This window comes from Nonomuraea sp. NPDC048826, assembly GCF_043198225.1.
Taxonomy (GTDB): Bacteria; Actinomycetota; Actinomycetes; order Streptosporangiales; family Streptosporangiaceae; genus Nonomuraea.
The window spans coordinates 797,576-912,384 of record NZ_JBICUQ010000003.1 but is presented as its reverse complement, the minus strand read 5'-3'; the positions used below and the strand labels follow the sequence as shown (position 1 = coordinate 912,384).

The window sequence follows — 114,809 nt, the reverse complement described above, 5'->3', positions numbered from 1 at the left end:
CCGGTCGAAGGACGCGCGGCCGGTCACCAGGGAGAGGCCGAGGTCGGCCAGCCGCTCGTCCGGGTGCGCGGCCAGATGCCCGGCCAGCCGCCCGGCGTACTCGCGCAGGGCGTCGTCGGTCTTCGCGGACAGCACGAGCGGCGTGATCACCGCGGACGTCCCGTCCGCCGTGTCCGCCGTTTCTTCTGTGTCCGGCGGCTCTTCGAGGATCACGTGCGCGTTGGTGCCGCTGGCTCCGAACGACGAGACCACCGCCCGGCGCGGGCGGCCGGGTCGCGGCCACGGCTTCGGCTCGGTGAGCAGCTCGACCGCGCCCGCCGACCAGTCCACGTGCCGGGACGGCTCACGCACGTGCAGGGTCCTGGGCAGCTCGCCGTGGCGCATCGCCATGACCATCTTGATGATCCCGGCGATGCCGGCCGCCGCCTGGGCGTGCCCGAGGTTGGACTTGATCGACCCGAGCATGAGCGGCCGGTCCGCCGGCCTGCCCGTGCCGTACGTCGCGAGCAGGGACTGCGCCTCGATGGGGTCGCCGAGTGCGGTGCCCGTGCCGTGGGCCTCCACCGCGTCCACGTCCGGCGGCGTGAGCCCGGCCGCCGCCAGCGCGCTCTTGATCACCTTCACCTGCGAGGGCCCGTTCGGCGCGGTGATGCCGTTGCTCGCGCCGTCCTGGTTCACCGCCGAGCCGCGGAGCACGGCGAGAACCCGGTGCCCACGGCTCAGCGCCTCGGAGAGCCGTTCCAGGACGAGCATCCCGGCGCCCTCGGACCAGGCGGTGCCGTCGGCGTCGTCGGAGAACGACTTGCACCGGCCGTCGGGGGCCAGCCCGCGCCGCCTGCTGAAGTCCAGGAAGATCTGCGGCGTCGCCATGATCGCCACGCCGCCCGCGAGCGCGAGCGAGCACTCGCCGCGCCGCAGCGAATCCGCGGCCAGGTGCAGGGCGACCAGCGACGACGAGCAGGCCGTGTCCAGGCTCACGGCGGGCCCTTCCAGGCCGAAGCTGTAGGCGATGTGGCCGGAGACCATGCTGCCGGCCGGGTCGCCGGGGCCGTAGTCGTGGTACATCACCCCGGTGAACACGCCCGTGCGGCTGCCGCCCAGCGAGTCGGGGGCGATGCCCGCCCGCTCCAGCGCCTCCCAGGTGACCTCCAGCAGCATGCGTTCCTGCGGGTCGGTGTTGCGGGCTTCCAGGGGGCTGATGCCGAAGAACGCCGCGTCGAACTCCGCCGCGTCGTACAGGAAGCCGCCGTGCCGCACGTAGGTCCTGCCCGGCTGATCGGGTTCGGGATCGTAGATGGCGTCCAGGTCCCAGCCTCGGTCGGCGGGGAACTCACCGATGGCGTCGCGGCCGTCGGCGACCAGGCGCCACAGATCCTCGGGCGAGGCGACGTCGCCTGGATACCTGCAGCCCATGCCGATGATCGCGATCGGCTCGGTGCTGCTCGCCTCGACCTCCCGGAGCCGCCGTCGCGTCCGCTGCAGGTCGGCCGTCGCCCGCCGGAGATAGGAGCGCAGCTCCTCCTCGTCGGCCACGCCGCTCACCCCACTGTCGCGCGAATGGTGTCGCGCTGAACGCTACAGAGACGGCAAATCGCCACACACCCCTATTCGTCCGGGCGCACCCCCAAAGCCGGGGCCAGGCCGGCCAGCGTGGGAACCACGTCACGCGGACTCGGCGACTCCGCGATCCGCTGCCGCGCCCGCTCCGCGCCTTCCCGCAGCGTGGCGTCGCCCAGCAGCCGGTCGAGGTGCGCGGCCGGTGTCCCCGCGTCGGCCGGGTCGGCCACCAGGCCGGCGCCGAGACGCGCGACCTCCGCGGGAAGGCCGTCCTTCCTGGCCGGGCCGTCACGGGACACGAGCGCGAGCTGGGGCAGCCCGCAGGCGAGCGCGGTCACCGCCGCCACGGGATCGCCGTCGTGCACGACCGCCGCGCACGAGAGGAGCACCGCGACCTCCGGGACGCCGTCCACGAGCCGGACGTTGGGGGGCAGCCGCAGCCCTTCCGGCACCTGGGCAGCCGCGCACACGATCTCGACATGTCTGGCGCCGGCCGCGTCGAGGAGCCCGCCCAGCGGCGCGGCGTCCACCCGGGACACGTAGACGCGCGGCCTGCGCGGTTTCCTGCCCAGCCAGGACGGGAGCTCGGCGGGACCCGTGTAGGGCACGAACCGCACCGGGTGATGACCGGCGTGGGCGGCGGGCCGCAGCGCCTCCGGCAGGGTGGTCAGGGTGACGGCGCCCGGGTCCTGAGGCACGGTGCCGTGGTCGAGCGGCCCCATCAGGCACGCGCCGGCGGCGCCGACCTGCCGCGCGGCCTCGGCCACGCCGCGGGCCGCCGCGTCCCAGACGACCAGGTCCGGACGCCACCGGGCGGCGTAGTCGAGCACACCGCCCAGCTCGTACGGGTCGTCACCGGCCGGCTCCTCGACGCTCACCGCGACGAACCCCGTCGCCGTGATCTCCCGGGTGAACGGGGCCCGTCCGGCGATCTGCACCGCGTGCCCCGCCGTGCGCAGCGCCCACCCCAACGGGACCATTCCGTACAGGCGCGCTCGTGAGGACGGCACCGCCAGCAACACACGCATGAGACCCTCCGCGAGGCCGCTCTCTCCGGTGCCGAATGTAACGCCCGGCGGGCCGGCCGGGACCCCCTTACCCTGGGGCGGCGGCGCGGCAGTAGGGGTGTGCCTGTCGCTTCAGAGCCTGCGCCGGTAGCGGTTGGTCAGCTCTTCGAGGGTCGGCACGACGCTGTGCGGGGTGGGCGCGGCGAGCAGGTCCCGCTGGGCCTCCTTCGCGCCGGCGCGGAACGACGGATCGTCCAGGACGGAGACCAGCTTGGCCTTGAGCGTCGCCGGGGTGAACTCCTCCAGCGGCAGGTACAGCCCGATGCCGCGGGCCTCGAACATGCGCCCGCACTCCGGCCCGTCCCAGAACGGGTGCGGGATGACGACGCTCGGCACGCCGTGGGTGATCGCCAGGTTCCTGGTGCCGGCCCCGGCGTGGTGCACCATCGCCGAGCAGGTGGGCAGCAACTCGTTGAGCGGGATGAAGTCCACGATGGTGACGTTGTCCGGGATCGTGGACATGTCGAGCAGGCTGGTGTCGAGGGTGGCGACGAGCTCGATGTCCAGGTCGGCGAGTTCGCGCAGCAGGTCGCCGGTGGAGACGCCGGTGTCGCCGAACACCTCACGCATCGTCAGCCCGAAGGTGAGGCAGACCCGCGGCTTGGTGGGGGGCGTGTGCACCCAGTCCGGGATGACCACGGGCCCGGGTGACGACAGCGCACGGACCGACACGGTGGGCAGGGTGGTGGGCAGCCGCATCCAGGCGGGCGCGGGGTCGATGCTCCATTGCCCGGTGAGCAACTCGGTCGCCATGTCCGGCTCGTACCGGCGGCCGATCCTGGCGAGCCGGCCGGTGAACCAGTCCGTCAGCGGGTCGTCGCGTCGTTCCGGCGGCTGCTGGTCACGCAGCCGGACGTAGTCCTGGTAGAGGCGGTAGGTGTAGTCGAGGCCGAACAGCAGGCGGGCGTGCGCGGCGCCGCTGGCGTAGGCCGCGATGGGGCCGGGGAACGTCAGCGCGTCCCAGATGATGAGGTCGGGCTCCCAGGCGCAGGCGGTCTTCACCAGGTCGTCGGCGAAGGACTGGTCGGCCAGCGACTCGTACCTGACGCCGCAGCCCATCGTGACCTCGCCGAGCACGTGGTCCCAGCCGCGCAGGAGCTGCTCCTCGTGCGGCGCGGAGAGACCGCGGCTGAGAGCCACCTGGTTCCACGCGCCGCCGTCGCGCCAGGAGCCGCCGGTCTCCTGGTCGCCCACGGCGACCGCCGGCAGCCCCGACATGGTGGCCACGTCCACGACGCCCGGCTGGCCGGCGACGAAGACCTCGTGCCCGGCCGCGCGGAGCGCCCAGGCCAGCGGCACGAGGTTGTACACGTGGGTCGGGGACGCGAACACCGTGAACAGGACGCGCATCTGTCACCTACCTCAGCGGGATCGTGGAAACCGGGCACCGTGCGATCAACCCGATCACGGGCGAGCGGACATGCCTCACGACCTCTCCGGCCGGTTCCAGAACGGGAAGAAGCGGTACGAGCGCCCGGATCGCCTCGGTGGCCAGCATCCGCACGACGGGGGCGACGAGCCGGGCGGGGAAATCGTCGAAGGTCAGGTGCGCCGCCGAGCCGGCCCTGGTCAGGTCGAAGGTCTCCGGCTCGAGGAACGCCGCGGGATCGCGGTTGGCGGCGTCGATGAGGACCACGACCTGGTCTCCGGCGTTGACCGTGACGCCGCACAGGTCCGTGTCGCTGCCGGAGATCCTGCTGACGATCTTGAGTGGCGCGTCGTACCGCAGGGTCTCCTCCACCACGGCGCCGGCGAGCGAGGGGTCCTCGCGCAGCAGGGCGCACTGATCGGGGTGGGCCAGCAGCGCCAGGACGGCGTTGCAGATCAGGTTCGACGTCAGGTGCGTGCCCAGGACGAGGGTGAGCAGGATCGCCGCGAGCGTGTCCGCCTCCCGCTCCTCCCCGCCGGTGAGGAGCGCCAGCTCGTGGAGCACGGTGCCCTGCTCCGCCCGGTCCGGGCCCCGGCCCTCGCCGACGAGGCCGGCGACCGTCTTCTTGATCCGGTCGAAGCACTCCACCAGCCTGCGGGCGCAGGGCAGGGTGGGCGGGCACAGCAGAGCGTCCAGCACGTGCCCGGCGCCCATGACGTCGGCGGCGAACTGCGGACGCTCCGCGAGGGGCAGGCCGACCACGTTGGCGAGCGCCACGATGACGCCCCTGGTCGCGTAGTCGGTCATCAGGTCGAACCCGCCGGTCAGGTCCCCGGCGACCTCGTCGAAGACGGCCGCCACCGGCGTGCGGCGGGCGTTCATGGCGGCGGCCCCGAGCACGGGTTCGGTCAGCCGCCGCAACCTGTCGTGATCGTCGCGCTCCAGGGCCAGGGTGGCGTCGTCGATCGCCAGCACGTGCTTGGGCGTCGTGTCGGCGTCGAGGCCGTAGACCCGTCTGCGCCTCCGGACGAACCTCGGATCCCGCACCTTCAGCCCAGGGTCGGCCATGACCTGGGCCGCGACCGCGTGCTCGGCGATGACCCACACGTCGAGGTCGCTCTGCCGCAGCGCCGGATGGCCGCGCAACTCCGCGTACCACACGCGGGGGTCGGCGTCCTGGGCACGCAGGATGCGCGCCAGCGGCACGCCGCGCTCCCCCTGCAACCACTGGACGCCGCGCACGGTCAGCAGGTGACGCGCGAGGTCGCTGTCGTTGTGGAGCCGCGGGTCGATCTGATGTCTGGTCATGGCCGGCGTGAGCCCCCCGGGGATAGCGGATCGGCCGCGAGCTTCGCAAGCCAGGGGACGATGTCGTGCGGGGTGGGCCTGCACGACATCTCCTCTCGTGCCGAAACCGCGCCGTCCCGGATCGACGGCTCCTCCAGGAGCCGGGTGATCTGCTCCGGCAGCGCGCCGGCGTCGCCGGACAGTCCCGCGCCGGAACGTTCGACCTCGGCCATGACGTCGCTGTCGCCCCAGGCAGAGGTGGCCAGGCCCAGCTGGGGCACTCCGTGGATCATCGCCGCCAGGATCGCGACCGGCTCCCCGTCGTGCACGAGAGCGGCGCAGTGCGGCAACAGGACGGTCAGCGACAGGTGGTCCAGGAGCCGGACGTTGGCGGGGACGCGGGTGCCGGCCGGGAGCGCGGCGGAGTCGAGGACCGCCACCACGTCGACGTCCAGTCCCGCCACCGCCTCGAGGACGGCCGCCGCCGAGGCGGACCGCGGCCGTGTCAGCGTGACGCCGACTCTCGGAAGTCTCGACTTCCTCTGGAGCCATGGCGGGGCGACGGCCACCCCGTCGTACGGCGCCTGCCGGACCACCTGGACCTCGCCCTCCAGCGGTAACCGGAGGCAGGAGGGCAGCAGGTCGATCGTCGCCTGGCCCAGCACCAGGTCCTCGGAGAACGCGGCGCCGAATCTGGCGGCCCCGGCGCTCAACCGGCGGGCCAGGTCGCGGCGGCCGGACGGGGAGGTCCACGCCCGGCCCCAGCGGTCCGGTTCGGTCAGGACGCGGACGTGCGCGGTGCCGACCGCGTGCGCGGCGAGCGGGCCGGCGAAGCCGTCGCCGTCCCAGACGACGAGGCGGGGTTTCCAGGAGGCGGCGAAACGGGCCAGGTCCGCCGGGTCGACCTCCGCCTCGGTGTCCCCGGCGCCTGCCACGCTTCCCGGCATCACCACCGCCACGGGCAGGCCGGTGCCGCGCGCCTCGGGCAGGAGCGCGGGCGGCACGGCGAGGCACACCTCGTGTCCCGCGGTCCGCAGCGTCCACGCCAGCGGGACGAGGCCGGTGAGGTGGGACCATCTCGCGGTGGTGACGAGCACGCGCACGTGGCCCTCCTTCAGGTCAGGGAGTCGAGCCAGCGGTCGACGGCCGCGGCGGTGCTCTCCGCGTCGTCCTCGACGAGACTGAAGTGGTCGCCCGGCACGGTGTCGATCGTGTCGGCCCGGGCCCAGGTGGTCCGCCAGCCGTCCCCGTCCTCCTCACCGGCGAACGGCCGTGCGGCGCGCAGCAACAGCGTCGGCGCCGCCGGAGGGCCCGGCTCGATCTTCGGCAGCAGGTCGACGTACCTGGCCATCGCGGTGAGCGTGGTCCTGTCGATGCGTCCGTACTGCTCGCCTCTCTCTATCGCCAGGGCCGCCAGACCGGCCGCGACGTCCTGTCCTATGACCGCGCCGGGGTCCCCGTGCGGCGCGGTCACCAGGTAGGTGTCCAGCAGCACGACGGCCGCGGGCGGGTGGCCGATCTGTTCGAGCCGTCCCGCCGTCGCGTGCGCGAGCAGGCCGCCGGACGAGTGGCCGAGCAGGGCGAACGGCCGGCCTTCCGCCGCGTCGCGGACGCAGGCGGCGAGCACGTCCAGGAGCGCGTCGACCGACGTGGGCAGGTGCTCGCCGGCGCCGAACCCGGGGATCGCCAGCGCGCTGACGCGGCGTCCGTCGCCGAAGCAGCCGGCCAGCTTGGAGAACTGGTAGGGCCCGCCCATGGGCGCGGGCGTGCACAGGCAGATCACCTGCGGCCGTTTCGGCCCGTCCGCCAGCCGGACCGGCGCGGGCAGCGGCCCGGCGTCTGCGATCGAGGAGAAGGCGGGCCGCAGGTTCGCCACCGAGCTCATCAGGTAGAGACCGTCCATGAGCCGGCCGGCGTCCGCCGCCTCGCGGAACAGGTCCACGACCGTGTCGCGGGGCGCGGCGTCGGCGGGTGCGGGCCCGGCCATGAGTTCCGTGACGAGGTGCGCCGCCAGCTCGGCGGGAGTGTGCCGGTCGAAGACGATCGTGGGGGGCAGCCGCAGCCCGGTGGCGGCGGCCAGCCGGTTGCGCAGTTCGACGGCGGTCAGCGAGTCGAAGCCCGACTCCAGGAAGTCGCGGCGCGGGTCGATGCCCTCGTCGTCCCCGTAGCCGAGCAGCGCCCCCGCGTGCTCCAGGACGAGGGCCAGCAGGTCCTTGTCCCGCTGCTCACCGCTGAGCCCGGCCAGCCGCTCGCGAAGGCCCGTCGAGAACGCCGGGGCCGCGGAGACCCGGGCGGCGGCCCGCCGCTTCGCCGGGACCAGCGCGCGGAACACGTGCGGGACCTCGCCGTCCGGGTCGCCGCCGGCCGAGAGGCTGATCGGGACGAGCAGGTGCTCCGGTCGCGCCACGGCCGCGTCGAACAGTGCCAGGCCCTCCTGGTCGGTGAGCGCCGCCAGCCCGTCGCGCTCCATGCGCCCCCGGTCGGCCGCGGCTCCGGAGGACTCCCACAGCCCCCACGCGAGCGCCTGGGCCGGCAGCCCGAGCGCGCGGCGGCGGGCGGCCAGCGCGTCGACGAACGCGTTGGCGGCCGCGTAGTTGCCCTGTCCGGCGTTGCCCAGGAGCCCGGCCACCGAGGAGAACATCACGAAGGCGGTGAGCGGCGTGTCCCGGGTCAGGTCGTGCAGCGTCAGAGCGCCGTCCACCTTGGGACGCAGCACGGCGTCCACCTGGTCCGCGGTCAGGGTGCCGATCGTCGCGTCGTCCACCGCCCCGGCGGCGTGCACCACGGCGGTCAGCGGGTGCTCGGCCGGGACGGCCGCGAGCGCGGCGGCCACCGCGTCGCGGTCGGCCACGTCGCACGCGGCGAAGGTCGCTTCGGCGCCCAGCTCGTCCAGCTCGGCGGCGAGGTCGGGGGCGTCGCCGCTCCTGGAGAGCAGCAGCAGCCGCCGCACGCCGTGCGCGACGACCAGATGCCGGACCAGCAGCCTGCCCAGCGCGCCGGTCGCGCCGGTGACGAGCGTGGTGCCCTCGCCTCCGAAGGCCGCCGCCCGCCCGCCGTCCTCGGCGGAGGGTCGTACGAGCCGGGCCACGTGGGCGACTCCGTGCCGCACCGCCACCTGGGGTTCGCCTGCCGCCAGCGCGGCGGGGAGCGCCCGCAGGGAGGCGGGGTCGTCGTCGATGTCGGCCAGCACGATGCGGCCGGGGTTCTCCGCCTGGGCCGAGCGCACCAGCCCCCAGGCCGCCGCGCCGGCGAGGTCCGTGACGGCCGCGTCGCCGACCGGGACCGCGCCCCTGGTGACGACCACGACGGTCGCCGCGCCGAGCCGTTCGTCGGACAACGACGCCCTGAGCCGGTCGAGCGTCTCCAGGACCGCGGCGCGGGCCGTCGGGGCGGGCGCGGTGCGGTCCAGCAGCACGACGTCGGGGGTGCCCGCGAGGTCCGCGAGCGCCGTCACGCTCATCCCGGTGGCGCGCCAGTCATGAGGCGTCCCGCCGGTGATCGCCCACCGTCCCGGGTCCGGCGCGGCGGCGGACGGCAAGCGCCGCCAGCTCCAGCCGAGCAGCCGGCCGGAACCGGTGGCGGGCGTCTCCGCGCCGCCCTGCCCGGTGGAGGGGCGCAGCACCAGGGACTCCACCTCGGCCACGGGCGCGCCCGACGCGTCGGCCAGCAGGAGCGCCACGGCGTTGCCGCTGGTCGGGGTCACGCGCACCCGCAGTACGGTCGCGCCGGTGGCGTACACCCGCATCCCCGACCAGGAGAAGGGCACGCCGGCCTGGACGTCGATCTCCTCGGCCAGCGCCACCGCGTGCAGCGCGGCGTCCAGCGCGGCGGGGTGCAGCCCGAACCCCGAGGCGATCTGGCCGGCTTCGTGGCCGAGGCTCACCTCGGCGAAGACCTCGCCGCCCAGCTTCCAGGCGGCGCGCAGCGCGCGGAAGGCGGGGCCGTACCGGAATCCGCTGCCCGCCATGACCTCGTAGAACCCGTCGAGGTCGACCGGTTCGGCCTCCGGCGGGGGCCACGTGGTCAGCCCGGCCGGCTCCTGGCCGTCGCCGGCCGTGAGCAGGCCGCTCGCGTGCCTGGTCCACGGCGCGTCACCGCCGTACGGCCGCGAGTGCACCGTCACCTTCCTGGCGCCGGAGTCGTCCGCCCCGCCGGCCTGGACCTGAACGCTGATCTTGCCGCGTTCGGGCAGCACGAGGGGGCGTTCGAGAGTGAGTTCCTCCAGCCGGTGGCAGCCCACCTCGTCGCCCGCCCTGTTCACCAGTTCGGCGAAGCCGGCGCCGGGGAACGTGACGGCCGCGCCGATGGCGTGATCGGCCAGCCACGGCTGCGTCTCGATCGACAACCGCCCGCAGAGCACGACGTCACCGGAGTCGGCCAGGGTGACGGCCGCCCCGAGCAGGGCGTGCTCGGTGGAGTCGACGCCGCTGGTCAGCATGGCGCCGGAGCTGCGCACGGCTCCCATGTCGGAGTCCGGCCAGTACCGCTTGCGGTGGAAGGCGTACGGCGGCAGCTCCACCGTCGTGGCGCCGCGGCCGTCGAACAGCCTCGCGGGGTCCAGCCCCGTGCCCTCGACGTACATCCGGCCGGCCGTGAGACCGACCGCCTCGACCTCCGGCAGGTCCACGCCGACGGCGTGGTGGACGGCGGCGGCCCCGGGCGAGCCGGTCAGGCCTGCGGTCACCAGCGCCGCCAGCGCACCGTCGCCGCTCAGGTCCACGTACCGTTTGACGCCCTCGGACTCCAGGGCGCGCACGCCGTCGAGGAAGCGCACGGTCCTGCTCGGCGCGCTCGACCAGTACTCCGGGTCCGCCAGGTCGGCCTCGGCGGCGGGCGCGCCCGTGACAGAGGAGATCACGCCGACATGGGGTGACTCGTACGTCAGCTGGTCGGCCACGTCGTAGAGCTCGTCGGCGAGCTCGTCCATCAGCGGCGAGTGATCCGCCGCCGGGAACGGCAGCGGCCGCACGGCCCGGCCACGCGCGCGCCAGTGCTCGGCGACGGCCTCGACGTCGGCGGCGGGACCTGACAGGACGACCGATCCGGGTCCGTCGACCGCCGCGAGGCCGACCTGCCCGGTGAGCGTGTCACGGATCTCGTCCTCGCCGGCCTCGATCCGGACCATGACGCCGCTGCGCGTCTCCTGGGTCAGTTCGGCCCGGGTCGCCGTCAGCTTGACCGCGTCGGCGAGCGACAGCAGACCGGCGATGTGCGCCGCGGCGATCTCGCCGCCGGAGTGACCGAGGACGAAGTCGGGACGCACCTTCCAGTGCTCGAACAGCCGGGCCAGCGACACGCTCAGCGCCAGGTCCGCGGCCTGGCGGAAGGTGACCTGGTCGAGCAGCTGGGCGTTCACCGTGCCGGGGGGCGCGAACATGACGTCGCGGAGCGGCCGGTCGAGATAGCGGTCGAAGCGGGCGCAGATCTCGTCGAACGCCTGGGCGAACACCGGGAAGGCCGCGTGCAGGTCACGGCCCGTCCCCGGCCGGACCGTGCCCTGGCCGGGGAAGAGGAAGGCGGTCCTGCCGCCCGGGACCGCTGATCCCGTCACCACCCGGGGGTTCCGCTCGCCGCGTGCCAGGGCGGTCAGCGCGGCGAGCAGCTCGCCGGTTCCCGACCCGACGACGGCGGCGCGGTGCGCGAACCGGGGACGGCGGGTGGCCAGCGAGTAGCCGATGTCGCACGGGTCGGCGTCGGGGTGGTCGGCGAGGTGCCGGAGCAGCCGGTCCGCCTGCGTGGGCAGCGCCTCCGCCGTCCTGGCGGTCAGCAGCCAGGGCAGGGCCGGTCCCGCGGGCGCGGACTCGGAAGACGCGGGGACGGGCCCGGAAGACGCGGGGACGGACTCGGAAGACGTGGGGACGGACTCGGAAGACGCGGGCGCGGGCCCGGAAGACGCGGGGACAGGCTCGGAAGACGCGGGCGCGGACTCGGAAGGCGCGGGCGCGGCGGGCGGCCGGGCCGCGGCCGGCGCCTCTTCGAGGATGACGTGCGCGTTGGTGCCGCTGTAGCCGAAGGACGAGACCCCCGCGCGGCGGGTGCGCTCGCCCGGCGGCCACGGGACGTTCTCCTCCAGCAGCCTGACATGGCCCGACGACCAGTCCACGTGGGGGGTCGGCGCGTCGGCGTACCGGCTCTTCGGCAATCGGCCGTGCCGGAGCGCGAGCACCATCTTGATCACGCCCGCCACGCCCGCCGCCGCCTGGGTGTGGCCGATGTTCGACTTGATCGACCCCAGCCACAGCGGCCGGTCCGCAGGGCGGTCCTGGCCGTACGCCGACAGCAGCGCGTTGACCTCGATGGGGTCGCCGAGGGTGGTGCCCGTGCCGTGTCCTTCGACGGCGTCGATGTCGGACGGCTGGAGCCCGGTGACGGCGAGCGCCCGGCGGATCACCCGTTCCTGGGCCGGGCCGCTGGGGGCGGTCAGCCCGTTGGACGCGCCGTCGGCGTTGACCGCGCTCCCCCGCACCACGGCCAGCACCTCGTGCCCGTTGCGTTCGGCGTCGGAGAGCCGCTCCAGCACGACCACGCCGACCCCCTCCGCCCAGCCGACCCCGTCGGCGGTCGTGGAGAAGGACTTGCACCGGCCGTCGGACGACAGTCCCTCGCCGAAGCGGGCGAAGGCCTCGGGCGAGGCGAGCGCGGTGACGCCGCCGACGAGCGCCAGGGAGCACTCGCCCGCGCGCAGCGCCTGGGTGGCGAGGTGCAGGGCGACCAGGGAGGAGGAGCAGGCGGTGTCGACGGAGATCGACGGGCCCTCCAGCCCGAAGGCGTAGGCGACGCGGCCCGAGACCATGCTGTTGAGCGTGCCGGTGCCCGCGTAGCTGCCGTTCTGCTCGTAGCCGGTCAGCGGGCCGGGGTCGTAGCTTCCCACCATGGTCCCGGCGAACACACCCGTGGTGCTCCCGCGGAGGGTGAGCGGGTCGATGCCGGTCCGTTCCAGGGCCTCCCAGCAGGCTTCCATGAGCAGGCGCTGCTGGGGGTCCATCATGATCGCCTCGTTGGGCCCGATGCCGAAGAACGCGGCGTCGAACTCGGTGACGCCCGGCGCGAACCCGCCGGTGGGCTCGACTCCCGCCGAGGCGAGCAGGCCGAACCAGTGGTCCAGGTCCCACGAACGGTCGGTGGGGAACGGAGAGACGCCGTCGCGGCCCTCGGAGAGCAGCTGCCACAGTTCGCCGGGTGTGGTGACGCCGCCGGGAAGCCGGCACGCCATGCCCACGATCGCGACGGGGTCCGCCGTGACGTCCACGGCGGGCTCCGCCGTCGCCGCTGTTCCACCGGCGCCGAGCAGCAGCTCGGCGAAGTGGTCGGCCAGCGCGGCCGGCGTCGGGTGGTCGAAGACCAGCGTGCTGGGCAGCGCGGCGCCGGTCGCGGCGCTGAGCCGGTTCCGCAGTTCGACGGAGGTGAGGGAGTCGAAGCCGAGGTCCTTGAAGGGCCGCTCGGCGTCGACCAGTTCCTTGGAGGCGTGGCCGAGCACGTCGGCGACGTTGTCCAGGACGAGGTTCAGCAGCGCGGTGCGCCGGTCGCCGGGCGGCAGTTCGGCGAGCCGGCCCAGGGCGGCGCCGGGTTGCGCCGACGCCGCGACCCGGCGGCGGGCGGGCGTCGCCCCTGCCGCGGCCGCCTCGCGCGCGGTGGTCAGGCCGGGTTCGATCGCGGCCACGACGGCCCGGCCGGAGGCCAGCGCGGCGTCGAAGAGCGCGAGGCCCTCCTCCGCCTGGATCGCGGGCGCGCCCGCCCGGCGGCGGCCGCCGGAGGCCATCCCGGTTTCCAGCGCCCACGGGCCCCAGGCCAGCGACTGGGCGGGCAGCCCCAGCGCGCGGCGGTGCAGGGCCAGCGCGTCGAGGTAGGCGTTGGCCGCGGCGTAGTTCGCCTGCCCGGGCGCGCCGAGCGTCCCGGCGGCCGAGGAGAACATGACGAAGGCGGCCAGCCTAGAGTCCGCGGTGAGCTCGTGCAGGTGCCATGCGGCGTCGGCCTTGGGCCGGAACACCGCGTCCACCCGCTCGGGCGTCATGGCGGCGACGACGCCGTCGTCCAGCACACCCGCGCAGTGCACCACCGCGCTGACGCCCCGGCCGGCCAGCAGCGCCTCCACCGCGGCCCGATCACCGACGTCACAGGCGACCACCTCGGCCTCCGCCCCGGCGGCCGACAGGGACGCGACGAGCTCGGCGACGCCCGGGTGCCGATCGCCCCGGCGGCCGGCCAGCAGAAGCCGCCGCACGCCGTGGCGCTCCGCGAGATGACGCGCGACGAGGGAGCCCAGCGCTCCGGTGGCGCCGGTGACGAGGACCGCGCCGTCGCCCCAGCCGGGCCGCTCACCGCGCTCCCCGGCGGTCAGCCTGGTCAGCTCCGGCACCATGACGTGGCCGCGGCGCACCGCCACGACGGTCTCGCCCAGGGCGAGGATCCGGGGGATCAGGCCGCGTGCGGCCTGCTCGTCGTCGGCGTCCACCAGGACGAACCTTCCAGGTTCCTCCGCCTGCGCCGACCTGACCAGTCCGTGCACGGCCGCCGCCGCCGGGTCGGCGTCCTCGCCTGGCAGGGCGATTCCCCCGGTGGTCAGCACGACCAGCCGCCCGCCCCGGACCCGGGACCACGCCTGCACGGCGTCGAGCACCCGGTGGGTGGCCGAGCGCGCGGCCGCGGCGTCCTGGCCGCCGGCCACCCGCAGCACCGCGACGTCCGGACCCGAGCCGTCCGTGAGATCGAGGGTCTCGAAGCCGGCGGCCTCCGGCTCCACCGGCTCCACCGCCTCCGGCGGCTCGGCCGTGCTCCATGAGACCTCATGGAGCTGTGCGCCATCGGATCCGGCGGACGGCGCGGGCCACGCGGCCGAGACCTGGCGGAGGGTGAGCGCCCCGACCGTGGCCAGCGGCTCCCCGGCCGCGTCCGCGAGGTCGAGCGACAGGGTCCCCGCCGCCGTGCGCGCGATCCGGACCCGCGCGGCGGGCGCGCCGGCCGCGAACAGCTCCACGTCCTGCCACAGGTACGGCAGCTCCGGATCGCCGTCCGGCGGCCCGGTCAGCCCAGCGGCGTGCAGGGCGCCGTCGAGCAGTGCCGGGTGCAGCCCGAACGACTCGGCGACCAGGCGCTGGAGGTCCGGCAGCCGGACCTCGGCGAAGATCTCCTCGCCCCGCCGCCAGGCGGCGTGCAGCCCGCGGAAGGCCGGTCCGTAGACCAGCCCGAGCGAGGCCAGTTCCTCGTAGACGCCGTCGAGGGGTATCCGCCGGGCGCCCTGGGGCGGCCAGACGGGCAGGCCCCGCGGCGCGTCCGCACGACCGGCCGCGAGGAGGCCGGTGGCGTGGCGTCGCCATCCCGTGCGCGCGGCGGCGTCGCCCAACCGCGAGTGGACGGTGAGCGGGCGTTCCCCCGCCTCGTCGGGCGAGCCGACCACCACCTGGATGTCGACCGCGCCCTGTTCGGGCAGCACGAGCGGCGCGTGGAGGGTCAGCTCCCGCAGCCGTGGGGTGCCCGCGCCGTCCCCGGCCCGGATCGCCAGCTCCACGAAGGCGGCGCCGGGCAGCACGGCGGCGCCCCCGACGGCGTGGTCGGCCAGCCAGCGGTGCGTCGCCAGGGACAGCCGTCCCGAGTACACGACGCTGCCGGAATGGGCGACCATGGTCACCGCGCTCAGCAGCGGGTGCTCGGCCGGGTCGAGGCCCAGGGAGGCGGGGTCGCCATCGGCCGAGGACGACTCCAGCCAGTAACGCCGGCGCTGGAAGGCGTAGGTCGGCAGGTCGACGCGGCCGCGTCCGGCCAGGAGGGTCTCCCAGCGGGGGGACGTGCCCCGCACGTGCAGTTCGGCCAGCGCGGTGATCAGGGCCACGGGCTCCGGCCGGTCCTTGCGCAGCGCGGGGACGATCAGGAGCGTGTCTTCCCCGCTGTCGAGTCCGGCCCGCGCCATCGCCGTCAGCGTGCCGTCCGGGCCCAGCTCGACGAACCGGTTGACGCCCAAGGCGCGCAGACTGGTCACCGCGTCGTGGAAGCGGACCGCCTCGCGGGCGTGCCGTACCCAGTAGTCCGGGGAGCACAGCTCCTGCTCGTCGGCCGGGCGGCCGGTGAGGCACGAGACGATCGGGATCTGCGGGGGGCTGTAGGCGAGGTCGGCCGCGACCGCCCTGAAGTCGTCGAGCATCGGCTCCATGAGCGGGGAGTGGAACGCGTGGCTGACCCTCAGCCGCTGGGTGGCGCGGCCCCTGCTCTCGCACGCCGCGGCCACCGCCATCACCTCGGTGGCGTCGCCCGACACGACCACCGACACGGGACCGTTGACGGCGGCGATGCTCACGCCCGCGGTCAGCAGCGGCTCGACCTCCGTCGCGGACGCGCGCACGGCGACCATGGCCCCGCCCTGCGGCAGCGCCTGCATCAGCCGTCCGCGCGCCGCCACCAGCCGCGCGGCGTCGCGCAGGGACAGCACCCCGGCGGCGTGCGCGGCGCTCAGCTCGCCGATGGAGTGCCCCGCGAGATGGTCGGGGTGGACGCCGAGTCTCTCCAGGAGCCTGAAGAGCGCGACTTCGACGGCGAACAGCGCCGCCTGGGTGTAGGCGGTCCGGCCGAGCGCCTCGGCGTCGGATTCGATCACCTCGCGGAGCGGGCGGTCGAGCCACTCGTCGAGCGCCGCGCAGGTCTCGTCGAAGGCCGCGGCGAAGTCCGGGTAAGTCGCGCGGAGCTCCAGGCCCATGCCGGGGCGCTGCGCTCCCTGGCCGGAGAACAGGAACGCGGTCGTGGCGTCCCCGCGTGACACGCCCCGGACGACGGCGGGAGCGGGCTCGTCCTCGATCAGGGAGGTCAGCCCGCGTACGAGGTCGTCGCGGTCGTGCCCGATGACGACGGCGCGATGGTCGAGAGGGGAGCGGTTGACCGCCAGGGAGTGCGCCACGTCGGCGACCTCGACGTCCGGACGCTCGCGCAGGAACCCCAGGAGCCGGGCCGCCTGGGCGCCCAGCGCCTCCCGGCCGCGGGCCGAGATCACCAGCGGCAGCGGCCCGTCGCCGCCGGGCGCGGTTCCGAGGTCCGCCGATTCCTCCGGCTGCTCCGGCTGCTCCGGCTCTTCGAGGATGAGGTGGGCGTTGGTGCCGCTCAGGCCGAAGGAGGACACCCCGGCGCGGCGCGGCCGGGAGTTCCGCCGCCACTCGACGGGCTCGGTGAGCAGCCGCACGGCGCCGCTCGACCAGTCGACCTGCCTGGTCGGCTCGTCCACGTGCAGGGTCTTCGGCAGCAGGTCGCCGCGCATGGCCATGACCATCTTGATCACGCCCGCGATGCCCGCCGCCGCCTGGGTGTGCCCGAGGTTCGACTTGACCGAGCCGAGCCAGAGCGGCCGGCCGTCGTCCCGGTCCTTGCCGTAGGCGGCCTGCAGCGCCTCGGCCTCGATCGGGTCGCCCAGCACGGTGGCGGTGCCGTGGGCCTCCACCACGTCCACCTGGGCCGGGGTGAGTCGGGCGTCGCCCAGGGCCTGACGGATCACCCGCTGCTGCGCGGGCCCGTTGGGCGCGGTCATGCCGTTGGAGGCGCCGTCCTGGTTGACGGCCGTGCCGCGGATGACCGCCAGCACCGGGTGGCCTTTCCTGCGGGCGTCCGAGAGCCGTTCGACGAGGACCATGCCCGCGCCCTCCGACCAGCCCGTGCCGTCGGCGGAAGCCGCGAACGAGTGACAGCGGCCGTCGCTGGAGAGGGTCCGGTCCAGGCTGAACTCCACGAACGTGCGGGGCGTGGCCATGACGGACACCCCGCCGGCCAGGGCCAGGCTGCATTCACCCGACCTGAGCGCCTGGACGGCCAGGTGCACGGCCACGAGCGAGGAGGAGCAGGCGGTGTCGAGGGTGACGGAGGGCCCTTCCAGGCCGAAGGTGTACGACATGCGCCCCGACACCGGGCCGGAGGAGCCGTAACTGCCCGGATAGTTGTGGTACATCACGCCGGCGAACGCGCCGACGGGCAGTCCTTTGGCGCTGAGCGGCGGGATGCCCGCCCGTTCGAAGGCCTCCCACGCCAGCTCCAGCAGCAGGCGCTGCTGGGGGTCCATGAGCAGGGCGTCGCGCGGGCTGATCCCGAAGAGCTCGGCGTCGAAGTCCGGGGCGTCGTGCAACCACCCGCCCTCGCGGACATAGGTGGAGCCCGGTCGCTGTCCTGCCGGATCGTACAGGCGTTCCAGGTCCCAGCCGCGGTCGGCGGGGAACTCGCCGACGACGTCGCGTCCTTCCGCCACGACCCGCCACAGGTCCTCCGGGGACGTCACGCCCCCCGGGAAGCGGCACGCCATGCCGATGATCGCGATGGGCTCCCTGGCGGCGTCCGTGAGCCTCCTGTTCTGCTCCCGCAGCCGATCGGTCTCCTTGAGCGACGCGCGGAGTGCGTCGACCAGTCGGTCATCTGACATGCCTGCGCCATCCCCAATTCGTCGGCTGCCCCGCGCCTGAAATACTCGGGCGACCATCTGTGGAATTCCGCGCCATCCGCACGACCCGAATAATTCGCGGCTGTTGGACAAAACCCGGCGAGGCAAACTCTACGTGCGCGTGCGGCACTGCCCACCCCTAACGGCTCGGGGCCCGGCCCCTAGCATGCGACACCGGCCGCGGAGCACGACCACGGCGATTCTGGGGTCCGCGCGCATGGGCACCGCGGCGACGGGCGGGAATTGTCCAGGCAACCGTTAGGTTGCCGTCAGCCGCCCCACGAAAGGGATTTCCGATGCCGCGGACGATAAGCAGGCTTCTGGTCGGCGTCGCGCATGGCGACGACGAGACTCTGGGCGCCGGCGGGACCATCGCGAAGCTGGCCGACGAGGGGGTGTGCGTCAGGTTGTGCGTCCTCACCCAGGACGACGGGTCCCGGTCGCCCTCGGGCGAGGCCGTGCGGAACCGCGTGTCCGCCATCGAGAAGGCCGCCGAGATCCTCGGCATCCAGCAGGTCAGGATCCACGAGTACGGCGACAACCGGCTGGACACGATCGGCCAGCTGGAGCTGAACCAGGTGTTCGAGCGCGAGGTGCGCGAGTTCCGCCCGGACACCGTGTTCACCACGAGCATGAGCGACCTGAACATGGACCATCGGCTGGTGAGCCAGGCCCTCCGGGTGGCCGGCCGTCCCGGGCGCAGCGGGGTGCGGGAGATCCGGTGCTTCGAGGTCCGGTCCGCTACCGACGCCGGTGAGGCGGCTGGTCTGCCGGCGTTCCGGCCCACCTGCTGGCAGCCGCTGACGGAGGCGCACTTGGAGAGGAAGCTGGAGGCGCTGAGCGCCTACGGCAGCGAGCTGGAGGCGTGGCCGAGCCCCAGGAGCGAGCGCGGGGTCCGGGCGCTCGCCGAGTATCGCGGCTCGCAGGTGGCCGTACCGTCGGCGGAGGCCTTCGAGCTGCTCCGCGTCGTGTTGTAGGGGCTGCGCGAGCCGCCCGAAGGCTAGGGGTGGTGGGCGTGCTCGGCTGCTTTTAGCATTCGGTCCTGAAAGCGGCTGCCAGTGCCACCTGCGAATTCACTTCCGCGGTCTTTCGCAGAAATATCGCAAAGCCGCCCGCCTTCGTCACCGCGACATCACCGTCGTCAATTCCGCTCGCGAGGCCATGGTCCACGAGTACCTCTGAGGAGACCCATGCCGCAGTCGCTCGCTTCCTGCCGGCTCCGCTCGACCGCCCTCGGCATGTGCGCTGCGGCATCCGGGCGTCCTTCGGCCGCTGTTGGAACCGGAATCCGGACCGCGCCATGAACGACACGACGCCCGGCACGGGACCCAAACGCTGCCTGATCACCGGGGGCGCCGGATTCATCGGCTCCCACCTGACCGAACACCTGCTCGGCCTCGGCCACGAGGTGGTCGTCCTCGACGATCTCAGCACCGGGAGCAAGGAGAACCTGGCCGGCTTCCGCGACCATCCGCGGCTGTCGTTCGCGCTCGGCTCGGTCTGCGACTACGACGCGGTCGAGAGCTGCATGGCCGGCGTCGACGCGATCTACCACCTGGCCGCGGCCGTCGGGGTGTTCACCATCCTCAGCAAGCCGCTGGAGAGTCTGCGCACCAACTTGAAGGGCACCGAGACGGTGCTGGAGGCGGCCAGGCGGCATGACGTGCCGATCCTCATGGCCTCCACGAGCGAGGTGTACGGCAAGAACAACTCCGAGCAGCTCACCGAGGGCGAGGACCGGATCATCGGCTCGCCGCTGGTGAGCCGGTGGTCGTACGCGGAGGCGAAGGCGCTCGACGAGACGCTGGTCTTCCTCTACAGCCAGGAGTGGGGGGTCCGCTCCGTGATCGTCCGGCTGTTCAACACGGTCGGCCCCCGCCAGAGCGGCCGGTACGGGATGGTCATCCCCCGGATGGTGGCGCAGGCGATCGCGGGCGAGCCGCTGACGGTGTTCGGGGACGGCCAGCAGGTGAGGTCGTTCTGCCACGTCCTCGACGTGGTCCCGGCCCTGGTCGCCCTGCTCGAGGACGAGGCCTCGCACGGCACGGTCTACAACCTGGGCAGCTCGGAGGCGTTGTCGATCACCACACTCGCCCAGAAGATCATCGTCGCGACCGGTTCGCGGAGCGAAGTGGTCAAGATCCCCTACGAGGACGCCTACGGCCCGGGTTTCGAGGACATGCTGCGCCGCGTCCCCGACTGCGCCCGCGCCAGGGCCCAGATCGGCTTCCGCCCGCGGCACAGCCTTGAGCAGATCATCACCTCGGTGATCGCCGAACATCGCGCTGAGAAACGCTGACCAGCCAGCCGCGCTCAGGGGTGTACCAGCCCGCCTCGTAGGCGATCCTGATCGCGTCGACCCGGTTGCGCGCGTTGAGCTTGATGATGATCTTGGTGAGGTGATTGCGGACGGTGCCCACGGACAGGCGCAGCTCCTCCGCGATCTCCGGCGCCTCGGCGCCTTCGGCCACCAGCTCCAGCACCTCGATCTCGCGCGGCGTCAGCGGGTTCTCGCCCACGTCCCACGCGGACAGGGCGAGCTGCACGTCGATCACCCGCCGCCCGGCGGCCACCGCCCGGATGGTCGCGGCGAGCTGGGTGGACGGAGCGTCCTTGAGCAGGATGCCCGACACCGCCGAGGACAGGGCGCGGCGCAGGGTGCCGGGACGCGCCAGGCCGGTGAGGATCACCGTGCGGCACGTCGGCAGCTTCTCGTGGAGCAGTTCGGCGGCCGTCAGGCCGTCGACGCCCGGCAGCGCGACGTCGATCACCGCGACGTCCGGGCTTCGTTCGAGTGCCATCGGCACGATCATGTCGCCGTTGTCGACCTCGGCGACCACGGACATGTCTTCTTCCAGTTCAAGCAGGGCGACCAGCGCCCCCCGTACCATGTGCACGTCCTCCGCCAATAGGACCCGGAGCACAGATCCCCCGTTTCAGAAAGCGCATCTCCACCGCACCGCCCGTACCTGGGCGCGCGAAGCCTGGCGATGGGAGGACCATGACCCATAGATCCGAATAATGCAATCCTTACTTGGATGTGTAGGGATTGTTGCGCTATGGGTCAATTTTCGGCTGGTCGGCCCGGCTTTTCTCACCCCACCGGGACTTCGGCGGTGAACCGGTTCCAGCCGTCTTCGCGGTCCGATTCGAGCCTCCCTCCGACGCCCTCCAGCACGGCGCGCAGATCCACGAGCCGGGGATCCTCCGTGGCCGAAGAAGCGGGCGGGGCGTCGTCGAGCACCCGCAACCGCAGCACGCCGTCGCACGCGGACACCTCGATCACGCAGCGCCGCGGGCTCCGGTGGCTCAGCACGACCACGATCTCGCGGAGCGCGACGGCGAGCACGCCGTCCTGGGGGTTGCCCGCCTCGCGTTCCAGCCGCGTCTCCACCTCGATGCCGAGCGCCGTCAGCACCGACTCCGCCGAGCTCACTTCGGCACTGAGGGACCGCCGCCGGTGGGTCACCGCCATCTCCCGCACGCCCGCGACCACCTTGCGCGCGCCGTCGAGGGCGATCCCGATGTCGCGGCGTGAGACCGCGGGCCGGGCCGGCAGCGACGCGCGCGCCGGTTCGAGCCGCGCGACGATCGCCGGCAGCTCCCGCTCGACGAGCCAGTGGAGGCTCTCCGCGAGATGGCGCCTCTCGTGGTCTACCGCGGCCCTGGCCAGCCGGGCGCGAGCGGCGTGCGCCTCCCCGACGAGCAAGGCCAGCCGGGTCAGTCCGTAGACCGCCAGGCCCGCGAGCAGGCCGGAGATCGTCAGCACGGTCAGCTCCGCCGGGTCGTCCCAGGCCAGCGCGGCCGGCGCGACGCTCACCACCACGTAGAGAACCCATCGCCACCAGCCCGTGAACAGCAGCAGCAGCGAGCTCGCGAACAGCGCGGCCATCCCGCCCCACGGAGCGCCGAGCCACACCAGCGGCGCGAACGTGGCGGCCCCTTGGATCGAGAGGGACGCGATCCTGGCGTACCACGGCCGGCGGCGTGGCCGGCCGGCGGAGTGCGCGATCTGGATCACCAGCACGACCGCCACGCACCCGGCCAGCGCGGCGGCGGCGGGGCCGGACGGCCGGAGCACGAGCCCGCCGGCCAGGCTGACCACCGAGTGGCTCAGCAGCACCGAGGCCAGCAGCACCACGATCGTCCGGGAGGCCCAGGCACCGGCGAGATCGAGGTGCCTGGCGCGGTCACGCCACAGGCCGTACAGCCAGGACTCGTCGGACTCCGGACGGGTCCTGGCCGCCCGCGCCTCCGCCGTGCCGAGCGGCATCTCGGCGGTGAAGACGAACCAGCCGTCGTGGCCCTCCAGGTGCAACCGCCCGCCGGCCTCGCTCAGCCTCGTGGCGAGGTTGTGCAGCCCGTGGCCCTTGGCCCAGGCGACCGCCGCACCCGTGACCACGCCGTCGTTGGCCACCACCAGACGGACCACCGTGCCGGGTTTCTCGGTGTGCACGGTCACCTGGACGCGGCACCGCCGTGCCAGGCTGTGCCGCAGCAGGTTGGTCACCGCTTCGCGGAGCGCGACCGCCAGCACCGCGTCGACCTGCGGAGGCAGCTCGCCGGCCGAGGCCGTGACCTCGACCTCGATGTCCGCCGAGGCGAGCACCGCGGTCGTGGAGTCCAGCTCGTCGGAGAGCGACAGATGCCAGCAGCCCTGCGCCACCGCCCGGGCGTCGGCTCTGGCCCGGCCCGCCCAGTAGAGCGCCTGTCCCAGCACCTCTCGGGCCCGATGCGGCGCGGCCGGCAGCAGACGGTGCGCCAGCTCGCACTTGAGCGTCAGCACCAGCAGGTTGTGGCTGATCAGGTCGTGGATGTCCTGCGCCATCTGCAGCCGCTGCCGCCGCACGGCCCGCTGCGCCACCCTGACCCGCACGTCGTGCACCGAGGGGGCCACCGAGCGCAGCGAGATCAGACCGTATATCACCAGGCTGGTGAACAGGGCGACGCCGATGTCGTACAGGAAGCCGGGCGTCTCCACCCCGTGGACCAGGTACCCGAGGGGCAGGGTGGTGCTCACGATGAGGAACAGGCCCTTGCCCACCAGGCCGGGAAGGACCAGCAGACAGGCCGCGGCCAGCAGCGGGATCAGCGTGAGGAACTGGGGGCTGATCCACAGCGACGGCAGGTACGTGGTCGCGGCCTGCGCCACGAGGGCGAGCCGGCGCACCGGCCTCGGCCAGCTGCGCGGTCTGGTCGCCGCGTGATCACCCCGCTGGAGGCACACGAGAGTGGCGCCCGCGACGACGGCGATCGGGAGCCAGACCTCCGGCAGTTCGTCGTGCCCGGCGCCGAACACCCGCATCGTGGTGATCAGCAGGTAGCCGATCGTGCACCCGGCCAGCACCCACGCCGCCAGGTGCGGCGTGGCGTGCCGCGGAGCCGACCACGCCCGGGCCCGGGGAGCCCAGCCGGAGGCCGCCCGCACTCGCTGCCGGAACAATGTCGGGCCGATCTTGTCGTCCGCCACGTGCGGTCCCCTTCTGAACCCACCGATGTTCCGCCGATCGCCAGTCTGACTCGCATCTGATCATCATGTGGCGTGCTGAGCAAACCCTCGGCGCGGCCGGGCCGCCGAACCGGCGTCCCGCCCGCCGGCGTCGACGGCCCCGCAGGTCGGGGGTGGTGGCCGGAGCCGGGACCGGCGATGACGGAATGCTACGAACGGTGACGTGAAAGGTGCGGCGAGGGCATTTGTTCGGGAGTGCGTAGGAACACGGTAACAGGATGTCATAACTCCACGTCAACCCGCGGATCGCCTCCACTGCCGCAGTCAAGGCATGAAAATTTAACGTCGCAAGTGATGATCGTTTCAGTATTCAGTATCCGGCGACTCGCCTACTCTGAGGCTGTGGCTCAGCTGGCACATCGGCAAATCGGGTAAGTCGGCGGTATACGAATGGCACCGATGCGGGCAACGCGATTACTGCTTCCCAGTGCTGACAGGCGTGCCACTGCGCGGTCCAGCCGCCGCTTTCTTCTCCGGGAGTAGAAAGGCATGGCGTTGGCTACCGGCACCCACGTGAGAATTCCGCCCGACGACGCGGCCGTCCTCTTGCGGAACCACTTCGAACAGTCCTCCGCCGGCGCCGGCCGTGTCGTGATCGTCAGCGGAGGCGTGGCCAGCGGCAAGACGACGCTTCTGAACGATCTGCTCGACGAGGCCGCCTCGGCCGGGGCCATCACGCTGAGCGCCACCGGCGCCCCCGACGAGCAGCTGATCGAATCGGCGATCATCGACCAGTTGCTGGCCAACTCCTCCACCCCCGTCACCGGGGGCACGGAGCCGTACACGGCCGTGGGGCTGTGCGACGCGCTCCAGGGCCTGGCGCGGGAGCGGCCGACCGTCATCTGCGTCGACGGCATCCACCACGCCGACGAGACCTCGGTGCGGTTCCTGCTGCACCTGCAACGCCGGATCAGGTCCGCCAGACTGCTCATGGTGCTGAGCCGGCCCGAGTGGCCGCGCGGATCATCGGTGGGCTTCGACCTCCAGCACCGCTGCTACGGCGTGCGCCTCGCTCCCCTGTCCGAGCAGGGCGTCGCCGCCATGCTCGACGCTGCCGGTCACAACCACAACGGGCTCGCGGCCCGGCTGCACGCCCTCAGCGGCGGCAACCCGATGTTCGCCAAGGCCGCCGTGGAGGACCACCTGGAGGGCCTGGGCCACGACGGGCGGGACCCGGCCGGCCCGGCCTACGCCCAGGCGGTGTGGGCCTTCCTGCACCGCTCGGCGGACCACCTGCTGGACGTCGCCACCGCGCTGGCCGTCCTCGGGGAGTGCGGCGACGCGGATCTAGTGGCCAAGCTGACCGGCATCGACGCCGACACCGTCATGGACCTGCTCACCGTCATGGACGACGGAGGACTCCTGGAGGGCGGGCGGTTCCGGCATCCGGATGCCCCCGCCGCGGTGCTGAGGCACCTGCCGGCGGCCGAACGCGTCCGGCTGCACCGAGCCGCGGCCGAGCTGAAGTACCGGGAGGCCGCGGGGGCGACCGAAGTGGCCAACAACCTGGTCTCCGCGGGGGAGAACACGGCCGCATGGTCGCTGCCCATCCTGCGCCGGGCCGCCGAACAGGCCCTGATGTCGGACGACGTCGCCTTCGCCACCCGCTGCCTGGAGCTGGGCCTGTCGGCGGCGTCCGACGAGACGGAACAGCGATCGATCCACCTGTCCATCGTGCGCAGCACCTGGCGCGTCAACCCGAGCGGGGTCCTGCCGCACATCACGGCGCTGACGGAGGCCGCCGACCAGGGCGAGCTCGACCAGACCGGATGCCTGGCCCTGCTGCGGCACGCGCTCTGGCACGGCGACAGGCGCACCGCCCTGCGCGCGCACGAGCTGCTGAACGCCGGGCCGGGCCCGATCGACCCGCAGATCGACACCGCCGTGAAGCTCGCGTTCCACTGGCACTTCGGCCAGGACCTTCCCCAGATCACGAAGGACGAGGGCGCGACGCACCCCGGCGCCGCCCCCTGGAAGCACACCGCGCACGCGCTCATGCAGACGTGGCGGCAGGGCGCGGGCGACTCCGCCAAGGCCGGCGCGGAACGCATCCTGCGCAACAGCCGCCTCGGTGACACGACGCTCGAAGCGATCGCGATGGCGATCTCGGCTCTCGCCCACGCCGGTCACTGCGACCGCGCCCAGTGGTGGTGCCAGCGGCTGGCCAAGGAGGCCGAGCAGCGCGGCGCCACCAGCTGGCAGGCGATGATCGAGGCGCTCCGCGCCGCCGTGGTCCTGCAGCGCGGCGAGGTGGCCAAGGCCGCCACGCTGGCCAGGGCCGCACTCGACATGCTCAGCGAGCCGAACTGGGGCGTGTCGATCACCCACCCGCTCACCACCCTGCTGATGGCGGACATCGCCGGGGGGACGTTCGCCTCGGCCGCCGAGACGGTGCGCAGGCCGGTGCCCGACGAGATGCTGGGAACGGTCGGCGGGCTGTGGTACCTGCGCGCCTGCGGGCACTTCTTCCTGGCCACGAAACGTCCGCTGGCCGCGGTCGGCTACTTCCACCAGGTGCAGCGGTTGATGCGCCCGTGGGAGGAGAGCATGCCGCTGCTGGTGCCGTGGCGCAGCGACCTCGCCGAGGCCACCCTGCGCCTGGGCAACCGCACCGCCGCCCGCGAGCTGGCCAACCAGCAGATCGAGCTGGCGCGGTCCGGCAACCCGTTCGCCCACGGGCTGGCGCTGCGCGCGCTGGCCCTGGCGAGCACTCCAGCGGAGGGCTCCCGCGTGCTCCTGGAGCGGGCGGCCAAGTCCTTCCAGCAAGCCGGCCACCAGCTGGAGCTCAACCGGACGCTCAAAGTGATCGCCCAGCTCCAGCACCCGGAGCGCGAGCACCTCAACGGACTGGGCGCGAACGGGGTGGAGGTGCCGCGACAGGCGCCGAGCGGCCGGCCGGCGGTCGTGCGGGAGGCCCGTCCCGAGCCCGTCGCCCAGGAGGACGGCCGGTCCGAGCGCCCCGAGTCCGTCGTCCTGAGCGAGGCGGAGCTGCGGGTCGCGCAACTGGCCGCACTCGGGCACACCAACCGGCAGATCAGCCGCCGGCTGTTCATCACGATAAGCACCGTGGAACAGCATCTGACGCGGACCTACCGGAAACTGGACATCAGAGGCCGCAGCGCACTCGCGCACGAATTGGGATACGCCGGAACCTCCACCTGAACAGCCCCGAGAAACCCCTAGCAACCCCAGTCCGCGAAAATATTCGACCGCTATTCGACCGCCATGCCATTGCCGGTGGAAATGTTCATTCGGCAGTTTGGGAGAGGTACGCGACTCTGCACCGCCACGGTGGGCCATTTCGCGTGAGCACGAAAGCCCCCGCGGCACAGATTGGAGCGCCAGTGCCTCGACTCAGCACCCGGGCAGCGAGCCGGAGCCTGCGTGATCCCGCCCGAGTCGCGGCCTCCGCGCTGGCGGGCGGGTCCGACCTGGAGTCCTTCCATTCCTGGTGGGACGGGCGGGGGCGGGTGGACCAGATGACCGTGTCCCGCGTCGCCCTGGACGACCTGGCCGGCTGGCACACCGACGCCGTCACCGGCGACCTGCGCCACGAGACCGGCCGGTTCTTCACGGTGGAGGGTCTCGACATGCGGGAGCGGGGTGAGCGCGACGTCCACTGGACGCAGCCGATCATCCGCCAGCCGGAGATCGGCACCCTCGGCATCCTCGTCAAGGAGATCGACGGGATCCTCCACTTCCTGATGCAGGCCAAGAACGAGCCGGGCAACGTCAACGGCCTGCAGCTGTCCCCCACCGTGCAGGCGACCAGGAGCAACTACGGGCGGGTCCACGGCGGCAAGGCCGTTCCGCACATCGAGTGGTTCCACCGGGCCCGCCCGCGCCAGGTGATCAGCGACGTCCTCCAGTCCGAGCTGGGCGGATGGTGCTACCGCAAGAGCAACCGCAACATGGTGATCGAGATCGACGCCGACGTCGAGGTCTCCGACGGCTTCCGCTGGCTGACCCTGGGGCAGATCCAGCGCCTGCTGACCGTGCCGGACCTGGTCAGCATGGACGCCCGCACCGTGCTCTCCTGCCTGCCGTACACCGGGCCCGGCATGACGCGCCAGTACGCCGCCGTCTCGGCGTTCTCCGCGGCGCTCGTGCGCTCCCTGGACGAGGGCGGCACCGGTCTGCACACGATGGACGAGGTGCTGCACTGGATCACCGAGGCGCGGTCGCGGCACGACGTGGCCACCCGCGGGATCGCGCTCAACGACGTCAGCGGCTGGAAACGGCGGCACGACGTGCTGGCCCACGAGAGCGGCGCCTTCTTCACCGTGATGGGCGTCGCCGTCTGGACGGGCAACCGCGAGGTCTCGCACTGGACCCAGCCCATGATCGAACCGGTGCGGCCGGGGCTCGCCGCCTTCCTGGTCCAGGAGTTCGGCGGGGTGCTGCACGTGCTGGTGCGGGCCCAGCCGGAACCGGGCACGCTCACCGTCGTGGAGCTCGGCCCCACCGTCCAGTGCGTCCCCGGCGACCTGGACGCGCTCCCCACGCTGGCGCGGCCGCGCTTCCTGGACGCCGTCCAGGAGGCGGCCCAGGACCGGATCCGGTTCGACACCGTCCATTCGGAGGAAGGCGGGCGCTTCCACCACGCGCGTACGCGCTACATGGTGGTCGAGACCGACGGCCTGGGCCACCGGGATGTGCCGCCCGGCTATCGGTGGCTGACCCTCAGCCAGCTCGGCCGTCTCCTGCGGCACAGCCACTACGTGAACGTGCAGGCCCGGAGTCTCTTCGCCGGCCTGGCCAGCCTCGTCGGGGGGAACGCGCCGTGACAGGGCGCCGGTGGCTCAGCCGCCGGCCGGGTCGGCGCCGTGGGCGATGGCGATGCTCATGACGTACTGGCCGTAGCTGGAGGTCGCGCACCTCTGCCCGAGCCGGTAGCACGCGTCCGCGTCCACGAACCCCATGCGCAGGGCGACCTCCTCCAGGCACGCGATGCGCACGCCCTGCCGCTCCTCCATGATGTGCACGTACTGCCCGGCCTGCAGGAGCGCGCCGGGCGTGCCGGTGTCGAGCCACGCGTGCCCGCGGCCGAGCTGCACGAGCCTGGCGCGGCCCATGCCGAGGAACGCCCGGTTCACGTCGGTGATCTCCAGCTCGCACCGCTGCGACGGCAGCAGGTTCTTGGCGATGTCCACGACGTCGTTGGCGTAGAAGTAGAGGCCGGTGACGGCCAGGTCCGAACGCGGGTTCGCCGGCTTCTCCTCGATGGAGACGAGCTCGCCTTTCGCGTCCAGCTCGGCCACCCCGAAGCGTTGCGGATCGCGTACGGGGTAGCCGAACAGGACGCAGCCGTCGACGCTGCGCGCGTTCTCGGCGAGCACCTGGGAGAAGGCGTGCCCGTGGAAGACGTTGTCGCCGAGTATGAGCGCCACGGAGTCGTCGCCGACGTGGTCGGCTCCGATGATGAACGCCTCGGCGATGCCGTTGGGCTCCGGCTGCTCGGCGTAGTCGAGCCGCAGGCCGAACTGGGACCCGTCACCCAGCAGCCGTCTGAAGTGCGGCAGGTCGCGGGGCGTGGAGATGATCAGTATCTCCCTGATGCCGGCGAACATCAGCACGGAGAGCGGGTAATAGATCATCGGCTTGTCGGCGACCGGCAGAAGCTGCTTGGACACGGCCAGCGTCGCCGGATAGAGCCGCGTGCCGGAGCCGCCCGCGAGCACAATGCCCTTCATGCCGTACCTCGTTTCCCCGCACGGGTGGACCGGGAGGGTGCCGTCTCAGGGCTTCTTGAAGATCGCCTGCCAGAAGTAGCTCCAGGGGATCGCCCGTCCGTCGGCGACGCACCGCCAGTCCTCGGCGGGCCGGTAGGCCTCGACGAAGTCCGGCACCCTGGCCTCGACCGCCTCGTTGTCGTAGATGTCCACCACCTCGCGCAGGGGCCCGGCCTCCAGCGCGTTACGGACCGCCTCCTCGCCCTTCGAGTGGCCGTCCAGGCTCTTGTCGAGGAACTTGCCGACCGGGTTCTTGACGAAGAACGCGCCGCAGCGGGCGGCGATCAGGTCGAGGTACGCCCGCACGGTCCGCGGCGGCATCTCGGTGAGGGAGTGGATGTTGACGCACAGGTCGAAGTCCTCGGCGGGCAGGGCGGAGCCGATCTCGTCCACCTCGACGAAGGTGATCTTCGCGAACTGCTCGTCGTCCAGCACCTCGCGCAGATATCTGCGGCTCAGCCCCAGGGTGTTCTTCAGATCGATGATGCAGTAGCCGGACAGGTCGTGGTTGGACAGCGTCGCGTGGCAGGTGCGCCCGTAGCCGGCGCCGATCTCCAGCACCCTGGCGCCGTCGAGGGCGACGTGCGGCTCGATGAAGCCCAGCTCCAGCGAGGCCTGCAGGTAGTCCATGCACACCGGCTCGCCGTTGATCCGGACGGTGATCGGACCGCCCACCTCACGGTTGCGGATGTTCTTGACCCTGGCCCAGTCCTCGTCGGTCAGTTCCATCGCGACGTGGTAGAGCATCGCCTTCAAATAGCGGACGCCGTTCACCGTGGGGTCCCAGAGCGACAGGTTGTAGTTTCTGTGGTCGACCTTGAAAGAGGTCAGGTCGACCGCCGCGTCCTCGGTCACCCAGAATTCGGAGATGCGTTCCCACATGCGGCTGGCCTGGAAAGTCTGCGCCATCGTGCCGTCCTTTCGTGTCGCTGGTCGTGTCCTCGGCCGTCGCGGGAGAACGAGAAGGGGATCACGGCGCTCGGCATGACGAGTCCTCGCCATATCGAACGGCCATCGCGCAGCGCGTTTCCACCCTTAGCGGCGCGATTAGGGGTCGGCGGCGGCCGCCCGTCGGAGCCGTTCCGCCGGTTCACTGATGTGGGGTCGCGCCGGCCGGAATAGGGGCGCGCGCCTCTCCTTTTCCCGGAGAAGCGAAGATAGTAAGTGGTGTGTACGGTATCCAGGCGCTCCGCATCCAGGAGAACCCATGCGACACGCCCGTCTCGGCCGAAGCGCTCTCCAAGTGAGCCGCCTGATCCTCGGCACACTCAACCTCGGTGTCCGTACGACCCGCGAAGAGGGGTTCGCCCTGCTCGACGCCGCGCTCGACCACGGGATCAACACCGTCGACACCGCCAACGACTACGGCTGGCAGCATCACAAGGGGTTCACCGAGGAGTTGCTCGGCGATTGGCTGGCCAAGGGCGACGGCCGCAGGGACAAGGTGGTGCTCGCCACGAAGGTGTGCAACCCCATGAGCGACTGGCCGAACGACTCCGGCCTGTCGATCCGCAACATCATCGCCTCCTGCGAGCGGTCGCTGCGCCGCCTGCGCACGGACTGGATCGACCTGTACCAGATGCACCGGGTGGATCCCCACGCCTCGTGGGACGAGATATGGCAGGCCATGGACATCCTCATCCGGCAGGGAAAGGTCCGGTACGTGGGTTCGTCCAACTTCGCGGGCTGGAACCTCGCGGCGGGGCAGGAGACCGCCCGCCGGGTGGGCGGGCTCGGGCTGGTGTCGGAGCAGTGCGTCTACAACCTGGTGGCGCGGACGGTCGAGGGCGAGGTGCTGCCGGCGGCCCGGGCCTACGACGTGTCGGTGCTGGCGTGGTCGCCGCTGCACGGCGGGCTGCTCGGCGGGGCGCTGCGCAAGCTGGCCGAGGGCAGCGCGGTCAAGACCACGCAGGGCCGCGCGATGGAGGCGCTGCCGCGCTGGCGTCCCAAGATCAAGGAGTACGAGGAGTTCTGCGCGGGGCTGGGCCTCGACCCCGCGGAGGCGGCCATGGCCTGGGTGCTCGGGCGGCCGGATGTCACCGGGATCGTGATCGGGCCGCGCACGATGGCCCATCTGGACGGCGCCGTCCGCGCGCTCGACGTGGAGGTCCCCGAGGAACTCGGGAAGATCTTCAGCGAGGCCGGGTGATGGAGATCGTCGGACGGGGGTTCCTGGCCTCCGCCTTCGCCGTCTTGAGCGACCGGCATCCACGGGTGACGCTGGTCGCGGCGGGGCCGTCGAGCACCGGGATCGCCGACCGAGGCGTGTTCGCCCGCGAGGAGACCATGCTGCGCGACGTGCTCGCCGACTGCCGCCGCCGCGACAGGACCGTGGTCGTCTTCTCCTCGGCGTCGCACGCCGTCTACGGGAACACCGCACGTCCGGCGGCCGAGGCCGACCCGTGCTCCCAGGCCAGCCCCTTCGGCCGGCACAAGCTCGGGATCGAGTCGATGGTCGGGGCGAGCGGCGTGTGCTGGCTGATCGTGCGGCTCAGCCACGCCGTCGGCGCCGGGCAGCGGGATCATCAGCTCTTCCCCTCCATGGTCCGCGCCGTGCGCGCGGGGAAGGTCCGCCTCTACCGCGACTGCCATCGTGACCTGCTGGACGTCACGGACGCGGTGCGGGCTGTGGACGCCCTGCTGACCGCCGGCGTGGAGAAGGAGACCGTCAACGTGGCGACGGGCGCCCCCTATCCGGTGGAGGCGATCGTCGACCACCTCGAACGGCGCCTGGCCGTACGGGCGACGCGCGAGGTGGTGGACACGCCGCCGTCACGCACGCTGGTGTCCACCGCCAAGCTGCACCGCCTGACCCCCGGACTGGAGTGGCCGACGGCGGACGAGGCCTACCTGGACCGCCTCGTCCGCGTCTACGCCCACCTGTACTGAGGGCGGGTCCCCGGGACCCGTGGGTCACGGGCGGGACATGCCCGCGACAACCTCGGCCACGAGCGGCCGGCCGCGACGATGCTGCTCATCGGCGCGACCGGCTTCCTGCTCGACCGGGTGCTCAGCGGCGGATATAAGTGGGGACGTCCGACTTGCGTCTCGATCGCCTCCGAGCATCCTCAGGAGAAGCATGTCCACCCGCACCCGGCTGCTCCCCGCCGCCGTCGCCCTCGCCTTATGCGTCACCGGCGCCGTCTCCGCGCCGGCCTCGGCCACCGTCCCGTCCGCCACCGCGGTCAGCAGCACGGTCACCGATCCCCTGCCGGCCAAGCTCGCCGCCATCCCCGGCCTGACCGTCGTCTCCGAGACCCAGCCGGGCGGCCTGCGCTTCTTCGTCCTCACCCTCACCCAGCCGGTCGACCACCGCCGCCCGCACCGGGGCACCTACCAGCAGCGTCTCACCCTGCTGCACCGGTCCGACGACGCCCCGGTGGTGCTCTACACCGGCGGCTACGGCCTGCCCGTCAACCCGGCCGCCTCCCAGACGGAGCCGACGCGGCTGCTCGGCGCCAACCAGGTGTCGGTCGAGCACCGGTTCTTCCGCAGCTCACGGCCGGACCCGGCCGACTGGGGCACGCTGGACATCTGGCAGGAGGCGAGCGACGAGCACCGCATCGTCCAGGCGCTCAAGACGGTCTACGGCGGCAAGTGGATCCAGACGGGCGCCAGCAAGGGCGGCATGACCTCGGTCTACCACCGCCGCTTCTACCCCGGCGACGTCGACGGCGTGGTCGCCTACGTCGCGCCCAACGACCGGGTCAACCCGGCCGACCACGCCTACGACGCGTTCTTCGCGAACGTGGCCGACGCCTCCTGCCGCGCCAAGCTGGACGACGTCCAGAAGGAGGCGCTCAAGCGGCGCGACAGGCTGGTGGCCCGGTGGGAGGCCGAGGCCGCGCGGGACGGCTACACCTTCGCCCAGTCGCTCGGCACCGCAGACCGGTCGTTCGAGATGACCGTCCTCGACGCGGTGTGGGCCTTCTGGCAGTACTCCGACGCGAGCCAGTGCGCGGACGTGCCGCCCGCCACGGCCACCGACGACGAGATCTACGACTGGATCGACACGGTCGCGGGCTTCTCCTTCTACACCGACCAGGGCATCGCCTACTACGTCCCGTACTACTACCAGGCGGCCACCCAGCTCGGCTGGCCCACGCTGAAGTTCCGGCACCTGCGCGGCCTGACCCGCTATCCCGGGCTCTACCAGCCCAACTCGGTCATCCCGGCCGAGCTGCGCTCCTGGCACGACCCGGTCCCGATGCTGGACGTCGATCACTGGGTGCGCAAGCAGTCGAGCCGGATGATGTTCGTCTACGGCGAGAACGACCCGTGGAGCGCGGAGCGGTTCACGCCCAGCAGGCATGACTCGTACCTGTATGTCGCGCCCGGCGCCAACCACGGCGCGAACATCTCCCGCCTGCCCGAGGCCGAGCGGCAGGCGGCCACGGCGACCCTGTTCCGCTGGGCGGGTGTGTCCGGAGCCCAGGCGGCCCAGCGGAGCGCGGCCGCCATCCCGGACGACGACATGCTCCCCGACCGCCGTACCCGCTGACCCGCCGGGGGGCCGGGGTTCACGACCGGTCCCCCACCCGCAGGACGGCGCCGAGGTCGCGACGGCGGCCGGCGGCGTTGTGCGCGTACGCGCCGAGCAGCGCGCAGACGACCAGCCCGGCCGCCAGCGTCAGAGGTGTGAGCGGGCCGGGGGTGTGGTCGCCGACGGTCAGGCCGCCCGCCGAGGAGGACAGGTCCACGCCCGGCCCGAGCGCGGCGGGCAGTCCCAGGCCCAGGGCCAGCCCCACCAGCGCCGTGACGGCGACCAGCGGCAGCGGCTCCAGCAGGGTCAGCCGCACGGCCTGCCGGTCGGACAGGCCGAGCGTGCGCAGCAGCGACACCGCCCTGGCCCGCTCGGGCGCCCCGACGACCAGTGACAGGACGATCGCGACCAGCGCGTACGCGCCGAGCGCCACCGTCACCACGAGCAGCGTCGTGCGGACCGTGCCGGTGAGCGGGTCGGCCCGGATGGCGGCCAGTGCCCGCTCCTGGGTCTCCACGGTGGCCGAGGGGACCAGCCGGGCCAGTTCGGCGGGCGCGATGTCGCCCTTGATCAGCAGGGTGTTCGCGGCGGGCCAGGGCAGCACGTCACGCGGCACGAGGAGGAACTGCCCGCCGGGGTGGAACCCCGGGAGCGACTCGATCACGCCCTGGGTGGTCAGCTCCACCGGCGACAGCCACATCATCGCGAAGGTCCCGCGTTCGCCGAGGCCGGGCGAGAGCAGCGCGGACCGGCTCCCGGACAGCGTGGGCAGGCCGACGGGCGCGTCTCCGGCGACCTGCCGCCACTCCTCCAGGTCCACCGCGATGGCCAGCGGCCGCTCCCCGGTCGCGGTGATCTGCGCCCGGCCCGTCAGCGCTAGCGCCACCCGTTCGACCCCGGGGGCAGCGCGTACCCGCTCGATGACGCCGGCCGGGATGTCCTCGTCGGACGTCAGCTTGATCGGCGCGCCGACCCGCTGCCAGGACGCGACCCGCTGCGTGGTGGCGATCCCCTCCGCGATCATCGCGGCGAACACCGACACGCTCAGCGCGGGCAGCAGGACCAGCACCGGCAGCGTCCCCGCGGAGCGCGCCCTGGCCGCCCTGGTCAGCCCCAGGAACGGCACGGCCGTCCGGCCGCGCTCGGCCAGCCGGACGAGCAGCCGCAGCGGGTACGGGTAGCAGCGCATGGTGATCAGCCCGGCCGCGACCGTCAGCAGGACCGGGATCAGCAGCAGGTACGGGTCCTCCCGCGCGGCGCCCGACAGCCCGCGCGCCCGCAGCAGGTAGGCCCCGGCCAGCGCGAGCACGACGGCCAGCGCCTCCAGCGTCACCCGCCGCGCGGACGGCCGGACGGCGGCCACGTCGTCGCGGCGCTCCGGCAGCGGCACGCGGTGCGCACGCGCCACCCGCACCACCGCGTAGGCCACGGCGGTGGCGACCACGGCCGCCGGCCCGAGGTGGGCGATCGCCGGCGCGGGACCCGGCAGCAGGAACGCCGAGGCGTACCCGGCCAGGGCCGCCGGGCCGACCGCGAGGGCGGTCAGCGCGGCCCCGGCGGTCACCACCTGCCGCAGTGATCCGCCGCGCGCCCTGGCCAGGGCCAGGGTGTGGTCCATCCGGTCGGTCTGCAGCCGCACGCCCAGCGCGATCACGCCGAGCGCGACCGCGAGCAGCCCGCCGAGCACCAGGTCCATGACGGTCCTGGCCGCCGACAGCGCGGCCTGGAACTCGTCCAGCAGCTGGGGCAGCCCGGTGATCACGCGGTAGCTGGTGGTGCCCGTCCGCGCGACCGCCAGCTCCCGCTTGAACGCCTCGACGCCCGCGCCGGCGTCCGGCGCGTCCAGCGCCCGCGCGGCCCGCCCGTCGACGGGGAGGATCCAGCGGTAGGTCAGGGTGCGCCACCTGCTGCTGAGCTGGGACAGGCTCTCGTCGGACATCAGCGTCGTGGTGTGGAACTCCTCCGGCCCGTTCTGCGGCACCACGTGAGTGACGCGCAGGATGTCCTGGTCGTGGCTCCAGGCCCGCGCGTCCGGGTCCTCGGCGGCGAAGACGCCGGCGATCCGCACCGCGGTGTGCGGGCTCTCGCCCAGCGTCAAGGTCCGGCCGACCCGCAGGCCCATCCTGCGCGCGGCCTCCTCCACCACGCCCACCTCGATCAGCGGGAGCGTCACGCCGTCCCGGCGCGTCGTGGACGGCGCGCCGGGCGGACGGCCCTCCACCCAGTCCACCCGCCGGTCGGCGTCGGACAGCCAGCCGAGGTTGACGAACGCGGTGCCGCCGGCCCCGGTGACGGGGGTGCGTACGGTCTTGGCGCTCATGTGGCCGTCGGCCCGGATCAGGGGCCGCAGCGTCGCGGGCAGCAGCCCGCGCCACCGGGCGTCGACGTCCTCGAACCGCGCGCGCTGGTGCAGCTCCCCGTCGGCCGTGCCCGGCACCCCGGTCACGGTCACGTCGGTCCGCACGGCGGGGGCCGCGGTCAGCGCCCGGCGCAGGGCCTCGTCGAACGACGCCTGCGTCATCCGGGGAAGCCCGGCGACGAGCAGGCAGGCGACCGCGGTGAGCACCGCGAGCAGTGCCGACGTGCCCGCGTGCGACCGGGCGCCCAGCGGGATCCTCACCGGTCCTCCAGGGTTCGCGCGCGCCGCAGGTGCCGGGCCAGCCCGGCGACGATGGCCAGCAGCACCGCGGCGACCGACGCCAGCAGCGCGCCCGTGGCCGCCCACGGGATGCTCAGCAGGACGCCGGGGGTGACGGCCGACGCCTGCCCGGTCAGCACGAGGTTCGGGATCACCAGGGTGCCGACGGCCAGGGCGAGCCCGGTGCCGGCCGCCAGCGACAGCCCGATGACGAACGCCTGCTCCGTCGCCAGCAGCCCGAACAGCTGGCGTGGGCCGGCGCCGAGCGCCCGCAGGACGGCGAACTCGGCCCTCCGCTCCCGCGCCGCGACCACGGCGTTGGCCAGGAACCCGAGCACCGCGAAGCCCAGCGCCGCGGCGAACCCCAGGATCAGCGCCCCCTGCAGCCCGCTGGCCAGCGGGTCGTCGCGCAGGCTCGCCGTCAGCTCGCGCCGGTCGGTCACGGTCACGTCCCACTGCGGATGCGCGCGCAGGACCTCCCTGGCCGGCGCGGTGTCGCGGGCGGCGAGCCACCATTCGGTGGCGGGCTGCGGCGGCTGCGCCGCGGCCAGCTCATAGGCCTGCAGCGTCTCCCAGTCGGCGAGCACCGCCTCCTCGCCGGGGGCGCTCGTCGGCATGCTGGTCACGACGCCGACCACCTTGACGTCCACGACCCGGCCGGCGACCTCGGCCGGGCCGGTCCGCCCGGCGCCCAGGTCGAGCACGGCGGCCAGGCCGGGGGTGAGCACGACGGGCAGCGGTCCTGGCTGCCGGGCCGGCGCGAAGGCGACCACGCCCGAGAGCTCGTCGGAGACCGGGGGGATCGGCACGTCCTGACCGCCGGCGTCCAGCCCGGTCAGTCGCAGGCCGGCCGGCTCGTCGGTGACCAGGCCGCGCAGCGCCAGCGGGTACGTGATCCCGCCCGTGCGGCCGGCCAGCGGGGTCAGGTCAAGCTCGATCCGGTTGCCGCCCACCCGCAGGTCGCCGAGCGCCAGCTCCCGCCACACGCCGAGCGCGTCGGACAGCACCAGCCGCGCCGGGGTGGGCGCCTCCGCCTGGACCTGGACGGTGAGCGTGCGGGGCTGTCCGGGCAGGTCCAGCCTGCCCGCCCGGTCTCCGGCGAGGTCGCGGGACAGCTGCGCGACCGTCCGCGCCGACAGGTCGGGACGCAGGTCGAACAGCTCACCGAGCGCGGCGGCGTCGAGCGCGAGCAGCAGCGCCGCCTCGCCGCTCACCTGGGTCGGCCGGCGCAGCGCGGGTGAGGCGGCGGTGACGCCGGGCAGCGTGGTGAACGCCGTGCCGCGGCCGAGCGCGCCCAGTTCGGGACCGGCGGGCGGCCCGGTCAGGCGCAGATCGGACCCGGCCTGGTGGGCGGCCTGGTCGAGCTGCGAGGCCCGCCAGGTGGAGGTCGTGGTCACGGACAGGACGCCGATCGCGATCGCCATGGTGAGCAGCAGCGCCGGGGCGGAGTAGGTGAGCGGCCGCCTGCTGACCTGCCAGGTCCCCAGCGCGGGGGCGAGCGTGGGCCGCCGCGACGTCAGCCGCCCGGCCAGCCGCGACACCCGGGGCACCAGCCGCAGCGCGAGCATGCCACCCGCGAGCAGGGCCAGCGCCGGACCGGAGACGATGAGCGGGTCGACGCCGAGCCCGCCGGCGGCCGTCGCGGTGACCGGCGCGCCGTACCGCCGCAGCTGCCAGACCGCCAGCCCGGCCACCACCAGCAGCGCCAGGTCCGCGCCCGCCTTCTCGATCAGCCCGCGCACGCCCCGGCCGCGCGCCGACTGCTCCTCCACGTACGTGCGTCTCGCGCCCGCCAGCGCGGGCAGCGCCAGGAGCGCGGCGGCGGCCAGCGCGACGCCGGACGAGACCAGGAACGCGCCCGGATCGGCCGTCGGCGTGACGCTCACCCCCGAGGCCCTGATCCACGGCAGCCGGTGGACCAGGTCGAGCAGCGGCGGCCCGAGGAACGGCGCGACGACCGCGCACGGGACCGCCACCAGCAGCGCCTCGCCCGCCGCCAGCGCGGCCAGGGTCGTCGTGCCGGCGCCGCGCGAGCGCAGCAGCGCCACCTCCATCCGGCGGTGGTCGGCGAGCAGCCGGGCGGTCAGCATCAGCGCGTACGCGGCCAGCAGCAGCACCTGCAGCACCGGGATCAGCATGGTGGAGCGGGCCACCAGGGACGCGGTGGCGAGCTGGGTGAGGAGTGCGGGCAGGCGGCTGACGGCCAGGCAGTCGACGCAGCCGGCCGCCGTGAGGCGCTCGCGGGTCCGGTCGATCTCGTCGGCCAGCGGGCGCAGCCGCTCGAACGTCACCGCGCCGAGGTCCGGCTCCGCGCTCCAGACGGCCTTGACGCCGGTGCCGAGGCGGGTGAGCAAGGTCTCCTCGGAGACGATCAGCGGCCCGTACGTGGCGTAGTCGCCGTGTTCCACGCCCCTGGTCAGCAGGTCGTCGCCGGCCCAGCGCTCGCTGGTGGGGTCGTCGAGCCGGAAGACGCCGACGACGCGGACCGTGACCGGGCGCCCGTCGATCCGCCCTTTCGTGACGAACTCGCGGCCGGTCCCGAACCCGGTCGCCTCGGCGGCCTGGGTGGAGATCGCGGCCTCGACGGCCGGTCCGCCGGTCCCCGGCCATCGGCCGGAGATCAGCCGGGCGTGCCGGTCGAGCGCGTCATGGCTGCCGAATCTGAGCAGCTCGGGCTGCTTCTCGCCGTCCTGGCCCGGCATGACGTACGAGCCGGAGCGCAGGCTGGTGGTGACCGCCGGGAGTGTGGTGTAGACGCCGGTGAGCTCGTCGCGCACGGCCCGGTCGTACCGGGGGAAGGTCTCGGCGTCGGCCGGGGCGCTGATCGTGGCGGCCGTCTGGTGGTACGGGGCCGTCTCCAGGACCCGGCGGACACCGGCGTCCCCGATCGAGGAGACGTACATCGTGAGCGCCACCAGCGTCGTGGTCGCCAGGAGGATCGACCCGAACGCGGCCAGGAGGAGCAACGGCTCGCTGAACGCCCGTCGCACGACCAACGGAGCCCGCATCCGTCCCCCTTCGCCCGTCGCATCGACCTTCGGGGGGCGGCCGAAGCGGGGGCAAGGGTGGATCCTTCAACGGTGACGGACCTGATACGCCCGTGTGATGCCGAAACCGTGACAGAAAGCGCCTGTCACGCGGCCAGGCGCTGCTCCACGCTGGTCAGGCGGCGTTCCACCGCGGCGATCCGGTCGGCGACGGGACGTCCCGCGCCGGGGCGGCCGGTCAGCAGGCCGGCGAGCTGGTCGGCCTCCCGCTGGTCGAGTTCCACGGTGTGCGCGGGGGTGTCGGGATCGTGCTGGTCGTAGAGAACCAGGGTGCGTCCCGCGGCGGTGACGATGACCGCGAGGTGGTCGCCTCGCCGGGTGTCGGTGTGGTGGACGGATCCGATGCCCGGGACGGTGTTGTGGGTGATCCTCATGATGCGGTGTCTCCTTTCGGGTAAGCGATCCGGTGTCAGGCGGGCGCGTGCTCCCGCGGTCGATCGCCCGGCGCGGCTCCGCGGCCCCAGGCGATCAGGTCGGCGGTGAGGGGGACCTGGACGTCGGCGACGTCGAGCTGCGTCACCCGTACGCCCCACTCCTGGGTGGTCTCGCTGACCTCGTCGGCCAGGTCGGTGCCGGAGTGGGTGACGAGGGCGGGCAGGTCGGCCAGGTCGCGCCGGGCGATGCGGCGCCGCAGCACGGTCTCGGCGGCCGTCGCGGTGGCGGTGAGCGGGCGCTCCGCCGCCGTGGCGAAGCGGACGGGGTCGTCGACGACCGCCATGACACCGGCCCGCGCCCGCACGGCGACGCCGTCGCGGGTGACCGCGTCCCCGGCGAACAGGTCCAGGTCCATCAGCCGCCGCGACACGCGGACGTCGCGCTCCAGGAACGGCCACACGACCACGAGCCCGGGGCCTCGCACCCCGGCGACTCTGCCGAGTCTGCGTACCACCAGCCGCTCGTCCTCGCCGACGACGCGCAGCGCACGCGAGACGAGCACCGCCAGCAGCAGGAGGCCGGCGACGAACCACACTCCGGGCTCCACCGTGGAGAGCGCCTGCCAAGTGGAGTCCGGCTGACCGCCGAGCGCGAACATGTCCTCATCCCCTATTGACTTCGTCTGGTGGGCGAACCCGTTATTTCGCGGAATTTCGCAATGGGGTCCGCCCACTTACCAGTCTGACGGGGATCTCACCGGGGCACCATCGGGGCTGACACCCATTTATGGAGGGGGCCACTATGTAGTCGGCGCGCTTTCCGGTGGCTGTCATTCGATATTACTGCGTACCCCCACAAAACCCGCGAGATGGTCGATCACCTCGCGGGCGTCGTCCTCGATCCCGTGGATGAAGGTGGACCTGCGCCGCCGCAGCACGGGCAGCCCCAGCGCGTACAGCCCCGGGCTGTCGACCACGCCGCCGTCGTGCCGCAGCCGGCCCTTCTCGTCGACCACCGGCACGTCCAGCCACGCGTAGTCGGGCCGGAACCCCGTCGCCCACACGATCGTGCGGACCTCGCCACCGCGCAGGTCGAGCTGGAGCCGGGTCTTCGTGGGCACCCGGGTCGGCGCGAAGCTCTCGGGCGGGCCGACCTCGCCGTCGCGGCCGGCTTCCCGTGCCCACTCCTCGAACGTGCCGAGCAGCCGCTCCATCTTGAGGTCCGCGAGGGAGAACACGTTGCGCAGGCCGCCGGAGAACAGCGCCCGGCCGTCGCGCACGGCCGCCCACCGGCCCACCAGCTCGACGCCCATGGCCGTGAGCGCGTTGAGGTCGAGCGTGGCGCGCTCGGGAGTGCCGACGAGCTGGGGAGAAGGCAGCCGCCGGGCCCGCTGCAGGTCGTCGACCTCGTCGTACCGCTGGTCCCACACGCCGGAGGCGTCCATCCACCACAGCACGTCGCGGCCCCGGAAGGTGCGGGGCAGCCGCACGTGCTCGCCCACCGAGAGGATCACCGGCCGGCCCGACCGCCGCAGCTCGGCGGCGAGCTGCACGCCGGTCGCCGACGCCCCGACGACCAGGACGCCGCCGTCGGCGAGCTGACCGGGCTCGCGGTAGTCGAACGGGGTCAGCTGCTCGACGGACGACGGCACCGCCTCGTGGAACGGCGGCACCACCGGCCGGTTGCAGGCGCCGCTCGCGATGACCAGCGTGCGGCAGTGGATCTCGCCGCCGCTGGTCGTCACGTGGTAGCCGTCGTCGACGCGGCGCACGGAGGTGACGCCGGTGCCGGTCCGTACGGGCGCGCGCGAGAGCGCGGCGAACCGTTCGATGAACCCCGTCACCTCCCCCATGGTCATGTAGCCGTCGGGGTCCGGGCCTTCGTAGCGCAGGCCCGGCAGGCGGCTCTGCCAGTTGGGGGTGAGCAGCCGGAAGGAGTCCCAGCGTTCGCGCCGCCAGGAGTTCGCCACCTCACCGCGTTCGAGCACGACGTGGTCGATCGACCGCTCGGTGAGGAAGTGACTGGCGGCGAGACCGGCGTGCCCGGCGCCGACGACGACTGTGGTGAAGCGCTCGATGATGATCGGGCCTCTCAGGCGACCTCGACGGTGACGTCCGTCGGGTTGGTGAGGGCGTCGAACACGGCGGAGCGCTTCTGGGACTGGGCCACCAGGGCCTCGATCTCCTGCTTGGAGGCGTCGGCGTCGATGGTGAACGTCACCTTGATGTCGTTGAAGCCGTTGCGGACGTCGCTGTCGGCGCCGAGGATGCCACGGATGTCGTGCGAGCCTTCGAGCTTGGCCTCGACGGAGCGCAGCTGGATGCCGCGGTTCTGGGCGACGGACGCCACGCCGGCGGTCAGGCAACTCGCCAGGCCGACGAGGAGGTACTCGATCGGCGTGACGCCGTTGTCCGTGGCCGCGAACACCTCGGGGTGGTCGGCCTCGAAGACGGTCTCGGCCTTGTGGGCCTGCTCCTGCCCGAGGCCGAAGTACTCCTTGACCGTCGTGGTGCTGTGGACGCCGTCGCGCCAGGTGGTGGTGGCCTTCCAGACGAACTGGGCGGCCTCCGGCGAGCTCTTGAGTGCTTCGCGCGCGTCCAGCAGCGCCTGCACGTTCACTCCGTTGGCGACCGTGGTCATGTCGCACCCCTCCTCGGACTACAGGGACTACAGGTAGGTATTTGACCATATACAGGCCGTGGTGGCTACCATGGGCTCCATGTCCCAACCAGCCCCGATGTCTCCCGCCGGCCCGCCCGGCAGCGTCGGCGTCGTGGAAACGCGGTATCTCGACCTTCCGGAGCCCGTACGGCTCGACTGCGGCCGCGAGCTGCACCCCGTCCGCGTCGCTTACGAGACCTACGGCGTCCTCTCCCCCGCGCGCGACAACGTGATCCTGGTGTGCCACGCGCTCAGCGGCGACGCCCACGCGGCCGGGCTGTCCAAGACGCCCGAGGGGGAGAGCGCGCGTGACGGGTTCGGCGCCGAGGACCGCGACGGCGGCCACGGCCGGGGGCTCGGCTGGTGGGACGGGATGATCGGCCCTGGCAAGGCGTTCGACACCGACCGCTTCTTCGTCGTCGCGACGAACCTGCTCGGCGGCTGCCGCGGCACGACCGGGCCGTCGTCGATCGACCCCGCGACGGGCGAGCCGTACGGGCCGGACTTCCCCGTGATCACGGTCGCCGACATGGTGCGCACCCAGCGGGCCTTCCTCGACGAGCTCGGCATCGAGCGGCTCGCGGCGGTGGCCGGCGGCTCGCTCGGCGGGATGCAGGCACTGGAGTGGGCGATCCTCTACCCCGACCAGGTCGACGCCGTGGTGGCCATCGCCAGCACGCACGCGCTCCACCCGCAGGGCGTGGCCTGGAACGCGATCGCCCGCGACGCGATCATGCGCGACCCGGCCTGGCAGGGCGGGCGCTACCACGGCACCGGCCGCGCGCCGGACGCCGGCATGGGCGTGGCGCGGATGGTCGGGCACATCACCTATCTCTCCGCCCCGGCGCTCGACGACAAGTTCGGCCGGCGGCTGCAATTCGCCGACGACATCCGCTACACGATCACCGAGCCGGAGTTCGAGGTCGAGAGCTACCTGCGCCACCAGGCCGCCTCGTTCGTCAAGCGCTTCGACGCCAACACCTACCTCTACACCTCGCGCGCGCTGACCTACTTCGACCTCGCGCGCCAGCACGGCGACGGGTCGCTCGCCCGGGCGCTCGACGGCGTCGCGGCGCGCACGCTGCTGATCGCCTTCAGCTCCGACTGGCTGTACCCGCCCTCGGCGTCGCGGGAGATCGAGCAGGCGCTACGCTCACTCGGCAAGCCGGTCGAGCTCGAGGTGATCGACGCGCCGTACGGCCACGACTGCTTCCTGCTGGAGGAAGCCCGGCAGACGCCCATCATCCGGAGATTCCTGGCCCGAGGCGGGGCCGCGTGACGTCGAAGAAGAGGCATCCGTGACCGACCATCTCCCCCGTTCCGAGGAAGCCCGCCCGTTCGGCTTCGAGACCCGGCAGCTGCACGCCGGCCAGCGGCCCGACCCCAACACGGGCGCCCGCGCGGTGCCGATCTTCCAGACGACCAGCTACGTCTTCGAGGATCCGGAGTCCGCGGCGGCGTACTTCAACCTCCAGGAGTACGGCAACACCTACTCGCGCATCATGAACCCGACCGTCGCGGTCTTCGAGGAGCGGGTGGCCAACCTGGAGGGCGGCAGCGGCGCGGTGGCGTTCGCCAGCGGGATCGCCGCGCAGGCGGCCGCGCTCTTCACGCTGCTGGAGCCGGGCGACCACGTGGTGTCGTCCTCGGCGCTCTACGGCGGCACGGTCAACCAGCTCAAGCACCTGCTGCGCAAGCTGAACGTGGAGCTGACCTGGGTCGACCCCGACGACCCCGACGCCTGGCGGCAGGCGGTCCGGCCGCGGACCAAGGCGTTCTTCGGCGAGACCATCGGCAACCCCGCCGGGAACGTGCTCGACATCGAGACCGTGGCCGCCATCGCGCACGAGCACGAGCTGCCGCTGATCGTCGACAACACGTTCGCGACACCGTACCTGTGCCGCCCGATCGAGTGGGGCGCCGACATCGTGATCCATTCGGCGACCAAGTTCATCGGCGGCCACGGCACCAGCATCGGCGGGGTGGTCGTCGAGGCCGGCACGTTCGACTGGTCCAACGGGCGCTTCCCGGTGGTCGCCGACCCGTCGCCCGCCTACCACGGGCTGCGCTTCCACGAGACGTTCGGCATGTACGGCTATCTGATGAAGCTGCGTGCCGAGACCCTGCGCGACCTCGGGGCGGCGCTCTCGCCGTTCAACGCCTTCCTGTTCCTGCAGGGGCTGGAGACCCTCTCGCTGCGGATGGACCGCCACGTCGAGAACGCGCGGGCGGTCGCGGCCTTCCTGGAGTCGCACGAGCTGGCCTCGAACGTGACCTACGCCGGCCTGCCGGACAGCCGGTACCGGCCGCTGGTCGACAAGTACCTCCCGCGCGGCGCGGGGGCAGTGTTCTCCTTCGACTGCGCCGGCGGCCGGGAGGGCGGGCAGAGTCTCATCGGCGGCCTGTCGCTCTGGTCGCATCTGGCGAACGTCGGCGACGCCAAGAGCCTGGTCATCCACCCGGCCAGCACCACCCACCGCCAGCTGGGCGACGACGAGCTGCGCGCGGCCGGCGTCGGGGCGGGGACGGTCCGGCTGTCGGTGGGCCTCGAATCCGTCGACGACCTGATCTGGGACCTGGAGCAGGGCTTTGCCCGGGTCGCGGCGACCACCGGCAGGAAGGCGGCCACGTCATGACCGTTCTCGCCCCGTACCAGGACCCGCTGACGATCCAGCGGGTGCTCCACGCGACCAGGACGATCGCGGTCGTGGGCCTGTCCGGCAACGAGCTGCGGGCCAGCTACTTCGTCGGCTACTACCTCAAGCGCCACGGCTACCGGGTGATCCCGGTGAACCCCCGCGAGTCGGAGATCCTCGGCGAGACCAGCTACCCGAGCCTGCTCGACGTGCCCGTGCCGGTGGACCTGGTGAACGTCTTCCGCGCCCCCTCCGCCCTGCCGGGCATCGCCACCGAGGCCGTGACCATCGGGGCGGGCGCCCTGTGGACCCAGTTCGGCGTGATCAACGAGGAGGGCGCCAGGATCGCCGAGGACGGCGGCCTCACCGTGATCATGGACCGCTGCCTCAAGGTCGAGCACGCCCGCTACGTCGGCCGCATGCACTGGCTCGGCTTCAACACCCAGCGCATCACCTCGGTCCGCGGCGGCCTCCAGTAGCACTGCTGTCCGGCGCGGTCACTGCGGGGCCGCGGCGCGGAGGGCGGCGGCGCGGGTGGCGGGGTCGTAGCCGGGGCCCACGCCCTCGGCCAGGATCGCCACGCCGTCGATGTGGTCGGTGCGCATGGGCAGGATCTTCTGGTAGCCGGGCGACGCGTACCAGTTGCGCGCCGACTCCATGTCGTCGAACTGGATGATCACGATAGATCCCGGCCATTCGCCCTCGAAGACCTCCACGGTGGGGCCGTGGACGATGAACCGGCCGCCGAACGGGTCGAGCGTCTCCTGGATGCGCTCCATGTAGGTCAGGACGTCGGGGTGCAGGTTCGGGGTCTTCAGGTGGGCTATGGCGTAGGCGCTCATCGGTGTCTCCGTTCCTCTCGGTGATCTCAGGATGTCCGGCGGGAGGAAACGGCGGCAATTACCCGTGAGGTCATGGACGCTGTGATCGGCGCAGGACCGCGCCGGGCCCGCCGGCCGGGGAGTCGGTGAGGCGGAAGCCTTCCGGTGTCCGGTGGTCGACCGCGAGCACCCCGTTGACCAGCACGAAGTCGATGCCGGCCGGTGCGGCGGGCGCCTCGAAGGTCGCCCGCTCCCCCACCGTCGCCTCGTCGAAGACCACGACGTCGGCCTGCAGGCCGGGGCGCAGGACGCCGCGGTCGGTCAGCCCCATCAGCTCGGCGGGCAGGGCCGTCATCTTGCGCAGCGCGGTCTCCAGCGGCAGCGCCCGCTGCTCGCGCACGTACTCGCCGAGCACCCGGGGGAACGCGCCGTAGGTGCGGGGGTGGCACGGGGACAGCCAGGGCTGGTTGAACCCGTCGGTGCAGACGGCGAGGTACGGCAGCGACAGGTAACGGCGGACGGCGTCGTCGGTGGAGCTCACGTCCGTGCCCATGACGGCGTCGGAACGCTCGTCGGGCAGCATCTCCAGGATCAGCTCGGCGACCGACTCGGGCGTCGGCCCGACGCCGCGCGCGACGAGGATCCGGGCCAGCGACGCGCCCTGCCACCGGTGACCCCGGCCGTCGGTCCAGTCGAACACCACGACCAGGTCGCCGTCGCCGCCGTGGTAGCGGGTGATCCGGTCGACGATGCCGGCCTTCATCCGCTCCCGGCGGCCGGGGTCGCGCAGGTAGGTCCCGACCAGGGTCTCCCGGCCCGCCGCGAGGTGCTCGCCGGGGATGAAGATGGACGGGTTCCAGCCGAAGTAGGGGTAGGGGTACTGGTCGCCGGCCACGTCGACGCCGTCGGCCCTGGCCGCCTCGATGGCGCCGATCACCGCATCGGTCTTCCACCGGTTGCACGCGCCGTCCGTCTTCAGGTGCGAGAGCTGGACCCGCGCGCCCGAGTCGCGGCCGACGCGGATGCCCTCCTCGACCGCGGCCAGCAGGTGGTCGCCCTCGCTGCGCATGTGGCTGGCGTAGAAGCCGCCGTGCCGGGCCACGACCGCGGCGCACTCGATCAGTTCTTCGGTGCGTGAGGAAAGGCCCGGGATGTACTCCAGCCCGGTCGACATGCCGAAAGCGCCGTCGGCCATGGCTTTGTCGATCACGTTCTTCATGGCGGCGAGCTGTGCCGCGGAAACCTCTTCCACCCCGGCCGGCACGTCGCAGGAATCGCGGACGAATCCGTGCCCGACGAGTGTGCCGAAATTGACGCCGGGTGGCCGCCGATCCAGCCGCGCGAGGAGTTCTCCGGGCGCCGTCTCGGACATTCCGCAGTTTCCCGCGAGCACCGTGGTGATGCCTTGCGCGAGATAATTCCGGAAAAGCAGGTACGCCGGATCGCGGAAAAGGTCGAGATCGGTGTGCGTGTGGATGTCGACGAATCCGGGGCACGCCACCCGCCCGCCGGCCTCGATCACGTCGGTGCCGGGACCGATGCGCGCTTCGGCCTCCGCACGGTCTCCGACGTGCGAGATCTTGCCGCCGGTGATCGCCAGCGCCGTCGCGTGCGGCCTCTCGGGGGCCATGGTGATCACCTGGGCGTCGAGGATGACGACGTCCGCGGCGGCGTGGCGTGAATCGGGCATGCGGGTATTCCGTTTCGTTCTCGTCCGGCGGTCCGAGGATTGTGCGGGGGCCGCCGAATGCGTGTCAAGGACGATGCGCCCAAGTCGTAAGCGCGGGCCGGGGAATACCCGTCCGAGCAAGGGACGCTTTCACGGGTCGAGCCGCCCGGCGGGCAGCCCGAGTTGTTCGGCCGTGAAACGGGCGAGCAGGCGGCGCGCGGCGTGCTCGGACATGTCGCTGTAGCCGAGCGCGCTGCGCACGGCGAGGCTCTCCGAGATGGCGACGTACCGCTCGCAGACCTCGGTGATCGGCGCGACCGGGGCGAACGTGCCGTCGGCGACGCCCGCGCGGAACACCCCCAGCACCGCGTCCGCCCACCGCCGCGACATGCGGACGCACTCGTCCAGGAAGGCCGGATGGCGGCGCACCCGGCTCCACACCTCCAGCCAGAGCAGGTATTCCTCGAAGGTGCCCTGGTCGCCGGGGATGCTGAGGTCGAGCAGGTGGCGCAGGTGTTCGAGGGTGGTCACGTTCCCGTCGAGCAGGCGTTGCAGGGTCGCGTGGAGCTGGTCGCCGGCCCACCGGAACGCCGCCAGCAGCGCCTCGTCCTTGCTCTGGAAGTAATAGTGGATGCTCGCGTTGGACACCCCCGCCTCGCGGGCGATGTCGGCGATCCGGGTCGCCTCGATGCCGCGCTGGGCCATGATCCGGCACGCGGCGACGCGGATCCGGTCTTCCGGGCTGCCGGGGTCGGGCACCCGGTCCGGCTGGTTGTGCCCGTGCCGTTTCCACAGCCCGGCCAGCCGGCGCAGCAGCTCGGCGTCCTCGCCCCCGGCCTGGACGATCTCGTCGACCCGCCGGGTCATCCGCCAGGCCCGGCGGTAGTCGATGCCCAGCGCTCCGGCCACCCGGTTGGGCCGCGTCTTCCCAGGTGAGTCGAGCACGATCACGGCGGTGTCCAGCCAGGCCGCGAGCGGCACCGGCGAGCCGGCGAACGGCGTGGACGACGCCGGGTAGACGTGCGCGCCGCAGCTGTCGCACGCGTAGGCGCGGCGGCGGGAGATGCGGTGGAAGGTGCGGTGAGCCTCGCACCGCCGGCAGAAGGGCAGCCGGCCGTCGGGGGCGTGGACGACGGTCCAGAGCAGAGCCAGCGCCGCGTCCTCCTTGACGGCGTCCGGATCACTACTTGTTTCTACAGGCATATTCACGCTTCCGGCTATCAGCAAATACAAGGAATTTCATTCCTTGACAAGCCATTGGGGCGAATGAAATTGTTTCCCGCACCAAAGATATACCTTCAGAAACATGGGAGTAACATATGGCGGCGCCGTCCCGTGACGAACTCCGGAGCGCGCCCGCGGCCTGGACGAGCGGCGAGTCCCCCGCGGCCCGCTTCATCACCGGGATCACCTGGGACCAGCTGCCCCGCGAGGTGATCGACCGGGCCGTCATGTGCCTCACCGACACTCTCGCGGCCATGATCGCGGGCCGGGCGTCCAGGTCCGCGATGATCGCCGACGACCTGGCCCGCGCCTGGTGGCCCGGCGCCGCCGCCACGTCGATCGTCAGCGGCGAGACCCTGGGCTCCGGCGGCGCCGCGTTCGCCAACGCGATCGCGGCCAACGCCGTGGACGTCGACGACTGCGGCATCTACACCTGGGGCCACCCCGGCGCCCAGGTCGTCCCGGCCGCGCTCGCGCTGGCCGAGGAGCGGCGCCTCAGCGGACGCGAGCTGATCACCGCGATCGTGGTCGGGTACGAGATCGCCTTCCGGGCGGGCCGGTGCGTCAACGACGAGCAGAGCGCGGTGCACTCGGCGCAGCGCACCTACCGGGCCTGCGGGTCCTGGGGCTCGGTGGCCTGCGCCGCGCTCGCCTGCCACGTGCTCGGCCTGGACGAGGTGACCACCCGGCACGCCCTGGGCATCGCGGAGTACGACTCCCCCGACCTGCCGATGATGCGGGCCATCGACACGCCCGGCATGGTCAAGCACGGCGTCGGCTTCGGCGCGCTCACCGGCCTGCTGTCGGCGGACCTCGCCCGGCGCGGCTTCACCGGGATCGAGCCCAGCCTCGACCTGGACCGGTTCCGCCCGTACACCGAGGACCTCGGCGGCGACTACTACCTGCCCAGGGGCATCACCTGGAAGCGCTACTCCAGCTGCGCCTGGACCCATCCCGCGCTGCTCGCCATCGAGAAGCTGCGCACGCGCCACCCGCTGCCGCCCGAGGCCGTCGACCGCGTCGTCGTCGAGACGTACCCGGACGCGGCGCGCCTGGGCACCCGCCTGCCCGAGACCACCGAGGAAGCCCAGTTCAACCTGGCCTGGCCGGTGGCCGCGATGCTGGTGGACGGCCTGGTCGGGCCCGAGCAGGTGGCGGACTCCCGCCTGGGCGCACCCGAGATCGTCGACATGTGCCGGCGGATCGAGGTGCGGGTCACGGACGAGCTGACCCGCCTCTACTACCTCTCTGAGATCAACGACCCGGAGGGCAGCGACTCCGCCGCCGTCACCGTCACGCTGACCGATGGCACGGTCCTGACGTCGGGCCGGGTCGACCACGTCCTCTACCCTGAGCCCGGCTGGACGCGGGACGAGATGCACGACAAGTTCTCCTGGCTGGCCTCCGGCCACCTGGACCCCGGCTCGGTCCCCCGCCTGCTGGCAGCGCTGGCGGAGGTCGAACTCGCCGACGACAGCTCCGTCCTCGTACGGAACCTGGCTGCCTCCCTGCTACCGGTTGGAGCTCACTGATGACCACACCCCCGAAGCGCGGCCGGTCGACGTTCCTGGGCGCGATGACCCTGCTCCTCGCGCTCGGCGGATGCGCGCTGGCCTCCGACCCGCCCGCCCCCGAGGCGGGCGCCCAGGCGAGCGGCCAGACCAGCACGGCGCCCGCCGCCGAGTCACCGGCCGCCGACGCCGCCCTGCACGACCTGCTTCCGGACCGGATCAAGTCGGCCGGCGTGATCCGGGTGGCGAGCAACATCCCGTACCCGCCCTGGGAGATGTACGAGACAGCCGGCGGTCAGCAGCCGACCGGCATCGACTACGACCTCTCGCAGGCGCTGGCGGCCAAGCTCGGCGTGAAGGCGTCCTTCGACCAGACGGCCTTCGACAGCATGATCCCCGCCGTTTTGGCGGGCAAGGCCGACGTCGTCATGGCGGGCATCTTCGACACCCCCACCCGGCGCGAGTCGCTGGACTTCGTCGACTACGCCAAGGACGGCTACTCGATGCTGGTCGCCAAGGGCAACCCGGAAGGCATGAAGGACGTCGCCGACCTGTCCGGCAAGACCGTCGCGGTGCAGAGCTCGACCTCCGAGGAGGCCGCGATCAAGAAGCTGAGCAAGCGGTTCGAGTCCGAGGGCAAGGCCGGCGTCACGGCCCTGGCGTTCCCCGGCGACAGCGAGGCGTTCCTGGCCATCAAGAGCGGCAAGGCGGTCGCCCGCGTGCAGGCCACCTCCGCCGCCGCGTACGCGGTCAAGACCTTCGAGAACGGCGCCGCGTTCGAGCTGGTGGAGGCCCCGTCGATCACCGAGGAGTTCGGCGGCGGCCTGGAAGGCATCGGCGTCCCGAAGAAGGAGACCCAGCTCAGGGACGCGCTGCAGAAGGCGTTGCAGGCGCTGATGGACGACGGGACCTACCTGGAGATCCTCACCAAGTACGGCGTGCAGAACATCGCGCTGACCAAGGCGGAGATCAACCAGGGCACCGCCTGAGCAAGAGCGTCCGCGAGAAAGAGAAGTGCAGTGACCACCTTGGCACCCGCCGACACCACCTCCGATCCCACCAGGAAGCGGCCCGAGCCGATCGCCGTGGTGCCGGTGCGCCGGTACGGCCGCTGGGCGGCGGCGGTCCTCGTCGCGTACCTGCTGTTCGCGCTCGGCTGGTCGTTGTGGCACAACCCCAACCTCGACGTCACCTCGATCGGGCAGTACCTGTTCGCGCCGTCGGTCCTGCACGGGGTGGCCGTCACGATCGAGCTCACCGTCGTGGCCATGATCCTCGGCATCGTGGGCGGCGTGCTGCTCGCGGTCATGCGGCTGTCGGACAACCGGGTGCTGTCGGGCGTCGCCTGGGGCTACATCTGGTTCTTCCGGGGCACTCCCCTGATGGTCCAGATCATCTTCTGGGGGTTCCTGGGCGCGCTCTACCCCGACCTCTTCCTCGGGATCCCGCTGACCGGCGTGGTCTTCGGCTCGGTGCCGACGAACGCGGTCATCGGCGCGGCGACCGCGGCGGTGATCGCGCTGGCCACCAACGAGGCCGCCTACTGCGCCGAGCTGGTCCGGGCCGCGATCATCTCGGTCGACGGCGGTCAGCGCGAGGCGGCCATGTCGATCGGCATGCCGTCGGGCAAGCGGATGCGGTTCGTCATCCTGCCGCAGGCCATGCGGGTGCTGATCCCCATGCTGGGCAACGAGACGATCTCGATGCTCAAGATGACCGCCCTGGTCTCGGTCATCGCCGGGCGCGACCTGATGACCGCCGTCCAGCAGATCTACCAGCAGAACTTCAAGATCATCCCGCTGCTGGCCGTGGCGTCGATCTGGTACCTGTTCCTGACCTCGCTCCTCAGCATCGGCCAGCACTACGTGGAGCGGTACTTCGGCCGCGGCTTCGGCACCGGCCACTCGGCGTCCGCCGCCCGCCGGGCCAAGCGGCGCGCCGCCCGCCGCGCGGCCGCCCCGCCGCCGGCCGAGCCCGAGTCGGCTCTCGCAGGCGAGCCCGACCGGCCGGACGACGAGCCGATGGTACGGGCCGAGCAGGTGTGGAAGTGGTTCGGCGCGACCGACGTGCTCAAGGGCGTGGACATCGCCGTCCTCCCCCGGCGGACGCTCGTCCTGCTCGGTCCGTCAGGAAGCGGGAAGTCGACCCTGCTGCGCTGCGTCAACGCCCTCGAACGGCCCGACTCCGGCCTGCTGGAGGTGGACGGCGAGCGGGTCGGGCTGCGTGCCGGGGGCGACCGGCTGCACGAGATGACCGAGGCCCAGCTGTGCCGGCAGCGGACCCGTATCGGCATGGTGTTCCAGCGGTTCAACCTGTTCCCGCACATGACGGCGCTGGAGAACGTGACGCTCGGCCCGCGGCGCGTGCTGGGGCTGTCCCGCGCCCAGGCCGAGGCGGAGGCCGAGGCGCTGCTGACCCGGGTCGGCCTGCGCGACAAGCTGGACGCCTACCCGGGCCAGCTGTCCGGCGGGCAGCAGCAGCGGGTCGCGATCGCGCGGGCCCTGGCGATGAAGCCGCACGTGATGCTCTTCGACGAGCCGACCTCGGCGCTCGACCCCGAGCTGGTGGGCGAGGTGCTCGACGTCATGAAGGACCTGGCCCGGCAGGGCATGACCATGATCGTGGCGACCCATGAGATCGGGTTCGCCAAGGAGGCCGCCGACACGGTGGCCATGCTCGACGGCGGCGTGATCATCGAGTCGGGACCGCCCGGCGAATGCCTGGTGGCGCCGAAGGAGGAGCGCACCAGGGCGTTCCTGTCCAAGGTCCTCGCCTGATCCGTCCGGTCGTCACACTATTCAGGAGGTCGTCAGCAGTGCCCGAGGTCATCGTCGTCGGCGCCGGCGTCATGGGGACGTCCACCGCGTTCCACCTGGCGGAGAAGGGGGCGCGGGACGTCGCCGTGCTCGACGCGCGGCGCGCCGGCGAGGGGATGAGCAGCCGCTCGTCGGCTCTCGTCCGCATGCACTACACCTTCGAGCCGGAGGTGCGCCTGGCGGTCGACAGCCTCGCCTACTTCCGCGAGTGGCCCGAGCGGGTCGGCCGTCCCCCGGTCTTCCGGGAGTGCGGGTTCGTCCGGATCGTGCCGCCCGGCGAGGCCGACCGGCTGCGCGAGAACGTGCGGATGCAGCAGGCGTGCGGGGCCGAGGCCGAGGTCATCACGGCCGGCGACCTGCGCGGGCTGGAACCGGGCTGGCAGGTCGACGACGTGGTCGCCGCCGCGTACGAGCCCCGCGCCGGTTACGGCGACGGCGCCGTCGTGGCGGGCGACTTCCTGGCGCGGGCGCGCGAGCTGGGCGTCGACTACCGCCCCGGCACCGCCGTGCGCTCGCTCCTCGTCGGGGACGGCGGCCGAGTCCTGGGGGTGCGCACCGACGCGGGCGACCTCACGGCCGACCTCGTCATCCTCGCCACCGGGGTCTGGACGCGGCCGCTGCTCGCGACCGCGGGCCTGGACCTGCCCATCGAGGCGGAGTACCACGAGGTGGCGGTCCTGCGTGAGCCGCCGGGCGAGCCGGCCGCCCGCACCGCGTGCATCGACTCGGGCACGCGCACCTACTTCCGCCCCGAGCCGGGCGGCAGCCTGCTGCTCGGCGACTTCATCGGCCCGCGTGACGGGATCGACCCCGACGACTTCCCCCAGTCGCCCCGCGACGCGAGCGTGATCGAGATGGTCGGTCGGGCCGCGCGCCGCGTCCCGGCGCTGGCCGAGGCGGGCATCACCCGCGGCGTGACCGGCGTGTACGACATGTCGCCCGACGCCCGGCCGATGCTGGGGCCGGTGGCCGGGATCGACGGGCTGATCGTCGCGGCGGGCTTCTCCGGGATGGGTTTCAAGATCTGCCCGGCGGTCGGCCGCGCCCTGGCCGAACTGGCGCTGGGCGAGCCGCAGACCGTCGACGTCTCCGCCTTCTCCCCCGACCGGTTCGCCGAGGGCCGGCCGATCGACCCGCCCTTCGGCTACCACGACGACTGATCATCAGGCGGCGGCCGGCGCGCCCCCTTTCGGCCCGTCCGGCGGGATCGCGTCCCCTCCGGATCCGCCCGGAGGGGACGCGTCCCCTCCGGGCGGATCCGGCAGGATGCGGACGGGGAGGGCGCGCGGGCCGCGCACCTGGCCGGTGGACCAGGTCACCGCCGCCGGGTCCGCCAGCGTGAAGCCGGGGACGCGCTCCAGCCAGACCTCCAGGGCGACCCGGAGCTCCATCCGGGCCAGGTGGGAGCCCGCGCACCGGTGGACGCCGAGGCCGAAGGCGGCGTGCCGGTTCGCCTCCCGGTCGATGAGCACCTCGTCCGCCCGCTCGAACTGGGCGGGGTCGCGGTTGGCCGCGGGGAAGGACAGCAGGACCCAGTCGTCGGCCCGCATGTCCACGCCGCTCCAGCGCATGTCCTGCTTGACCAGGCGGGCCATGGTCACCGGGGCGTACGCGCGCAGGAACTCCTCGACCGCCGTGGGCATCAGCCGCGGCTCGGCCACCAGCCGCTCGCGGTCGGCCGGGGTCCTGGCCAGATGCCACAGCGACGCCCCGATGGCGCTCCACGTCGTGTCGACGCCGGCCAGCAGGAGCAGCATCATCGTGCCCACCACGTGCTCGGGGTCGAGCTTCCGGCCGTGCAGCTCGGCGTCGACGAGGTAGGTCGTCAGGTCGTCGCGCGGCCGGGCGACGTGCTCGTGGATCTGCGTGACGAGGTAGCCGACCAGCACGTCCTGGCGCGCGAGCCGTTCCTCGGGCGACTGGTCGACGCCCTCCAGGACGTCCGCCACGAACGAGCGGAACTTCGGGCCGTCCTCAGGCGGGAAGCCCAGCATGTCGGCGATCACCCGTACCGGGATGTGCTGGGCGTAGTCGAGCGCGGCGTCCACGACCTCGCGCCCGCGCAGCGCGTCGATCAGCTCGTGGCAGTACGCCCGCGTCGCCGCCTCCCGCCCGGCCACGGCCGACCGGGTGAACATCGGCAGCAGCAGCTGCCGGGCGTCGCGGTGGAACGGCGGGTCGGAGGTGATGGGCGGGGCGTCGCCCGACGGGGCCACCTCGCGCGGCGGCCTGTTGGTGCTCACGATGACCGCACGGGAGGAGAACCGCTCGGTGTCGTACGCGACGGCCGCCACGTCCTCGTACCGCGTCGGCAGCCACACGCCGCCGAACCGCTCGGTCCGCGCGATCGGGCACCGCTGCCGCAGGTCGTCCAGGATCGGGTACGGATCGGCGGCCCAGGCGGGGTCGACGTGGGAGAAGTCGGTCGCCCAGTCGGCGACCGGGTCGGTCACGGCCGCGCTGGCCTTGCCCAGCAGCCGGCTCCTGCGCCGTTCCTCCATACCCTGGCCGAAGCGGTCGTCCACGGTCATCACACAGCTCCATCTCCGACGTTTCGCGGGCCCCACGCCGTGATTCGTCCGGGAGCCGCCGCCGGATGACCCCGGTGCTCGGAGTCGCGCCGGCAGGAGCGTCCTTCCGGTTCAGTGCCGCGGGCTCATGCCGGCGAAGAGGGTGCGGAGGACGCGATCGACGTAGTCACGCGTCATGGGCTCCTGGGTGATCAGGAGGCGGAAGTACAGAGGTCCGGAAAGGATCGCCATCGCGAGGTCGAGGTCGAAGTCGGACGAGACCTGCCCCTGGTCCTGGGCCGCCCGCAGCCGGGCGACGGTCTTGTCGGCCTGGGGACGGATGAAGCGCTCGTTGAGGCCGGCGGCGACCGCGGGATCATGCTGGGCCTCACCCACCAGCGCCTGGTAGAGCGGGCCCCAGGGGGGATTGGCCAGGAGGTCCACCGCCGCGTGGATCTGCCGGCGCAGGTCGGCCCGCACATCGCCGGTGTCGTGATAGTCGAGAAGCGGCTCGTTCAGCGACAGCAGCGAGTCGAGGAACAGCAGGCCCTTCGAGGGCCAGCGGCGGTAGATCGTGTGCTTGCCCACGCCGGCGCGGGCCGCGACCGCCTCGATGCTGAGCTTGGCGTAACCGGCCTCCTGGGCCAGGGCGAGCGTGGCCTGCATGATCACCCTGGTGCGGGTGGCGGCTCGATCGTGGTGGCTGAGGGTCACGCCATCATCCTAACGGCACGGCACGTGCCGTGTTGACAGATTGCCGACGCCCGTCCCACAATGGCCGCGTTTCACCGGCGGCACGGCTCGTGCCGTTCCACGCTCGTGCCGGAAACCGCTCGCTGACCGCTCAGGAAGAAGACCGTGCTCGATGTTCCCGTTCCCGCCATCGAGGTGGTGGGCCTCACCCAGCGATTCGGATCTGTGCTCGCCGTCGACAGGCTGAGCCTGAGCGTGCCGCCGGGCATGTTCTACGGCATCGTCGGCCCGAACGGGGCCGGCAAGACCACCACCCTGACAGCCATGTGCGGGCTGCGGGAGCCGACCTCCGGATCGATCAAGATCGGCGGCCATGACCTGCGGACCGACCGGGAGTCCGCCCTCGCCCAGCTCGGCATCATGATGGACGGGCTGTCCCTGCCCGAGCGGCTGACCGCCACCGAGGTCCTGCGCTACAGCGCCGGACTGCGCGGCCTGGACGCCGGCTGGCGGGCACGCGCGAGCGACCTGCTGGAGATCCTCCAGCTGGACGCGGCCCCGCGCACGCTGATCGTGGAGTACTCCACCGGCATGCGCAAGAAGATCAACCTGGCGCTGGCGATGCTGCACCGGCCCCGCGCGCTGGTGCTGGACGAGCCGTTCGAAGCCATCGACCCGGTCTCGGCGCGCTCCATCGAGCAGGTGCTCAAGCAGTACGTCGACGCCGGCGGCACCGTGCTCCTGTCCAGCCACATCATGGACTTCGTCGAACGCAACTGCCGCCGGGTGGCGGTGGTGGCCGGTGGCCGGGTGCTGGTCGAAGGACCGGTGGAGGAGGTGGCCGCGGGCTCGACGCTGAACGAGCGGTTCATCGAGCTGGTGGGCGCCGACCCGGTCAGGCCGCTGGAGTGGCTGGCATGACCCGGACCCTGTTCGCGCTCAAGCTGAGCCTGTTCCGCAACGGCCCGCACAACGAGCGCGCCTTCAGCCTGGTCACCGGCCTCGTCCTGGCGGGCCTGGTGATCGCGGGCTCGACGTCGGCGTCCCGCGGCGTGATCCACGAGGGTTGGATCGCCGCGGCGCTCACCGTGTGGGGTGGCATGTGGGTGTTCGGGCCTCTGGCACAGCCTCGCCATGAGCCGTCCGTCATCTCGCGCGAGTGGCTTCGCGGCTATCCCCTGCGGTCGTGGCGGCTGGCCTGGGCCCTGTCCTGGACCGAACTGTTCGGCGTCGGCCCCCTGATCACCCTGGCGTGCCTGGCGTCCCTGGTGGTCCTGGCCGCATCGGGGGGCCCGGCGGCGGCGGCGATCGCCGCCGGGGCGGCGGTGGCACAGCTGTATCTGCTGGTCTGGGCAGGCAAGACGGTGGCGGCGCTGGCAGCCCGGTTGCTGCAGACCCGGGCGGGAATGACCTTGGCCGCCACGCAGACAGCGATCATGCTCGCGTTGTCGTTCGCCGGGTGGGTGCCGGTCGCCGCCGGGCTGCTGCCGCGTCTCGGCGAAGGGGACACCACGCTCGTGGCCCCCAGCCTCCGCCACCTGCCCGCGCCGGTGATCGACGTGCTCACCGCCCTGCCCACCGGCTGGAGCTACCGTGCGGCGGTCGCCGCCCGCGACGGCGCCGGCTTCGGCGCGGCCCTGCCGCCCCTGGCCTCCCTGCTGGTGGCGGGCACCCTGCTGCAGCTGGCCTGGGTCACGCTGACGGCTCGCGCCCTGCGCCGCCCACCTCACAGAGCGGCACCTCGACGGCCGTCCGTACCAGGACATCCGCTGCCGGTGCCGCTCGCCGGCCCGCGGGTGTCGGCGGTCGTGTCGCGAGAGCTGGCCACCTGGCTGCGCGACCCGGCGCGCGGCGTGGAACTGCGCGCCGCCTGGCTGACACCACTGCTGATGGCGCTCATCGTCGCGCTCACTGACTGGAGCTGGGCGCTGCCGTTGGCGGGTCCCGCGGCGGCGGTGTTCGGGGCGATGGTCGCGATCAACACCTACGCCCTGGACGGCACGGCCCTGTGGCAGTTGCTCACCACCCCGGGCGCGCTCAGGGCCGATGTGCGCGGCCGGATGGCGGCCTGGGCGCTGCTGTTCGGTGTCCCGTCCCTTGCGCTGACGGCCGTGCTGTGGGCCGCGACCGGCTCGCCCTTGGGCATGGTCGCCGTCTGCGGCGCCATCACCGCGGCCGCGACCGCCTGCGCGGTGGCACCGCTGCTGGCGGTCCTGATGCCGGCCGTGGGCACCGATGCCCGTGATCGCGTCTACCCGGGCCAGCAGGCGGGCGACCCTACCGGCGGGCAGATGACGATCTTCCCCGTGGTGCTGCTGGCCGCCGTCCTGCCCGGTGTCATCGGCGCGGTCTTCGGCGGCTCGGGGTGGGTGACCGCCCTGTCCGCCGTTTTGCTGGCCGGCATCGTCCTGTACGCCACCCCGGCCCTCACGATGCGCCTGCTTCAGCGGCGTGGCGCTGCTCTGCTGGATGCGATGGCCTCCCGGGACGCCGCCGTCGTCCGCCCATCCGTCCACGACACCGTCCCGTCGGCCGACGCGACCCCCTTGGCCGATGCGCAACACTCCCGATGACGTCCTGCGCCGTCCCGGCCGGGACGGCGGCGTCACGGCGGGGACGGCGGCGTCACGGCGGGGACCGTCCCTAGGCCGGCGGCCGCGCCGCGCAGTTCGGCCCCGACGAGCATGTGTCCAGGTCTGTCGGTTCCCAGACGGTGGCCCTGGCCTGGAGACTCGCGTCGTCGGTCAGCTTGGTGACTTGCAGGCGTACGATGCGTCGCTCGCCGGTCTGGGCGCACACGACGTCGCGTTCGTGGAGGTTGAGCAGCTCGGACACGGCGTTGGGGCCGATGTGGCGGCTGCACTCCTCGTACGTCGGCATCCCCTTCTCCGGCCACAGGGCGATCCGGGCCCCCTCGTCCACCGCGTACAGGTCCCCTACGCTGCGCTCACCGGTCGTCTCCTCCACGTCGCCCGCCGCGAAATCGGGCTCGTCGCCGGCCGAGGGAGCGACCGCGTCGAAGTCCTTGGCCTGCTCGGGGTGGATGTGGCCGTACTCCTGGAGGGTCACCAGGCCCTCCCACCTCTTCACCGAGACAGGTGTCGGCGTGGACGTGGACGTGGGCGTGGACGACGGAGTCGGAGCGGGTGTGGGGGCGGCGGACGGGCTCTCGGGCTGCGGCGGGCTGGTGGGGACGACGAACGCGATGACAGCGACGACCACGCCGACGACGGCGACGGCCACGCCGATGGCCCCCCAGGCGGCACCGTTGAGCCCCAGGAAGCGATCACCGGTCACTGTCTCCCCCAAGCGGCTTTGGACTTACCGTTACCGAAGAATAACGCAGAGTATCCATGCCGAAGCCGTCGCCTAGGGCGCGGGTTGCGCGACCTCGGGGCATCATCTACCGTAATTCCCACTAAACCAGTCGATTTTACGGGCTAGTAGGTGTCCTGATGCGTTTTCACTGGTTCCTGCCCACCACCGGCGACGGCCACGAGGTGCGCTCGGCCATCACCACGACCGACGTCTTCCGTCCCAAGGCCCGCCCCACCACCGTCACCTACCTCGCCCAGGTCGCCGGCGCCGCCGAGCAGGCCGGGTTCGAGGCGGCGCTCACCCCGGTCGGCGCGGGCTGCCCGGACCCGTGGATCGTCTGCGCGGCGGTGGCCCAGCGGACCGAACGGCTGAAGCTGCTGGTCGCCTTCCGCACCGGTTACGCACTGCCCACCCTGCTCGCCCAGCAGGCCCAGACCTTCCAGGAGATCTCCGGCGGACGGCTGCTGCTCAACGTCGTCACCGGCGGCGACCCCGTCGAGCAGCGCGCCTACGGTGACTTCCTGGACCACGACGCCCGGTACGCCAGGACCGACGAGTACCTCCAGGTGCTGCGCCGCTCCTGGGCGGGCGGGCCCTTCGACCATCACGGCGAGCACTACCAGGTCGAGGGCGGCGGGCTGGCCGTGCCCCTGGACCCGGCGCCCGCGCTGTACTTCGGCGGCGCCTCCGCGGCCGCCGACCAGGTCGCCGCCCGCCACGCCGACGTGCTCCTCATGTGGGGCGAGCCGCCGTACGCGATCGCCGAGCGCATCACCCGGCTGCGCGCGCTCGCAGACTCGCTCGGCCGCCGGCTCCGGTACGGGCTGCGCGTCCACGTCATCGCCCGCGACACCGGCGCCGCCGCCTGGGCCGAGGCCGAGCGGCTGCTGGCGGGCATGGACCCCGCCCGCATCGCCGCCGCCCAGCGCCGCTTCGCCCGGTTCGACTCCGTCGGGCAGCGCCGCATGGTGGACCTGCACGCCGGCGACACTCGTTCCCTGGAGATCCATCCCGGGCTGTGGGCCGGGGTCGGGCTGGTCCGGGAGGGGGCGGGCACCGCGTTGGTCGGCTCCTACGACGAGGTGGCGGCCCTGCTCCGGGAGTACGCGGCGGTGGGCGTGGAGGAGTTCGTCCTGTCCGGGTGGCCACATCTGGAGGAGGCGTACCGGGTGGGCGAGCATGTTCTCCCCCGGCTGGCGCCCGCACCCGTTCCCGTTTCCTGACGGGGATCATCCGGGCAGGTGGGGACGCACTTCCTGGTCGGGATTCGGGCAGAAAACCTGGTGACATCTCGTCCGAAATGCCGCATCGTGGTCGCGGTCGATGAATTTTGTCGGTGGCGACAGTCATTCTTTACGTATGACGACGACTTGCTGCACGACAGAGAGCCGGGAATCCGGCCACCACCATAATTCGCCTGACGACCCTGATCGAGGTTCTGTGTCCAGCCGTTTGCTCGACCCGCCCGCCGAGCCCGTGGCCCCCGCCGCGGGCCGCACGCCGCCCGTGATCCGTTTGCTGGTGCTCGCCACGTTCGTGGTCATCCTCAACGAGACGATCATGATCAACGCGATCCCGCGGCTGATGATCGCGCTGAGCATCACCGAGCAGACCGCGCAGTGGCTCTCGACCGCCTTCATGCTGACCATGGCCGCGGTCATCCCGATCACCGGATGGTTCCTGCAGCGGGTGACCACCCGCCGCGCCTATACCGTCGCGATGGGCCTGTTCCTGCTCGGCACGGCGCTGGCCATCGTCGCGCCGACGTTCGAGGTGCTGCTGGGCGCCCGCATCATCCAGGCGTCAGGCACGGCCGTGATGATGCCCCTGTTGATGACCACGTTGATGCGTGTGGTGCCCGAGGAGGACCGGGGCCGGGTGATGGGCAACGTCACCCTGGCCATCTCGGTCGCGCCCGCGATGGGCCCGACGGTCTCCGGGGTGATCCTCCAGTTCGGGTCGTGGCGGCTGCTGTTCGCCGTGGTGCTGCCCATCGCCGCCCTGATCACGTGGCAGGGCCTGAAGCGGCTGGAGAACGTCGAGACGCCCGAGGCCGGCGCCATCGACTGGTTCAGCGTGGTGACCGCCGCGGCCGGCTTCGGCGGCCTGGTCTACGGGCTCAGCCGGTTCGAGGGCGGCGACATCCGCGTCGCCGCCGCGATCGTGGCGGCCGGGCTCATCACCATCGGCGTCTTCGTGGTCCGCCAGCTGTCGCTGCAGAAGCGCGGCACCCCGCTGCTGGACCTGCGCACCCTGCGCCACCGCACCTTCACGGTCGCGCTGATCATGATGGCGGTGGCCTTCATGGCGATGCTCGGCTCGATGATCCTGCTGCCTCTCTACCTGCAGAGCGTGCGCGGCCTCAGCGCCCTGGAGACCGGCCTCCTGGTGATGCCGGGCGGCCTGGCCATGGGTCTGCTCGGCCCGACCGTCGGCCGCCTGTTCGACAAGTTCGGCGGCCGGGTGCTGGTCATCCCCGGCGCGGTCGGCATCATGATCGCGCTCTCCGGCTTCACCCAGGTCTCGATGACCATGCCCTACTGGCAGCTTCTCGCCCTGCACGCGCTGCTCTCGGTGAGCCTGGCCGCGACCTTCACCCCCGTGTTCACCCTCGGGCTCGGCGCGGTCCCCTCTCACCTCTACTCCCACGGCAGCTCGATCCTGAGCACCCTCCAGCAGGTCGCCGCGGCCTTCGGCACCGCGCTGGTGATCACCGTGATGAGCACCAGGGCCGACAGCCTGAAGGAGGCGGGCACCACCGACGTGCTCGCCGCCCTCGGCGGCATGCAGGTGGCCTTCATCATCGGCGCGGCGCTGTCCGTGATCGTGGTCATCACCGCCGTGCTCCTCCCGTCCCGCGCCCCCCAGACCAGCGAGGTCCGCGCCCCGGCCCACTGACCCGACGCCACACCGACACGCCGAGGTCCGCGCCTCCCCCCACCCGGGAGGCGCGGACCTCGGCGCTTGCACACCCACCCGAATCCTCCAGGTTCGGGCCCCTGTCCACTGGCCGCGCATCGAACGCGCCCGGTCTTGGCTCCGGCCATTGATCCCGCTGTGCCCCCCGAACCCGTGGGAATCCGGGGCAGGCTGTACCGATCATCCGATCCGTACGGGCTGTCCCCATCCATGAGGTGCCGTGACGGGGTCAGGGCCACCAGCCTTCCGTGACTGCGATGGCCTCGCGTTCGAGGGCGTGGTGCCATGCCGGGTCGCGGAGCAGGCGGGTTTCCCAGGTGCGTACGACGCCGTCGGGTCCGGTGACCGCGTCGTCGCGTGATGGGTGGAGGAACAGTTCGCTTGTGCCCTCGGGGAGGGCCGCCAGGCGGCGCAGGTAGTCGTCACGGAGGTGCTCGTACGATCCGAGGTCGTTCGCCGTGCGCCGGTTGGTGGCGATGGTCTGCGGGAGGGGCACGCCCAGGTCGTCGGCGAGGGCGACGGCGCCCTCGTGGACTGCCGCGAGCGGTGGCGGAAGGGGTCCCCCGAAGTACGGCTCCGGGTCGCGGGGCAGGCGGAAGGCGAAGCGGTGGCGGGAGCACCATTCGAGCGCCTCGGCGAGCCATGATCTGCCGTGCAGGCCGTAGAGGGTGCCGGAGTGGGAGTCGGCCGCCACCGGTGCGAGATCGCGTTCGCGCATCCAGTGCAGTTGGGCGTCAGCTTCCCTCAGCACGTCCGGGGCCTCACCTCGGGCTCCCAGGGCGAACGGGTCGTCGGTGAGGGTGCCGTCTGGGTCTGCCAAGCTCGCCGCATCGGTGAGGGGTCGCCAGCGCGGGAGCCCGCGCTCGCTGGTGAGCGTCACATGCAGTCGCGGCACGACGCCGACCTCGGCGACCTGTTTCGCGGCCCGCTCCGAGTCGGGCGCCACGCAGATGAGGGTCGTCGCCGAGACGTGGCCCTCGGCCAGCAGCGCGACGATGACCTCCGTGGTCCCGGGCTCCCGGCCGAGGTCGTCAGCCGTGATCACGACGCGACGGGTCATCGAGGCCCCTCCCCAGTGGACTCGTCCACTATGCCCGATGCTCGTGACTCCGCCGGTTCCGCCGAGCTGACGGGTCCGGCCACCTCTGGCCGCTCACTTGCTCCGTCGGCCTTGAGTGGCTCGGGTCGCGTGGGTGGCTCGGGGTTCTCGGACGGGTGAGGTGCGCCGACGGGTTCGGTCGTCTCGGTTAGCTCGGCCACCGGTGACGCCTGAAGCGACTCGGGTCGCATGGGTGGCTCGGGGTTCTCGGACGGGTGAGGTGCGTCGACGGGTTCGGTCGCCTTGGGTGACTCCGCCACCGGTGCCGCCTGAAGTGACTCGGACCGGGCGGGTGGCTCGGGGGTGTGCGGGGGCTGGGGTGTGGCTGGGGGTTCTGTGGCTTCGGGTGGGGTTTCGAGGGGGACGGAGATGAGGCGGGCTGCGATGGCACCGATCGTGGTCAGGGCGAAGGGGTAGACGCAGAGGTACACGCGGAACGCCAGGCCGGGGTCGGTGCCTGGGTCGGCGCCGGAGTTGTAGCCGAAGAAGACGCCCAGGGACGTGAGCGCGATGCCGGAGACGATGCCGTTGAGGCGGCCGAAGAAGCCGAACGCCGACAGGAAGAGCCCTTCGCGGTGCTCACCGTTGCGTGCCGCGTCGGCGTCCAGGACTCGTGCGACGATGAGGTCGTTCGTCGCGAGCATCCCCGACCATCCCGCCCCCACGAGGACGCCCGCGGCGATCGCGGTGATGAGGTCGGTGGCGAAGAACAGGGCCGCGAAGCTGACCGCCAGGACGGCGAAGGCGAGCCGCCAGGTCCACAGGGCTCCGCGGCGGGCGACGACCTTCGTCCACAGGACGAGGCCGAGCGCCGCGACGAGGATGACGATGCCTTGCAGGTAGAGCGCGTTCTCGACGGCGAGCCCGAGCGAGTAGCGGACGTACAGCTGGATGCCCGTGAGCACGAGCGCCATGGCGATCCCGTAGCAGGCGCCGGTGAGGCCGACCGTCCAGAACATCGGGGTGCGCACGATCGACCAGACGCTGCCCAGCAGCGGCGGCCGCTCGCGCGTGGAGTAGCGCGGGTTCTCGCGCGCCCCGAGCGCCATGAACACGATGACGACGACCGCGATCGCGCCGTAGATGATCGCGGTCGTCTGGAAGCCCTGGGTGGAGTTCTCGGTGCCGAACACCTTCGTCGTGAGCAGCGGGGTGACCGCGAGCGAGATGACCAGCGCGACGAGCTGGAATCCCTGGCGCAGGCCGTTGGCGACGGCGCGGTCGCGTTCGCGGGGGTAGAGCTCGGGGAGCAGGGCGCCGTAGTTCGCGTTGAGCATCGAGTCGAAGGCCTCGCAGAGGATCGCGAACACCGCGAACCAGATCAGGAGGCCGACGCCGTCCAGCGAGGCGGGCGCGGAGAAGAAGGCGATCATGCAGGCCGCGAGCATCGGCGCGCCGACGAGCAGCCATGGCCGGCGCCGCCCGAACCGGCTCCGGGTGCGGTCGGAGAGGTGGCCGAGCACCGGGTTGTCGATCGCGTCGATGATCGCGTAGATCACCATGACCGCGCCGTACGCGCGCACGTCGAGCCCGAGGATGTCGACGTAGAAAAGGATCATCGATCCTTTGATCATGTTGATCGGGATGGATGTGCCGAACATCCCGATGGCGTAGCGCCACGCCGGGGTCGTGCCGGGCCGGGGGCTGATCGCCTGGGTTCGCTCTGTCATGGATCTCGGGGCCTCCTCGCCGCCAGCCTGGCCCCGCTCACACCGATGCGCACTAGAAGATGCAGACAAGTTACGTCTGATGTTGATGGCCGGAATGGTGGCGGTTCGTCCCGGCGCGCGCGGAGGAAGCCATGGTCTTCCGGAAGGGGTCGACGCGCACGTACGTTATTCATAGTCTACCTACTGGATGAATAGGATTCAGTGGAAGGCGCCCGATGAGCCTCGAGTTCCTCTGGTACATCCCGAACGAGACCCGGCCGGGGCACCGCGGCGACGACGTCGTGGCGGGTCACAACAGCCTGGAGACCCTCACCGGCCAGGCCAGGGCTCTGGAGGAACACGGGTGGGGCGGGGCGCTCATCGGCACCGGCTGGGGGCGGCCCGACACCTTCACGGTCGCCACCGCGCTGGTCGCGCGCACGACGACGTTCCAGCCGCTGATCGCCGTCCGGCCCGGGTACTGGCATCCGGCCGCGTTCGCCTCCGCCGCCGCCACGCTGGACCACCTGAGCGGGGGCCGTGTGCTGGTGAACGTCGTCTCCGGCAAGGACGACCCGGCGGCGTACGGCGACCGCGAGGGCGACCAGGTCCACCGCTACGCCCGTACGAAGGAGTTCCTGCGGATCGTGCGCCGGCTCTGGACCGAGGAGGACGTCACGTACCAGGGCGAGCACTTCCATGTCACCGGCTCCACCGTGACTCCCCGGCCCGTGGTCCGAGGCGCTCGTCGTCATCCCCAGCTCTACTTCGGCGGCGCGTCCGAGGCCGCGGAGCGGGTGGCCGCCACCGAGGCCGACGTCCAGCTCTTCTGGGGCGAACCCCTCGACGGCGTCGCCGAGCGGGTCGAACGGCTGGAGAGGCTGGGCAGGCGGCTCGGGCGCGAGCTGGCCCCGCTGGAGTTCGGCCTTCGCGTCACCACCGTCGTCCGCGACACCACCGAGCAGGCGTGGGCCGACGCCGAGGCCAAGGTCGCCCGGATGCGCGACGCCTCCGGGGACGCCTCCCGCGACGCTCATTGGCAGGCCGCCGCAGGTCAGCGACGCCTGGTCGGCCTGGCCGAACGTGGCGAGGTGCTCGACGACAACCTCTACACCGCCCCGGGCAGGCACGGCGGCATCGGTGCCGGCGCCACGTGGCTGGTCGGCTCACCCGCGGACGTGGCCGCGTCGCTCCGCCGCTACCAGGCCCTCGGCATCACCCACTTCGTCCTCTCCGACACTCCCTACCTACCGGAGAGCAAGCGCCAGGGGGAACGGCTCCTCCCTCTGATGTACGGGTGAAAACTACGGTCTCCGACGCCCCCACCTGCCCGAGAGCAAGCGCCAGGGCGAACAGCTCCTCCCCTGATGTGGTGGTGCCGCGATGGCGTTGTATCGGGGATTCAGAGCCCCTTGACCGGAGCGGCGCAGAGTGAAAGGCGTGTCCGGGTGCATCAGCGGGATTCCGTGACCGATGGACGTCAGGCGGCTCGGTCGTGACGGTCCGGTGTGCTCCGCCATCGGTCTGGGCGGGATGGCCTTGACCGGGGCCTACGGGGCTGTGGACGCCCGGGCGGGCCCCCGGGTCATCGGGCACGCGCTGGATCTGGGCATCACCCTGCTCGACACGGCGTGCCGGCCCCGGTACGAGCAGGTGGAGCAGTGGGCCGGGCGGGCGGTCGCGGCCCGCCGTGAGGACGTGGTGCTGGCGGCGCTGGCCCGGCCGGGCGGCCGGAGCCTGGCCGGGGCGTGTGACGCGGCCCTGCGCCGGATGGCCGTCGACCACCTCGACCTGTTCTACCTGGACTGTCCCACGTGGGCGGGGCCGGTCGAGGAGGGGGTGGGCGAGCTGGCCGAGCTCGTCGCGGCCGGGAAGGTCCGGCACATCGGGCTGGCCGAGCCGCGGGCCGGGCAGATCGACCGGGCCGCGGCCGAGCACGCGATCTCCGCGATGGCGTGTGCGTACTCCCTGTGGGAGCGCCGCGCCGAGCTGGACCGGATCCCCAGGGCCAGGGCGCACCGGATCGGGGTGGTCGCCTGCCGTCCTCTCGGACGGGGGTTCCTGTCGGGCGCCGCCGGGTTCAGGAGGCTTCCGGGCCGTGACGACCCCAGCGCCGCCGGGATCGGGAGGCTTTCAGGCCGTGACGATCCGCGGTGGGCGGGCTTCCGCGCCGCCGGGCAGGCGGTGGTGGAGAGCATGCGGGCCGCCGAGGAGATCGCCGCCCAGCTCCATCTCGGCCTGGCCAGGCTGGCGCTGGTGTGGCTGCTGGCGCAGGGCGGGGACATCGTGCCGGTGCCGAGTACGCGCAACCGCGTGCACCTGGAGATGAACGCCAGCACGGCGGGCATCCAGGTGGACCACGCCCTGCTCGCGCGGCTCGGCGCGCTGTTCCCCCCGCGTTAGCGTCAGGGCTGGTGGGGGATGGAGGGCGGCTTGATGAGGGAGGCCGCCACGGCCTTGTTCACCGCGTCCACCCGGGAGACCGCGCCCAGTTTGAGGAAGATGTTGCGCAGGTGCCGCTTCACGGTGGACTCCGTGAGGTTCATCCGGTTCGCGATCTGGCCGTTGCTCAGCGCCTCGGCCACCAGTTCCAGCACCTGCAGTTCCCGCGCGGACAGCGGGTTGCCGCTGCTCGGCCGTACCTGGACCAGGCTCTCCCTGGAGATCACGAGCATGACCCGGTCGTGGTCCGTGCGGGCGGCGTGCACCGCGGCCAGCAGCTCCATCCGCCGGACGGTCTTGAGCAGGTAGCCCCGGATGTTCTGCGCCAGCAGGCTCTGCACCAGGAAAGGGCCGTCGTAGATGCTCAGGATGATCACTTCGGAGCCTGGGGACGCGGCCTGGATGCGGCTCACCGTCGTGGTCGCCTCGTCGCCTGGGATCTCCACGTCGAGCAGGACGACGTGCGGTCGGTGCTCGGCGGCCAGCTCGACGGCGCTCTCGCTGTCACCGGCCTCGCCGACGACCACGACGTCGCCGTCGCTCTCCAGCAGTTCCTTCAGGCCCTCACGGAACAGGGCGTGATCGTCCACGATCAGGACGGTGGTGCGGTCATCCATCTCGATGCTCCGATAACGGTACGACGAGTTCCACACAGGTGCCGCGGTTCACCACCGGCGTCAGCGTCAGCCGGCCCCCCAGCAGTTCGGCCCGCTCCCGCATGGACGTCAGCCCCATGCCGGACGAGTCGCGCGCCCGGTCCGGGTCGAAGCCGGGGCCGTCGTCGTCGACGGTCGCGTGCAGGCGGCGGGGGGTGATGCTCACGGTGATGAGCACCATGCCGGGCGCACCGTGGGTGAGCGCGTTACGCACCGCCTCCCTGACGATGAGGAACGTCTCCCCCAGGACCCTCCCTGGGGCCCACGCCTCGTCGCCGTGGACGCGTAACCGCATGACCACGTCGTCGGGGGCGATGGTCTCCACCAGGGTGGCCAGTTCCTTCTCCAGGTGGTGCACCTGGTCGTTCGTGCGCAGGCCGGTGACGAGGGAGCGGGTGGTCACCATGGCGTCCTGGACGGCGTCGTGCGCCAGCGCCACCCGGTTCATCGCGTTGGCCGGGTTGGCGCGGCAGGCCTCGGCGAGTTCGAGCTGGTGGTGGGCGACGCCGAGCCCCGAGCCGATCCGGTCGTGCAGGTCGCGGGCGATCCTGCGGCGCTCGTCGGCGTACGCGGCGTCGAGGTCGCGCAGGAGCCGGGAGGTGTGGGCGAGCGCGGTCTCGTGGACGCTCATGAGGACGCTCTCGGTCAGCGTACGCATGACGAGCCGGAGCGCTTCGCGGCCGTTTTCCTGATCTTCGAGGTGGTCCGCGAGGTGATCGGCGGCGGCGGTCAGGATGACGTCCGCCAGGCAGGTCGCGGCCCGCAACCAGGCGCGCGGATCCGGCGGACCCACGGCCCCGGGGGTGCCGGGGTCGCGGGCGGGGGTCTCCTCGCGGGCGATGTCCGAGCGGGTGTCCGAGCGGGTGTCCGAGCGGGTGTCCGAGCGGGTGTCCGAGGAGGTGTCCGAGCGGGTGTCCGAGGAGGTGTCCGAGCGGGTGTCCGAGGAGGTGTCCGAGCGGGTGTCCGAGGGCGTGGCCGAGCGGGTGGGGGGTCGGGGGCGCTCGTCCGTGTCGGGGCGCAGGCTGCGCGTGAGGTCGGCGAGGGTGCGGTCGGCGCGGTCGAGCAGGTTCCGCCGGACCTCGGGGTCGCCGATCAGCGGGCTGTGCGTGCTTTCCAGCCTGGCCACATAGGCCGTCAGAAGCGCTGACCGCTCGGTGTCGAGAAAGCCGGCCAACGTCTCCCGTAAGGAGTGACAGCTATCGCGGGGGGACACCAAAAGCCCCTTCCCACAAGGAAAGCTCCCGAACGTGAGCATTCCTTGTCAGCACCCATCAGAACTGGTCGGGGGAAAGAAATCCGCAGGGGTACATCCGAGTACTCCTCCTCTCGACGTAGTTTCGGGATATTTCGACGGAGAGGGGTGCTGCTTGCGGGGGTTTCCGGTTGTTCGCGGCACGGCCTGAGGTGACGCTGCAAAGGAGATCGATGCCTCCGCACGCCGACCCCAAGGAAGATCACCATGGCGCATTTCCGCCTTCTCGGCCCCGTCGAGATCGTCGTCGACGGTCACGCGCACACGCTCGGTCAGCACAAGCTGCGTCAGGTGCTGGCCATGCTGGCGCTGCGGGCCAACCAGATCGTGGACACCGATCTGCTGATCCAGGAGCTGTGGGACGAGGCTCCGCCCAAGAACGCGCGGACGATCCTGCACACCTACGTCTACCAGGTACGCAAGCACCTGGAACGGGACGGGCTGTGCCCGCACGGCGAGGAGCTGATCGAGACCCGGACCGCCGGCTACCTGCTGCGCGCCGGCCCCGACGACATCGACGTCTCCCGCTTCGACCGGCTCGTCCAGCAGGGGCGGCGGTCACTGGACGACGGTGACATGGCTCGGGCCGCCGGGTCGTTGCGTCAGGCGCTGGACATGTGGTCCGGGCGGGCGCTGGCCGACGTGCTGCCGGGTCCGGTGCTGCGCGGGCACGTGGTCGCGCTCGACGAGCAGCGGGTCTGCGCCCAGGAGATGTGCATCGAGGCGGGCCTCGAACTGGGCAAGCACCGCGACCTGCTGCCGGAGCTGCGCCTGCTGGTCGAGACGTACCCGTACAACGAGGGCTTCCACGGCCAGCTGATCTGCGCCCTGGGCCGCTGCAACCGGCGCAACGAGGCGCTCGACGCCTACCAGCACCTGCGTCACATCCTCGACGAGGAGCTGGGCCTGGCGCCTTCGCCCGAGATCCAGGAGCTGCACCGCGAGCTGCTGTCCGTCGGCGTCACCCGGCGCATGGCCTCGTGAGCCGCAGCGCGGCGACCCGCTAGCGGGCGCGGATCCTGGCGGCGTCGTGCAGGTGGCGTACGGCGAAGGCCGCCGTCGCCGCCGCTCCCCTGGCGCAGCTCAGCGCCTCGCGGGCGTCGTCCAGACTGCCCTGCGGGCAGGCGGCGACCGCTCCGGCCGCGCAGGCGATGAGCTCCTGCGTGGCCTGCACCATGAGCTCCTCGCAGCCGTCCAGATCGGCCACCCGCTCACGGGCGGTTTCCAGCAGGGCAAGCACCTCGTGCACGTTCTCGTTCACGATGTCGTCTCCAGTCGTACGGCCCGCCGGCTCCCGCTCTCCGAAGCGAGTCCGGCGGCCCAGCCGGACGGCAGGTCGCCGGCCGGCACCAGGTGGTCCAGCACGTCGGGGAAGGCCACCACGTGCGCGTCGCGTACCGGGACGCGGGTGAGCGCGGCCACGTCGGCCGGTGAGAGGCCGCCCGCCCCGGCGATCTCCACCGGGCCGGCCGGGACGAGCGCCCCGCCGGGCAGGGCACGCGCGACGGCCTGGAGGCTGGCCAGGTGGAGCCCGGTGGGCACCTGGGCGACCGCCTCGGCCATGTCCCAGAACTCCTCGCCCAGCGCGTCCACCACGCCCTGCCGCATCACGGGCAGGTAGGTGGCCTGGTAGTAGCCGCCGACGCAGCTCAGCCCGCGGGCGAAGGCCAGGGTGGCGAAGCAGGTGAACAGCGAGGGCAGCAGGTGCCCGGCGAGGAGCGCCTGCGTCAGCTCCTCGGGCCGGAACTTCCACTCCAGGCGCCGGCCGTGCTCGTCGACCCCGGTGAGCAGGTCGCCGTCGAGGGCCAGCGGCACCCGCCGGCCGTCGGCGCCGAGCCCCCAGAAGAAGATCGTGCCGCGTGCGGGGTCCCGCTGCCAGCAGGCCCGCTCCCCGTCCAGCCCGGCCAGCAGCGCCGCACGCACTCTCGGTACGAAGAACAGCTGGTGGATCAGGCTGCCGGGGTCGTGCAGGTCCTTGCTCAGCAGGGCGGCGCAGATGGGCTCGATGGCCACCTGGACCAGCCGGGCGGGCGGCCCGGCCTGGAACATGCCCTCCCACAGCGCGGTGTTGACGCGGGTGGCCTGGAGGCCGTGCGACGGCAGCGCCAGCGTCTCCGGCGAGCCGTACATCCGGTGCAGGACGTCGTCCGCGCTCCGTTCGCAGAACGCGGAGACCTCACCGGCCCGCCGCATCCGGGCCAGCCGGGCGCGCGCCCGGTCGATCATGGCGGCGTCGAACGGCCGGGCGGTCAGCACCGTCCGGTGCTTGTCGCGGTTCGGCTGGATGGGCAGCCGCTGCGGCAGCGCGCCGAGCTCGCCGTGGCGGGGATCGTAGAGCCGCAGCCCCATGGGATAGGTCAGGTTGTTCAGGCTGACCGAGCCGAAGCCGAGCACGACGACGTTGCGCGGGGCCCCCGGCCGGAGCGCGAAGAGCAGCGTGCCCTGGACGGAGTCGGCGAAGGTGTCCACCCCGAAGTGGTTGGACGTCGGCACGATCGGCTGCGCGCGCAGGTCGGCGGCGACCTCGGCGGCCACCTCGGGCCCGTACGACAGCGCCGTCCGTTCCGCGACGGCCGCGTACAGGTCGTCCCTGTCCTGCCAGGGGCGCGCCCGGCCGGGCCGGAGCCCGGCCAGCAGGTCGGCCAGCGGCGCGTCGGCGAGGCGGCGGAGCGTGTCGCGGACCAGCGGCGAGTGCCGGGCCGCCAGGTCGAGGACGTGAGCACCCAGCGTCATGGCGTCAGCTCCACGGATAGAGGACGATCTTCCCGCACTCGTAGCGGGACTGCTGTTCGAACGCCTCGCCGATCCGGTCCAGCGGGTAACGGTGGGTGATGAACCGCTCGATCTGGTCCGGGACCTGGCCGATCATGTGGAGCAGCCGGCCGGCGTCGTTCAGGTTGATGTCGAGGCTGCCCATCAGCGTCGCTCCCTTCTGCACCAGGTCGTCGTCCACGCGCACGGTCAGCTCGCCGGGCTCGGCCAGGAAGCCGACCGTGCCCAGGCGGTTGACCGCGTCGATGCACAGCCGCTGGTACTCCGGCCGTCCTGAGCAGTCGATCGCGACGTCCACGCCGCCTCCGGTGAGCGACCTGATCTGCTCGCGCAGGTCGCCGTCGCGGGGGTCGAGGACCGCGGCGCAGCCCAGGTCGCGGGCGAGCCGCGCCCGGTACGGGGTGCGGGCCACGCCGATCACGGTCGCGCCCCGGTAGCGGGCGTTGATCACCCCGCCGAGCCCGACCGCCCCGAGCCCGGTGATGAGCACGGTGTCGGAGGCGTCCACGCCGATGCGCCGCATGACCCCGAAGGTCGGGCCCAGCCCGCAGCAGGCCATGGCGGCGTGGTCCAGCGGCATCCCGTCCGGCACCGGCACGCAGAGCCGGGCGGGCTTGATCGCGTACTGGGCGAAGCCGCACTCGCCCGACTCGCTCTTGCACACCTCCAGCGGGTCCTCGGTGGCGGCGCAGTGCGAGTAGTAGCCGCGCCGGCACAGCTCGCAGGTGCCGCAGGGGTACCCGCACAGCGCCACGACCCGGTCGCCCGGGCTGAGCAGGGCGCCCTCGGGCGCGTCGGCGACGACGCCGGCCATCTCGTGGCCGAGCGAGTCGGGCCGGTTGCGTTCCAGGTAGACCTGGTCGCGGTAGGCGACGTACTCGTTGCACATCGGGGCGACCTCGACCTTGAGCAGGACGTAGTCGCGGCGGATGACCGGGTCCGGTTTCTCGGCGAGCGCGCAGGCGCGCGGGCCGGTGATCTGCGCGACCTTCATCGGCCCGGCGCCAGGTAGGTGCCGATGCCGCCGCGCCGGCGCACGTCCACGGTCACGCAGTGGAACGAGCCGCCGAAGGTGTAGACGTGCCGGAAGTCGACCGGGATGCAGCGGAAGCCCCAGTCGGTGAGCATCTCCATCATCGGCTCCTCCTGGCGCTCCACGACGACGGTCCGCTCGTCCACGGAGAGCATGTTCATGTTCACCCACGGGCTGCAGAAGTACATCGGCCAGTCCTCCGGCAGCGCGGGCTGCGGGGCCTTGCGGATGTCCCAGCCGTCGAACAGCTCGTTGTGCACGTAGCGCTCGCGGTTGACCAGCAGCTTGCCGGGCGCGAGCGGCAGCAGGGTGGCGTCGATGTGCATGGCGTGCGGGTCGTTCACCTCGATGGTGTGGACGCGGAACGCGCCGCCCACCGCCTGCTGCAGCCACCGGATGCCGGCCGCGTTGGTGACGTGGCTGCGCTGCGCCACGAGGTCGCGGCCGAAGCGCATGAAGTCGGCGGCGTCGAAGACCGGCTCGAACTCGGTGATCGCCCACTCGTGGTGGTCGCCGGTGGCGAACAGCTCGTCGGTGAGCTGCGGGCGGGGGGCCTGCAGCCATCGGGCGTCCCGTTCGAAGTAGGACTTGAGCAGCGGGCGGAAGGCGTCGCCGTCGAACTGGCGGCAGCGCCACGACATCGGGGATTCGATGATGGTGTCCCCGACGACGATGAGGTGGTCGCGCGGCATCGCCGCGTAGCATCCGCCGGAGCTGGTCCAGTGCGGCGTGCCGAACCCGGCGCGGTGGTCGGCGGGCTCCGGCCTGACCACCTTGACCCCGGCGTCCTCGAGAGCGCGGGCGAGCCCGTCGAGCTCCTCGTCGGCGGCGGCCACCAGGTCCTGCGGGAACGGCCGGCCGCCCTGTTCCTGGAAGAGCCGCCACGAGCCGGGAGGCATCGTGGCGCGCATGGACTCCTGCCAGGTCGGGAAGACGCCGCCGGCCAGCCGGCCGACGATCACCTCTTCGAGGGGGTCCCACTCGGTGTAGGAGCTCACCGCCTTGTCGGGTGAGCGGCCGTCACGGTGGGTCGTGGCAAGCGAGGACACGGTCATGGCTCGTACGCCCTTTCTGTCGCGGATCCACGGCCTGATCTCATCGTCGTCCGCGGCGCTATAACGTCGATCCAGCGACGCTGGGAAGCCGTCAGCTCGCCAGCCCGCCGGCCGTCTCGCCGCCGTCGATGACGAAGGTCTGGCCCGTCACGAACTCCGCCTCGTCGCCGGCCAGGTAGGCGGCGAGCCCGGCGATCTCCTCCGGCCGGCCGAGCCGGCCGAGCGGGATCTTGCGCGCGCAGTCGGCCAGCCGGGCGGGCGAGTACTCGGCCTCCTGCATGGGGGTGAGGACGTAGCCGGGGCAGATGGCGTTGACCCGGATGTCCGGCGCCAGCTCCAGGGCGAGCGTCCTGGTCAGCTCGATCACCCCCGCCTTGCTGACGTTGTAGGCGCTGTAGTCGGGCATGCCGACCATGCCGCTGACCGAGGCGATGTTGACGATGGACCCGCCGTGGCCGCGCATCCGCCGGGTGGCCCGCTGGGCGACCAGGAACACGCCGGTCAGGTTGACCCGCAGGATGCGTTCCCACTCGGCCAGCGGCAGGTCGGCGAAGGCGCACGGGCTGCTGACGCCGGCGTTGTTGACGGCCACGTCCAGCCCGCCCCAGCGGCGGTCGAGCTCCTCGAACGCGGCGTCCACCGCCGCCGGGTCGGTCACGTCGGTGAGCAGCGCCAGGTCGGCGCCGGGCACCCGGTCGCCGAGCCGGTCCAGTGCCTCCTCGTCGCGGTCGAGGACGGCCACCCGGGCGCCGTCGCCGGCGAACCTGCGGGCGATGGCGGCGCCGATGCCGGAGGCGCCGCCGGTGACGACCACTCTGCGTTCAGCCGGTGTCTTCATGGATGCTCCGCCAGGTCTCGGGGTCGAGCGCGCCCGCCGTCCGCGGGTCGTCGCGCAGTTCGCGGTAGACGTCCGCGTTGTGCCGCCGCACCTGGTCGGCGGCGCCGTCGAGCACGCTGCCCGGGGTGAGGTCGACGAGCCAGACGGGACGCAGCCGGGCCCCGTACAGGGCCTTGGCCGCCGACGACTTCAGGCCCGCGTGCACCCACCGCAGCCCGAGCTCGGCCGCCAGGTCGAGCTGGCTGACCAGCACGACGTTGCCGTACTCGTCGACGTCGGCCAGGCGGTCGTAGTCGAAGCCGGCCCAGCGCAGGAAGATCGCGTCGGTGCCCACGTAGTAGAGGCAGAACCCGACGGGGTCGCCGCCGTCACGGCGGCAGACGGCCACCCGGGCGGCCTCCCCCATGCTGTCGGCGTGGCCGCGCAGCGCCGCGAGCTCCTCCTCGGGCCTGCTGTCGATCCCGTACTTGGCCAGCGTCTTGGCCGCCGGGACGCCCAGCAGGTCGACGCACTCGGCGAGCGGCACGTGGCTGATGACATACCCGGCCTCCTCGAAGGCGCGGCGGCCGGCGCGCACCCGGTAGCGCTTGCGCTTCGACAGGTAGCCGGGCCAGTCATCGACCGCGATCCACGCGTCGGCGTCCATCACCACGGGTGGGGCGGTGACCCCGGCGTCGCGGAGCGGCTCCAGCTCGGACGGGGGCAGGTACATCGCCACGCAGGGCCGGCCGTCGGCCCGTTCGCGCAGCTCCGCGACGAGCGCTGGGACGCCTTCCGGCGCGCCGAGGAAGTGGGTCTGGTACCCCTCGCGGGGGCCGACCAGCAGCCCGGCGGGCGGGGGCGCGGGCAGTCCGCGCGCCTCCAGCTGCTCGGTCCATCGGTAGAGCGGCAGCATGGGGGGTTCGGTCAGTTCGGTGTACGGCACCGCGGCGCCGTCGCGGACCACGGCGTCGCTCTTCCCGCCGTACTCGGCGGCGCAGAAGCGCAGCCAGGCGCTGGTCGAGTAGAAGCGGGGGCCCGCCAGGTCGTCCCAGGCTTCCGGGGTCAGTCCGCCGAGCACACCGTCTCCTTCGGGCCGAAGATCTCGTCGCCGACCGACCGGATGCGGGTGACCGCGAAGGCCACGCCGCCGGCCAGCAGGGCTGCCACGGCGATCACCATCGCCGTCCTGACGCCGAGCCGCTCGCCCAGCAGCCCGGCGAGCAGGCCGCCCACCGGGATCGTCCCGTAGACGAAGAACCGGTAGGTCGCGGTCACCCGGCCGAGCAGCTCCGGCGGCACGATGGCGGCGCGCAGGCTCAGGCTGTGCACGTTGAACAGGGCCATGGACAGGCCGTACACGAACAGGCCGGCGGCCAGGACGGCGCCGGCCGCGAGCGGGGGCCCGGCGGCCGCGGGCACCAGGCCGAGCGCGGCGGAGCCGAGGATCATCGTCCAGACCATGGCGCGGCCGATGCCGATGGCCCGGCCCACGCGGTCGGCCACGAACGAGCCGGCCAGCGCGCCGACGCTGCCGATGGCCAGGATGACGCCCAGCAGGCCGGTGGACAGGTGCAGTTCGCGCACCCCGTACAACAGATACAGGGTGAGGATGACCTGCTCGAACAGGTTGAACCAGGCCGAGCCGACGGTGAGCGGGCGCAGCAGGGGGTCGCGCAGCGTCGTGGCCAGGCCCTCTTTGATCTCGGCCCAGGTGGAGGGCCGGTCGGCCGGGCGTTCCGGGGCCGGCTCGCGGTGCCGGATGCTCGCCACGCTGATCGCGGCGGCCAGGTAGGTGACGGCGTTGACCACGATCGAGACGGGCGCCGTCAGCCACTGGACGAGCAGGCCGCCCGCGCCGGGGCCGCCGATGGAGGCGATCGAGTAGGTGGCCTCCAGCCGGGAGTTGGCCTGCACCAGCTGGTCCTTCGAGACCAGCGACGGGAGGTAGACGACGTAGGCCACGTCGAAGACGGCGGTGAGCAGGCCGGTCAGGAAGGCGACGGCGTACAGCAGGGGCATGGACAGCAGGCCGGCCAGGTAGAGCACGGGCACCAGGCCGAGCAGCACGGCCCGGCCCAGGTTGGCGGTGATCAGCGCGGGACGCTTGCGGTTGCCGTCCAGCCACACCCCGGCGAACAGGGTGATCGCCAGCACCGGCGCGAACTGCATCGCGGTCAGGATGCCCAGCTCGCCCGCCGTGGCGTCGAGGGTGAGGATCGCGGTGAGCGGCAGGGCCAGCACGGTGATCTGGGCCCCGAACTGCGACACCGTCTCGCCGCCCCACAGCTTGAGAAAGTCGCCGTGGCGCCAGAGGCCGGACATCACGCCCCCTGGGCGGCGCCGAGCCTCTGGTGCAGGGCCGCCAGCTTGGGGCGGTACGCGGGCACGTCGGACGGGTCGGCCGCGTACCACAGCGACCACAGCTCCACCCCGGTGAAGCCGTAGCGGCGCTTGAACTGGTCGTTGCCCTTGCCGAGCTCCAGCCGGTCCCATCCGCGTTCGAGCCCCAGGCGGAGCAGCTCGTAGAGGGTGAACAGGTAGGGGCTGACCTCCTTGACCACGGTGTGGTCCATGCCGCCGGCCCACAGGTAGAAGCGGCGGTCGTGCTCCATCCCGACGAAGGCGGCGGCCGTGCGGCCGTTCCACTCGGCGCGCACCAGCCGCCCGCCGGGCATGTCGGCCACCGCCTGGAAGGCTTCCCTGTCGTACAGGACGGGCCAGTCGTGCCGTACGGCGGAGCCGTTGGCCAGCTCGACGACCTCGTCGATGCGCGCGGGGGTGGCGTCGGACTCCATGACGAACCGCATCCCCTGCTCGGCGGAGCGCCGCCAGCGCCTGCGGAACTCGGTGCGCTTGCCCACGTCGCGCAGGTCCGGCTCGGGGCCGGTGCCGATGGTCCGGTGGTAGGCGTGGTCCAGCCGGACCATGCCGTCGGGCTGGGCGACGGTGGCCCATTCCAGCGCCGCCTCTAACGGCAGGTTGAGGACGAGCAGGCCGCAGGTGCCCGGTAGCTGCGCGGTGGCGAGCTCCATCAGCCCGGCCACTTCCTGCGGCCGTTCGGCCAGGTAGGCGGGGCCGTAGCCGGCGTAGAGTGAGCTGACGGTGAGGATCGGCCGGTCCCAGATGTCGCCGAGTTCGGTGTCGAGCTCGTAGCCGTGCCAGAAAGGCGAGTACTCAAGGCGCTGGAGCAGGGGGTGGCCCGCCGGCCGCCGGCGTTCGACGGTGTTGGCGTCCCACGCCGTGAGCCATTCGCCGGTGTCGAACACGGTGCGCGCGTGGTGCGTGGTGCGTGGCATTGTCATGGCTTCCTCCACGGTACGGCGGCGCCGTATTCGGCAAACCGTTCACCGTGAAAAGCGGCGCTCACCATGGTGCCCAACTCGTAATGCCAGAATTCCCATGAGTACGGCGCGAAACCTGCGCCGAGCATCGTCCAGTAGAGCATTCTGCGCAGCCGCCTGTATTCGGACCTGGCGTCGTTCTCGTAATGCGTGAGCCACGACCGCTCGTTGAACTCGTCGAATTCGGCGCCGAGGTCCAGCTCACGGCCGGTGGGGTCGCAGAGGGTGACGTCCACCGCGCCTCCGGTGGCGTGCGGCGGCGGCGAGGCGAGAAACTCCTCCCGGTCGGCGGGCGGCAGCGCCAGATACATCTCGACCGTTTCGTCGTCGCCCGGGTCGGGCAGCGTCTCGCGGAACCGGTCGACGATCTCGGCCTGGGTCTCCAGCGTGCGCAGGCCGTCCCAGACCAGGAGGTCGACGCCGTCGGGCAGCGCGGCCGAGGCCTCGCGCAACGCCTCCAGGACGCGGCTCCGCAGGAAGACGCGGCTGCCGGCGGCGGTGATGCCGCGCCGGTGGTAGGCGGGGCCGGCGTGCACGCCGGGCACCCCGGCCACCTCCGCCAGCGGCTCGCCGCACTCGCGCACGCCGATGCCGGGCGGCGGCGACACGGTCGGCTCGATGACGATGGGAGCGTCCGTCTTGGTGATCAAAGCGATCCTCCGAACCAGGTCTTGGCGAATCCTTCGGACAGGCCGGGGGGCAGCTCGATCAGTTCGGCGGCGGACAGTCCCTCCACGGGGGCCGTGTAGCCCCACGCGTACGCCCCGGTGTTGGGCAGCACGACCAGGTCGCCCTCGGCCATCGGGGGCAGCGTCGCGTCCCTGGCGATCACGTCGAAGGAGTCCATGACCGGGCCGAGCACGGCCGCAGGCGTAGGGTCGCCGGACCGGGCGGTGGCGATCTCCACGCCGGCCTCGGGCTCGATGAAGGTGGACTCGAACAGGCCGGCGTACGCGCTGGTGTCGAGGTACACGAGCCGCCGTCCGGCCACGACGCGGTCGGCCACGACGCGGCCCAGCATGGCCATGGCGGGCTGGCAGAGGTACCGGCCGGGCTCGCAGAGCACGTCCACGTCCGCCGGGAGCGCCGCGGCGATCTTCTGGAAGAAGCCCGGGTGGTCGTGGTGGAACCGGTCGCGGGAGCCGGGGAACCCGCCGCCGATGTTGATCGTCGGCACGGTGACGCCCGACTCGGCCAGCCGCTCGCGCAGGCTCATCAGCAGGTCGATGCCGCGCAGGTAGGGCATCCCCTGCGCCATGTCCGCGCCCGCGGTGCCGACGAAGAACGACAGCGCCTCGATCTCCAGGCCGCGGTCGCGGGCCCGTACGGCCAGATCGGCCAGCACGTCGGGACTGTTGCCGAAGCGCACCACCGAGCGGGTGGACTCGCCCGCGTCGGGCGGGCGCAGCCGCAGGGTGATCTTGGCCGTCTCCGGCAGCATGTCCAGGCCCCTGGCGTCGTCCACCACGAACCGGGTCACTCCGGACGCCAGCACCCGCTTGAGGGTCTTCGGCGCGATGACCGGGTTGAGATAGGCGATGCGGTCCGGCGCGACCCCCAGGCCGAGCAGGGTGTCGAGGTGGCCGGGGTTGGTGACGTTGAACTCCTCCACCAGCGGCTCCAGCGCGCGCAGCACCAGCGGGTGGGCGTTGGCCTTGGTGGCGTAGGAGATGCGGGCGCCGAGCCGGGTCCGCAGCTCGGCGACGCCGGCGCGCAGCGTCGCGGGGGCGAACAGGAACGCCGGCGTCTCGACGCGCTCGTCCTCGGCCCAGCCGGCCACCTGGCCGGCCAGCTCTCGGGAAAGCATGACGGCTCCTCAGTGGTAGTCGGGACCGCGCAGCAGGTAGCCGAGCTCGATGCCGCTGGAGTCGATGTTCGGGTCGGTGGAGGTGAAGGCGGCCACGGTCAGCCCGGCCCGCCGGAACAGCTCGTCCCAGTAGGCCTTCCTGGCCAGGCGCTGGCGGGTGAAGTAGTGGATGAGGAAGTACGGGTTCCAGAAGTTCCTGGCCACGCCGTGCCGCATGACGGCCGGGTTGCCGATCTCGTCGCTCACCTCGATGACGACGACGTTGATCCGCGGGAACCTTGACACGACGCCGCGCAGCAGCCCCAGCACCGCGTCCTCGCCTTCCTGCTCCAGGATCTCCTGCAGCACGTAGCCGAGGACGATCAGGTCGGGCCGGCAGTCGGCGGGCGGGTCGCGCAGGAAGTCGGTGGCCGAGGCGTTCACCAGCCGCACCCGGTCGGCCATGCCCGCCCGCTCCACCAGGGACACGGCGGCCTGGTAGCCGTCCGGGTCCGGCTCGACGCCGCAGGCCCGCAGGCCGGGGACGGCGGCGGCGAACTCGGTCAGGTAGAGCGCGTTGCCGCAGCCGAGGTCGAGCAGCTCGCGGGCGTCCACGCCGCCCTGCTCCAGCAGGTCGAGGGTCATCGGCATGCCGTCGTAGCGGCTGATCTCGCAGCTGCCCACGCTCACGTACTCGCCGTCGCGGGTGCACTCGGGGGCGCCGCGGGTGAGGGCGCCGCCGATCTGCTGGATCGTCCCGGCGTACCCGCCGATGAGGAAGGTGTACCAGGCGCGGAACTCGTTGAGCCCGCGAGCCTTGCCGGTCAGCGCGACGTGGTCGTCCTCGACCCGCACGATGTCCTCGTTGGCCAGGTACAGCAGGAACCCGCGCAGCCGGTCGGCGATCATGTTCAGCTCGTCGGCGAGGGCCGCGATCGGGGTCGGCGGCCGGTCGGCCAGCGCGTCGTAGATGCCGGTGTCGAACAGGTGGTGGACGCCCACCGCGAGAAAGTGCTCGCTGATGGGCCGGACGGCCTCGATGAGCCGCAGCTCGAAGGAGGCGTCCACGGTCGTCTTGGGCGGGGTCGACAGGATGGTCACCGCGGGCTCCCGGGTCGGTCGGCGGACGGATCGTTCTCGCGTGAGAAGTCGCCCCAGCGCAGCAGGTCGAACAGCCGCTTGCCGGTGGACGGCGGGCTGAAGAAGAACGTCGTACTCTCCCGGCGGCGCAGCAGCCCGTGCGCGAGGAAGTCCCGCGCGGTCGCGGCCCAGTACCGGGGACCGCTCCGCAGCAGCAGCGAGGCGTAGTCGGCCGCGGTCATCGGGCGGCCGAACCAGTGGTTGACGGAGACGGACGGCGTCCGCGCCCTGATGTCGTGCCAGCAGCCGCGCGGCATGAACAGCACGTCGCCCGGCCCGACGGTGCCGGCGTAGAACACGGCGCGGCGTAGCCGGGGGAAGCGGTCGAGATCCGGCTCCATGAGGTCGACCTGGCTGTTGACCAGGTTGCCGGGGAACGGGTAGACGTCCCTGGCGTGCTCCCACGGCACCAGCACGACGTGCTTCTCGCCCCAGATCTGGCAGAAGAAGTTGTCCTTCAGGTCGGAGTGCAGCATCGACCGGGTGCCGGCCGAGCCGATCCACACCCGGGTGTCCGTGCTGTACGGCAGGCCGCCGCTGAGCGGCTCGAAGTCGTAGTCGCGGGCCGGGAACAGCTCCTCGGCCCTGGTGTAGGCCAGGTAGCAGGGCGAGTCGGCCGGGGTGGTCAGCATCTCGCTGACGAACTCGGCGAACGGCAGCGTGCGCTCGTAGTTCTCCTGGTCCTGGGGGAACAGCACGCCGCTGGCCGGCAGGTCCATCAACGCGGTGACGGTGCGCCGGCCGTGCGTGACGGCGAGGTTCTCCGGCGTCCAGCGGGTACGGGCCGGCCAGGAGTCGGTCAGCCCGGGGAACACCGTCGGGCCGGAGCGGTCGGCGATGGCCCGCCGCACCGCCGTGGGCGTGGGTGCGTCGTGGCGGGGCAGCGGCCGCACGTCCAGCCCGGCCTCGCGCAGCTTCGCGGCCGGGTCAACCTGCAGGTGCAGTGAGCGCATGGCTGAGGTCCTTCGCGGTTCGACGGTTGCTGGGGGTCTGGGTGGCCCACGCGTACGAGGTCTCGGGCACGGTGCCGACGCAGACCAGGCGCGGCTGACCGGTCACGACATATCCGGATTCGGTGTTCGTGACGGTGAGGGCGGCGTCCGGCTGGTACCAGCGGCACCGGTGCGGCCAGAACGTGATGTCGCCCTCGGGCAGCAGCCCGAGCTCCCGCCCGACGTGCGCCATGGCCACCGTGCCGGAGCCGCAGGCCAGCGTCTCGCAGTTGATCGCGCGCTCCCAGGTGCGGTACTCGACCCGGTCTCCTTCGACGCGGGCGAAGTTGAGGTGCACACCCTGCGGGAAGACGTCCCGGTAGGCGCGGTTGACGTGCGAGCCGATGTGGTGGGCGAGCGAGACCGACTCCTCGATGGCGGCGCCGTCGGGCTCGCCGATGGCGCCCCGCGCGTCGATGAACAGCTTCTCCGCCAGCTCGGGCGGCAGGCCGTGCCCCTGGAACAGCGCCAGGTGCGGCTCGCCGCTGAAGGTCAGGTGGCCGCCGAGCTCGCCCACGCCGGGGACGTCGAGGCCGGTGATGTGGTCGATCCCGTCGGCCGGCGGCGGTCCGCTCCTGTTGATGAGCTCCGCCGGGACCGGACGGGTCCGGCCCATGTCGACCCAGGCGCCGTCGTCACCCGCCGTGCCCACGCTCACCGGCCGGGGGCGGCCGGTGGGGAGCTCGGTGAGCACCTCCCACCGGTCGCCGCCGTGCGCCCGCCGCAGCGCGGCCGCGGTGGACAGCAGGCCGTTCCCGCAGCTCAGCGTCTCCGAACCGTCCACCTCGAAGATCCGGAAGAGGTAGTCGGCCCGGCCTTCGGCCGCGGAGAGGTACAGGACGTTGTCCGTGCCGCCGATGCCGAAGTCGCCGTTGAGCGCCCAGCGCGCGAAGGCGGCGCGCTGCTCGTCGTCGGCCAGCGGGGTGCGGGTCTCGTCGACGATGATGAAGGTGTTGCCGAACGAGGTGTACTTGGCGAACTGGATATCCATGATCACACCGAGGTGGGGAGAGGACCGGTGGCCACCGGCAGTCCCACGTCGCTCTGGATCAGCGACTTGACGCCGGCCGCCAGCGGGGTGGAGTCGTCCGGCAACCGGGTGCCGAACAGGTTCTCGCAGTGCCTGGCCCGCAGGTCGCGGTCCTTGCCGTGATACTCGGCCCGCCGGTGCATCATGCGGTAGTTGTCGATCACCGCGACGTCGCCGGCCGACCAGCCGATCTCGATCTCGTGCTCCAGCGTCCAGCGCCGCACGGTCTCCGCCAGTTCGGCCGGGACGGGCGTGCCGTCGCCGAGCGTCATGCCGTAGAACGTCTGCTCCGTCATCGCCTGCAGCATCGTGTTGCTGAAGCTCTCGTCGCCGTTGGGCGTGGTGACGACGATCGGCTGTTCGCAGCAGGTGTACAGGGTGCCGTTGGGGAGGAACTGGTGGCTGAACCCCGGCAGGGACCGCAGCACCTGCTCGATCTCCTCCGTGGTGGCCGTGCCGGTCGCCTTGCGCCAGGTCTCTTCCGCCCAGTGCCGTTCGAAGCGGAGCGTGTTCGCGCGGCAGAACTCCCGCCAGTGCGGGCTCAGCTCGGCGAGCAGCCGCACGCCGTCGACCGCGCCGGTGGGCGCGCCGCCGTCGCTGCCCTCGAACAGGCACATGAACCAGAGCGCGTCCGGCCTGTACGGGTTGTAGGAGTCCTCGGCGTGGAAGCCGAGCGCCTCCCCGCCCTCGGGGTAGTGGACGTGACGCGACCCGGCACACGTGCCGAACCGCTCGGTGAAGGCCTCGAACTCCGCCAGCTCCGGCTGGTAGCCGGTGAAGTACACGTAGCCGTCCTTCTTCAGGAGCGGGACGATGATCGCGGGGTCGAGGTCCGCGAGCCGCTCACCGGGGCCGGCGGCGATTTCGCAGCCAATGGTCTTGGAGAGAATCTTCATTCCACACCTTCCGGGTGTTCCGGCCGTCCTTCACCGTCCAGACTCACCCGGGCCGCTATAGCGGCGGTCGAACCCCATTGGTGCGGCGCTCAATCGCGCGCTCAGCCCTACGGCAGGGAGTCCCTCAGCGACTCCGCCGTCAGGGAGTTCTCGGCCGCCAGCAGTTCGCGCGGGGTGCCCTCGAACATGATCTCCCCGCCCGACCGGCCGCCCCTGGGGCCGAGGTCGATGATCCAGTCGGCGTTCTTCACCACGTCCAGGTTGTGCTCGATGACGATCACCGAGTTCCCATGGTCCACGAGCGTGTCGATGATGCCCAGGAGGCTGTTGATGTCTGACATGTGCAGACCGGTGGTGGGCTCGTCGAGGACGTAGACGGTGCCCGACTTGCCGAGTTCGGTGGCCAGCTTGATGCGCTGGCACTCGCCGCCCGACAGCGTGTTCAGCGGCTGCCCGAGCTGGAGGTAGCCGAGCCCGACCGCGACCACCGACGCCAGCTTCTCGGCGATCTTCGGCTCGGTGAAGAACTCGGCCGCCTCGGCGGCGCTCATGGCCAGCACGTCGCTGATGTTCTTGCCGCGCAGGGTGTGTTCCAGGACCTCCTCGGTGAACCGCTTGCCCGAGCACACCTCGCAGACCGTGATCATCGGGTCCATGAAGGCCAGGTCGGTGTAGATGATGCCCTCGCCCTGGCAGGTGGGGCAGGCCCCGGCGGAGTTGAAGCTGAACAGCGAGGCGCTGACGCCGTTCTCCCGGGCGAACCGGCGGCGGATCTCGTCCATGACGCCGGTGTAGGTGGCCGGGTTGGAGCGCCGGTTGGTGGTGACGGCGGACTGGTCGACGATCACCGCGTCCGGGTGCTGGGCGCGGAAGACCTGGTGGACGAGCGTGCTCTTGCCGGAGCCCGCGACCCCGGTCACCACGGTGAGGACCTCGGTCGGGATCTTGACGGTGAGGTTCTTGAGGTTGTGCAGCGACGCGTCGGTCACCTCGAGATGCCCGGCCGGCCGCCGGAACTCCTCCTTGATCGACAGCTTCTCCCGCATGCACGCGCCGGTGAGCGTGTCGGCGGCGTGCAGGCCCGCGACGTCGCCCTGGTAGACGATCTCGCCGCCGTGCTTGCCCGCGCGCGGGCCGAGGTCGATGACGTGGTCGGCCACGTCGATGACGTCGCGGTCGTGCTCGACCACGAGCACCGTGTTGCCCTTGTCGCGCAGGTGCCGCATCAGCGTCGTGAGCCGGCGCACGTCCTGCGGGTGCAGGCCGATCGTGGGCTCGTCAAAAATGTACGCGACCTCGACCAGCGAGCTGTTGAGATGGCGGATCATCTTGATGCGCTGCGACTCGCCGCCGGACAGGGTGGAGGTCTCGCGGTCCAGGGTGAGGTAGTCCAGGCCGAGGTCGACGAGGTGGCCGAGCCGTTCGAGCAGGTTCTGCACGACGGTGCTCACCTGCGGGGCCTTGATCTCCCTGACGGCCTCGACCAGGGCGTCGGCCTCCAGGGCGGCGAACTCGGCGATGTTGCGCCCGTTGATCCTGCAGGCGAGCACGTCCTTGTTGAGCCGCTTGCCGTCGCAGGTGCGGCAGACCGACGCCGAGACCACGCGTTCGAGCGCGGCGCGGTTCTTGGCGCTCATCTCTTCGGGGTTCTTGCGCAGGTAGAGCCGGTCGAACTTCTCCAGCAGCCCCTCGTACTTGGAGTTGATCTGCCCGCCCTGCCAGTCGAGGGCGATGGCGGCGTCGGCGCCGTGGAGCAGCGCGTCCCACTCCTCACGGCTGTAGTCGCCCAGCTTCTTGTCGTTGTCGAAGAGGCCGGAGTTGGCGTACAGCTTCCAGAACCAGCCGCCGACGGAGAAGGCGGGGTGGTCGATGGCGCCTTCGTTGAGCGAGCGTGACTTGTCGAGCAGCTTGTCGAGGTCGAGCTGCACGCGCCGGCCGAGGCCCTCGCAGTCGAGGCACATGCCGGCCGGGTCGTTGAAGGAGAAGGCGTTGGAGTAGCCGACGTGGGGCTCACCGGCGCGCGAGAACAGCAGGCGCAGCAGCGCGTACAGGTCCGTGATGGTGCCGACGGTGGACCGGGAGTTCCCGCCGAGGCGCTTCTGGTTGATGATGATCGCGGTCGACAGGCCCTCGATGACGTCCGCGTCCGGCTGGCCGTACCTGGGGAGCCGGTTGCGGACGAAGGCGGTGAACGTCTCGTTCAGCTGGCGCTGGGACTCCGCCGCGATGGTGTCGAACACGAGCGAGGATTTCCCCGACCCGGACACCCCGGTGAAAACCGTGATCTGATGTTTCGGCACCTCCACCGAGATGTTCTTGAGGTTGTTCTCCCGGGCTCCTGCGATCGTGATGAATGTAGGTCGCATACCTGCCACGTTAGACAACTTCGCGGTCAATTCATGGCCGCAACCAGACGGGCAGTTCCGTGAGCCGCGCTGTTTGCGATCCCGTGCGCCCCCAGCGCAACTTCTCGAAAGGCACGGCCAGTCGCGCCTCGGGAAATTCCTCGCGCAACACGGAAATCATGATTTTCGACTCCAGTTGCGCCAGTTGCTCCCCGATGCAGTAATGGGCGCCGTCGCCGAAGGTCAGCCGCTTGTCCCGGCTGCGCGCGTTGATGCCCTCGATGTCCACGAGCACCGGCGCGCCCCGGGGCAGCGGCACCCCGTCGATGACCAGGTCCCGCGAGGCGAACCGCCAGAGCGTGTACGGCACCGGCGGGTGCTCCCTGAGCATCCGCTCGACGAACTCCTCCGGGTCGGCGTCCGGGGCCAGATGCCCGGCGAGCGTCTCGGCCAGCAGGAAGCCGAGGAAGGAGCCGGTGGTGTCGTGCCCTGCGAAGATCAACCCCATGATCATGTAGGTCAGCTCGTCGGCCGAGACCTCGCCGAACTCGGCCCGCGCGCGCTCGTACAGCACCCGGGTCATGCTGTCGGAATGGCCGTCCATCGCCGCCCGCACGGCCCGGCCCAGCAGCTCCTCCAGCGAGGAGGTGTCGTCCTCGGTCTCGTCGGCGGTGCCCAGGGCCATGGCCTTCATCGCGCTGACGGCCTTCCTGGCCGTGATCGGATCGGTGACCGGGACGCCGAGCAGGCCGCAGATGACCAGCAGCGGGAAGTTGTAGGCGAAGCCGTTGATCAGCTCGGCCGGCTCGCCGCTCTCCTGCGAGGCGTCGGCGAGGTCGCGGAACAGGTTGCGGGCGATGGCGGCCAGCCGGCCGTCCGCGGCGGCCAGCCTGCGCGGGTTGAAGGCGGGCGCGTGCACCCGGCGCAGCCGCCGGTGGTCGTCGCCGTCGACGGCGATGAGCGTGAACGGGCGCAGCTCCGGCACGGGGCAGTCGAGGCCGTCGTCGACCCCGTGCCAGCTCTCGGGCGCCAGCGTGGGGTCCTTGACCATCCGCGGGTCGGCCAGCACCTCCTTGGCCAGCGCGTAGTCGGTGACCACCCACGCGGGCCCGCCGGCGGGCGCCCGCGTCCGCACCAGCCGGCCGGCCGCGCGCAGCTCGTCGTGCACGTGCGGCTTGCCGCGCATCGGCTGCATCGGGCAGGCGAACGGATCGACCTGGAGGACGGGCTCGGCGCTCATGACAGCACCGAGAATCCGGCGCCGTGCGGGTCGACCAGGTCGGCCCGGACGCCCATCGGGGTGGCGGCGGGCGGGTTCTCCACCCGGCCGCCCAGGTCGACGGCCCGCCGCACGGTCCGCTCGACGTCCTCGACGCCGAACGTGACCGCCCAGTGCGGCCGCACCGCGCCCGTCACGCCCAGCTCGCGGGTGCCGCCCACGGTCCGGCCGGCCACCTGCCACTCCCCCGAGCCGGCGGCGAGGCCGAGCGTGTCGCGGTAGAAGGCGGCGGTCCGGCCGTCGCCGGTGGTGACCAGGTCGACCCGGCGCACCGAGCCCGGCACGCCGATCTCCTCGGCGCCCTGCATCTTCAGCGGCTGCCACACGGCGAACGCCGCCTGCGCCGGGTCGGCGAAGACCGCCATCCGGCCCAGGTCCATGACGTCCATCGGCATCATGATGATCTCACCGCCGGCCGCCTTCACCCGCTCGGTGAGGGCGTCGGCGTCGTCGGTGGTGAAGTAGACCGTCCAGATGGCCGGCATGCCGTGCTCCCCGTCGGGGCCGTAGGGCCGGTGGTACGGGGTGTCGATCTGGTGGTAGGCGACCGCGGCGACGAGCTTCCCGTCGTGGTGGAAGGTCGTGTAGCCGCCGGCCTCCGGTTCGCTGACCTCGTTCGCCGTCCAGCCGAACAGCCCGGTGTAGAACGTCACGGAGGCGGCGACGTCCGGCGAGCCCAGGTCGAACCATGAGGGCGAGCCGGGAACGTAGGTGCTCACAAGGATTCCCTTTCACTGACGGCGGCCGCGCTGGCGTCCCACAGTCGCGCGGCCAGGTCGGGTTCGGCCGTCGGTCCCTGGACCGGAGCCGGCCGTCGGTCGGCGTAGTAGGCGCCGCGCTCGATCCGCTCGGCGGGCTCGGCGGCCAGCCAGAGCAGCGTGTCGGCGCCCTGCTCGGGGGTGCGCAGGAACGGGTTGTAGCGGAAGTACCAGGAGGCGATCGTGCCCCGGCCCACCAGCGTGCGGACCTGGCCCGGGTGGAAGCTGACCGGCAGCACGTCCGGCCACCTCCTGGCGGCCTCGGCCGCGAAGAGGATGTTGGCCTGCTTGGACGCCCCGTAGGCGCGTCCGGCGCTGTAGCGGGCCCGCTCGCCGTTGAGGTCGGCGGGGTCCAGCCTGCCCTCGGTGTACGCGCCGGACGAGGTGAGGATCAGCCGCCCGCCGGCCAGCCGGTCGCGCAGCGAGCACGCCAGCAGGAACCCGGCCAGGTGGTTGGCCTGGATGGTGGTCTCGAAGCCGTCCTCCGTCATGACCCGCGACCGGTGCATGCCGCCCGCGTTGGAGGCCAGCACGTCGACGCGCTCGAAGCGGTCGCGCAGCCGGTCGGCCAGCTCGCGGACCTCGCCCAGGCGGGTGAAGTCGGCGCGCAGACCATACGACCGGACGGGGGCGAGCTCGTCCAGCTCGCTCACCAGCGACGCGAGCCGCCGCTGGTCGCGTCCGACCGCGACCACGCTCGCGCCGCGCCGGGCGAACCCGAGCGCGGCCGCCCGTCCGATGCCCGAGGTGGCGCCGGTGACGACCACCGTGCGGCCGGCGAGCTGAACGTCGTGGGCGGGCTCCATGCCGGTCACGCGGCCGGTCACGCGGCCGGTCACGCGCGTTCCAGGTCGTTGACGAACTCCAGGAACTCCTTCGGGGTGGTGACCTCGGCGAGCTCCTCCTCGGGCAGCTTGCGCCCGCAGGTGCGCTCGACGCGGTGCACGGTCTCGAACACGGCCAGCGAGTCGAAGCCGAGCTCCTCGAACGTCGCGGTCTCGAAGTCGTCCGCCAGCTCGACGTCGTCGTCGCCGGCGACCTGGCGCATGGTCTGCTTGAGTTCCTCGAGGCTGAGCTGAGCCATTTTCCTGCCCTTTCGTCCTCGGCGATGCCCGGACCTTCCGGTCCGCCCGCGCTCAGCTTGGCCACCCGCCGTGCAGTAGCGCTCGAACGGCGATGGACCATCACAAGTCAGGCGGCCCTCTAGCCGCGCCGACGACCGTGGCCGCATGGATGCGCACTATGAGGAGGCGCAGCGGTTCTACGCGCGCCAGATGCAGCTGCTCGACTCCGGGGCGACCGACGAGTGGGCCGCCACGTTCACCGACGACGGCGTCTTCGAGGTCGGCGGCACGGCCGTCCACGGCGCCGGCGACATCGCCGAGGCGGCCAGGAAGACGGCCGCGGAGTTCGCCGCCGCCGGGATCACCCGCAGGCACTGGATCGGCATGCTGGACGTGCGGCCGCACCCCGAGGGGCTGAGCGCGCGCAGCTACGCGCTGGTGCTGGAGATCGCCGAAGGCGGCGACGTGGTGCCGCGCCGCAGCACGGTCTGCGCCGACCTGCTGGTCGGCTCGGCGGACGGCTGGCGGGTCAAGCACCGGCGGATCACCCGGGACGGGATGGACCCGGGATGAGCCTGCACCGGGGTCACGCGATCCGGTCCCGGCCGAACGGCAGGCTGACGGCGCGCATCGTCCGGTCCATGCTGGCCGGCGACTGGCTGGACGAGTTCTGGGCCTGGTTCTCCGAACGGTCCGCGCGGACCGCCCACCGGGTGGAGCGGGCCCCGCTCGACGAGCTGGCGGGCTGGAGCCGGGACGCCCGCACGGGCGACTACAGCCACCACAGCGGCAAGTTCTTCCGCGTCACGGGCATCGACGTGCACGTCCCCGGCGCCGCCGTGCCGCGCTGGAGCCAGCCCATCATCGTGCAGCCCGAGATCGGCATCCTGGGCATCCTGGTCAAGGAGTTCGACGGGGTGCTGCACTGCCTGATGCAGGCCAAGTTCGAGCCGGGCAACGCCAACGGGCTGCAGCTGTCGCCGACGGTCCAGGCCACCCGGAGCAACTTCCAGCGGGTGCACCGGGGCAAGGCCGTGCCGTACCTGGAGTACTTCCGCGACAGCGCCAGGCACCGGATCCTGGCCGACGTGCTCCAGTCGGAGCAGGGGGCCTGGTTCTACCAGAAGTGCAACCGCAACATGATCGTGGAGGTCGACGGGGACGTCCCGGTGGGCGAGAACTTCCGCTGGCTCACCTTCGGCCAGCTCCACCAGTTGTTCGGCGTGGAGAACCTGATCAACATGGACGCCCGCACGGTGCTGTCGTGCCTGCCGTTCACCGGCTTCGACCGGCACCCGCTGAGCGACGCCGCCGAGGACGACTTCCGCCTCGCGCTGGCCCGTTCCTGCAGCAGCGCCGAGGGCAGCCTGCACCCGATGCCGGAGATCCTGAGCTGGATCACCGGCATCAGGGCGCAGTCGGAGGTGATGACCCGGGTCGTGCCGCTCGCGGGACTGCCGGGCTGGCATCGCGCCGACGGCCGGATCTCGCACGAGAGCGGGCTGTTCTTCGACGTGATCGGCGTCGACGTGGCCGCCGGGTCGCGGGAGGTGACCGGCTGGAGCCAGCCGATGATCGAGCCCAGCGACGACGGGGTCGTGGCGTTCGTGGTCCGCCGGATCGGCGGGGTCCTGCACGCGCTGGTGCACGCCAGGGTCGAGCCGGGCTACGTCAACGTGGTGGAGCTCGCGCCCACCGTGCAGTGCACCCCGGGCAACCTGCGGGCGCTGCCGCCGTCGGCCAGGCCGAAGTATCTCGACACGGTGCTGAACGCCCCCGCCGAGCAGGTCCGGTACGCGGTGGCGCTCTCGGAGGAGGGCGGCCGCTTCTACCGCGCGGTCAACACCTACCTCGTCGTCGAGGCGGACGTGGAGGACGACGCCGGCTACCGCTGGATGCCCCTGCACCAACTGGCCGACCTGCTGAAGCACAGCAACTACCTGAACGTCCAGGCGCGCAGCCTGGTGGCCTGCCTGCAGAGCCTGTCCGCGCCGTCCGTGGCCGCCACGGCCAGAAGGTGAGTCGTCGATGCGAGTCCTGTTCACCACGTTCGCCGCCCCGTCCCACTTCTACGCCCAGGTCACGGTGGCGTCCGCGCTGCGCACGGCCGGCCACGAGGTGATCGTCGCGAGCCAGCCCGAGCTGGTCGACACGATCACGGCCGCCGGTCTGCCCGCCGTGCCCGTCGGGCCGGTGCTCGACCTGGAGCCCGAGACCCAGCAGGCCACCTCCAGCTTCGCCGGTGACCGCAATCTGGGCGGGCTGGCGATGAGCAACTCGCGGCACGACCCGTACCCCTGGGAGCGGGCGCTGGGCATGTTCAGCGCGATGACCGGCTTCGTCTTCCAGAACGTCTGCTCCGAGCAGATGATCGACGACCTGGTCGAGGTGGCCCGCGACTGGCGGCCCGACCTGGTGATCTGGGACCCGCTGACGCTGGCGGGGCCGGTCGCGGCCCGGGTGGTGGGCGCGGCGCACGCCCGGCTGCTGTTCGGCCCCGACCAGATGGCCCGCAACCGGACCGCCTTCCGCGCCCTGCTCGACGAGCGGCCCGCCGAGCTGCGGGACGACCCGCTGACCGAGTGGCTGGGCTGGACGCTGGCCCGGCACGGCGAACGCGTCCGCGAGCGGGACGAGGAGCTGGTGCTCGGCCAGTGGACGATCGACCCGACCCCGCCCTCCATGCGCGCCCCGCTCGGCCTGCACTACGTGAACGTGCGGTACGTGCCGTACAACGGGCGTTCGGCCCTGCCCGGCTGGCTGCGGGAGACACCGCCGTACCCGAGGAGGGTCTGCCTGACCCTGGGGATCTCGCTGGGCGAGGTCGAGGACGGCGGGACGGTGGCCGCGGGCGACCTGATGGCCGCGGTCGACGGCCTGGACGTGGAGGTGGTCGCCGCGCTCGCGCCGGAGCTGCGCGACCGGCTGGGCGCGCTGCCGCGCAACGTGCGTGCGGTCGACTTCGTCCCGCTCGACGCGCTGCTGCCGTCGTGCGCCGGGATCATCCACCACGGCGGCTCCGGCACGTTCATGACCGCGCTGGCGCACGGCGTGCCGCAGCTGATCCTCCCCGACCTGATGTGGGACTCCAAGGAGAAGTCGCTGGCGCTGACCGCCGCCGGGGCGGGCCTGGTCATCGAGGACCAGGAGAAGCTCTCCCCCGACCACCTGCGCGAGCGGATCACCACGTTGCTGGACGACCCCGCCTACGCGGCGGGCGCCGCGCGGGTGCGCGCGGAGATGGTGAGCACCCCCGCCCCGAACGACATCGTGCCGGTGCTGGAACGGCTGACCGCGCTGAACCGAGCTGAGGAGAAGTAGTTGACTTCCTCCCCTCGTCAACGAGGAGGATTCCCACGGTCGCCCGTGAGGCTTCCTGCTTCACCGCCGGTTGCCCGCCCGAGAGGACTCTCGTTGAGGTCTCACACCAGCTCCACAGGCGTTTCAGCTCTCCGCCAGCCCGGCGGCGAGCACGTTCCTGGCCGCGTTCACGTCCCGGTCGTGGACCGCGCCGCAAGCGCACTGCCATTCCCGGACGTGCAGCGGCATCTTCTCCCGCAGCGCGCCGCACACCGAACACAGCCTGCTGGAGGCAAACCAGCGATCCACCGCCACCAGCGTGCGGCCGTACCAGCGGGCTTTGTACTCCAGCATCGAGCGCAGCTCCCGCCAGCTCGCGTCGGAGATGGCCCGAGCCAAACTGTGGTTCTTGACCAGGTTGCGGACGGTCAGGTCTTCCACGGCGATCACTTGGTTCTCGCGAACAAGCCGTGTCGTGACCTGGTGCAGGTGATCCCTTCTGCGGTCGGCGATCCGGGCGTACACCTTGGCCACCTTCAGCCTGGCCTTGGCCCGGTTGGCCGAGCCCTTCTCCTTGCGGGCCAGCGCCCGCTGAGCCTTGGCCAGCTTTCGCCGCTCGCGCCGCTCGTGCCGAAGGTTGACGATCTTCTCGCCGGTGGACAGTGTGGCCAGTGCGGTGATTCCGGCGTCGATCCCCACCTTCGACGCGACAGGCGGCAGGGGGCTGGTCTTCTCTTCGACCAGGAGGGACACGAACCAGCGCCCGGCCGCGTCCTTCGACACCGTGACCGTGGACGGTTCGGCGCCCTCGGGCAGCGGGCGCGACCACACGATGTCCAGCGGCGCGTCCATCTTGGCCAGCGTCAACCGGCCCTCACGCCAGCGGAACGCCGAGCGGGTGTACTCCGCCGACGCCCGCGACTTCCTCTTGCTCTTGAACGCCGGGTACTTGGCGCGCTTGGCGAAGAAGTTCGCGAACGCGGCCTGCAAGTGGCGCAGTGCCTGCTGCAACGGCACCGACGACACCTCGGACAGGAAGTCGAACGCGCCGCTGCGCTTCCATCGCGTCAGCATCGCCGACGACTCCGCGTAGGAGACGCGCTTGCCTTCCAGGGTGTAGGCGCGGGTGCGTTCCTCCAGGGCCTTGTTGTAGACGAGGCGGACGCAGCCGAAGCTCCGGGCAAGCTCGGAAGCTTGCTCGGGGGTCGGGTAGAAGCGGTACTTGTAGGCCCGCTTCACGGTCTGCGCCACGCCGCAGATCTTAGCGCGCGATCAGCCAAGTATCGCGTGTGTGTTCGAGACGCCGTTTCGCCTGACGGCGAATCGGCTGCCCCTGTCCTGCTCGGCAGGGGTCCGATTCCTCCCCCGCCTGAAGGCGGGGGTCTCCTCGGAGGTATCCGATGAACCGGATCGTGATCGTCACCGGTGGCGGGTCGGGCATCGGCCGCGCCACCGCGCACGCCTTCGCCCGCCAGGGCTGCGGCGTGCTGGTCGTCGGCCGTGACGCCGGCGCGCTCAAGGAGACCGCCGCCGGTCATGACGGCATCCACCCGCTGGAGGCCGACCTGACGGCGGACGGCGGCCCGGAGAGCGTCGCCGAGGCTGCCATGCGGGAGTTCGGCCGGGTGGACGTCCTGGTCAACAACGCCGGCGCCGGAGCCTTCGGCGCGCTCGGCACCCTCGACCGGGCCCAGATCGAGACGCAGACCGCCACGAACCTGATCGCGCCGATCCTGGTCACCCAGGCGGTGCTGGAACCGCTGGCCGCCGCCCGGGGAGTGGTGGTCAACGTCAGCTCGGCCGGCTCGCTCGGGCTGCGCTCCTGGCCGGGCAACGCGGTGTACGGCGCGACCAAGGCGGGCCTCGACCTGCTCACCAGGTCGTGGGCGGTGGAGCTGGGCGCGCGCGGGATCCGCGTGGTCGGGGTCGCGCCCGGCGTGATCGACACCGACGCCGGGGTGCGCGCGGGGATGCCCCGCGCCGACTACGAGGCCTTCCTGGACGGGATGCGCTCGCGGGTCCCGGTCGGCAGGATCGGCACGCCGGAGGACGTCGCCTGGTGGATCACCCAGGTCACCGCCCCCGAGGCCGCGTACGCCAGCGGCACCGTGATCGCGATCGACGGGGCCCTGTCCGTCACCTGACCCCGCACACGAAGGAAGCTGCCCGCCGTGTGGCGGGCAGCTTCCTCGTTGTGGTGCTAGACCGACGCCGTTCTGCGGCGGCTCTCGGCGTACTCCTTGGCCGCGCTCAGGGTCAGCATGCTGTTGCCGCTCAGCGCCTTGCGCGCCAGGTCGCGGGCCTGCGCCACGGTGCCGTCGGGGCCGAGCACCGCGGTGACCGCGCCGTCGGCGATCGCCACCGTGTGCGCCGACGTCACCACGGCCCCGTCGCCGTCGGGCCGCACCGTCCACCGGCCCGCGTGCAGGGACAGCAGGGGCGGCGTGCGCAGCTGCTTGTAGACGATGAGGTGCTCGGGGAAGCAGACCCGCACCGAGCTCGTGGTGTGCGTCGAGCCGTCGCGCGAGCGGGTCTCCATGTCCATCGCCTGGAGGCCGGGCGTCTCCTCGGTCACCGTGATCGCGGCCACGTGCGTGAGCCGTTCGTGCCACAGGTCGCTGCGGTAGAGGAACGCGTAGGCGTCCGCCGCGTCCCCGCGCACCCGTACGGAGTCCTCGAAGGCCATCAGCCGGCCGGGGGTCTCCACCGCCCGGCGCAGCGCGGCCAGCTCGGCCTCGCTGTTGCGGTTGACCGCGTTGGTGATCCAGCTCACCGAGGCGCTGTCGCCGCCGACGGCGCGGAAGTCGTGGGTCAGCCTGACCCGGGTGCTCCCGTCATCGTCGGGCTCGACGATCCACTCGCCGCCCATCGCGGCCACCGGGTGCGCCGAGACCTCCTGGCGGAAGCGGATCCGCCACCGGTCGCGGTCGAACTCCCGCCGGGACGTCCAGCTCTTCGGCTTGCCGTTGGCGGTCGCCCAGATGCGGATGCGCTCCTGCCGGTCGTCGTGCGCGAGCACGTCGACGTGCACGGTCGGCGGGAAGACCGCCGGCCACGCGCCCGCGTCGGCGAGCACGGCGTAGACCGCCGCCGGCTCCGCGGCGACGGTGATCTGGTGTTCGGTCTGGTGGATGGCGGACGTCGCCATGAGCCTCTCCGGTCTGTCAGTAGTTCCCCAGTCCGCCGCAGACGTTGATCGCCTGCGCGGTGATCGACGCTGCCGTGTCCGAGACCAGGTAGCCCACCATCCCGGCGACCTCCTCCGGCGTGGAGTAGCGGCCGAGCGGGATCTTGTTCTCGAACCGGGTCAGCACCTCGTCCTCGGTGATCCCCCAGAAGTCCGCGTACCGCTGCCGCACCCCCTGCGCCATGGGCGTCTCGACGTAGCCGGGGCACACGGCGTTGACCGTGATGCCCGTCTTGGCCAGCTCCAGGCCCAGCGCCTTGGTCAGGCCGACGAGCCCGTGCTTGGACGCCGAGTAGGGCGCGGCCAGCACGACCCCCTGCTTGCCTCCGGTCGAGGCGATGTTGACGATGCGGCCGTGCCCGCGCTCCAGCATGCCGCCGGTGGTGAGCACCGCCTTGGTCACCCGGAAGGCGCCGTTGAGGTTGGTCTCCATGACGTCGAGCCACAGCTCGTCGGCGATCTCGGCGGTGGCACCGCCGCCGCCGCGCCCGGCGTTGTTGACCAGGATGTCGATCGGGCCGTAGCGGTCGCGCGCGGCCTGGACGAGATCCCGGATCCCGGCGGGGTCGCGCACGTCGCACGTGGTCCCGTCGGCGTCGATCCCGGACTCCCGCAGCTGCTTGACGGTCAGCGCGACCGCGTCGCCGTCACGCGCGCACAGGAACACCCTGGCGCCGTCACCTCCCAGGGCACGGGCGACGGCGAGGCCGATGCCGCTCGTGCCGCCGGTGACCAGCGCGTGCGGGCCTTGGTCGGACATGAGTTCTCCCTTCGGTGGCGGCCAGCCTCGCACCGGGCGCTCGAATGGCGGTGGACGACCTGGGTTCGACCGGGCCGCGAGAGCGGTGCAGCAGCGTCGTGCTGTACGGACCCGCTGTCTGACCGAGGAGACCGAGGAGCCCGCATGCCACACGTCACCTTCGTGAACACGTTCCTGCTGCACGCGCCGGCGGAGGAGTTCGAGCGGGCGTTCGCCGCCACGTCGGAGTTCATGGCCGCGCGCCCGGGTTTCCTGTGGCACCAGCTGCTGCGCCCGCTCGAACCGGGCCAGGACGGGAGCCGCTACGTCAACGTGGCCGCCTGGCGGGACGAGGAGTCGTTCCGCGCCGCGGTCGCCCATCCCGGCTTCAAGCCGCACGCGGCCGCGCTGCGCGCGCTCGCCACCAGCGAGCCCGTCCTGTACGAGACGCGCCAGACCCGCACCGCGGTCACGGAGCCGGCATGAGCAGGCGCGTGGTCGTCACCGGGCTCGGCGTCGTCGCCCCGGGCGGCGTCGGGGTGAAGGCGTTCTGGGACCTCCTGCTGTCCGGGACCACCGCCACCCGGGGGATCAGCACGTTCGACCCGTCCCCGTTCCGTTCGCAGATCGCCGCCGAGTGCGACTTCGACCCCGAGCTGGCCGGGCTGTCCGCGGCCGACGCCGAGCGGCTGGACCGGGCGGCCCAGTTCGCCGTGGTCGCCTGCCGCGAGGCCGTCGCCGACGCCGGGCTGCGCATCGACGAGGCCGCCGCGCACCGCGCCGGGGTGGCGCTCGGCAGCGCGGTCGGCTGCACGCAGAAGCTGGAGTCGGAGTACGTGGCCATCAGTCACGGCGGCGCCGGCTGGGAGGTGGACCACACCCTCGCCTCGCGGTACCTCTACGACTACTTCGTGCCGAGTTCGATGGCGGCCGAGCTGGCCTGGGCCACCGGCGCCGAGGGGCCGGTGTCGGTGGTGTCGGCGGGCTGCACCTCGGGCATCGACGCGATCGGGTACGCGGCCGAGCTGATCCGCGACGGCCTGGTGGACGTGATGGTGACCGGCGGCACCGACGCGCCGATCGCCCCCATCACCGTCGCCTGCTTCGACGCGATCAAGGCCACCTCCAACCTCAACGACGACCCGGCCACCGCCCTGCGGCCCTTCGACCTCACCCGCAACGGGTTCGTGCTGGGCGAGGGCGGCGCGGTCCTGGTCCTGGAGGAGGCCGAGTCCGCCAGGCGCCGGGGCGCGCAGGTGTACGCGGAGATCACCGGCTACGCCTCGCGCAGCAACGCGTACCACATGACCGGCCTGCGGCCGGACGGCGCGGAGATGGCCGCGGCGATCACCGCGGCGCTGGCCGAGGGGCGCTGCGACCCGTCCGAGGTCTCCTACGTCAACGCGCACGGCACGGCCACCAAGCAGAACGACCGCCACGAGACGGCGGCGTTCAAGCGGGCGCTCGGCCCGGACGCCTACCGGGTGCCCATCAGCTCGATCAAATCCATGATCGGGCACTCGCTGGGCGGGATCGGCTCGCTGGAGGTGGCGGCCGTCGCGCTGACCGTCGCCAGGGGCGCGATCCCGCCCACCGCGAACCTGCGCGAGCCCGACCCCGAGCTGGACCTGGACTACGTGCCGGTGACCGCACGTGAGCAGCCCGTCGGCACGGCGCTGACCGTGGGCAGCGGGTTCGGCGGGTTCCAGAGCGCCATGCTGCTGCGCCGATTCGAGGGGTGAGCCTGATGACCGACGTCATGGTGACCGGGGCGGGAGTCGTCGCCCCCAACGGGCTGAGCCCCGACGACTACTGGGCGTCCGTGCTGAAGGGGCGCAGCGGGATCGGCCCGGCGCCCAGCACCGGCCCGGACGGGCCGCCCTGCCCGCTGAGCGGGCGCGCCGACGCGTTCGTGGCCAAGGAGCACCTGCCCGCGCGGCTGCTGCCGCAGACCGACGTGATGACGCGGTACGCGCTGTTCGCCGCCGACCGGGCACTGGAGGAGTCCGGGGCCGAACGGGACGCGCCGCTCGACATGGGCGTGATCACCGCCAGCGCCTCGGGCGGCTTTGACTTCGGCCAGCGCGAGCTGCAGAACCTGTGGAGCGAGGGCCCCGACCACGTCAGCGCGTACATGTCGTTCGCCTGGTTCTACGCGGTCAACACCGGTCAGATCTCCATCCGGCACGACCTGCGCGGGCCCGTCGGCGTGCTCGTGACGGAGCAGGCGGGCGGCCTGGACGCGGTCGCCCACGCCCGGCGCAAGGTCGCCGCCGGGACGCGGCTGATGGTGACGGGCGGCATGGACTCCTCCCTGTGCCCGTACGGCATGGCCGCCCAGGTGCGTTCCGGCCGGTTGAGCACCGGCGAGGACCCGGCCACGGCCTACCTGCCGTTCGACCGGCGGGCGCGCGGGCACGTGCCGGGCGAGGGCGGCGCGATGTTCACGCTGGAGGCCGACCGGCCGGACGCGCGCGGGTACGGGCGGATCGCCGGCTACGGCGCCAGCTTCGACCCGCCGCCGGGCTCGGGACGCCCGTCCACCCTGGTCCGGGCCATCGAGACGGCGCTGGACGACGCGGGCGTGACGCCCGGCGAGGTGGCGATGGTGATCGCGGACGCCGCGGCCGTCCCCGAGCTCGACGCGGCGGAGGCCGAGGCCCTGGCCGCGGTGTTCGGGCCGCGCGGGGTGCCGGTGACCGCCCCGAAGACGCTGACCGGCCGGCTGTACTCGGGGGCGGGGCCGCTGGACCTGCTGACCGCCCTGCTCGCGCTGCGCGACGGGGTGGTGCCGCCGACCGCGAACGTGACGGACGCCGACCCGGCGCTCCCCGTGGACCTGGTGACCGGCGCTCCCCGGCCGGCGGACGGCACCGCCGCGCTGGTGGTGGCCCGGGGGTTCGGCGGGTTCAACAGCGCGATGGTCGTGCGCGCATGAGCGAGGACCTGTACGTCGCCGGCTGCGCGACCTGGCTGCCCCCGGCCGTCCCGGTGGAGGAGGCGCTGGCGTCCGGCGCGGCCGACGCCGGCCTGGCCGCCTCGACGGACATGCGCGCGGTGGCCACGGCCGGCAAGGAGACCGGCCCCGAGATGGCGGCGCGGGCCGCCAGGACGGCGCTCGACCGGTCCGGCGCGGGCCCCGCGGACATCGACCTGGTGCTGCACGCAAGCCTGTACTTCCAGGGTCATCACCTGTGGGCGCCCGCCTCGTACGTCCAGCGGGTCGCGGTCGGGAACACCTGCCCGGCGATGGAGGTCAGGCAGGTCTCCAACGGCGGCATGGCCGCGCTGGAGCTGGCCCGGCGCTGCACGCGCGCGGGCGCGCTGATCACGACAGGCGACCGGATGACGCCGCCGGGCTTCGAGCGCTGGCGGAGCGACCCCGGGACGGTCTACGCCGACGGCGGCACGGCCCTGGTCGTGTCACGCTCGGCCGGGTTCGCGAGACTGCGCAGCCTGGTGACGGTCTCCGATCCTGAACTGGAGGGCATGCACCGAGGCGGCGACCCCTACGGCGACCCGTCGCCGGACGAGCAGCCCACCGTGGACCTCGGCCTGCACAAGCGCACCTACGTGCGGGAGACCGGCACCGCGGCGACCGCCGCGCGGGTGGGCGCCGGCCAGGAGGCCGCGCTGCGCGGCGCGCTGGACGAGGCGGGGGCCGATCTGGACGACATCGACTGGTTCGCGCTGCCGCACCTCGGCCGGCGCCGGCTCAAGGCGGCCTTCTTCACCGCCTTCGGCATCGCGCCCGAGCGGACCACCTGGCCGTGGAGCAGGCATGTCGGCCACCTCGGCGCCGGGGACCCGATCGCCGGGCTGGACCACCTGGTGTCCACCGGGGCGCTCCGGCCGGGCGGGCTGTGCCTGCTGGCCAGCGTCGGGGCGGGCTTCAGCTGGTCCTGCGCGGTGGTGGAGATGCTGGACCGCCCCGCGTGGGCATCGGACTCGGACGGGAGGACGTGAGATGGGTACGGACGCGGTCCTGCTGATGTTCCCCGGGCAAGGTTCCCAGCATCCGCGGATGGCCTGGGGACTGTACGGCGAGGAGCCCCGGTTCACCGCCGCCATGGACGAGGTCTTCGCGGCGTTCGGCGAGGAAGGCGACGCGCTGCGCCGCGACTGGCTGAGCGAGCGCCCCCGGGTGCCGCTGGACCACGTCACGCGGGCGCAGCCGCTGCTGTTCGCCGTCGACTACGCGCTCGGCAGGACGCTGCTGGAGTACGGCGTGCGGCCCCGGGTCATGCTGGGGCACAGCATCGGCGAGGTGGCCGCGGCCGTACTCGCCGGGGTCTTCACGCTGGCCGACGCCGCGGCCCTCGTGCGCGAGCGGGTCCGGCTCCTGGCGGGGGCGCCGCCGGGCGGCATGCTCGCGGTCTCCGCCGGGGTGGCGGCGCTGGAAGGCGTGCTGACCGAGGAGGTCGTGGTGGCGGCGGTCAACGCGCCCCGGCAGACGATCGTGGCCGGGCCGGACGAGCCGCTGGCCGAGGTGGAGCGGGCGTTGCGGGCCGAGGGGTTCACCTGCGCGCCGGTGCCCACGCTGATCGCCTTCCACAGTCCTTCGCTGGCCGGCACCGTCGGGCCCGCCGTGGCGGGGTTCGCGGCCACGCCGGTGAGCGCGCCGCGGATCCCGCTGTACTCCGGGTACGCGGCCCGGCCGCTGACACTGGAGCTGGCCGCCGACCCCGAGTACTGGGCGCGGCAGCCGGTGGCGCCGGTGCGGTTCTGGCCGGCGCTCGACGAGATCCTCTCGGCCGGCTCCCCCGGCACCGTCTGCGTCGAGGCGGGTCCCGGCCAGGGGCTGAGCACGATCGCGCGCAGGCACCCCGCCGTGCGGAAGGGGCCGGGCGCGGTGGTGCCGCTGCTGCCCGCTCGGGCCGGCGGCCCGGACGCGGACAGGACGGCGTTCACCACCGCCCTGTCCACCCTGACCGACGGCCGGGAGACCTGACCGACGGCCGGGACACGGCCCTGGCCGGTCAACCGACGGCCGGGAGACGGCCTTGGCCGGTCAGGGGCGCTGGCGTCCCTGACCCGGACGGGCCAGGGCGCTAGCGGGCGACGCGGGCGGTGACGAAGCGGACCGGGACGTCGATGACCAGCGGTCCGCCGTCCTGCCGCAGCGCCTCCAGCCCGCCGATGAGGCGCTCGCGCAGTTCGGCGGCCTGCGGCTCGGGCAGGTTCTGCCACAGCAGCCGCATGCCCTGGGTGTGCGACCAGTCGACCCACTGCTCGGCCGACGCCGCGGTCATCCGCACCGGCTCGTCGAGCACGGCGACGTCGCCGAAGCCCGCCCGCTCCAGCGTCGCGGTCAGGTCCTCGGGACGCTCCAGCCAGCTGTTGAATCGGCGCACCAGCGATTCCGGCTGCCATTCCGGCGGCAGATATCCGAGAAGTTCGCGGGGAATGAGCGGGGTGAACTCGGGGGGCAGGAACGGAAATATCCCGGCCTTGAACACCGGGCTGCTGAAAGCGATTCTCCCGCCTTCCGCGAGCAGCTCGCCGTAGCGCGCGAGCGCCGCCGGGGCGTCCGGCAGGAAAATGATGCTGTAACCGCCCTGCACGACGTCGTAGGACCGGTCGGGAAGGTCGGGTCTCTCCCCGTCCATCACCCGCACCCCGGCGTTGGCGAGGGCGCGGGACTCGATCTCCGCGCGCGCCTCGGCCACCATCCCCGGGGCCACGTCGATGCCGAGCACGTAGCCGGTCCCGCCCACCCGCTCAGCTGCCGGGAAGAGGCTCGCGCCGCGGCCGCACCCGACGTCCAGCACCCGCTCGCCGGGGGCGGGCGCGGCCAGCTCGACCAGTCGTCTGCCCATGGGCGTGAAGAACTCGACGCCCATCCTGTCGTATGTCGCCGCCGACGTGTCGAAGACGTCCGCGACCTGTTTCTTGTACGTCGATGTGTCCACGCCCACCAGTATTCGAGCGGTCCTGGAGAACCGGTCGAGAACGGGTTCAGTCACATTGTCCCGGCCAAACAACGATGCGAATAATCGAAGGGACATTTCCCGTGGAAACGGAGTTTGCCATGAGTCAGCAGATCGACACGGTCCGCCGAATGGTGCACGCGTACAACAGCGGAGAAACCGGCGACGTCGCCGAGTACATCCACCCCGAATATCTCAACCCCGGCGCCCTGGAGCACTACCCCGACGCGCGCGGGCCGGAGGCGTTCGCCGGGGCGGTGAAATGGCTGAAGTACGCCTTCTCCGCCGAGGCCCATCTGGAGGAGGTCGGCTACGAGGAGAACGGCGAGTGGGTGCGCGCCAAGCTCGTCCTCTACGGCCGCCACGTCGGCAACCTGGTCGGCATGCCGGCCACCGGCCGCAAGTTCGCCGGCGAGCAGATCCACCTGATCAGGATCGTCGACGGCAAGATCCGCGACCACCGTGACTGGCCCGACTATCAGGGCACGTACCGGCAGCTGGGCGAGCCCTGGCCGGAGCAGGGCGGCTGGCGCCCCTGATGAAGGACACCGAAGCCCTCAGGACCCTGATCCGCCTGGGCAGCCTGCACACCCCGATGGCGGTGCGGGTGGCCGCCACCCTCCGGCTGGTGGACCGCATCCAGGCGGGCGCGGCCACCCCGCGGGAGCTGGCCGCCGAGACCGGCACCGACCCCGACGCGCTGACCCGGCTGACCCGCCACCTGGTGGCGGTGGGCGTGCTGCACGAGCCCGCGCCGGGCCGGCTGGCGCCGACCGAGGTGGGCCTGATGCTCGCCGACGACCACCCGGCCGCCCAGCGGGCCTGGCATGACATGGACCAGATCGTGGCCAGGGCCGACGTGGGGTTCCTCCGGCTGCTGGACGCGGTCCGCGAGGGCCGCCCGACCTACGCCGACTTCTACGGCAAGCCGTTCTACGACGACCTGGCCGACCGTCCCGACCTGCGCGAGTCGTTCGAGGGTCTGATGGCCTGCGACCAGGACGTCGCCTACGACGCCCCGGCCGCGGCCTACGACTGGAGCCGCGTCCGGCACGTGTGCGACGTCGGCGGCGGCACCGGCGGCTTCCTGATCGCGATCGGCCGGCTGGCCCCGCACGTGACGGCCACCCTCGTGGAGCTGCCCGGAACCGCGGCGGCCGCCCGCGAGGAGTTGGCCGCCGCGGGGCTGGGCGGGCGGACCGAGGTCGTCGAGGCCGACTTCTTCAAGCCGCTGCCGTGCACGGCCGACGTGATGATCCTCTCGTTCGTGCTGCTCAACTGGCCGGACGAGGACGCCGTACGCATCCTGGAACGCTGCGCCGAGTCGCTGGAGCCCGGCGGCAGGATCCTCGTCTACGAGCGGGACGACCTGGAGGAGAACGCGAGCAACGAGCTGTTCACCGAGCTCGACCTGCGCATGCTGGTGTTCCTGGGCGGCCGGCTGCGCACCCGCGACGCCTGGTGGGACCTGGCCTCCCGGGCCGGGCTGGAGGTGGAGTCCGTGCATCGCCTGCCCTCCCCCACCGTCCCGTTCGACCTGTCCCTGCTCGTCCTCGCCCCGGCCGGGGAGGCCCCATGAACACGCGCATGATCACCCGTGGCGACGTCACGCTGTGGAGCGAGGACTTCGGCGATCCCGCCGGTCCGCCGATGCTGCTCGTGGCGGGCGGCAACCTGTCGGCGATGTCCTGGCCCGACGAGTTCGTCGGGCTGCTCGCCGCGGACGGATTCCACGTCGTCCGCTACGACCACCGCGACACCGGCCGCTCGTCCCGGTGCGACTTCCAGGCCCGTCCTTACGGGTACGACGAGCTCGTCCTGGACGCGCTGGCCGTGCTCGACGGGTGGGAGGTGACGGCCGCGCACGTCGTCGGCATGTCGCTGGGCCACACCATCGGCCAGCTGCTCGCCGTCGACCATCCGGAGCGGCTGCTCAGCCTCACCGTGATGCTCGGCGGCGCGCTCGACGTCGACTTCGACGCCGCCATCGAGCGCGCGTCCGGCCAGAACACCTCAGGGGACGGACTGCCGCCGCCCACCCGGCGCTTCCTCGACGTGATCGCGCTCATGTCGGAGCCGGTGGACGGGCCGGAGGGCGAGCTGGAGCGCCGGGTGGAGAAGTGGCGGCTGCTCAACGGGACGGGCGTGCCGTTCGACGCCGACGAGTTCCGCCGCCGCGAGCTGCGGGCCGTCGCCCACGCGGGCACCTTCCAGGAGCCGATCACGCACCACATGATCCCCCAGCCGCCGGTCTCGCGCGGGGCGGAGCTGGCCGGCGTGACCGTGCCCACGCTGGCGATCCAGGCCGGGCACGACCCGGCGGCGCCCCCGCCGCACGCCCGGCACGTCGCCGAGCTGATCCCCGGCGCCCGGGTGCTGGACATCCCGGAGATGGGGCACGCGCTGGCCGCCGCCGTCCACCGGCCGCTGGCCGCGGCGATCGGCGAGCACGCCCGCCGCGCCGGTCGGCCGGCCGTCAAGGAAGGAGCTTCACGATGACCACCACCGTCACCGAGAGCGAGCTGGGCCGCCACCTGCTCACGGTCCGCGGCTTCCACTTCGTGCTCGGCTCACTCGGCGATCCGTTCGCCCGGTCGCTGCACGGGGAGGGCGACGACGCGGACGCCATCGGCGCCGAGATCCGGCAGCGGGGCCCGATCCACCGCAGTGAGCTGGGCGCCTGGGTCACCGCCGACGCCGGGGTGGCCGCCGCCCTGCTGACCGAGCCGGGCCTGGACACCCGCCATCCGGAGTCGGGGCAGGACCACGTACGGGAGAACCTGTGGGAGACCTGGCGGACCTGCCATGTCACCCCTGCGGGCGGCGCGCCGCTCACGCTTCCGCTGGCCGAGTACGCGCGGCTCGCCGGGCTGAACGATCCGGTGCTGGGCCGCCGGACGGCCGGGGCGTGGCGCGCCGACGTGCGCGGCGCGGTCCTGCCGGTGCTCGACCGGCTCGGCCCCCGGTTCGACCTGGTCACCGACCTGGTCAGGCCCGCCGTCGCCGAGGCCCTGGTGAAGGTGCTCGGCTTCCCGGTCACGGCCGGCGACCTGGCCCCGCTGGGGGTCGCGGTCGACGCCGTGCTCTGCCCGCCCCGCCTGCCCGTGGCCGTGGAGCTGGAGGAAGCGCTCGGCCGCGCCCGCGAGCTGGCCCGCGCCCAGGTCGCCGAGCGGGCGGTGGAGCCGCGGGACGACGCGGTCAGCGCCCTGCTGGCCACCGGGTACGACAGAGCCGACGTCGTCGAGGTCTGCCTGCTGCACCTGATGGCCGGGGCCGAGATCGCGACGAACACGCTGACCGCCGCCGTCGTGGCGCTGCTCGGCCGTCCCGGCCAGTGGGCGTCCCTGAGGCAGGACCCGGACCTGGCCGCCCGCGCCGTCGAGGAGACGCTGCGCTGGGCGCCGCCGGTGCGCATGGTCAGCCGGATCGCCCAGCGGCCGCTCACCGTCGCGGGCCAGGAGATCGAGGCGGACGACCACGTAGTGATCCTGGTGGAGGCCGCCAACCACGACCCCTCCTCGGGCGCAGGGAACTTCGACCTGGCCGGGGAGCCGGGGCCGAGCCTGTCGCTGACGGGCGGCGGATACGAGTCGCTGGTGGCCCCGGCGGCCCGGGTGATCGCGACCGAGGTGCTGCGGGCCGTCGCCGAGCGGCTGCCCGGGATCGAGACCGACGGGCCGCTCCTGCGCCGCATGCGCTCGCCCGTGGCGCAGGCCGTGCTGAAGCTGCCGATGGCGAAGGGGAGATGACGATGCGCGTGCTGCTCACGGCGTTCGCCATGGACGCCCACTTCAACGGGATGGTGCCGCTGGCATGGGCGCTGCGCACCGCCGGGCACGAGGTCAGGGTGGCCAGCCAGCCGGCGCTGACCGGCAGCATCACCGCGGCGGGGCTCACCGCCGTGCCCGTGGGCGAGGACCACCGGGTCGGGCAGGTGATGGCCGCCGCCGCTCCCGGGGTGTTCGCCCTGCACCAGAACACGGACTACCTGGAGGGCCGCACCGAGCTGCTGGACCGGGCCTTCCTGGAAGCCTCGACCACGATGCTCACGGCCACCTTCTACTCCCAGATCAACAACGACTCCATGGTCGACGACCTGGTCGACTTCGCCCACCGGTGGCGGCCCGACCTGGTCATCTGGGAGCCGTTCACGTTCGCCGGGGCCATCGCGGCGCATGTCACGGGGGCCGCGCACGCGCGCCTGCTGTGGGGTCCGGACCTCTTCCTCCAGGCGTACGAGCGATTCCAGGAATTGCTGGCACCGGAGCCCGAGGAACGCCGGGACGACGGCCTGCGCGAGTGGCTCACCTGGACGCTGGCCCGGCACGGGTGCGCGTTCAGCCCCGAGGTGGTCACCGGCCAGTGGACGATCGACCAGATGCCCGCGAGCGTGCGCTTCGAGCTGGACCAGCCGCTGGTGCCGATGCGGCACATCCCGTACAACGGGCCGCTGCCCGCCGTGACGCCGCCGTGGTCGCGGACCGCCCCCGACCGGCCGAGGGTGTGCGTCACGCAGGGCATGACCGCGCGCACGACGGGCTTCTCCGGGCTGGACGCGGTGGCCGAGCTGCTGGAGGCGGTCGCCGAGCTGGACGTGGAGGTGCTCGCGACGGTCGCCGAGGGCGAGCGGCTGCGTCCCCTGCCGGGCAACGTGCGGGTGGTGGACAGCGTCCCGCTGCACGTGGCGCTGCCCGACTGCGCCGCGGTGCTGCACCACGGGGGCGCGGGCACCTGGTCGAGCGCGGTCTTCTACGGCGTGCCGCAGCTGAACCTGGCCTGGCAGTGGGACGACGTCTACCGCGCCCGGCGGCTGGAGAAGCTGGGCGCCGGCATCTACCTGCCGCCGGGACCGGCCCGGGAGGCGGGCAGCGTCAGGGACAGCCTGGCCCACCTGCTGAGCGAGAGCTCCTTCAGGGAGGGCGCGGCCCGGATCCGCGACGAGATGCTCGACTGCCCGACGCCGAACGAGGTGGTGCCGACGCTGGAGGACCTGACGGCGGCCCATCACCGCGCCCCGCTGAGCCCGTCCGGCTGATGGGCGGCGACCCGCCGATGAACCGCGACCTGCCGGACGGCCACGCCGGGGAGGAGCAGTTCCGCCGGGCGCTGGCCGGGCACGCGGCCGGGGTCGTGGTCGTCACGGCCGCGGTGGGCGACGTGCCCGTCGGGCTGACCGCGACCTCGTTCTCCTCGGTCAGCCTGCGGCCGCCGCTGGTGTCGTTCTACATCGGCCAGTCGTCGTCCACGTGGCCGTGGCTGCGCAAGGCGGAGCGGTTCGCGGTCAACGTGCTCTCCGGCGACCAGGCGGACCTGGCGGCCCGCTTCGCCCGGACGAACGGCGACCGGTTCGCCCCGCCGACGCACTGGCACACCGATCCCCTGGGCACTCCCCTGCTGGACGGCGTCGCCGTGCATCTGACCTGCGCGCCGTACACCACGACGGACATCGGGGATCACGTGCTGGTCGTCGGCCTGGTCCTCGGCACGCGGATCGCGGGGGCCGCGGAGCCGCTCCTCTACCACCAGGGCCGCTTCGGGCAGTTCGTCCCGGACGGGGACGCTCAGTAGATCCAGCCGGCTTCCCTGGCGATGCGGATGGCGTCGATGCGGTTGCGGGCCTTCAGCTTGCTCACGATGACCGTCAGGTAGTTGCGTACGGTCCCCGACGAGAGGAACAGGCGGCCGGCGATCTCCTTGGCCTCGTCGCCCTCCGCGGTGAGCTGCAGGACCTCCAGCTCGCGCTCGGTCAGCGGGCAGTCGACGCACTCCCACGCGGCCAGCGTCACGTCGGGGTCGAAGACCCGGTCGCCGGCCGCGACCCGCCGGATGGCGTCGGCCAGCCGCTCGGGCGACGACTTCGTCAGCATCAGCCCGCCCAGCCCCGCCGACAGCGCCTGCCGCACGGTGGGGAGCTTGGCGAGGCTGCTGATCAGCAGGGTCTCGCAGCCGGGCAGGTTCTCCTTGAGCTCGACCGCGGCCTCCAGCCCGTCCTTGCCGTTGATGTCGGCGTCGATGACCGCGACCTGCGGGTTGCGGTGCCTGGCCGTGGCGACGATCTCCTTGCCCGCGGGCACCGCGCCGACGACCTCGATGTCGGACTCGAGCTCCAGCAGGGCGACCAGGGCGCCCCTGACCATGTCCATGTCCTCACCGACGATGACCCGGATCACGTCGTCTCTTCTGGCCGGCATGTCGATACCCCATCACTGCGGAAGGTTGTCGTGGCGGAAGCGGGGGCGCACGGCACTGGCCAGCGTGCGCAGGGTGGCGGCCAGGACGGACCTGGTCTGCCCGGGTTCGATGATCTCGTCGGCCGACAGCCGTTCGGCGGGGAGATGGGAGGCCATCACCTCGCGCTCGTAGTCGGCCATGAGGTCCGGGCGGGCGGACGGGTCGCGGCCCAGCTCGCGCCGGTAGACGATGTCGACCGCCCCCTCGACCCCCATGACGGCCATCTGGGCCCGCGGCCAGCAGAAGACCGCGTCGGCGCCCAGCGACTTGGAGTTCATCACGATGTAGGCCCCGCCGAACGCCTTGCGCAGCACCACGGTCAGCCGCGGCACGGTCGCCTCGGAGAAGGCGTACAGCAGCTTGGCGCCTTTGCGGATCACCCCGTTCGACTCCTGCTTGGTGCCGGGCAGGAAGCCGGAGGTGTCCACGAGCGTCACCAGCGGCACGCCGAAGGCGTCGCAGAGGCGGACGAACCGCGCCCCCTTCTCGGACGCCGAGATGTCCAGCGCGCCCGCGAGGGCCTGCGGCTGGTTGGCGACGATGCCGACCGCGCGGCCCTCGATCCTGGCGAAGCCGATGACCAGGTTGCGGGCGAAGCGCGCCTGGAGTTCGAGGAAGCTGCCGCCGTCGACGATCCCGTCGATCACCCGGCGCACGTCGTAGGCGATGCGCGGGTTGTCCGGCAGTTCGGGCAGGACTCCGGGCCCGACCGGTTCGGCCATGGGCACCTCGGACCAGCACGAGTCGGGCAGATACGACAGCACCCTGCGGGCCAGGTCCATCGCCTCCGCGGGGTCGTCCGCCACCAGGTGGACCACCCCCGACTGGCGGGTGTGCACCTCCGCCCCGCCGAGCTCGCCCGGCGTGACGTCCTCGAACGTCACGGCCTTGACGACCTGGGGGCCGGTGAGGAACATGTGGGCGCCGTCGCGCAGCATGATGACCACGTCGGTCAGGGCGGGCGAGTAGACCGCCCCGCCTGCGCACGAGCCGAGGATCAGGCTGAGCTGCGGCACCCGGCCGGAGAGCTGGGCGTTCGCCCGGAAGATGGCCCCGTAGCCGTCCAGCGCCGCCAGCCCCTCCTGGATGCGGGCGCCGCCCGAGTCGAGGAGCCCGACCACCGGGATCCTGGCGCGTTCCGCCTGGCGGAGGACTCCCACGATCTTCGCGGCGTGCATCTCGCCGAGCGAGCCGCCGAGGACGGCCGAGTCCTGCGCGTACAGCCCTACCGGGCGGCCGCCGATGGTCGCGTTTCCCGTCACCACTCCATCACCGACGGGCCGCTTGGCGTCCATGCCGAAAGCGGTGACCCGGTGCCGGGCGCGACTGCCGAATTCCAGAAAGGAACCGGGGTCGGCCAGCATGTCGATGCGGCGGCGGACGTCGATGTCGCGAATCTGCTGCGCGACTGATGTCATCGCAATACTCCGCATTTCCCGTTAATCGTTCACTTGTTATCGGAATGCAATGCAAACATCGCCCGTTCCGAAATGTCAACCTGCTGGGCGGGCCGCCGGAAATGTGTTTGAGATTTCATCGGAAAGGCAGCCGGAAACAGGGCCGCCGGCAAGACGGCCCGGCCTCTTCCCTATTCCGGGTCAGTCGCCGGTCGAGGCCTCGTCCAGGGTCTCCGCGATCCAGTCGACCAGCGGCAGTCCGGCCGCGTCCGCCGCCTGTGCCCAGCGCTCCGCGCGCTCGGTGTCCAACGGTATGACGACCTGTCCGGGTCGCCGCCCGCCGCCCATGCGCAACCTGCGACGTTCACGCAGTTCCCGGCGGAGGCGTTTCACCGACCACTTCTCCTTCTCCGCCCGGGTGAGCCAGCAGTCCTGATCGTGCTCGGGCAAGGAGGCCGTCTCGGCGTGGTGCTGCAGGCTGAGTCCGTCCCGTCGACGGGACGCCGGGAACTTCCGCGCCACCCAGGCGTAGTTGCGCAGCGTCTGGTAGTCGAGGGAGGTCTCCTCGATCACCAGGCGGTAGCGGTCCGGAAAGGCCCGCTCCCCGTACACCAGCCAATCCCCCAGCCACCACGCGGAGGACTCCGTGATCCTCTTCAGGTGCTGTCCGACGCGCCGCCACGATTCGAGGGTCAGTCCCATCGGCATGCGCAGCTCGACGGCTCCCGCATGGACGCCGGTGTCCATCCCCAGCCGGCCCCGGCCGTACGGTCCGCTCTCGCGGATTCCCCCGCCTGAATCCGCCTGCGGTAACCGCGGCAGTCCGCCCAGATTCCTTTCGTGATTGTTGATGTCTGCGTTCATGGAGGTCGGGCTCTCCGTAGTCGGTGGCCGGCCGCAGGGTCACCCCGGCCGCTACGTGAACATCCATCCACAGTTATCCGCGACGGAGCAGGCTAAACGCGATTCGGAATACGTCGGCGTACGGCGCCTTCCGGACAGGAACGCGACAAATTCGCGCGCGCCCGGAAACGGAGAGCCGGAAATACGCGAGGTCCTGCGAAAACACCGGGAGGTCAGACGTCCGCGCACCTCCCGGGTCCCCGCGAAAGAGCCTCAGCGCGCGTTCTTGTTGCGGTAGAGGCGGACGGCGAGCGGCGCGAACACCAGGGTGATCGCCGCCGAGATGATCAGCGCCCACATGACGTCCCAGAAGCCCGCCGTGCCGTGCATCAGCGCGCGCGACGCCGTGGCCGCGTGGCTGATCGGGTTGAGCTGCACCAGCGTCTGCGTCCACGCCGGCATCGTGTCCGGCTGGACGAAGATGTTGCTGGTGAACACCAGCGGATAGATCACGATCATGCTGGTGCCCGAGACCCGCTCGGGGACGCTGGCCACCACGCCGATCGCGGCGAAGATCCAGCTCACGCTGAACCCGAACACGATCAGCACGGCCATCGCCGCCAGCACGCCCGGGAGACCGCCGCCGGGACGGAAGCCGAGCAGCAGCCCCAGCCCGATGGTCACCGACAGGGCGATCACGTAGCGGATCACGTCGCCGAGCAGGTTGCCGGCGATGGCCGCGGGCTGCCAGAACGGGAGCGTGCGGAACCGGTCGAAGACGCCCTTGTTGATGTCGGTGTTGATCGCGGTGCCGGTGTAGACGGTCATCAGGATGACGCTCTGCACCGCGATGCCCGGCAGGAAGAACTGCAGGTACTCCTGGGTGGAGCCGGCGAAGGCGCCGCCGAACATGTAGGTGAACAGCAGCAGGAAGATGATCGGCAGCAGCATCATGTCGATGAGCTGGGCCGGGAAGTGCTTGAACGCCATCGCGCCGCGCCACAGGTGGGTGACCGTGGCCGACAGGGCGCTCGCGCGCGGCGGGCGCTCGCGTACCGACACGGCCGCCCGGACGGGATCCGCGATGCGCGGGGTGGACGCTGTCATGCTCTGCTCTCCTCCCTGACCGGCGCTTCCTCGGCCTCGCGGCCGGTGAGCGTCAGGAACACCTCGTCGAGGCTGGGCTGCCGCACGGCGAACTCGACGGTCTCGATCGACTCCCCGGACAGGGCGCCCAGGGCCCGGATGACGCGTGCGCTGTCGTCGACCCCGGCCGACAGGCGGGCCGGGTCGGCCGCCAGGCGCACCGGCGCGTCGAGCTCGCGTGCCAGCAGTTCCTCGGCCCGGGGACGTTGCCCGGGGTCGCGCAGCCGCACGTGCAGCGCGGCCGAGCCGACCGACGCCTTCAGCTCGCTCGACGGGCCTTCGGCGATGACCCTGCCATGGTCGATGACCGCGATGCGGCCGGCGAGTTCGTCGGCCTCCTCCAAGTACTGCGTGGTGAGCAGGATCGTGGTGCCGGACTCGAGCAGCGCCTTGACGATGTCCCACACCTGGTTGCGGCTGCGCGGGTCCAGCCCGGCCGTGGGCTCGTCGAGGAAGAGCAGGTCGGGGGTGACCGTCATGCTGGCGGCGATGTCCAGCCGCCTGCGCATGCCGCCCGAGTAGGTGCTGACCAGCCGGTCGGCGGCGTGGTCCAGGTCGAAGGCCGCGATCAGCTCGGCCGCGCGCTCCCGTGCGCGCTGCCGGCCGTAGCCCTGGAGCCGGCCCATGAGGATGAGGTTCTCCGTGCCGGTGAGCGCGTCGTCGACCGAGGCGGCCTGCCCGGTCACGCTGATGCGCCGGCGTACCTGGTCGGCCTCGCCGACCACGTCGTGACCGAAGATGGCGGCGCTGCCGCCGTCGGGCTGGAGCAGCGTGGCGAGCATGCGGATCAACGTCGACTTCCCGGCGCCGTTGGGGCCGAGTACGCCGTAGACGACGCCTGGCGGGATCTCCAGGTCGATCCCGTCGACGGCTTTCGTCTCGCCGAAGCTTTTCCGCAGGCCTGCGGTTCGTATAGCTGGCGTGCCGTTACTCGTCATGTTTCCGACCATAGCCGCGGGCGCGGTCAGTTCCTGGCCGCATTGTCCGGCGGGACGCATTCTCCAGCGATTCTCCACGGAGACTCGACCGCGTTATCCGCCCCCGCCGGAAACGGCCCGGTCGAGCCTGCCGGACAGCATGCGGATGTATGCGATCAATTCCGGCGGCTCGTGCACCTCGAATTCGACGTCGAACATGCCGACCGTCAGCGCCAGCCACTGCAGCGAGTCGGCGGCGGTGCGCAGCATGCACGTGTCCTCGTCGACCTCGGTGAGGATGCCGTCGCGCGGCCTGATGCGCTCGGCGATCCGGGCGAGCGGCGCGTGGAAGGTGATCAGTGCCCGGTAGCGGGCCAGCGACGAGGTGATGGACTCGGCCACGTAGGCGGCCACGTCCTCGGCGGGCAGCTCGCGCGGGCCGAAGCGCTCCCCCGTCGGGTAGGGCGCGGTGAGCCGGTCGACCCTGAAGGTGCGCCAGTCGTCCCGCTTGAGGTCCCAGGCCATCAGGTACCACTTCCTGGCGACGTGGACCAGCCGGTACGGCTCGACGAACCGGCTGCTCTCGGCGCCGTCGCGGGTGGCGTAGCCGAACCGGAGCCGCTCGCGGTCGCGGCACGCCTGCGCGATCACCATGAGGCACTCGGGGTCCGCGACGGGCCCCGGCGCGGTGATCGGCACGGTGTAGTCCTGCAGCGTGGACACCCGTCTGCGCAGGTGGGCGGGGAGCACCTGCTCCAGCTTGGCCAGGGCGCGGACCGAGGTCTCCTCGATGCCGGCCACCGAGCCGCCGGCCGCGGTGCGCAGGCTGATCGCGACGGCCACCGCCTCCTCGCCGTCGAGCAGCAGGGGCGGCATGGCCGTGCCCGCTTCCAGCTGGTAGCCGCCGTGCGCGCCCGGCGTGGCGTGCACCGGGTAGCCCAGCTCGCGCAGCCGGTCGATGTCGCGGCGCAGGGTGCGGGGGCTGATCTCCAGGCGCTCGCACAGCTCGGCCCCCGACCAGTAGCGGCTGTGCTGGAGCAAGGACAGCAGACGCAGCATGCGCTGAGGCGTGTTGGCCATGACGCCATCGTGGCACGCATTGCGGTCAGAATCCGGCCGCGATCCAGCCGGGAATACGCGTCAATATGATTCCTTCACGTGTGGAGATGAATGTGCCCCATTACGCCGGGCCGCCCGCGATTTTTATCATTCTTCAGGTGAAGGGACTCATGCTCGCCGGAGGTTCGGGCACCAGATTGCGCCCCATCACACACACCTCCGCCAAACAACTCGTGCCGGTCGCCAACAAACCCGTGCTGTTCTACGGCCTGGAGGCGCTCGCCGCCGCCGGGATCCGCGAACTCGGCATGATCGTGGGCGACACCCAAGCCGAGATCGAGGACGCCGTCGGCGACGGCTCCCGGTTCGGCCTCGAGGTGACCTATCTGCGGCAGCGCGAACCGCTCGG

Annotated in this window: 91 protein-coding genes and 2 pseudogenes (2 of these 93 running past the window's edge); 38 read left to right on the top strand and 55 right to left on the bottom strand. The window is 72.3% G+C overall.

Features of this window, described 5'->3' with window-relative positions; all coding sequences use genetic code 11:
* From ACGFI7_RS14525 to ACGFI7_RS14500, 6 genes are all read right to left on the bottom strand, one after another.
* On the bottom strand, window positions 1-1,533 hold the beginning of the coding sequence (locus ACGFI7_RS14525) for a type I polyketide synthase (RefSeq protein WP_393403872.1). It extends 3,318 nt beyond the left edge of the window; the window shows 1,533 of its 4,851 coding nt (coding positions 1-1,533); the start codon lies at window positions 1,531-1,533; its stop codon lies off the left edge, out of view.
* Window positions 1,534-1,604: 71 nt separating this feature from the next.
* A complete protein-coding gene (locus ACGFI7_RS14520) occupies window positions 1,605-2,585 on the bottom strand; it encodes a nucleotide disphospho-sugar-binding domain-containing protein (RefSeq protein WP_393403869.1) in 981 nt (326 codons plus the stop codon).
* Between the two features lie 111 nt (window positions 2,586-2,696).
* Window positions 2,697-3,974 carry an activator-dependent family glycosyltransferase gene (locus tag ACGFI7_RS14515; RefSeq protein ID WP_393403866.1) on the bottom strand — a complete coding sequence of 426 codons (1,278 nt, stop codon included), beginning with the start codon at window positions 3,972-3,974 and terminating at the stop codon, window positions 2,697-2,699.
* Between the two features lie 7 nt (window positions 3,975-3,981).
* Window positions 3,982-5,301 (bottom strand): P450-derived glycosyltransferase activator, encoded by a 1,320-nt coding sequence (locus ACGFI7_RS14510; protein WP_393403863.1) that lies wholly within the window; start codon window positions 5,299-5,301, stop codon window positions 3,982-3,984.
* Window positions 5,298-6,383 (bottom strand): nucleotide disphospho-sugar-binding domain-containing protein, encoded by a 1,086-nt coding sequence (locus ACGFI7_RS14505; protein ID WP_393403860.1) that lies wholly within the window; start codon window positions 6,381-6,383, stop codon window positions 5,298-5,300. Before ACGFI7_RS14505 ends, ACGFI7_RS14510 begins: the two co-directional genes overlap by 4 nt.
* Before the next feature lie 11 nt (window positions 6,384-6,394).
* Window positions 6,395-17,662: an SDR family NAD(P)-dependent oxidoreductase gene (locus ACGFI7_RS14500; RefSeq protein ID WP_393403857.1), complete on the bottom strand. Its 11,268-nt coding sequence runs from the start codon at window positions 17,660-17,662 to the stop codon at window positions 6,395-6,397.
* 314 nt (window positions 17,663-17,976) lie between these two features.
* Here ACGFI7_RS14500 and ACGFI7_RS14495 point away from each other — a divergent pair, with 314 nt between their 5' ends.
* On the top strand, window positions 17,977-18,657 hold the full coding sequence (locus tag ACGFI7_RS14495; RefSeq protein WP_393403854.1) for a PIG-L deacetylase family protein: 681 nt from the start codon (window positions 17,977-17,979) through the stop codon (window positions 18,655-18,657).
* Between the two features lie 323 nt (window positions 18,658-18,980).
* A complete protein-coding gene (locus ACGFI7_RS14490) occupies window positions 18,981-19,979 on the top strand; it encodes an NAD-dependent epimerase/dehydratase family protein (RefSeq protein WP_393403852.1) in 999 nt (332 codons plus the stop codon).
* Here ACGFI7_RS14490 and ACGFI7_RS14485 read toward each other — a convergent pair.
* Together ACGFI7_RS14485 and ACGFI7_RS14480 are read right to left on the bottom strand one after the other, a co-directional pair.
* Complete coding sequence (locus tag ACGFI7_RS14485; RefSeq protein ID WP_393403849.1) at window positions 19,939-20,604, bottom strand: DNA-binding response regulator; 666 nt, start codon at window positions 20,602-20,604, stop codon at window positions 19,939-19,941. The two genes, ACGFI7_RS14490 and ACGFI7_RS14485, sit on opposite strands and share 41 nt — an antisense overlap.
* A 170-nt stretch (window positions 20,605-20,774) precedes the next feature.
* Window positions 20,775-23,150, bottom strand: coding sequence for a sensor histidine kinase (locus ACGFI7_RS14480; RefSeq protein WP_393403847.1), 2,376 nt, complete (start codon window positions 23,148-23,150; stop codon window positions 20,775-20,777).
* Window positions 23,151-23,678: 528 nt separating this feature from the next.
* On the opposite strand from ACGFI7_RS14480, the gene ACGFI7_RS14475 reads away from it, so the two are divergent.
* Entirely contained in the window at window positions 23,679-26,351 is a 2,673-nt protein-coding gene (locus tag ACGFI7_RS14475) for an AAA family ATPase (protein WP_393403845.1), read from the top strand.
* Window positions 26,352-26,533: 182 nt separating this feature from the next.
* Window positions 26,534-27,976, top strand: a complete 1,443-nt coding sequence (locus tag ACGFI7_RS14470; protein WP_393403843.1) for an NDP-hexose 2,3-dehydratase family protein — start codon at window positions 26,534-26,536, stop codon at window positions 27,974-27,976.
* A 15-nt stretch (window positions 27,977-27,991) separates the two neighbouring features.
* On the opposite strand, the gene rfbA is transcribed toward ACGFI7_RS14470, so the two are convergent.
* Together rfbA and ACGFI7_RS14460 are read right to left on the bottom strand one after the other, a co-directional pair.
* The gene (gene rfbA, locus ACGFI7_RS14465; RefSeq protein ID WP_393403840.1) at window positions 27,992-28,882 is read right to left on the bottom strand and encodes a glucose-1-phosphate thymidylyltransferase RfbA; all 891 of its coding nucleotides are present in this window, start codon (window positions 28,880-28,882) and stop codon (window positions 27,992-27,994) included.
* 45 nt (window positions 28,883-28,927) lie between these two features.
* Entirely contained in the window at window positions 28,928-29,830 is a 903-nt protein-coding gene (locus ACGFI7_RS14460) for a putative sugar O-methyltransferase (protein WP_393403837.1), read from the bottom strand.
* Between the two features lie 298 nt (window positions 29,831-30,128).
* On the opposite strand from ACGFI7_RS14460, the gene ACGFI7_RS14455 reads away from it, so the two are divergent.
* The 3 genes from ACGFI7_RS14455 to ACGFI7_RS14445 all read left to right on the top strand — a co-directional run bounded on the left by ACGFI7_RS14455 (window position 30,129) and on the right by ACGFI7_RS14445 (window position 33,422).
* Entirely contained in the window at window positions 30,129-31,070 is a 942-nt protein-coding gene (locus ACGFI7_RS14455; protein WP_393403835.1) for an aldo/keto reductase, read from the top strand.
* A complete protein-coding gene (locus ACGFI7_RS14450) occupies window positions 31,070-31,810 on the top strand; it encodes an NAD-dependent epimerase/dehydratase family protein (protein WP_393403833.1) in 741 nt (246 codons plus the stop codon). The genes ACGFI7_RS14455 and ACGFI7_RS14450 overlap by 1 nt, the downstream gene beginning before the upstream one ends.
* 190 nt (window positions 31,811-32,000) lie before the next feature.
* Window positions 32,001-33,422, top strand: a complete 1,422-nt coding sequence (locus ACGFI7_RS14445; RefSeq protein WP_393403830.1) for a S28 family serine protease — start codon at window positions 32,001-32,003, stop codon at window positions 33,420-33,422.
* Window positions 33,423-33,441: 19 nt separating this feature from the next.
* Here the strand turns inward: ACGFI7_RS14445 and ACGFI7_RS14440 are convergent, their stop codons facing one another.
* From ACGFI7_RS14440 to ACGFI7_RS14415, 6 genes are all read right to left on the bottom strand, one after another.
* Entirely contained in the window at window positions 33,442-36,024 is a 2,583-nt protein-coding gene (locus tag ACGFI7_RS14440; protein WP_393403828.1) for an FtsX-like permease family protein, read from the bottom strand.
* A complete protein-coding gene (locus ACGFI7_RS14435) occupies window positions 36,021-39,050 on the bottom strand; it encodes an ABC transporter permease (protein WP_393403826.1) in 3,030 nt (1,009 codons plus the stop codon). Before ACGFI7_RS14435 ends, ACGFI7_RS14440 begins: the two co-directional genes overlap by 4 nt.
* Window positions 39,051-39,175: 125 nt before the next feature.
* Window positions 39,176-39,463: a hypothetical protein gene (locus ACGFI7_RS14430; RefSeq protein ID WP_393403823.1), complete on the bottom strand. Its 288-nt coding sequence runs from the start codon at window positions 39,461-39,463 to the stop codon at window positions 39,176-39,178.
* 35 nt (window positions 39,464-39,498) lie between these two features.
* The gene (locus ACGFI7_RS14425; RefSeq protein WP_393403821.1) at window positions 39,499-40,122 is read right to left on the bottom strand and encodes an SPFH domain-containing protein; all 624 of its coding nucleotides are present in this window, start codon (window positions 40,120-40,122) and stop codon (window positions 39,499-39,501) included.
* Window positions 40,123-40,293: 171 nt separating this feature from the next.
* Window positions 40,294-41,541: an NAD(P)-binding domain-containing protein gene (locus ACGFI7_RS14420; protein WP_393403933.1), complete on the bottom strand. Its 1,248-nt coding sequence runs from the start codon at window positions 41,539-41,541 to the stop codon at window positions 40,294-40,296.
* Window positions 41,542-41,555: 14 nt separating this feature from the next.
* A complete protein-coding gene (locus tag ACGFI7_RS14415; RefSeq protein ID WP_393403819.1) occupies window positions 41,556-42,104 on the bottom strand; it encodes an OsmC family protein in 549 nt (182 codons plus the stop codon).
* Between the two features lie 79 nt (window positions 42,105-42,183).
* Between ACGFI7_RS14415 and ACGFI7_RS14410 the strand changes: the two genes are divergently transcribed.
* The 3 genes from ACGFI7_RS14410 to ACGFI7_RS14400 are packed head-to-tail and all read left to right on the top strand — an operon-like array spanning window position 42,184 to window position 45,240.
* Window positions 42,184-43,404: a homoserine O-acetyltransferase gene (locus tag ACGFI7_RS14410; protein ID WP_393403816.1), complete on the top strand. Its 1,221-nt coding sequence runs from the start codon at window positions 42,184-42,186 to the stop codon at window positions 43,402-43,404.
* Between the two features lie 19 nt (window positions 43,405-43,423).
* The gene (locus tag ACGFI7_RS14405) at window positions 43,424-44,761 is read left to right on the top strand and encodes an O-acetylhomoserine aminocarboxypropyltransferase/cysteine synthase family protein (RefSeq protein ID WP_393403814.1); all 1,338 of its coding nucleotides are present in this window, start codon (window positions 43,424-43,426) and stop codon (window positions 44,759-44,761) included.
* Entirely contained in the window at window positions 44,758-45,240 is a 483-nt protein-coding gene (locus ACGFI7_RS14400) for a CoA-binding protein (RefSeq protein ID WP_393403811.1), read from the top strand. Before ACGFI7_RS14405 ends, ACGFI7_RS14400 begins: the two co-directional genes overlap by 4 nt.
* An 18-nt stretch (window positions 45,241-45,258) precedes the next feature.
* On the opposite strand, the gene ACGFI7_RS14395 is transcribed toward ACGFI7_RS14400, so the two are convergent.
* The 3 genes from ACGFI7_RS14395 to ACGFI7_RS14385 all read right to left on the bottom strand — a co-directional run bounded on the left by ACGFI7_RS14395 (window position 45,259) and on the right by ACGFI7_RS14385 (window position 48,454).
* Window positions 45,259-45,603, bottom strand: coding sequence for a DUF1330 domain-containing protein (locus tag ACGFI7_RS14395; RefSeq protein WP_393403808.1), 345 nt, complete (start codon window positions 45,601-45,603; stop codon window positions 45,259-45,261).
* A gap of 70 nt (window positions 45,604-45,673) precedes the next feature.
* Window positions 45,674-47,272 carry an amidohydrolase family protein gene (locus ACGFI7_RS14390; RefSeq protein ID WP_393403807.1) on the bottom strand — a complete coding sequence of 533 codons (1,599 nt, stop codon included), beginning with the start codon at window positions 47,270-47,272 and terminating at the stop codon, window positions 45,674-45,676.
* Between the two features lie 129 nt (window positions 47,273-47,401).
* The gene (locus ACGFI7_RS14385) at window positions 47,402-48,454 is read right to left on the bottom strand and encodes a TetR family transcriptional regulator (RefSeq protein WP_393403931.1); all 1,053 of its coding nucleotides are present in this window, start codon (window positions 48,452-48,454) and stop codon (window positions 47,402-47,404) included.
* 116 nt (window positions 48,455-48,570) lie between these two features.
* Here ACGFI7_RS14385 and ACGFI7_RS14380 point away from each other — a divergent pair, with 116 nt between their 5' ends.
* The 5 genes and pseudogenes from ACGFI7_RS14380 (at window position 48,571) to ACGFI7_RS14360 (ending at window position 53,962) form a co-directional block, all read left to right on the top strand.
* Window positions 48,571-50,007 (top strand): MmgE/PrpD family protein, encoded by a 1,437-nt coding sequence (locus tag ACGFI7_RS14380; protein ID WP_393403804.1) that lies wholly within the window; start codon window positions 48,571-48,573, stop codon window positions 50,005-50,007.
* On the top strand, window positions 50,007-50,975 hold the full coding sequence (locus ACGFI7_RS14375; RefSeq protein ID WP_393403802.1) for an ABC transporter substrate-binding protein: 969 nt from the start codon (window positions 50,007-50,009) through the stop codon (window positions 50,973-50,975). Before ACGFI7_RS14380 ends, ACGFI7_RS14375 begins: the two co-directional genes overlap by 1 nt.
* A 279-nt stretch (window positions 50,976-51,254) precedes the next feature.
* A pseudogene (locus ACGFI7_RS14370) lies at window positions 51,255-51,800 on the top strand (amino acid ABC transporter permease); the annotation flags it as partial.
* A gap of 207 nt (window positions 51,801-52,007) precedes the next feature.
* On the top strand, window positions 52,008-52,763 hold the full coding sequence (locus ACGFI7_RS14365; RefSeq protein WP_393403929.1) for an amino acid ABC transporter ATP-binding protein: 756 nt from the start codon (window positions 52,008-52,010) through the stop codon (window positions 52,761-52,763).
* A 38-nt stretch (window positions 52,764-52,801) separates the two neighbouring features.
* On the top strand, window positions 52,802-53,962 hold the full coding sequence (locus ACGFI7_RS14360) for an NAD(P)/FAD-dependent oxidoreductase (RefSeq protein ID WP_393403799.1): 1,161 nt from the start codon (window positions 52,802-52,804) through the stop codon (window positions 53,960-53,962).
* 3 nt (window positions 53,963-53,965) lie between these two features.
* Here ACGFI7_RS14360 and ACGFI7_RS14355 read toward each other — a convergent pair whose 3' ends face one another.
* A complete protein-coding gene (locus tag ACGFI7_RS14355) occupies window positions 53,966-55,333 on the bottom strand; it encodes a cytochrome P450 (RefSeq protein ID WP_393403796.1) in 1,368 nt (455 codons plus the stop codon).
* 111 nt (window positions 55,334-55,444) lie between these two features.
* On the bottom strand, window positions 55,445-56,026 hold the full coding sequence (locus ACGFI7_RS14350; protein WP_393403794.1) for a TetR/AcrR family transcriptional regulator: 582 nt from the start codon (window positions 56,024-56,026) through the stop codon (window positions 55,445-55,447).
* A gap of 144 nt (window positions 56,027-56,170) precedes the next feature.
* On the opposite strand from ACGFI7_RS14350, the gene ACGFI7_RS14345 reads away from it, so the two are divergent.
* Window positions 56,171-56,926 (top strand): ABC transporter ATP-binding protein, encoded by a 756-nt coding sequence (locus ACGFI7_RS14345; protein ID WP_393403791.1) that lies wholly within the window; start codon window positions 56,171-56,173, stop codon window positions 56,924-56,926.
* Entirely contained in the window at window positions 56,923-58,578 is a 1,656-nt protein-coding gene (locus ACGFI7_RS14340) for a hypothetical protein (protein WP_393403788.1), read from the top strand. The genes ACGFI7_RS14345 and ACGFI7_RS14340 overlap by 4 nt, the downstream gene beginning before the upstream one ends.
* Before the next feature lie 70 nt (window positions 58,579-58,648).
* On the opposite strand, the gene ACGFI7_RS14335 is transcribed toward ACGFI7_RS14340, so the two are convergent.
* Window positions 58,649-59,302, bottom strand: coding sequence for a hypothetical protein (locus ACGFI7_RS14335; protein WP_393403785.1), 654 nt, complete (start codon window positions 59,300-59,302; stop codon window positions 58,649-58,651).
* Window positions 59,303-59,460: 158 nt separating this feature from the next.
* Here ACGFI7_RS14335 and ACGFI7_RS14330 point away from each other — a divergent pair, with 158 nt between their 5' ends.
* Both ACGFI7_RS14330 and ACGFI7_RS14325 read left to right on the top strand, forming a co-directional pair.
* Window positions 59,461-60,546, top strand: a complete 1,086-nt coding sequence (locus ACGFI7_RS14330; RefSeq protein ID WP_393403782.1) for an LLM class flavin-dependent oxidoreductase — start codon at window positions 59,461-59,463, stop codon at window positions 60,544-60,546.
* 217 nt (window positions 60,547-60,763) lie between these two features.
* On the top strand, window positions 60,764-62,221 hold the full coding sequence (locus tag ACGFI7_RS14325; RefSeq protein WP_393403779.1) for an MDR family MFS transporter: 1,458 nt from the start codon (window positions 60,764-60,766) through the stop codon (window positions 62,219-62,221).
* Between the two features lie 250 nt (window positions 62,222-62,471).
* Here ACGFI7_RS14325 and ACGFI7_RS14320 read toward each other — a convergent pair whose 3' ends face one another.
* Both ACGFI7_RS14320 and ACGFI7_RS14315 read right to left on the bottom strand, forming a co-directional pair.
* A complete protein-coding gene (locus tag ACGFI7_RS14320; RefSeq protein WP_393403776.1) occupies window positions 62,472-63,302 on the bottom strand; it encodes a carbohydrate deacetylase in 831 nt (276 codons plus the stop codon).
* Window positions 63,299-65,011: an MFS transporter gene (locus ACGFI7_RS14315; RefSeq protein ID WP_393403773.1), complete on the bottom strand. Its 1,713-nt coding sequence runs from the start codon at window positions 65,009-65,011 to the stop codon at window positions 63,299-63,301. The genes ACGFI7_RS14320 and ACGFI7_RS14315 overlap by 4 nt, the downstream gene beginning before the upstream one ends.
* A gap of 215 nt (window positions 65,012-65,226) precedes the next feature.
* Between ACGFI7_RS14315 and ACGFI7_RS14310 the strand changes: the two genes are divergently transcribed.
* Window positions 65,227-66,291, top strand: a complete 1,065-nt coding sequence (locus ACGFI7_RS14310) for an LLM class flavin-dependent oxidoreductase (RefSeq protein WP_393403771.1) — start codon at window positions 65,227-65,229, stop codon at window positions 66,289-66,291.
* Between the two features lie 172 nt (window positions 66,292-66,463).
* Window positions 66,464-67,393, top strand: a complete 930-nt coding sequence (locus ACGFI7_RS14305; RefSeq protein ID WP_393403768.1) for an aldo/keto reductase — start codon at window positions 66,464-66,466, stop codon at window positions 67,391-67,393.
* Window positions 67,394-67,395: 2 nt separating this feature from the next.
* On the opposite strand, the gene ACGFI7_RS14300 is transcribed toward ACGFI7_RS14305, so the two are convergent.
* Together ACGFI7_RS14300 and ACGFI7_RS14295 are read right to left on the bottom strand one after the other, a co-directional pair.
* On the bottom strand, window positions 67,396-68,049 hold the full coding sequence (locus tag ACGFI7_RS14300; protein WP_393403765.1) for a response regulator: 654 nt from the start codon (window positions 68,047-68,049) through the stop codon (window positions 67,396-67,398).
* On the bottom strand, window positions 68,042-69,214 hold the full coding sequence (locus ACGFI7_RS14295; protein ID WP_393403763.1) for a sensor histidine kinase: 1,173 nt from the start codon (window positions 69,212-69,214) through the stop codon (window positions 68,042-68,044). Before ACGFI7_RS14295 ends, ACGFI7_RS14300 begins: the two co-directional genes overlap by 8 nt.
* A 333-nt stretch (window positions 69,215-69,547) precedes the next feature.
* Between ACGFI7_RS14295 and ACGFI7_RS14290 the strand changes: the two genes are divergently transcribed.
* On the top strand, window positions 69,548-70,324 hold the full coding sequence (locus tag ACGFI7_RS14290; protein ID WP_393403761.1) for a BTAD domain-containing putative transcriptional regulator: 777 nt from the start codon (window positions 69,548-69,550) through the stop codon (window positions 70,322-70,324).
* Window positions 70,325-70,343: 19 nt separating this feature from the next.
* Here the strand turns inward: ACGFI7_RS14290 and ACGFI7_RS14285 are convergent, their stop codons facing one another.
* From ACGFI7_RS14285 to ACGFI7_RS14195, 19 genes are all read right to left on the bottom strand, one after another.
* Window positions 70,344-70,601: a hypothetical protein gene (locus ACGFI7_RS14285; protein WP_393403758.1), complete on the bottom strand. Its 258-nt coding sequence runs from the start codon at window positions 70,599-70,601 to the stop codon at window positions 70,344-70,346.
* On the bottom strand, window positions 70,598-72,073 hold the full coding sequence (locus ACGFI7_RS14280) for a hypothetical protein (protein ID WP_393403755.1): 1,476 nt from the start codon (window positions 72,071-72,073) through the stop codon (window positions 70,598-70,600). Before ACGFI7_RS14280 ends, ACGFI7_RS14285 begins: the two co-directional genes overlap by 4 nt.
* Window positions 72,074-72,077: 4 nt before the next feature.
* A complete protein-coding gene (locus ACGFI7_RS14275; protein ID WP_393403752.1) occupies window positions 72,078-73,106 on the bottom strand; it encodes a zinc-binding dehydrogenase in 1,029 nt (342 codons plus the stop codon).
* Complete coding sequence (locus ACGFI7_RS14270; protein WP_393403749.1) at window positions 73,103-74,200, bottom strand: hypothetical protein; 1,098 nt, start codon at window positions 74,198-74,200, stop codon at window positions 73,103-73,105. Before ACGFI7_RS14270 ends, ACGFI7_RS14275 begins: the two co-directional genes overlap by 4 nt.
* A 91-nt stretch (window positions 74,201-74,291) precedes the next feature.
* Entirely contained in the window at window positions 74,292-75,038 is a 747-nt protein-coding gene (locus ACGFI7_RS14265; RefSeq protein ID WP_393403746.1) for an SDR family NAD(P)-dependent oxidoreductase, read from the bottom strand.
* Window positions 75,022-76,098, bottom strand: coding sequence for a GNAT family N-acetyltransferase (locus ACGFI7_RS14260; RefSeq protein WP_393403743.1), 1,077 nt, complete (start codon window positions 76,096-76,098; stop codon window positions 75,022-75,024). Before ACGFI7_RS14260 ends, ACGFI7_RS14265 begins: the two co-directional genes overlap by 17 nt.
* On the bottom strand, window positions 76,083-77,342 hold the full coding sequence (locus ACGFI7_RS14255; protein ID WP_393403740.1) for an MFS transporter: 1,260 nt from the start codon (window positions 77,340-77,342) through the stop codon (window positions 76,083-76,085). The genes ACGFI7_RS14260 and ACGFI7_RS14255 overlap by 16 nt, the downstream gene beginning before the upstream one ends.
* A complete protein-coding gene (locus ACGFI7_RS14250) occupies window positions 77,342-78,322 on the bottom strand; it encodes a GNAT family N-acetyltransferase (protein WP_393403737.1) in 981 nt (326 codons plus the stop codon). Before ACGFI7_RS14250 ends, ACGFI7_RS14255 begins: the two co-directional genes overlap by 1 nt.
* A complete protein-coding gene (locus ACGFI7_RS14245; protein ID WP_393403734.1) occupies window positions 78,319-79,011 on the bottom strand; it encodes a M15 family metallopeptidase in 693 nt (230 codons plus the stop codon). Before ACGFI7_RS14245 ends, ACGFI7_RS14250 begins: the two co-directional genes overlap by 4 nt.
* Entirely contained in the window at window positions 79,008-80,168 is a 1,161-nt protein-coding gene (locus ACGFI7_RS14240) for a hypothetical protein (protein ID WP_393403731.1), read from the bottom strand. The genes ACGFI7_RS14245 and ACGFI7_RS14240 overlap by 4 nt, the downstream gene beginning before the upstream one ends.
* Before the next feature lie 9 nt (window positions 80,169-80,177).
* Window positions 80,178-81,248 (bottom strand): hypothetical protein, encoded by a 1,071-nt coding sequence (locus ACGFI7_RS14235; RefSeq protein ID WP_393403728.1) that lies wholly within the window; start codon window positions 81,246-81,248, stop codon window positions 80,178-80,180.
* The gene (locus ACGFI7_RS14230; protein ID WP_393403726.1) at window positions 81,245-82,240 is read right to left on the bottom strand and encodes a cupin-like domain-containing protein; all 996 of its coding nucleotides are present in this window, start codon (window positions 82,238-82,240) and stop codon (window positions 81,245-81,247) included. Before ACGFI7_RS14230 ends, ACGFI7_RS14235 begins: the two co-directional genes overlap by 4 nt.
* Window positions 82,215-83,270: a hypothetical protein gene (locus tag ACGFI7_RS14225; protein ID WP_393403723.1), complete on the bottom strand. Its 1,056-nt coding sequence runs from the start codon at window positions 83,268-83,270 to the stop codon at window positions 82,215-82,217. The genes ACGFI7_RS14230 and ACGFI7_RS14225 overlap by 26 nt, the downstream gene beginning before the upstream one ends.
* 2 nt (window positions 83,271-83,272) lie before the next feature.
* A complete protein-coding gene (locus ACGFI7_RS14220) occupies window positions 83,273-84,205 on the bottom strand; it encodes a TauD/TfdA family dioxygenase (protein ID WP_393403721.1) in 933 nt (310 codons plus the stop codon).
* Window positions 84,206-84,312: 107 nt separating this feature from the next.
* Window positions 84,313-86,571 (bottom strand): ATP-binding cassette domain-containing protein, encoded by a 2,259-nt coding sequence (locus ACGFI7_RS14215; protein WP_393403718.1) that lies wholly within the window; start codon window positions 86,569-86,571, stop codon window positions 84,313-84,315.
* A 31-nt stretch (window positions 86,572-86,602) separates the two neighbouring features.
* Window positions 86,603-87,790, bottom strand: a complete 1,188-nt coding sequence (locus ACGFI7_RS14210) for a cytochrome P450 (protein WP_393403716.1) — start codon at window positions 87,788-87,790, stop codon at window positions 86,603-86,605.
* Window positions 87,787-88,548 carry a VOC family protein gene (locus ACGFI7_RS14205; RefSeq protein WP_393403713.1) on the bottom strand — a complete coding sequence of 254 codons (762 nt, stop codon included), beginning with the start codon at window positions 88,546-88,548 and terminating at the stop codon, window positions 87,787-87,789. Before ACGFI7_RS14205 ends, ACGFI7_RS14210 begins: the two co-directional genes overlap by 4 nt.
* Entirely contained in the window at window positions 88,545-89,426 is an 882-nt protein-coding gene (locus ACGFI7_RS14200; protein WP_393403710.1) for an SDR family NAD(P)-dependent oxidoreductase, read from the bottom strand. Before ACGFI7_RS14200 ends, ACGFI7_RS14205 begins: the two co-directional genes overlap by 4 nt.
* Window positions 89,423-89,671 carry an acyl carrier protein gene (locus ACGFI7_RS14195; protein ID WP_393403707.1) on the bottom strand — a complete coding sequence of 83 codons (249 nt, stop codon included), beginning with the start codon at window positions 89,669-89,671 and terminating at the stop codon, window positions 89,423-89,425. The genes ACGFI7_RS14200 and ACGFI7_RS14195 overlap by 4 nt, the downstream gene beginning before the upstream one ends.
* A gap of 145 nt (window positions 89,672-89,816) precedes the next feature.
* Here ACGFI7_RS14195 and ACGFI7_RS14190 point away from each other — a divergent pair, with 145 nt between their 5' ends.
* From ACGFI7_RS14190 to ACGFI7_RS14180, 3 genes are read left to right on the top strand one after another with little or no spacing between them, the layout of a single operon-like run.
* On the top strand, window positions 89,817-90,224 hold the full coding sequence (locus ACGFI7_RS14190; RefSeq protein ID WP_393403704.1) for a nuclear transport factor 2 family protein: 408 nt from the start codon (window positions 89,817-89,819) through the stop codon (window positions 90,222-90,224).
* A complete protein-coding gene (locus ACGFI7_RS14185) occupies window positions 90,221-91,672 on the top strand; it encodes an NDP-hexose 2,3-dehydratase family protein (protein ID WP_393403702.1) in 1,452 nt (483 codons plus the stop codon). Before ACGFI7_RS14190 ends, ACGFI7_RS14185 begins: the two co-directional genes overlap by 4 nt.
* A 7-nt stretch (window positions 91,673-91,679) precedes the next feature.
* A complete protein-coding gene (locus ACGFI7_RS14180) occupies window positions 91,680-92,972 on the top strand; it encodes an activator-dependent family glycosyltransferase (RefSeq protein WP_393403700.1) in 1,293 nt (430 codons plus the stop codon).
* Between the two features lie 37 nt (window positions 92,973-93,009).
* On the opposite strand, the pseudogene ACGFI7_RS14175 reads toward ACGFI7_RS14180, so the two are convergent.
* Window positions 93,010-94,202 (bottom strand): annotated as a pseudogene (locus tag ACGFI7_RS14175) (RNA-guided endonuclease InsQ/TnpB family protein); the annotation flags it as partial.
* A gap of 149 nt (window positions 94,203-94,351) precedes the next feature.
* Between ACGFI7_RS14175 and ACGFI7_RS14170 the strand changes: the two are divergent.
* Window positions 94,352-95,095 (top strand): SDR family NAD(P)-dependent oxidoreductase, encoded by a 744-nt coding sequence (locus ACGFI7_RS14170; RefSeq protein ID WP_393403697.1) that lies wholly within the window; start codon window positions 94,352-94,354, stop codon window positions 95,093-95,095.
* Between the two features lie 56 nt (window positions 95,096-95,151).
* Here ACGFI7_RS14170 and ACGFI7_RS14165 read toward each other — a convergent pair whose 3' ends face one another.
* A complete protein-coding gene (locus ACGFI7_RS14165; RefSeq protein WP_393403694.1) occupies window positions 95,152-96,099 on the bottom strand; it encodes an aromatase/cyclase in 948 nt (315 codons plus the stop codon).
* Window positions 96,100-96,115: 16 nt separating this feature from the next.
* Window positions 96,116-96,898: a 3-oxoacyl-ACP reductase FabG gene (gene fabG, locus ACGFI7_RS14160; protein WP_393403691.1), complete on the bottom strand. Its 783-nt coding sequence runs from the start codon at window positions 96,896-96,898 to the stop codon at window positions 96,116-96,118.
* Between the two features lie 144 nt (window positions 96,899-97,042).
* Here fabG and ACGFI7_RS14155 point away from each other — a divergent pair, with 144 nt between their 5' ends.
* The 5 genes from ACGFI7_RS14155 to ACGFI7_RS14135 are packed head-to-tail and all read left to right on the top strand — an operon-like array spanning window position 97,043 to window position 101,828.
* Entirely contained in the window at window positions 97,043-97,363 is a 321-nt protein-coding gene (locus ACGFI7_RS14155; protein ID WP_393403688.1) for an antibiotic biosynthesis monooxygenase family protein, read from the top strand.
* Complete coding sequence (locus tag ACGFI7_RS14150) at window positions 97,360-98,619, top strand: beta-ketoacyl-[acyl-carrier-protein] synthase family protein (protein ID WP_393403685.1); 1,260 nt, start codon at window positions 97,360-97,362, stop codon at window positions 98,617-98,619. Before ACGFI7_RS14155 ends, ACGFI7_RS14150 begins: the two co-directional genes overlap by 4 nt.
* Window positions 98,620-98,624: 5 nt before the next feature.
* Window positions 98,625-99,815 (top strand): ketosynthase chain-length factor, encoded by a 1,191-nt coding sequence (locus tag ACGFI7_RS14145; RefSeq protein WP_393403683.1) that lies wholly within the window; start codon window positions 98,625-98,627, stop codon window positions 99,813-99,815.
* Window positions 99,812-100,843 (top strand): ketoacyl-ACP synthase III family protein, encoded by a 1,032-nt coding sequence (locus ACGFI7_RS14140; RefSeq protein WP_393403680.1) that lies wholly within the window; start codon window positions 99,812-99,814, stop codon window positions 100,841-100,843. The genes ACGFI7_RS14145 and ACGFI7_RS14140 overlap by 4 nt, the downstream gene beginning before the upstream one ends.
* A gap of 1 nt (window position 100,844) precedes the next feature.
* Complete coding sequence (locus ACGFI7_RS14135; RefSeq protein ID WP_393403678.1) at window positions 100,845-101,828, top strand: acyltransferase domain-containing protein; 984 nt, start codon at window positions 100,845-100,847, stop codon at window positions 101,826-101,828.
* Window positions 101,829-101,928: 100 nt separating this feature from the next.
* Here the strand turns inward: ACGFI7_RS14135 and ACGFI7_RS14130 are convergent, their stop codons facing one another.
* Window positions 101,929-102,789, bottom strand: coding sequence for a class I SAM-dependent methyltransferase (locus ACGFI7_RS14130; protein WP_393403676.1), 861 nt, complete (start codon window positions 102,787-102,789; stop codon window positions 101,929-101,931).
* Between the two features lie 119 nt (window positions 102,790-102,908).
* On the opposite strand from ACGFI7_RS14130, the gene ACGFI7_RS14125 reads away from it, so the two are divergent.
* From ACGFI7_RS14125 to ACGFI7_RS14100, 6 genes are read left to right on the top strand one after another with little or no spacing between them, the layout of a single operon-like run.
* Window positions 102,909-103,346, top strand: a complete 438-nt coding sequence (locus ACGFI7_RS14125) for a SnoaL/DnrD family polyketide biosynthesis methyl ester cyclase (protein WP_393403673.1) — start codon at window positions 102,909-102,911, stop codon at window positions 103,344-103,346.
* Window positions 103,346-104,386: a methyltransferase gene (locus ACGFI7_RS14120; protein ID WP_393403671.1), complete on the top strand. Its 1,041-nt coding sequence runs from the start codon at window positions 103,346-103,348 to the stop codon at window positions 104,384-104,386. Before ACGFI7_RS14125 ends, ACGFI7_RS14120 begins: the two co-directional genes overlap by 1 nt.
* Window positions 104,383-105,306 carry an alpha/beta fold hydrolase gene (locus ACGFI7_RS14115; RefSeq protein WP_393403669.1) on the top strand — a complete coding sequence of 308 codons (924 nt, stop codon included), beginning with the start codon at window positions 104,383-104,385 and terminating at the stop codon, window positions 105,304-105,306. The genes ACGFI7_RS14120 and ACGFI7_RS14115 overlap by 4 nt, the downstream gene beginning before the upstream one ends.
* Window positions 105,303-106,556, top strand: coding sequence for a P450-derived glycosyltransferase activator (locus ACGFI7_RS14110; protein ID WP_393403667.1), 1,254 nt, complete (start codon window positions 105,303-105,305; stop codon window positions 106,554-106,556). The genes ACGFI7_RS14115 and ACGFI7_RS14110 overlap by 4 nt, the downstream gene beginning before the upstream one ends.
* A gap of 2 nt (window positions 106,557-106,558) precedes the next feature.
* On the top strand, window positions 106,559-107,842 hold the full coding sequence (locus ACGFI7_RS14105) for an activator-dependent family glycosyltransferase (RefSeq protein WP_393403665.1): 1,284 nt from the start codon (window positions 106,559-106,561) through the stop codon (window positions 107,840-107,842).
* Complete coding sequence (locus ACGFI7_RS14100; protein ID WP_393403663.1) at window positions 107,842-108,375, top strand: flavin reductase family protein; 534 nt, start codon at window positions 107,842-107,844, stop codon at window positions 108,373-108,375. The genes ACGFI7_RS14105 and ACGFI7_RS14100 overlap by 1 nt, the downstream gene beginning before the upstream one ends.
* Here the strand turns inward: ACGFI7_RS14100 and ACGFI7_RS14095 are convergent.
* The 6 genes from ACGFI7_RS14095 to ACGFI7_RS14070 form a co-directional block, all read right to left on the bottom strand.
* Complete coding sequence (locus tag ACGFI7_RS14095) at window positions 108,369-108,998, bottom strand: DNA-binding response regulator (RefSeq protein ID WP_393403660.1); 630 nt, start codon at window positions 108,996-108,998, stop codon at window positions 108,369-108,371. The two genes, ACGFI7_RS14100 and ACGFI7_RS14095, sit on opposite strands and share 7 nt — an antisense overlap.
* Before the next feature lie 12 nt (window positions 108,999-109,010).
* A complete protein-coding gene (locus ACGFI7_RS14090; protein WP_393403657.1) occupies window positions 109,011-110,456 on the bottom strand; it encodes an acyl-CoA carboxylase subunit beta in 1,446 nt (481 codons plus the stop codon).
* Between the two features lie 180 nt (window positions 110,457-110,636).
* Complete coding sequence (locus ACGFI7_RS14085) at window positions 110,637-111,299, bottom strand: LmbU family transcriptional regulator (RefSeq protein WP_393403655.1); 663 nt, start codon at window positions 111,297-111,299, stop codon at window positions 110,637-110,639.
* A 252-nt stretch (window positions 111,300-111,551) separates the two neighbouring features.
* Window positions 111,552-112,385, bottom strand: coding sequence for an ABC transporter permease (locus ACGFI7_RS14080; protein ID WP_393403653.1), 834 nt, complete (start codon window positions 112,383-112,385; stop codon window positions 111,552-111,554).
* Window positions 112,382-113,362, bottom strand: a complete 981-nt coding sequence (locus tag ACGFI7_RS14075) for an ATP-binding cassette domain-containing protein (RefSeq protein ID WP_393403651.1) — start codon at window positions 113,360-113,362, stop codon at window positions 112,382-112,384. The genes ACGFI7_RS14080 and ACGFI7_RS14075 overlap by 4 nt, the downstream gene beginning before the upstream one ends.
* A 93-nt stretch (window positions 113,363-113,455) precedes the next feature.
* Window positions 113,456-114,421, bottom strand: coding sequence for a helix-turn-helix transcriptional regulator (locus ACGFI7_RS14070; RefSeq protein WP_393403649.1), 966 nt, complete (start codon window positions 114,419-114,421; stop codon window positions 113,456-113,458).
* A 137-nt stretch (window positions 114,422-114,558) separates the two neighbouring features.
* Here ACGFI7_RS14070 and ACGFI7_RS14065 point away from each other — a divergent pair, with 137 nt between their 5' ends.
* On the top strand, window positions 114,559-114,809 hold the beginning of the coding sequence (locus ACGFI7_RS14065) for a glucose-1-phosphate thymidylyltransferase (RefSeq protein WP_393403647.1). 817 nt of this gene lie beyond the right edge of the window; only the first 251 of its 1,068 coding nucleotides appear in the window; the start codon lies at window positions 114,559-114,561; the stop codon falls past the right edge of the window.

Excerpts from the sequence above, each read along its gene's own strand:
- ACGFI7_RS14520 (WP_393403869.1), bottom strand. The coding sequence starts at position 2,585 with ATGCGTGTGTTGCTGGCGGTGCCGTCCTCACGAGCGCGCCTGTACGGA.
- ACGFI7_RS14515 (WP_393403866.1), bottom strand. The coding sequence starts at position 3,974 with ATGCGCGTCCTGTTCACGGTGTTCGCGTCCCCGACCCACGTGTACAAC.
- ACGFI7_RS14510 (WP_393403863.1), bottom strand. The coding sequence starts at position 5,301 with ATGACCAGACATCAGATCGACCCGCGGCTCCACAACGACAGCGACCTC.
- ACGFI7_RS14500 (WP_393403857.1), bottom strand. The coding sequence starts at position 17,662 with ATGTCAGATGACCGACTGGTCGACGCACTCCGCGCGTCGCTCAAGGAG.
- ACGFI7_RS14495 (WP_393403854.1), top strand. The coding sequence starts at position 17,977 with ATGCCGCGGACGATAAGCAGGCTTCTGGTCGGCGTCGCGCATGGCGAC.
- ACGFI7_RS14490 (WP_393403852.1), top strand. The coding sequence starts at position 18,981 with ATGAACGACACGACGCCCGGCACGGGACCCAAACGCTGCCTGATCACC.
- ACGFI7_RS14475 (WP_393403845.1), top strand. The coding sequence starts at position 23,679 with ATGGCGTTGGCTACCGGCACCCACGTGAGAATTCCGCCCGACGACGCG.
- rfbA (WP_393403840.1), bottom strand. The coding sequence starts at position 28,882 with ATGAAGGGCATTGTGCTCGCGGGCGGCTCCGGCACGCGGCTCTATCCG.
- ACGFI7_RS14460 (WP_393403837.1), bottom strand. The coding sequence starts at position 29,830 with ATGGCGCAGACTTTCCAGGCCAGCCGCATGTGGGAACGCATCTCCGAA.
- ACGFI7_RS14455 (WP_393403835.1), top strand. The coding sequence starts at position 30,129 with ATGCGACACGCCCGTCTCGGCCGAAGCGCTCTCCAAGTGAGCCGCCTG.
- ACGFI7_RS14450 (WP_393403833.1), top strand. The coding sequence starts at position 31,070 with ATGGAGATCGTCGGACGGGGGTTCCTGGCCTCCGCCTTCGCCGTCTTG.
- ACGFI7_RS14445 (WP_393403830.1), top strand. The coding sequence starts at position 32,001 with ATGTCCACCCGCACCCGGCTGCTCCCCGCCGCCGTCGCCCTCGCCTTA.
- ACGFI7_RS14435 (WP_393403826.1), bottom strand. The coding sequence starts at position 39,050 with ATGCGGGCTCCGTTGGTCGTGCGACGGGCGTTCAGCGAGCCGTTGCTC.
- ACGFI7_RS14430 (WP_393403823.1), bottom strand. The coding sequence starts at position 39,463 with ATGAGGATCACCCACAACACCGTCCCGGGCATCGGATCCGTCCACCAC.
- ACGFI7_RS14425 (WP_393403821.1), bottom strand. The coding sequence starts at position 40,122 with ATGTTCGCGCTCGGCGGTCAGCCGGACTCCACTTGGCAGGCGCTCTCC.
- ACGFI7_RS14415 (WP_393403819.1), bottom strand. The coding sequence starts at position 42,104 with ATGACCACGGTCGCCAACGGAGTGAACGTGCAGGCGCTGCTGGACGCG.
- ACGFI7_RS14410 (WP_393403816.1), top strand. The coding sequence starts at position 42,184 with ATGTCCCAACCAGCCCCGATGTCTCCCGCCGGCCCGCCCGGCAGCGTC.
- ACGFI7_RS14400 (WP_393403811.1), top strand. The coding sequence starts at position 44,758 with ATGACCGTTCTCGCCCCGTACCAGGACCCGCTGACGATCCAGCGGGTG.
- ACGFI7_RS14395 (WP_393403808.1), bottom strand. The coding sequence starts at position 45,603 with ATGAGCGCCTACGCCATAGCCCACCTGAAGACCCCGAACCTGCACCCC.
- ACGFI7_RS14390 (WP_393403807.1), bottom strand. The coding sequence starts at position 47,272 with ATGCCCGATTCACGCCACGCCGCCGCGGACGTCGTCATCCTCGACGCC.
- ACGFI7_RS14385 (WP_393403931.1), bottom strand. The coding sequence starts at position 48,454 with ATGCCTGTAGAAACAAGTAGTGATCCGGACGCCGTCAAGGAGGACGCG.
- ACGFI7_RS14380 (WP_393403804.1), top strand. The coding sequence starts at position 48,571 with ATGGCGGCGCCGTCCCGTGACGAACTCCGGAGCGCGCCCGCGGCCTGG.
- ACGFI7_RS14375 (WP_393403802.1), top strand. The coding sequence starts at position 50,007 with ATGACCACACCCCCGAAGCGCGGCCGGTCGACGTTCCTGGGCGCGATG.
- ACGFI7_RS14365 (WP_393403929.1), top strand. The coding sequence starts at position 52,008 with ATGGTACGGGCCGAGCAGGTGTGGAAGTGGTTCGGCGCGACCGACGTG.
- ACGFI7_RS14355 (WP_393403796.1), bottom strand. The coding sequence starts at position 55,333 with ATGACCGTGGACGACCGCTTCGGCCAGGGTATGGAGGAACGGCGCAGG.
- ACGFI7_RS14340 (WP_393403788.1), top strand. The coding sequence starts at position 56,923 with ATGACCCGGACCCTGTTCGCGCTCAAGCTGAGCCTGTTCCGCAACGGC.
- ACGFI7_RS14330 (WP_393403782.1), top strand. The coding sequence starts at position 59,461 with ATGCGTTTTCACTGGTTCCTGCCCACCACCGGCGACGGCCACGAGGTG.
- ACGFI7_RS14320 (WP_393403776.1), bottom strand. The coding sequence starts at position 63,302 with ATGACCCGTCGCGTCGTGATCACGGCTGACGACCTCGGCCGGGAGCCC.
- ACGFI7_RS14315 (WP_393403773.1), bottom strand. The coding sequence starts at position 65,011 with ATGACAGAGCGAACCCAGGCGATCAGCCCCCGGCCCGGCACGACCCCG.
- ACGFI7_RS14310 (WP_393403771.1), top strand. The coding sequence starts at position 65,227 with ATGAGCCTCGAGTTCCTCTGGTACATCCCGAACGAGACCCGGCCGGGG.
- ACGFI7_RS14305 (WP_393403768.1), top strand. The coding sequence starts at position 66,464 with ATGGACGTCAGGCGGCTCGGTCGTGACGGTCCGGTGTGCTCCGCCATC.
- ACGFI7_RS14300 (WP_393403765.1), bottom strand. The coding sequence starts at position 68,049 with ATGGATGACCGCACCACCGTCCTGATCGTGGACGATCACGCCCTGTTC.
- ACGFI7_RS14290 (WP_393403761.1), top strand. The coding sequence starts at position 69,548 with ATGGCGCATTTCCGCCTTCTCGGCCCCGTCGAGATCGTCGTCGACGGT.
- ACGFI7_RS14280 (WP_393403755.1), bottom strand. The coding sequence starts at position 72,073 with ATGACGCTGGGTGCTCACGTCCTCGACCTGGCGGCCCGGCACTCGCCG.
- ACGFI7_RS14275 (WP_393403752.1), bottom strand. The coding sequence starts at position 73,106 with ATGAAGGTCGCGCAGATCACCGGCCCGCGCGCCTGCGCGCTCGCCGAG.
- ACGFI7_RS14270 (WP_393403749.1), bottom strand. The coding sequence starts at position 74,200 with ATGACCGTGTCCTCGCTTGCCACGACCCACCGTGACGGCCGCTCACCC.
- ACGFI7_RS14265 (WP_393403746.1), bottom strand. The coding sequence starts at position 75,038 with ATGAAGACACCGGCTGAACGCAGAGTGGTCGTCACCGGCGGCGCCTCC.
- ACGFI7_RS14255 (WP_393403740.1), bottom strand. The coding sequence starts at position 77,342 with ATGTCCGGCCTCTGGCGCCACGGCGACTTTCTCAAGCTGTGGGGCGGC.
- ACGFI7_RS14250 (WP_393403737.1), bottom strand. The coding sequence starts at position 78,322 with ATGACAATGCCACGCACCACGCACCACGCGCGCACCGTGTTCGACACC.
- ACGFI7_RS14240 (WP_393403731.1), bottom strand. The coding sequence starts at position 80,168 with ATGCTTTCCCGAGAGCTGGCCGGCCAGGTGGCCGGCTGGGCCGAGGAC.
- ACGFI7_RS14230 (WP_393403726.1), bottom strand. The coding sequence starts at position 82,240 with ATGCGCTCACTGCACCTGCAGGTTGACCCGGCCGCGAAGCTGCGCGAG.
- ACGFI7_RS14225 (WP_393403723.1), bottom strand. The coding sequence starts at position 83,270 with ATGGATATCCAGTTCGCCAAGTACACCTCGTTCGGCAACACCTTCATC.
- ACGFI7_RS14220 (WP_393403721.1), bottom strand. The coding sequence starts at position 84,205 with ATGAAGATTCTCTCCAAGACCATTGGCTGCGAAATCGCCGCCGGCCCC.
- ACGFI7_RS14215 (WP_393403718.1), bottom strand. The coding sequence starts at position 86,571 with ATGCGACCTACATTCATCACGATCGCAGGAGCCCGGGAGAACAACCTC.
- ACGFI7_RS14210 (WP_393403716.1), bottom strand. The coding sequence starts at position 87,790 with ATGAGCGCCGAGCCCGTCCTCCAGGTCGATCCGTTCGCCTGCCCGATG.
- ACGFI7_RS14195 (WP_393403707.1), bottom strand. The coding sequence starts at position 89,671 with ATGGCTCAGCTCAGCCTCGAGGAACTCAAGCAGACCATGCGCCAGGTC.
- ACGFI7_RS14190 (WP_393403704.1), top strand. The coding sequence starts at position 89,817 with ATGGATGCGCACTATGAGGAGGCGCAGCGGTTCTACGCGCGCCAGATG.
- ACGFI7_RS14185 (WP_393403702.1), top strand. The coding sequence starts at position 90,221 with ATGAGCCTGCACCGGGGTCACGCGATCCGGTCCCGGCCGAACGGCAGG.
- ACGFI7_RS14180 (WP_393403700.1), top strand. The coding sequence starts at position 91,680 with ATGCGAGTCCTGTTCACCACGTTCGCCGCCCCGTCCCACTTCTACGCC.
- ACGFI7_RS14170 (WP_393403697.1), top strand. The coding sequence starts at position 94,352 with ATGAACCGGATCGTGATCGTCACCGGTGGCGGGTCGGGCATCGGCCGC.
- ACGFI7_RS14165 (WP_393403694.1), bottom strand. The coding sequence starts at position 96,099 with ATGGCGACGTCCGCCATCCACCAGACCGAACACCAGATCACCGTCGCC.
- fabG (WP_393403691.1), bottom strand. The coding sequence starts at position 96,898 with ATGTCCGACCAAGGCCCGCACGCGCTGGTCACCGGCGGCACGAGCGGC.
- ACGFI7_RS14155 (WP_393403688.1), top strand. The coding sequence starts at position 97,043 with ATGCCACACGTCACCTTCGTGAACACGTTCCTGCTGCACGCGCCGGCG.
- ACGFI7_RS14150 (WP_393403685.1), top strand. The coding sequence starts at position 97,360 with ATGAGCAGGCGCGTGGTCGTCACCGGGCTCGGCGTCGTCGCCCCGGGC.
- ACGFI7_RS14145 (WP_393403683.1), top strand. The coding sequence starts at position 98,625 with ATGACCGACGTCATGGTGACCGGGGCGGGAGTCGTCGCCCCCAACGGG.
- ACGFI7_RS14140 (WP_393403680.1), top strand. The coding sequence starts at position 99,812 with ATGAGCGAGGACCTGTACGTCGCCGGCTGCGCGACCTGGCTGCCCCCG.
- ACGFI7_RS14135 (WP_393403678.1), top strand. The coding sequence starts at position 100,845 with ATGGGTACGGACGCGGTCCTGCTGATGTTCCCCGGGCAAGGTTCCCAG.
- ACGFI7_RS14125 (WP_393403673.1), top strand. The coding sequence starts at position 102,909 with ATGAGTCAGCAGATCGACACGGTCCGCCGAATGGTGCACGCGTACAAC.
- ACGFI7_RS14120 (WP_393403671.1), top strand. The coding sequence starts at position 103,346 with ATGAAGGACACCGAAGCCCTCAGGACCCTGATCCGCCTGGGCAGCCTG.
- ACGFI7_RS14115 (WP_393403669.1), top strand. The coding sequence starts at position 104,383 with ATGAACACGCGCATGATCACCCGTGGCGACGTCACGCTGTGGAGCGAG.
- ACGFI7_RS14110 (WP_393403667.1), top strand. The coding sequence starts at position 105,303 with ATGACCACCACCGTCACCGAGAGCGAGCTGGGCCGCCACCTGCTCACG.
- ACGFI7_RS14105 (WP_393403665.1), top strand. The coding sequence starts at position 106,559 with ATGCGCGTGCTGCTCACGGCGTTCGCCATGGACGCCCACTTCAACGGG.
- ACGFI7_RS14100 (WP_393403663.1), top strand. The coding sequence starts at position 107,842 with ATGGGCGGCGACCCGCCGATGAACCGCGACCTGCCGGACGGCCACGCC.
- ACGFI7_RS14095 (WP_393403660.1), bottom strand. The coding sequence starts at position 108,998 with ATGCCGGCCAGAAGAGACGACGTGATCCGGGTCATCGTCGGTGAGGAC.
- ACGFI7_RS14090 (WP_393403657.1), bottom strand. The coding sequence starts at position 110,456 with ATGACATCAGTCGCGCAGCAGATTCGCGACATCGACGTCCGCCGCCGC.
- ACGFI7_RS14085 (WP_393403655.1), bottom strand. The coding sequence starts at position 111,299 with ATGAACGCAGACATCAACAATCACGAAAGGAATCTGGGCGGACTGCCG.
- ACGFI7_RS14080 (WP_393403653.1), bottom strand. The coding sequence starts at position 112,385 with ATGACAGCGTCCACCCCGCGCATCGCGGATCCCGTCCGGGCGGCCGTG.
- ACGFI7_RS14075 (WP_393403651.1), bottom strand. The coding sequence starts at position 113,362 with ATGACGAGTAACGGCACGCCAGCTATACGAACCGCAGGCCTGCGGAAA.
- ACGFI7_RS14070 (WP_393403649.1), bottom strand. The coding sequence starts at position 114,421 with ATGGCCAACACGCCTCAGCGCATGCTGCGTCTGCTGTCCTTGCTCCAG.